At 46.5% G+C, this 115,343-nt stretch carries 108 protein-coding genes (1 of these 108 cut by a window edge); 12 read left to right on the top strand and 96 right to left on the bottom strand.

The features are described 5' to 3' along the window. The 23 genes from BQ9856_RS07565 to lgt all read right to left on the bottom strand — a co-directional run. Window positions 1–712 carry the beginning of a homocysteine S-methyltransferase family protein gene (locus BQ9856_RS07565; protein ID WP_077610488.1) on the bottom strand. Its footprint begins 1,727 nt before the window's first position, so the window shows 712 of its 2,439 coding nt (coding positions 1–712); the start codon lies at window positions 710–712; its stop codon lies beyond the left edge, outside the window. A 27-nt stretch (window positions 713–739) separates the two neighbouring features. Then, window positions 740–1,384, bottom strand: coding sequence for a vitamin B12 dependent-methionine synthase activation domain-containing protein (locus BQ9856_RS07560; RefSeq protein WP_442855503.1), 645 nt, complete (start codon window positions 1,382–1,384; stop codon window positions 740–742). Window positions 1,385–1,500: 116 nt separating this feature from the next. Beyond that, window positions 1,501–2,358 (bottom strand): methylenetetrahydrofolate reductase [NAD(P)H], encoded by an 858-nt coding sequence (gene metF, locus BQ9856_RS07555; protein WP_077610486.1) that lies wholly within the window; start codon window positions 2,356–2,358, stop codon window positions 1,501–1,503. 73 nt (window positions 2,359–2,431) lie between these two features. Then, the gene (hflC, locus tag BQ9856_RS07550; protein WP_139348671.1) at window positions 2,432–3,163 is read right to left on the bottom strand and encodes a protease modulator HflC; all 732 of its coding nucleotides are present in this window, start codon (window positions 3,161–3,163) and stop codon (window positions 2,432–2,434) included. Between the two features lie 70 nt (window positions 3,164–3,233). Next, window positions 3,234–3,878, bottom strand: coding sequence for a vitamin B12 dependent-methionine synthase activation domain-containing protein (locus BQ9856_RS07545; protein ID WP_442855503.1), 645 nt, complete (start codon window positions 3,876–3,878; stop codon window positions 3,234–3,236). 116 nt (window positions 3,879–3,994) lie between these two features. Further along, complete coding sequence (gene metF, locus BQ9856_RS07540) at window positions 3,995–4,852, bottom strand: methylenetetrahydrofolate reductase [NAD(P)H] (protein ID WP_077610486.1); 858 nt, start codon at window positions 4,850–4,852, stop codon at window positions 3,995–3,997. Between the two features lie 73 nt (window positions 4,853–4,925). After that, the gene (hflC, locus tag BQ9856_RS07535) at window positions 4,926–5,798 is read right to left on the bottom strand and encodes a protease modulator HflC (RefSeq protein WP_077610485.1); all 873 of its coding nucleotides are present in this window, start codon (window positions 5,796–5,798) and stop codon (window positions 4,926–4,928) included. Then, entirely contained in the window at window positions 5,799–6,818 is a 1,020-nt protein-coding gene (hflK, locus tag BQ9856_RS07530; protein ID WP_077610484.1) for an FtsH protease activity modulator HflK, read from the bottom strand. It lies immediately after the preceding gene. Between the two features lie 253 nt (window positions 6,819–7,071). Continuing rightward, window positions 7,072–8,007, bottom strand: coding sequence for a hypothetical protein (locus BQ9856_RS07525; protein WP_077610483.1), 936 nt, complete (start codon window positions 8,005–8,007; stop codon window positions 7,072–7,074). Window positions 8,008–8,022: 15 nt separating this feature from the next. Further along, window positions 8,023–8,340 (bottom strand): hypothetical protein, encoded by a 318-nt coding sequence (locus tag BQ9856_RS07520; protein WP_235839173.1) that lies wholly within the window; start codon window positions 8,338–8,340, stop codon window positions 8,023–8,025. A gap of 66 nt (window positions 8,341–8,406) precedes the next feature. Then, the gene (gene ftsZ, locus BQ9856_RS07515) at window positions 8,407–9,735 is read right to left on the bottom strand and encodes a cell division protein FtsZ (RefSeq protein ID WP_077610481.1); all 1,329 of its coding nucleotides are present in this window, start codon (window positions 9,733–9,735) and stop codon (window positions 8,407–8,409) included. A gap of 118 nt (window positions 9,736–9,853) precedes the next feature. Next, the gene (locus BQ9856_RS07510) at window positions 9,854–10,582 is read right to left on the bottom strand and encodes a cell division protein FtsQ/DivIB (protein ID WP_077610480.1); all 729 of its coding nucleotides are present in this window, start codon (window positions 10,580–10,582) and stop codon (window positions 9,854–9,856) included. After that, window positions 10,579–11,829 (bottom strand): UDP-N-acetylglucosamine 1-carboxyvinyltransferase, encoded by a 1,251-nt coding sequence (gene murA, locus BQ9856_RS07505; RefSeq protein ID WP_077610479.1) that lies wholly within the window; start codon window positions 11,827–11,829, stop codon window positions 10,579–10,581. The genes BQ9856_RS07510 and murA overlap by 4 nt, the downstream gene beginning before the upstream one ends. A 68-nt stretch (window positions 11,830–11,897) precedes the next feature. Next, window positions 11,898–13,052, bottom strand: a complete 1,155-nt coding sequence (locus BQ9856_RS07500; RefSeq protein ID WP_139348670.1) for an FtsW/RodA/SpoVE family cell cycle protein — start codon at window positions 13,050–13,052, stop codon at window positions 11,898–11,900. A 42-nt stretch (window positions 13,053–13,094) separates the two neighbouring features. Continuing rightward, window positions 13,095–14,441 (bottom strand): UDP-N-acetylmuramoyl-L-alanine--D-glutamate ligase, encoded by a 1,347-nt coding sequence (gene murD, locus BQ9856_RS07495; protein ID WP_077610477.1) that lies wholly within the window; start codon window positions 14,439–14,441, stop codon window positions 13,095–13,097. A gap of 12 nt (window positions 14,442–14,453) precedes the next feature. Beyond that, on the bottom strand, window positions 14,454–15,422 hold the full coding sequence (mraY, locus tag BQ9856_RS07490) for a phospho-N-acetylmuramoyl-pentapeptide-transferase (protein WP_077610476.1): 969 nt from the start codon (window positions 15,420–15,422) through the stop codon (window positions 14,454–14,456). Window positions 15,423–15,508: 86 nt separating this feature from the next. Continuing rightward, a complete protein-coding gene (locus BQ9856_RS07485) occupies window positions 15,509–17,269 on the bottom strand; it encodes a peptidoglycan D,D-transpeptidase FtsI family protein (RefSeq protein WP_077610475.1) in 1,761 nt (586 codons plus the stop codon). A gap of 75 nt (window positions 17,270–17,344) precedes the next feature. After that, on the bottom strand, window positions 17,345–19,528 hold the full coding sequence (locus tag BQ9856_RS07480) for a peptidoglycan D,D-transpeptidase FtsI family protein (protein WP_442855501.1): 2,184 nt from the start codon (window positions 19,526–19,528) through the stop codon (window positions 17,345–17,347). Between the two features lie 40 nt (window positions 19,529–19,568). Next, the gene (locus BQ9856_RS07475) at window positions 19,569–20,051 is read right to left on the bottom strand and encodes a cell division protein FtsL (protein WP_077610473.1); all 483 of its coding nucleotides are present in this window, start codon (window positions 20,049–20,051) and stop codon (window positions 19,569–19,571) included. A 17-nt stretch (window positions 20,052–20,068) separates the two neighbouring features. Next, window positions 20,069–21,007, bottom strand: coding sequence for a 16S rRNA (cytosine(1402)-N(4))-methyltransferase RsmH (rsmH, locus tag BQ9856_RS07470; RefSeq protein WP_077610472.1), 939 nt, complete (start codon window positions 21,005–21,007; stop codon window positions 20,069–20,071). Next, entirely contained in the window at window positions 21,004–21,429 is a 426-nt protein-coding gene (gene mraZ, locus BQ9856_RS07465) for a division/cell wall cluster transcriptional repressor MraZ (RefSeq protein WP_077610471.1), read from the bottom strand. Before mraZ ends, rsmH begins: the two co-directional genes overlap by 4 nt. Before the next feature lie 297 nt (window positions 21,430–21,726). Continuing rightward, window positions 21,727–21,879, bottom strand: a complete 153-nt coding sequence (locus BQ9856_RS07460; RefSeq protein ID WP_200801273.1) for a Spo0E family sporulation regulatory protein-aspartic acid phosphatase — start codon at window positions 21,877–21,879, stop codon at window positions 21,727–21,729. Between the two features lies 1 nt (window position 21,880). Continuing rightward, window positions 21,881–22,759, bottom strand: coding sequence for a prolipoprotein diacylglyceryl transferase (gene lgt / locus BQ9856_RS07455; RefSeq protein ID WP_077610470.1), 879 nt, complete (start codon window positions 22,757–22,759; stop codon window positions 21,881–21,883). A 206-nt stretch (window positions 22,760–22,965) separates the two neighbouring features. Here lgt and ychF point away from each other — a divergent pair, with 206 nt between their 5' ends. Further along, entirely contained in the window at window positions 22,966–24,063 is a 1,098-nt protein-coding gene (gene ychF / locus BQ9856_RS07450; RefSeq protein ID WP_077610469.1) for a redox-regulated ATPase YchF, read from the top strand. Window positions 24,064–24,154: 91 nt separating this feature from the next. Here ychF and BQ9856_RS07445 read toward each other — a convergent pair whose 3' ends face one another. The 17 genes from BQ9856_RS07445 to BQ9856_RS07365 all read right to left on the bottom strand — a co-directional run bounded on the left by BQ9856_RS07445 (window position 24,155) and on the right by BQ9856_RS07365 (window position 45,296). Beyond that, window positions 24,155–24,901, bottom strand: coding sequence for a hypothetical protein (locus BQ9856_RS07445; RefSeq protein WP_077610468.1), 747 nt, complete (start codon window positions 24,899–24,901; stop codon window positions 24,155–24,157). A gap of 363 nt (window positions 24,902–25,264) precedes the next feature. After that, the gene (locus BQ9856_RS07440) at window positions 25,265–26,752 is read right to left on the bottom strand and encodes a glutamate synthase subunit beta (RefSeq protein ID WP_077610467.1); all 1,488 of its coding nucleotides are present in this window, start codon (window positions 26,750–26,752) and stop codon (window positions 25,265–25,267) included. A gap of 13 nt (window positions 26,753–26,765) precedes the next feature. Continuing rightward, on the bottom strand, window positions 26,766–31,325 hold the full coding sequence (gltB, locus tag BQ9856_RS07435; RefSeq protein ID WP_077610466.1) for a glutamate synthase large subunit: 4,560 nt from the start codon (window positions 31,323–31,325) through the stop codon (window positions 26,766–26,768). Between the two features lie 406 nt (window positions 31,326–31,731). Continuing rightward, window positions 31,732–31,998: an HPr family phosphocarrier protein gene (locus tag BQ9856_RS07430; protein WP_077610465.1), complete on the bottom strand. Its 267-nt coding sequence runs from the start codon at window positions 31,996–31,998 to the stop codon at window positions 31,732–31,734. A gap of 126 nt (window positions 31,999–32,124) precedes the next feature. Further along, window positions 32,125–32,760 carry an epoxyqueuosine reductase QueH gene (locus tag BQ9856_RS07425; protein ID WP_077613289.1) on the bottom strand — a complete coding sequence of 212 codons (636 nt, stop codon included), beginning with the start codon at window positions 32,758–32,760 and terminating at the stop codon, window positions 32,125–32,127. A 70-nt stretch (window positions 32,761–32,830) separates the two neighbouring features. Next, window positions 32,831–33,973: an RNA polymerase sigma factor RpoD gene (gene rpoD / locus BQ9856_RS07420; protein ID WP_077610464.1), complete on the bottom strand. Its 1,143-nt coding sequence runs from the start codon at window positions 33,971–33,973 to the stop codon at window positions 32,831–32,833. A 105-nt stretch (window positions 33,974–34,078) separates the two neighbouring features. Next, window positions 34,079–34,981, bottom strand: a complete 903-nt coding sequence (locus BQ9856_RS07415) for a diacylglycerol/lipid kinase family protein (RefSeq protein ID WP_077610463.1) — start codon at window positions 34,979–34,981, stop codon at window positions 34,079–34,081. A 5-nt stretch (window positions 34,982–34,986) separates the two neighbouring features. Then, window positions 34,987–36,081: an A/G-specific adenine glycosylase gene (gene mutY / locus BQ9856_RS07410; protein ID WP_077610462.1), complete on the bottom strand. Its 1,095-nt coding sequence runs from the start codon at window positions 36,079–36,081 to the stop codon at window positions 34,987–34,989. 65 nt (window positions 36,082–36,146) lie between these two features. Beyond that, window positions 36,147–37,130: a biotin--[acetyl-CoA-carboxylase] ligase gene (locus BQ9856_RS07405; RefSeq protein WP_442855500.1), complete on the bottom strand. Its 984-nt coding sequence runs from the start codon at window positions 37,128–37,130 to the stop codon at window positions 36,147–36,149. Further along, on the bottom strand, window positions 37,130–37,438 hold the full coding sequence (locus BQ9856_RS07400; protein ID WP_077610461.1) for a DUF6637 family protein: 309 nt from the start codon (window positions 37,436–37,438) through the stop codon (window positions 37,130–37,132). Before BQ9856_RS07400 ends, BQ9856_RS07405 begins: the two co-directional genes overlap by 1 nt. A gap of 2 nt (window positions 37,439–37,440) precedes the next feature. Next, window positions 37,441–38,376, bottom strand: a complete 936-nt coding sequence (gene argF / locus BQ9856_RS07395; RefSeq protein WP_077610460.1) for an ornithine carbamoyltransferase — start codon at window positions 38,374–38,376, stop codon at window positions 37,441–37,443. A gap of 94 nt (window positions 38,377–38,470) precedes the next feature. Continuing rightward, the gene (locus BQ9856_RS07390; protein ID WP_077610459.1) at window positions 38,471–39,622 is read right to left on the bottom strand and encodes a patatin-like phospholipase family protein; all 1,152 of its coding nucleotides are present in this window, start codon (window positions 39,620–39,622) and stop codon (window positions 38,471–38,473) included. 83 nt (window positions 39,623–39,705) lie between these two features. Beyond that, on the bottom strand, window positions 39,706–40,644 hold the full coding sequence (locus BQ9856_RS07385; protein WP_077610458.1) for an SPFH domain-containing protein: 939 nt from the start codon (window positions 40,642–40,644) through the stop codon (window positions 39,706–39,708). A gap of 1 nt (window position 40,645) precedes the next feature. Then, on the bottom strand, window positions 40,646–41,086 hold the full coding sequence (locus BQ9856_RS07380) for an NfeD family protein (protein ID WP_077610457.1): 441 nt from the start codon (window positions 41,084–41,086) through the stop codon (window positions 40,646–40,648). 131 nt (window positions 41,087–41,217) lie between these two features. Beyond that, window positions 41,218–41,997: a TrmH family RNA methyltransferase gene (locus BQ9856_RS07375; RefSeq protein ID WP_077610456.1), complete on the bottom strand. Its 780-nt coding sequence runs from the start codon at window positions 41,995–41,997 to the stop codon at window positions 41,218–41,220. A 13-nt stretch (window positions 41,998–42,010) separates the two neighbouring features. Next, entirely contained in the window at window positions 42,011–43,921 is a 1,911-nt protein-coding gene (locus BQ9856_RS07370; RefSeq protein WP_077610455.1) for an NAD(+) synthase, read from the bottom strand. Window positions 43,922–43,937: 16 nt separating this feature from the next. Beyond that, entirely contained in the window at window positions 43,938–45,296 is a 1,359-nt protein-coding gene (locus BQ9856_RS07365) for an MATE family efflux transporter (RefSeq protein ID WP_235839172.1), read from the bottom strand. Window positions 45,297–45,465: 169 nt separating this feature from the next. Here BQ9856_RS07365 and BQ9856_RS07360 point away from each other — a divergent pair, with 169 nt between their 5' ends. After that, window positions 45,466–45,906 (top strand): RrF2 family transcriptional regulator, encoded by a 441-nt coding sequence (locus tag BQ9856_RS07360; RefSeq protein WP_077610453.1) that lies wholly within the window; start codon window positions 45,466–45,468, stop codon window positions 45,904–45,906. 73 nt (window positions 45,907–45,979) lie between these two features. On the opposite strand, the gene BQ9856_RS07355 is transcribed toward BQ9856_RS07360, so the two are convergent. The 10 genes from BQ9856_RS07355 to BQ9856_RS07310 form a co-directional block, all read right to left on the bottom strand. After that, a complete protein-coding gene (locus BQ9856_RS07355) occupies window positions 45,980–47,347 on the bottom strand; it encodes a sodium-dependent transporter (protein ID WP_077610452.1) in 1,368 nt (455 codons plus the stop codon). A gap of 20 nt (window positions 47,348–47,367) precedes the next feature. Then, window positions 47,368–47,637, bottom strand: a complete 270-nt coding sequence (locus tag BQ9856_RS07350; RefSeq protein WP_077610451.1) for a hypothetical protein — start codon at window positions 47,635–47,637, stop codon at window positions 47,368–47,370. A gap of 111 nt (window positions 47,638–47,748) precedes the next feature. Then, window positions 47,749–50,115, bottom strand: a complete 2,367-nt coding sequence (locus BQ9856_RS07345) for a ribonucleoside triphosphate reductase (protein ID WP_077610450.1) — start codon at window positions 50,113–50,115, stop codon at window positions 47,749–47,751. Window positions 50,116–50,255: 140 nt separating this feature from the next. After that, window positions 50,256–51,527 carry a GTPase HflX gene (gene hflX, locus BQ9856_RS07340; RefSeq protein WP_077610449.1) on the bottom strand — a complete coding sequence of 424 codons (1,272 nt, stop codon included), beginning with the start codon at window positions 51,525–51,527 and terminating at the stop codon, window positions 50,256–50,258. 9 nt (window positions 51,528–51,536) lie between these two features. Then, window positions 51,537–52,313, bottom strand: coding sequence for a tetratricopeptide repeat protein (locus BQ9856_RS07335; RefSeq protein WP_077610448.1), 777 nt, complete (start codon window positions 52,311–52,313; stop codon window positions 51,537–51,539). Between the two features lie 39 nt (window positions 52,314–52,352). After that, window positions 52,353–52,793: a dUTP diphosphatase gene (locus tag BQ9856_RS07330; RefSeq protein ID WP_442855577.1), complete on the bottom strand. Its 441-nt coding sequence runs from the start codon at window positions 52,791–52,793 to the stop codon at window positions 52,353–52,355. Beyond that, complete coding sequence (gene scpB / locus BQ9856_RS07325) at window positions 52,787–53,449, bottom strand: SMC-Scp complex subunit ScpB (RefSeq protein ID WP_077610446.1); 663 nt, start codon at window positions 53,447–53,449, stop codon at window positions 52,787–52,789. Before scpB ends, BQ9856_RS07330 begins: the two co-directional genes overlap by 7 nt. Then, window positions 53,442–54,272: a segregation and condensation protein A gene (locus BQ9856_RS07320; protein ID WP_077610445.1), complete on the bottom strand. Its 831-nt coding sequence runs from the start codon at window positions 54,270–54,272 to the stop codon at window positions 53,442–53,444. The genes scpB and BQ9856_RS07320 overlap by 8 nt, the downstream gene beginning before the upstream one ends. 84 nt (window positions 54,273–54,356) lie before the next feature. Next, window positions 54,357–55,211, bottom strand: coding sequence for a metallophosphoesterase (locus tag BQ9856_RS07315; RefSeq protein WP_077610444.1), 855 nt, complete (start codon window positions 55,209–55,211; stop codon window positions 54,357–54,359). Window positions 55,212–55,289: 78 nt separating this feature from the next. Next, entirely contained in the window at window positions 55,290–55,508 is a 219-nt protein-coding gene (locus BQ9856_RS07310; RefSeq protein WP_077610443.1) for a hypothetical protein, read from the bottom strand. 94 nt (window positions 55,509–55,602) lie between these two features. Here BQ9856_RS07310 and BQ9856_RS07305 point away from each other — a divergent pair, with 94 nt between their 5' ends. Next, on the top strand, window positions 55,603–55,920 hold the full coding sequence (locus tag BQ9856_RS07305) for a helix-turn-helix domain-containing protein (protein WP_077610442.1): 318 nt from the start codon (window positions 55,603–55,605) through the stop codon (window positions 55,918–55,920). Here BQ9856_RS07305 and BQ9856_RS07300 read toward each other — a convergent pair. From BQ9856_RS07300 to BQ9856_RS07290, 3 genes are all read right to left on the bottom strand, one after another. Next, a complete protein-coding gene (locus BQ9856_RS07300) occupies window positions 55,884–57,215 on the bottom strand; it encodes a serine hydrolase (protein ID WP_077610441.1) in 1,332 nt (443 codons plus the stop codon). The two genes, BQ9856_RS07305 and BQ9856_RS07300, sit on opposite strands and share 37 nt — an antisense overlap. Before the next feature lie 143 nt (window positions 57,216–57,358). Next, window positions 57,359–58,045 carry an NUDIX domain-containing protein gene (locus tag BQ9856_RS07295; RefSeq protein WP_077610440.1) on the bottom strand — a complete coding sequence of 229 codons (687 nt, stop codon included), beginning with the start codon at window positions 58,043–58,045 and terminating at the stop codon, window positions 57,359–57,361. A gap of 24 nt (window positions 58,046–58,069) precedes the next feature. Next, complete coding sequence (locus BQ9856_RS07290) at window positions 58,070–58,549, bottom strand: COG2426 family protein (protein WP_077610439.1); 480 nt, start codon at window positions 58,547–58,549, stop codon at window positions 58,070–58,072. Window positions 58,550–58,721: 172 nt separating this feature from the next. Here BQ9856_RS07290 and BQ9856_RS07285 point away from each other — a divergent pair, with 172 nt between their 5' ends. Both BQ9856_RS07285 and BQ9856_RS07280 read left to right on the top strand, forming a co-directional pair. Continuing rightward, window positions 58,722–59,219, top strand: coding sequence for a superoxide dismutase family protein (locus BQ9856_RS07285; RefSeq protein WP_077610438.1), 498 nt, complete (start codon window positions 58,722–58,724; stop codon window positions 59,217–59,219). 137 nt (window positions 59,220–59,356) lie between these two features. Beyond that, the gene (locus BQ9856_RS07280) at window positions 59,357–60,013 is read left to right on the top strand and encodes a phosphatase PAP2 family protein (RefSeq protein ID WP_077610437.1); all 657 of its coding nucleotides are present in this window, start codon (window positions 59,357–59,359) and stop codon (window positions 60,011–60,013) included. A 68-nt stretch (window positions 60,014–60,081) separates the two neighbouring features. Here the strand turns inward: BQ9856_RS07280 and BQ9856_RS07275 are convergent, their stop codons facing one another. Both BQ9856_RS07275 and BQ9856_RS07270 read right to left on the bottom strand, forming a co-directional pair. Further along, the gene (locus tag BQ9856_RS07275; protein WP_077610436.1) at window positions 60,082–61,101 is read right to left on the bottom strand and encodes a glycosyltransferase family 2 protein; all 1,020 of its coding nucleotides are present in this window, start codon (window positions 61,099–61,101) and stop codon (window positions 60,082–60,084) included. Then, on the bottom strand, window positions 61,098–61,850 hold the full coding sequence (locus tag BQ9856_RS07270; protein WP_077610435.1) for a CPBP family intramembrane glutamic endopeptidase: 753 nt from the start codon (window positions 61,848–61,850) through the stop codon (window positions 61,098–61,100). The genes BQ9856_RS07275 and BQ9856_RS07270 overlap by 4 nt, the downstream gene beginning before the upstream one ends. A 214-nt stretch (window positions 61,851–62,064) precedes the next feature. Between BQ9856_RS07270 and arcC the strand changes: the two genes are divergently transcribed. Both arcC and pdaA read left to right on the top strand, forming a co-directional pair. Beyond that, window positions 62,065–63,003 (top strand): carbamate kinase, encoded by a 939-nt coding sequence (gene arcC / locus BQ9856_RS07265; protein ID WP_077610434.1) that lies wholly within the window; start codon window positions 62,065–62,067, stop codon window positions 63,001–63,003. A 264-nt stretch (window positions 63,004–63,267) separates the two neighbouring features. Further along, window positions 63,268–64,044 (top strand): delta-lactam-biosynthetic de-N-acetylase, encoded by a 777-nt coding sequence (gene pdaA, locus BQ9856_RS07255; RefSeq protein WP_139348770.1) that lies wholly within the window; start codon window positions 63,268–63,270, stop codon window positions 64,042–64,044. A 121-nt stretch (window positions 64,045–64,165) separates the two neighbouring features. Here the strand turns inward: pdaA and BQ9856_RS07250 are convergent, their stop codons facing one another. From BQ9856_RS07250 to BQ9856_RS25155, 17 genes are all read right to left on the bottom strand, one after another. Beyond that, entirely contained in the window at window positions 64,166–64,921 is a 756-nt protein-coding gene (locus BQ9856_RS07250; RefSeq protein WP_077610431.1) for an amino acid ABC transporter ATP-binding protein, read from the bottom strand. Next, complete coding sequence (locus BQ9856_RS07245; protein ID WP_077610430.1) at window positions 64,914–65,624, bottom strand: amino acid ABC transporter permease; 711 nt, start codon at window positions 65,622–65,624, stop codon at window positions 64,914–64,916. The genes BQ9856_RS07250 and BQ9856_RS07245 overlap by 8 nt, the downstream gene beginning before the upstream one ends. Next, the gene (locus BQ9856_RS07240; RefSeq protein WP_077610429.1) at window positions 65,621–66,343 is read right to left on the bottom strand and encodes an amino acid ABC transporter permease; all 723 of its coding nucleotides are present in this window, start codon (window positions 66,341–66,343) and stop codon (window positions 65,621–65,623) included. Before BQ9856_RS07240 ends, BQ9856_RS07245 begins: the two co-directional genes overlap by 4 nt. A gap of 5 nt (window positions 66,344–66,348) precedes the next feature. Then, window positions 66,349–67,176, bottom strand: a complete 828-nt coding sequence (locus tag BQ9856_RS07235) for a transporter substrate-binding domain-containing protein (protein ID WP_200801272.1) — start codon at window positions 67,174–67,176, stop codon at window positions 66,349–66,351. A 17-nt stretch (window positions 67,177–67,193) separates the two neighbouring features. Beyond that, window positions 67,194–67,610, bottom strand: a complete 417-nt coding sequence (locus tag BQ9856_RS07230; RefSeq protein WP_077610426.1) for a NifB/NifX family molybdenum-iron cluster-binding protein — start codon at window positions 67,608–67,610, stop codon at window positions 67,194–67,196. A 27-nt stretch (window positions 67,611–67,637) separates the two neighbouring features. After that, window positions 67,638–68,450, bottom strand: coding sequence for a nitrogenase component 1 (locus BQ9856_RS07225; RefSeq protein WP_235839171.1), 813 nt, complete (start codon window positions 68,448–68,450; stop codon window positions 67,638–67,640). Continuing rightward, the gene (locus BQ9856_RS25160) at window positions 68,414–68,842 is read right to left on the bottom strand and encodes an ABC transporter permease subunit (protein WP_077613287.1); all 429 of its coding nucleotides are present in this window, start codon (window positions 68,840–68,842) and stop codon (window positions 68,414–68,416) included. Before BQ9856_RS25160 ends, BQ9856_RS07225 begins: the two co-directional genes overlap by 37 nt. Window positions 68,843–68,847: 5 nt before the next feature. Further along, window positions 68,848–69,675, bottom strand: a complete 828-nt coding sequence (locus tag BQ9856_RS07215; RefSeq protein ID WP_200801272.1) for a transporter substrate-binding domain-containing protein — start codon at window positions 69,673–69,675, stop codon at window positions 68,848–68,850. Window positions 69,676–69,692: 17 nt separating this feature from the next. Further along, window positions 69,693–70,109, bottom strand: a complete 417-nt coding sequence (locus BQ9856_RS07210) for a NifB/NifX family molybdenum-iron cluster-binding protein (protein ID WP_077610426.1) — start codon at window positions 70,107–70,109, stop codon at window positions 69,693–69,695. A 27-nt stretch (window positions 70,110–70,136) separates the two neighbouring features. Continuing rightward, window positions 70,137–71,435: a nitrogenase component 1 gene (locus BQ9856_RS07205; protein WP_077610425.1), complete on the bottom strand. Its 1,299-nt coding sequence runs from the start codon at window positions 71,433–71,435 to the stop codon at window positions 70,137–70,139. Further along, window positions 71,435–72,898: a nitrogenase component 1 gene (locus BQ9856_RS07200; RefSeq protein ID WP_077610424.1), complete on the bottom strand. Its 1,464-nt coding sequence runs from the start codon at window positions 72,896–72,898 to the stop codon at window positions 71,435–71,437. Before BQ9856_RS07200 ends, BQ9856_RS07205 begins: the two co-directional genes overlap by 1 nt. A gap of 32 nt (window positions 72,899–72,930) precedes the next feature. Then, a complete protein-coding gene (nifH, locus tag BQ9856_RS07195; RefSeq protein WP_077610423.1) occupies window positions 72,931–73,779 on the bottom strand; it encodes a nitrogenase iron protein in 849 nt (282 codons plus the stop codon). Window positions 73,780–73,807: 28 nt separating this feature from the next. Next, a complete protein-coding gene (locus BQ9856_RS07190; protein ID WP_077610422.1) occupies window positions 73,808–75,073 on the bottom strand; it encodes a nitrogenase component 1 in 1,266 nt (421 codons plus the stop codon). 1 nt (window position 75,074) lies between these two features. Further along, the gene (locus BQ9856_RS07185) at window positions 75,075–76,520 is read right to left on the bottom strand and encodes a nitrogenase component 1 (RefSeq protein ID WP_077610421.1); all 1,446 of its coding nucleotides are present in this window, start codon (window positions 76,518–76,520) and stop codon (window positions 75,075–75,077) included. A 15-nt stretch (window positions 76,521–76,535) separates the two neighbouring features. Then, window positions 76,536–76,895: a NifB/NifX family molybdenum-iron cluster-binding protein gene (locus tag BQ9856_RS07180; protein WP_077610420.1), complete on the bottom strand. Its 360-nt coding sequence runs from the start codon at window positions 76,893–76,895 to the stop codon at window positions 76,536–76,538. Between the two features lie 22 nt (window positions 76,896–76,917). Then, window positions 76,918–77,790 carry a radical SAM protein gene (locus BQ9856_RS07175; RefSeq protein WP_077610419.1) on the bottom strand — a complete coding sequence of 291 codons (873 nt, stop codon included), beginning with the start codon at window positions 77,788–77,790 and terminating at the stop codon, window positions 76,918–76,920. Window positions 77,791–77,879: 89 nt separating this feature from the next. After that, the gene (locus BQ9856_RS25155; RefSeq protein ID WP_328587239.1) at window positions 77,880–78,044 is read right to left on the bottom strand and encodes a YezD family protein; all 165 of its coding nucleotides are present in this window, start codon (window positions 78,042–78,044) and stop codon (window positions 77,880–77,882) included. Window positions 78,045–78,726: 682 nt separating this feature from the next. On the opposite strand from BQ9856_RS25155, the gene BQ9856_RS07165 reads away from it, so the two are divergent. Continuing rightward, the gene (locus BQ9856_RS07165; RefSeq protein ID WP_077613285.1) at window positions 78,727–79,740 is read left to right on the top strand and encodes a PocR ligand-binding domain-containing protein; all 1,014 of its coding nucleotides are present in this window, start codon (window positions 78,727–78,729) and stop codon (window positions 79,738–79,740) included. Between the two features lie 73 nt (window positions 79,741–79,813). Here BQ9856_RS07165 and BQ9856_RS07160 read toward each other — a convergent pair whose 3' ends face one another. The 3 genes from BQ9856_RS07160 to BQ9856_RS07150 form a co-directional block, all read right to left on the bottom strand. Further along, window positions 79,814–81,454, bottom strand: coding sequence for a SulP family inorganic anion transporter (locus BQ9856_RS07160; RefSeq protein WP_077610418.1), 1,641 nt, complete (start codon window positions 81,452–81,454; stop codon window positions 79,814–79,816). 112 nt (window positions 81,455–81,566) lie between these two features. Further along, complete coding sequence (locus BQ9856_RS07155; protein ID WP_442855499.1) at window positions 81,567–82,265, bottom strand: Crp/Fnr family transcriptional regulator; 699 nt, start codon at window positions 82,263–82,265, stop codon at window positions 81,567–81,569. Continuing rightward, window positions 82,265–84,040, bottom strand: a complete 1,776-nt coding sequence (locus BQ9856_RS07150; RefSeq protein ID WP_235839170.1) for a restriction endonuclease FokI C-terminal domain-containing protein — start codon at window positions 84,038–84,040, stop codon at window positions 82,265–82,267. Before BQ9856_RS07150 ends, BQ9856_RS07155 begins: the two co-directional genes overlap by 1 nt. Before the next feature lie 160 nt (window positions 84,041–84,200). On the opposite strand from BQ9856_RS07150, the gene BQ9856_RS07145 reads away from it, so the two are divergent. After that, window positions 84,201–85,361 carry an acyltransferase gene (locus tag BQ9856_RS07145; protein WP_159441966.1) on the top strand — a complete coding sequence of 387 codons (1,161 nt, stop codon included), beginning with the start codon at window positions 84,201–84,203 and terminating at the stop codon, window positions 85,359–85,361. A gap of 2 nt (window positions 85,362–85,363) precedes the next feature. Here BQ9856_RS07145 and BQ9856_RS07140 read toward each other — a convergent pair whose 3' ends face one another. The 12 genes from BQ9856_RS07140 to BQ9856_RS07085 all read right to left on the bottom strand — a co-directional run bounded on the left by BQ9856_RS07140 (window position 85,364) and on the right by BQ9856_RS07085 (window position 100,627). Then, complete coding sequence (locus BQ9856_RS07140) at window positions 85,364–86,521, bottom strand: DUF4317 domain-containing protein (protein WP_077610415.1); 1,158 nt, start codon at window positions 86,519–86,521, stop codon at window positions 85,364–85,366. A 160-nt stretch (window positions 86,522–86,681) separates the two neighbouring features. Beyond that, window positions 86,682–87,056, bottom strand: a complete 375-nt coding sequence (locus tag BQ9856_RS07135; RefSeq protein ID WP_077610414.1) for a desulfoferrodoxin family protein — start codon at window positions 87,054–87,056, stop codon at window positions 86,682–86,684. 85 nt (window positions 87,057–87,141) lie between these two features. After that, window positions 87,142–88,893, bottom strand: a complete 1,752-nt coding sequence (locus BQ9856_RS07130; protein ID WP_077610413.1) for an ABC transporter ATP-binding protein — start codon at window positions 88,891–88,893, stop codon at window positions 87,142–87,144. After that, on the bottom strand, window positions 88,886–90,709 hold the full coding sequence (locus BQ9856_RS07125) for an ABC transporter ATP-binding protein (protein WP_077610412.1): 1,824 nt from the start codon (window positions 90,707–90,709) through the stop codon (window positions 88,886–88,888). The genes BQ9856_RS07130 and BQ9856_RS07125 overlap by 8 nt, the downstream gene beginning before the upstream one ends. A 145-nt stretch (window positions 90,710–90,854) precedes the next feature. Beyond that, a complete protein-coding gene (locus BQ9856_RS07120) occupies window positions 90,855–91,880 on the bottom strand; it encodes a helix-turn-helix transcriptional regulator (protein WP_235839169.1) in 1,026 nt (341 codons plus the stop codon). A 74-nt stretch (window positions 91,881–91,954) separates the two neighbouring features. Further along, the gene (locus tag BQ9856_RS07115) at window positions 91,955–92,572 is read right to left on the bottom strand and encodes a TetR/AcrR family transcriptional regulator (protein WP_077610411.1); all 618 of its coding nucleotides are present in this window, start codon (window positions 92,570–92,572) and stop codon (window positions 91,955–91,957) included. A 142-nt stretch (window positions 92,573–92,714) separates the two neighbouring features. Next, the gene (locus BQ9856_RS07110) at window positions 92,715–93,584 is read right to left on the bottom strand and encodes a cysteine ABC transporter substrate-binding protein (RefSeq protein ID WP_077610410.1); all 870 of its coding nucleotides are present in this window, start codon (window positions 93,582–93,584) and stop codon (window positions 92,715–92,717) included. Window positions 93,585–93,611: 27 nt separating this feature from the next. After that, on the bottom strand, window positions 93,612–94,364 hold the full coding sequence (locus BQ9856_RS07105; protein WP_077610409.1) for an amino acid ABC transporter ATP-binding protein: 753 nt from the start codon (window positions 94,362–94,364) through the stop codon (window positions 93,612–93,614). A 5-nt stretch (window positions 94,365–94,369) separates the two neighbouring features. After that, window positions 94,370–95,047, bottom strand: coding sequence for an amino acid ABC transporter permease (locus BQ9856_RS07100; protein WP_077610408.1), 678 nt, complete (start codon window positions 95,045–95,047; stop codon window positions 94,370–94,372). Continuing rightward, entirely contained in the window at window positions 95,007–95,687 is a 681-nt protein-coding gene (locus tag BQ9856_RS07095) for an amino acid ABC transporter permease (protein WP_077610407.1), read from the bottom strand. Before BQ9856_RS07095 ends, BQ9856_RS07100 begins: the two co-directional genes overlap by 41 nt. Window positions 95,688–96,065: 378 nt before the next feature. Continuing rightward, window positions 96,066–98,012, bottom strand: coding sequence for a methyl-accepting chemotaxis protein (locus BQ9856_RS07090; protein WP_077610406.1), 1,947 nt, complete (start codon window positions 98,010–98,012; stop codon window positions 96,066–96,068). Between the two features lie 521 nt (window positions 98,013–98,533). After that, window positions 98,534–100,627 carry a methyl-accepting chemotaxis protein gene (locus BQ9856_RS07085; protein WP_159441965.1) on the bottom strand — a complete coding sequence of 698 codons (2,094 nt, stop codon included), beginning with the start codon at window positions 100,625–100,627 and terminating at the stop codon, window positions 98,534–98,536. Between the two features lie 265 nt (window positions 100,628–100,892). Between BQ9856_RS07085 and BQ9856_RS07080 the strand changes: the two genes are divergently transcribed. Continuing rightward, the gene (locus BQ9856_RS07080; protein ID WP_077610402.1) at window positions 100,893–101,453 is read left to right on the top strand and encodes a tyrosine-type recombinase/integrase; all 561 of its coding nucleotides are present in this window, start codon (window positions 100,893–100,895) and stop codon (window positions 101,451–101,453) included. A 776-nt stretch (window positions 101,454–102,229) separates the two neighbouring features. On the opposite strand, the gene BQ9856_RS07075 is transcribed toward BQ9856_RS07080, so the two are convergent. Continuing rightward, window positions 102,230–103,957: a methyl-accepting chemotaxis protein gene (locus tag BQ9856_RS07075; RefSeq protein WP_442855576.1), complete on the bottom strand. Its 1,728-nt coding sequence runs from the start codon at window positions 103,955–103,957 to the stop codon at window positions 102,230–102,232. Window positions 103,958–104,402: 445 nt separating this feature from the next. Between BQ9856_RS07075 and BQ9856_RS07070 the strand changes: the two genes are divergently transcribed. Next, the gene (locus BQ9856_RS07070; protein ID WP_077610402.1) at window positions 104,403–104,963 is read left to right on the top strand and encodes a tyrosine-type recombinase/integrase; all 561 of its coding nucleotides are present in this window, start codon (window positions 104,403–104,405) and stop codon (window positions 104,961–104,963) included. 404 nt (window positions 104,964–105,367) lie between these two features. On the opposite strand, the gene BQ9856_RS07065 is transcribed toward BQ9856_RS07070, so the two are convergent. Then, on the bottom strand, window positions 105,368–107,086 hold the full coding sequence (locus BQ9856_RS07065; protein ID WP_442855575.1) for a methyl-accepting chemotaxis protein: 1,719 nt from the start codon (window positions 107,084–107,086) through the stop codon (window positions 105,368–105,370). A 445-nt stretch (window positions 107,087–107,531) separates the two neighbouring features. On the opposite strand from BQ9856_RS07065, the gene BQ9856_RS07060 reads away from it, so the two are divergent. Beyond that, window positions 107,532–108,092, top strand: a complete 561-nt coding sequence (locus BQ9856_RS07060) for a tyrosine-type recombinase/integrase (RefSeq protein ID WP_077610402.1) — start codon at window positions 107,532–107,534, stop codon at window positions 108,090–108,092. A 994-nt stretch (window positions 108,093–109,086) separates the two neighbouring features. Here the strand turns inward: BQ9856_RS07060 and BQ9856_RS07055 are convergent. From BQ9856_RS07055 to BQ9856_RS07025, 7 genes are all read right to left on the bottom strand, one after another. Continuing rightward, the gene (locus tag BQ9856_RS07055) at window positions 109,087–109,923 is read right to left on the bottom strand and encodes a pirin family protein (protein ID WP_077610401.1); all 837 of its coding nucleotides are present in this window, start codon (window positions 109,921–109,923) and stop codon (window positions 109,087–109,089) included. Between the two features lie 46 nt (window positions 109,924–109,969). Further along, entirely contained in the window at window positions 109,970–110,533 is a 564-nt protein-coding gene (locus BQ9856_RS07050; protein ID WP_077610400.1) for an NADPH-dependent FMN reductase, read from the bottom strand. Between the two features lie 227 nt (window positions 110,534–110,760). Then, a complete protein-coding gene (locus BQ9856_RS07045; protein WP_077610399.1) occupies window positions 110,761–111,306 on the bottom strand; it encodes a hydrolase in 546 nt (181 codons plus the stop codon). A gap of 58 nt (window positions 111,307–111,364) precedes the next feature. Next, entirely contained in the window at window positions 111,365–113,056 is a 1,692-nt protein-coding gene (locus BQ9856_RS07040; RefSeq protein WP_077610398.1) for a sulfate adenylyltransferase subunit 1, read from the bottom strand. Next, entirely contained in the window at window positions 113,056–113,958 is a 903-nt protein-coding gene (gene cysD, locus BQ9856_RS07035) for a sulfate adenylyltransferase subunit CysD (RefSeq protein WP_077610397.1), read from the bottom strand. The genes BQ9856_RS07040 and cysD overlap by 1 nt, the downstream gene beginning before the upstream one ends. A gap of 13 nt (window positions 113,959–113,971) precedes the next feature. Then, window positions 113,972–114,283, bottom strand: a complete 312-nt coding sequence (locus BQ9856_RS07030) for an indolepyruvate ferredoxin oxidoreductase subunit alpha (protein ID WP_077610396.1) — start codon at window positions 114,281–114,283, stop codon at window positions 113,972–113,974. Then, the coding region (locus tag BQ9856_RS07025; RefSeq protein ID WP_139348768.1) for an adenylyl-sulfate reductase subunit alpha at window positions 114,267–115,343 on the bottom strand (1,077 nt) is incomplete at its 5' end. The genes BQ9856_RS07030 and BQ9856_RS07025, both read right to left, overlap by 17 nt.

Genomic DNA, 115,343 nt, shown 5'->3' with positions numbered 1-115,343 from the left:
TTACTATAACCGGTATGGAAACCACCTTCATGATGTCCGACAGGATCCCCTTCATCTGCACCGGCCCCAGGCCGCAATTGATCCCCAGCGCGTCAACGCCCAGGCCTTCTAAAAGTGCAACCGTGGATTCCACGTTTCCTCCGGTTAAAAGCTTTCCCTTTTCGTCAAAGATCATGGTCACGAATACCGGCAGGCCGGAGTTTTCCTTCGCTGCCAGCACAGCAGCCTTGGCCTCATGGCTGTCGCTCATGGTCTCAATTAATATCAGATCCGCCCCTTCCCGTTCTCCGGTCTTTACCACCCGGGAAAATAACTGATAAGCGTCCTCAAAATCCAGATCTCCAAGGGGCTTTAAAAGCTTCCCTGTCGGACCTAAATCAAGGGCAATATATCCCTTCTCCTTCCCTGCCGGATAAGAGGCCGTCTCTACCGCTTTTCTGGCGTTTCTTACCGCTGCACATACCACCTCATCTAAATCAAATTCCGCACCCTTATGGTACTTTAAGCCGTTGGCACCAAAGGTATTGGTCTTTATGATATCCGCACCTGCTTCCAGATAATCACGATGAAGCTTTACGATCTTTTCCGGGTATTTTACATTCCACGTTTCCGGCAGTTCTCCCGGCTTTAAGCCATTGGCCTGCAGAAGGCTTCCCGTTCCGCCGTCAAAAAATACGATCCTCTTCTTTATCTCTTCTAAAATTGCTGTCATACGATCCTCCCTTTGTTTCTGTTACTCTTAATTTCTCCGGTAAGCACAGTCTGTTTTTGCACATTCCTCGCACCCTTTTACTTCGCAGCGGTAAGGCTTCCCGCTTACCCCCATCACCGCGGTAACGGATTTGGACGGCGTCATCAGAAGGCTGTCTGTCAGCATCACACCGATCCTCTTCGGCGTTTCCAAGACTGCCGTTATGTCTCTCTGGCATTCTAGAGGAAAGTCCCCGTAGCCCGGGCTGAATCTTGGCCTTAAATAAAGCCCCCTGGCTTCATATTCCTGTTTTAATATCCGGTTTTCTTCATCACAATATTCCTCAATCATGGCTGCTGCTGCTGCCTGCATGGTAACAGCCTTGCTCATTTGAAGCTTTGTGTATTTATGCAGCAGCACATCCACCCCGGTTCCCAGAGTTGCGGCAAATAGGATCACCTGACCGCAATCCTTTAAATTCCGGCTTAAATTCCTGCTTTTCGCCTGAAATACGGTGAAATCAATCCCGTCTTCCGGAAGAAGCTTTAACGGGTATGCCCGGCTTATGCTTTTGGGAGATGCCGCAGCCGTAAGCTCCCTTAAGCATTCCTCGATCAGGGCATTTACCGTTTCATCCCCTTCATTTATCCCATATCCCAGATATCTCCGGATTTCCCTGCGGCTGATCTCCATTTCCATCCCTCCGTATCAAATGGTTGTCAAGCGGATATTCGCAATCCGCTTCGCTGCTTGATTCCGTTAAAATTGGGCCCAGCCCTTTTCACGGAGCCGAACCCTTTTTTCATTCATCACAGTATCTCAGAAAGGTTCTCCTTGATTTTTAACGCCACATCCGGCTTATTCATGGAATAAACATGGATAGCCTCCACTCCGTTGGCGATAAGGTCAATGATCTGCTCCGTGGCGTAGGCAATCCCCGCCTGCTTCATTGCCGCCGGATTATCCCCGAACCTGTCTACAATGGCCTTGAACCGGGCCGGCAGATAGGTTCCCGAAAGCTGACAGCTTCGGATTATCTGCTTTACGTTGGTCACAGGCATGATTCCCGCAACGACCGGAACTGTGATTCCTTTCTCCCGGATGCGGTATAAATAATTGTATAATATATTATTATCAAAAAACATCTGGGTGGTGACAAAATCACAGCCTGCTTCCACCTTCTGCTTCAGATAATCCATATCAACGGTCTTGCTCGCAGACTCCACATGGCCTTCCGGATAGCAGGCTGCACCGATGCAGAAATCTCCCGCTTCCTTGATCTCCCTGATCAGTTCCGAGGCATAATGGTACTCCCTTTCGGCCGGGGCATCCGCAGGGATATCTCCCCGGAGCGCCAGTACATTTTCAATCCCCTCTGCCTTTAACTCACCAAGGACCTGACGGACCTTTTCCTTGGTGGAAGACACACAGGTCAGATGAGCCAGGGCCGTCACATGGTAATTATGATGTAAGGTGGAGGCTATATCCACGGTATAACGGCTGGTTCCTCCGCCTGCCCCGTACGTAACGCTCATGAAAGCCGGTTTCAGCTTTGCAATCTCTGCTGCTGCCCGTTCCACGGATTCATATTTATCCTCTGTTTTCGGTGGAAATACTTCAAAGGATAACGTTGGCTTTCCCTGACTCAGTATGTCTTTTATTTTCATGCTGCCTATCTCCTATCTTTCCCTTCTTTTATCAGTTACCACTTTAACACAAAAAACTGCTTCCCGCAACTGTTTACTGTCCCGTGAATATCTGGGCTAAGGGTGAATTGCCCGGAAGAATAAGCGTATTATTGTCTCCGGCCAGGGAAGTCCTGGCTGCTTCAAGAGAACGGACAAAAGCGTAAAAGTCTGTCCTCTGCGGGTCATTGTATGCCTCTGCCAGGATCCTCATGTATTCCGCCTCCCCTTCTGCAGTTATGGAGGCAGCCTGGGCCTGGGCATCGGAAATGCTGATGGCTATTTCCCGGTCTGTGGTATTTCGTATCTTCTGGGCTTCTGCCTGCCCTTCCGCCGTAAATGTAGCGGCTATTTTATCCCTCTCAGAAATCATGCGCTCATAAACCGCAGCTTTATTATCCGCCGGAAGGTCCAGACGCTTTGTCTCCACTGCCAGAAGCCTTATACCATACTGATCCATATTATCGCCCACATTGTCCATGATGGACTGGGAAAGCTCCTCATCCCGGCTGCTGATCACATCATTCTGATTCATGCTGCTGATGATATTCTTCACGGAATTATAAACCACCGTGTCAATTCTCCCCTCTGCATTGGCAATGGAGGAGTTAAGGGACTGGGCAAATTTCAAAGGATCCTCAATGCGCCATAAAACATAGCTGTCGCTTAACATGGTCTTCTTATCCATTGTGATCACATCCGAAGCCGCCAGATCGTAAACCAGGATCTGCTTTGGCAGGGTATCCGCAGTCTGGATNCTGCAGAAGGCTTCCCGTTCCGCCGTCAAAAAATACGATCCTCTTCTTTATCTCTTCTAAAATTGCTGTCATACGATCCTCCCTTTGTTTCTGTTACTCTTAATTTCTCCGGTAAGCACAGTCTGTTTTTGCACATTCCTCGCACCCTTTTACTTCGCAGCGGTAAGGCTTCCCGCTTACCCCCATCACCGCGGTAACGGATTTGGACGGCGTCATCAGAAGGCTGTCTGTCAGCATCACACCGATCCTCTTCGGCGTTTCCAAGACTGCCGTTATGTCTCTCTGGCATTCTAGAGGAAAGTCCCCGTAGCCCGGGCTGAATCTTGGCCTTAAATAAAGCCCCCTGGCTTCATATTCCTGTTTTAATATCCGGTTTTCTTCATCACAATATTCCTCAATCATGGCTGCTGCTGCTGCCTGCATGGTAACAGCCTTGCTCATTTGAAGCTTTGTGTATTTATGCAGCAGCACATCCACCCCGGTTCCCAGAGTTGCGGCAAATAGGATCACCTGACCGCAATCCTTTAAATTCCGGCTTAAATTCCTGCTTTTCGCCTGAAATACGGTGAAATCAATCCCGTCTTCCGGAAGAAGCTTTAACGGGTATGCCCGGCTTATGCTTTTGGGAGATGCCGCAGCCGTAAGCTCCCTTAAGCATTCCTCGATCAGGGCATTTACCGTTTCATCCCCTTCATTTATCCCATATCCCAGATATCTCCGGATTTCCCTGCGGCTGATCTCCATTTCCATCCCTCCGTATCAAATGGTTGTCAAGCGGATATTCGCAATCCGCTTCGCTGCTTGATTCCGTTAAAATTGGGCCCAGCCCTTTTCACGGAGCCGAACCCTTTTTTCATTCATCACAGTATCTCAGAAAGGTTCTCCTTGATTTTTAACGCCACATCCGGCTTATTCATGGAATAAACATGGATAGCCTCCACTCCGTTGGCGATAAGGTCAATGATCTGCTCCGTGGCGTAGGCAATCCCCGCCTGCTTCATTGCCGCCGGATTATCCCCGAACCTGTCTACAATGGCCTTGAACCGGGCCGGCAGATAGGTTCCCGAAAGCTGACAGCTTCGGATTATCTGCTTTACGTTGGTCACAGGCATGATTCCCGCAACGACCGGAACTGTGATTCCTTTCTCCCGGATGCGGTATAAATAATTGTATAATATATTATTATCAAAAAACATCTGGGTGGTGACAAAATCACAGCCTGCTTCCACCTTCTGCTTCAGATAATCCATATCAACGGTCTTGCTCGCAGACTCCACATGGCCTTCCGGATAGCAGGCTGCACCGATGCAGAAATCTCCCGCTTCCTTGATCTCCCTGATCAGTTCCGAGGCATAATGGTACTCCCTTTCGGCCGGGGCATCCGCAGGGATATCTCCCCGGAGCGCCAGTACATTTTCAATCCCCTCTGCCTTTAACTCACCAAGGACCTGACGGACCTTTTCCTTGGTGGAAGACACACAGGTCAGATGAGCCAGGGCCGTCACATGGTAATTATGATGTAAGGTGGAGGCTATATCCACGGTATAACGGCTGGTTCCTCCGCCTGCCCCGTACGTAACGCTCATGAAAGCCGGTTTCAGCTTTGCAATCTCTGCTGCTGCCCGTTCCACGGATTCATATTTATCCTCTGTTTTCGGTGGAAATACTTCAAAGGATAACGTTGGCTTTCCCTGACTCAGTATGTCTTTTATTTTCATGCTGCCTATCTCCTATCTTTCCCTTCTTTTATCAGTTACCACTTTAACACAAAAAACTGCTTCCCGCAACTGTTTACTGTCCCGTGAATATCTGGGCTAAGGGTGAATTGCCCGGAAGAATAAGCGTATTATTGTCTCCGGCCAGGGAAGTCCTGGCTGCTTCAAGAGAACGGACAAAAGCGTAAAAGTCTGTCCTCTGCGGGTCATTGTATGCCTCTGCCAGGATCCTCATGTATTCCGCCTCCCCTTCTGCAGTTATGGAGGCAGCCTGGGCCTGGGCATCGGAAATGCTGATGGCTATTTCCCGGTCTGTGGTATTTCGTATCTTCTGGGCTTCTGCCTGCCCTTCCGCCGTAAATGTAGCGGCTATTTTATCCCTCTCAGAAATCATGCGCTCATAAACCGCAGCTTTATTATCCGCCGGAAGGTCCAGACGCTTTGTCTCCACTGCCAGAAGCCTTATACCATACTGATCCATATTATCGCCCACATTGTCCATGATGGACTGGGAAAGCTCCTCATCCCGGCTGCTGATCACATCATTCTGATTCATGCTGCTGATGATATTCTTCACGGAATTATAAACCACCGTGTCAATTCTCCCCTCTGCATTGGCAATGGAGGAGTTAAGGGACTGGGCAAATTTCAAAGGATCCTCAATGCGCCATAAAACATAGCTGTCGCTTAACATGGTCTTCTTATCCATTGTGATCACATCCGAAGCCGCCAGATCGTAAACCAGGATCTGCTTTGGCAGGGTATCCGCAGTCTGGATAAACGGGACCTTTAAAGAAACTCCGGCCGTACCGATCACCCGCTCCACACGTCCAAACTGACGGATTAATTTATATTCATTTTCATTTGTCACTACAACTGAACCTAATAATACTATAATAACCGCCAGTACTGCAATAGTTCCGGCTGCCTTTTTCCAATTTTTTTTCATTTACTGGTTCTCCTTTCCCGCACTGCCCGTTTCTGCCGGCTTCTCACTTTCAGAGTCATTTCCTGCCCCTGCATTCCCGCTTACAAAACTGTCAAGAGGAAGGATGGTGCTGGTCTTATCGGTTCCATCAATGATAACCTTCATCTTTGGAAGCACATCCTCCATGGTTTCATAAAACATACGTTTTCTGGTCACTTCCGGATTTTTTATATATTCGTTATACATGGCCTTAAATTTCGCCACTTCGGCATTGGCCTCATTGATCCTCTGTGCCTTTGCGGATTCTGCATCCTGCAGGATCTTATCCGTCTGGGCCGTGGCTTCCGGAAGCTTTTCGTTTCGGTATTTATTGGCATTGTTGATGGCAGTTTCTTTTCCCTGTTTTGCCGTTTCCACTGCTTTAAACGCTTCCATGACTTCCGTTGTCGGCGGCTCTGAATCCTGGATGGTCACATTCATGACGGTCAGCCCTACATCGTGCTGATCAAGCTTTTCCACTATCATCTGCTTTATCTTGGACTGAATTTCGTTCTTCCCTGTAGTTAGTACAGAGTCCACGTCATAGCTTCCAATTACCGTACGGATGCAGCTTTTTGTAATGTTCTGCAGGATCAGCAAAGGGTCTTCTGACGCATAAACCGCCTTAACCGGGTCTGCAACCTTATATTCCACGAAAAAGTCCACATTAACAAAGTTATAATCTTGGGTGATCATCAGAGAATCCTCTTCCTTGCTTTCATTATCATTCGGGTCATATCCGATAGCAAATCCCTGAATGGTTGTATTGACCTTACTGACCTTCTGTATAAAAGGTACCTTAAAATGAAGACCCGGCTCTGCAACCGCTCTTGCACTTCCCAGTGTGGTCAGGACTGCCTGCTCCTGCTCCTGAATATTATAGACAGAACCAAAGCCGATAACAGGAACCGCCACCAGCAAAGCAGCTGCAATCCCTGATTTTTTCATAAGCCCCCTGACTTTTTTCCATCTCTCTTTCCTATTTGGATCAACTGTTTCCATAACGTTCCACCTTTCTATTCTTATCCTCTATTCTATGCTCTCGTAAAAGAAAAAAAAGACTCCTATCAATACCACAAACGGTACTGATAAAAGTCTTGCACATTTCATAAGTATGCGGATAAATCGCTTTATCGTTCTGACGCAATCTTATCCAACCGGCCGGCTGGAAGCTACTCCCTTTTACGATTGATGTGATTATATCAGATTTGACGAAATTTGTCAATAAAAAACCGTTCCATTTTTCATAAATTGCTCATGTTTCCTGATTTTCCGTCTCCTGAGGATTGTTGTAGGTAACATAGATCCTCATTTCTTCATCTACCTGATAGAAGTTGATATAGAACAGCCCCTCCAGTATAAACGCTCCGTTTTCCTGTGTGATCCCCGCTCTGGCCTGCTCCATGATGTCCGGAACGCTGCTTTCTTCCGGGGAAATTCCGGCTGATGCTTCTGTAAGCTTCAGAAATTGTTCTAAATACGCAAGGGAAGCCTCCGGATCCTTCAGAGTCGAGACATAATCGTGAAGCTCTCCGGTAGCTGTATCATAATTGATATCAATATACTGGAATATGTAATTCTCATCATCAGGCTCCAGCCGGCCTGTTATCTCGTCCTCTAAAGAGAAACCTGCTATGGTCTCATAATAGGTGATGGGGCCTTCCTCTTCTTGGAATTCATAATTATCGGAATAAGCATCTCCCAATTCCACCTGATATCCATAGTCCGATCCGTTTAGAAACTGCCACATGGAATCCGCGATCTGCTTCCCGTCAGCCGGAAAATGGTCATAACCGGTACAGCGTTCTCCGGCGGCTCTCACTTCCTCTTCCTCAAACTCCGCATAACCGGAATCATCGTATGGAACAGCGGTTTCATAGCTGTCATACCCATTCAGGATCCGTCCGGCCTGGTCAAAGACCTTTGGCATCAAATTAGTAAAAATAATCGCAGCAAGGATACCTGCCATAGTCGCAAAGAAACCCTTCCGTCCTCTTTTTTCCCGGGGGATGGAAGGCTGGGGCGATCTATGGCTGGAGGGCATGACAGTTTCTTCAAAAGCCGTGTGTCTCTCATTTAAATAATAATCGACCTCCCACATGACAGGCCGGCGGACCAGCCGCTTACACCGGGTACAGTAATTCACCTCATTAACCGGAAGCTCACAAACCGTACAAATCTTTTTCATCATCGTAGTTTCCCCCTCTTATCCCAGCACCAGATGAGCTACGGCTATTTCATCATCCTCCCGGAACCCCTGGGCGCAAACCTGGATTTCATAAACATATTTCTCTTCAAGGCCGGTAATGGAAACAATCCGGGCAATGCTATTTCCTTCCTGTGCCAAAGTAAGTACCTGATGTACATCTGCGATCGTCTTCTTTAACAATTCATCGGATGGATCCGGACTATCCGGTTCCAAATCAGACTCAGTAATAAAATCTTCCAGAGACAGCTTCTTTTCATTTTCCCTGCTTAAGTAGTAATCATCGGACAGCTCCCAATCCTGTTCATTCTTAGACATCCTGCCACTCCTTTCAAAAACAGGCAGGTTCATAGGAACCTGCCTCATTATGTATCCTGTTATATTTTATCTCTTATTTCTCAAAAAATCCGGAATATTGATCTGCACTTCTTTATTTACAGTAGGGCGGTATGGCTGTCCCGATCCCTGAGAAGCACCCTGCGCGTTATTCTGACCCGCATAATTTGGCTTTGTATAGCCGCCTGCTCCGTAATTCGGGTTTCCATAATTCTGGTTATTGGTATTCGGATTATTATTATAAGCTGGATTGGAATAGTTTGCATTTCCATAATTCGGATTATAGTTCTGATTGTATCCAGGTGTTGCTGCCGTAGCTGCTGCTTCCTGATTCACGGTCTGGTTCTGAGCTGCAGCCGCTGTTTTTGGCTGTTTATAGTTAGGATTGGAAAAATTTGTCATGACCTTGGATACAGGAGTCTCGGCCTGCATGTCCAGCCCGGTAGCAATCACGGTAATGCTCGCTTCATCCTGGGCATTCTCATCGTACATGGCACCAAAGATAATGTTGGCATCATCTCCTGCCATCTCCTGAACATAGCTGGCAGCCTCATTGGCCTCAATCAGGCTGATATCGCCGGAAATGTTAATGATGACATGGGAAGCACCCTCAATGGTAGTCTCGAGCAGCGGACTGGATACTGCCTGCTTCACAGCTTCCAGAGCCTTTTCATCACCTTTCGCTCTGCCAATACCGATGTGAGCGATGCCCTTATCCGTCATAACTGTCTGAACATCCGCAAAATCCAGGTTAATGAGTCCCGGAACGTTAATTAAATCCGTAATACCCTGTACGGCCTGCTGAAGGACTTCATCCGCCTTCTTTAACGCATCCGGCATGGTCGTGCGCCTGTCCACGATTTCCAGCAAACGGTCATTGGGTATCACAATTAAGGTATCAACGCTTTCTTTCAAACGCTCAATCCCTGCAATCGCATTGGTCATACGGGTCCTTGCTTCAAAACGGAAGGGCTTTGTCACAACGCCGACGGTAAGAATTCCCATATCCTTTGCGATCTTGGCCACAACAGGAGCTGCTCCGGTACCTGTACCGCCTCCCATGCCGCAGGTAACGAATACCATATCGGCACCCTTCATGGCCTGAGCCAGCTCGTCCGCATTCTCTTCCGCTGCCTTTTCGCCCATCTCAGGCTTCGCGCCTGCACCAAGACCTTTGGTTAATTTCTCTCCGATCTGCATGGCAGTCGGCGCCTTGCAGAACTGCAATGCCTGCTTGTCCGTATTAATTCCAAGAAATTCCACACCAGCTATATTCTCATCTATCATTCGATTAACCGCATTGTTTCCGGCACCGCCTACACCGATCACCAGAATCCTTGCGGCACTGTCCGCCTCATTTATCTTAATCTCTAACAAGATTATATCCTCCTTTAACCATAAACAGCTTACTGTATAGACCTAATTAATATAATATTTGATTTTCACAAAAATATCAACCATTTTTTGAACAAAATTCCAAGCAAATAATGTAAATTCATTTATCCTTCACAAACCGGTAGGAAGTTGCCGTTTCCGCTTCATCATAAGTATCCAGATACAGTGTGCCCGACAGTCCTCCTAAAACAGGCAGCTGGTCCTTCAGTTCTGAAATTTTACCGTTCATCTGGTCATTGCTTCCTAGAAACACTTTGATATCTCCCATAAACAGAGTCGCATACCCATGGGAATCGTACTGGATCTGGTCGACCGGAATTTCATGAGTGGATAACAGCTGGGTCAAGGTAAGAATTTCATCAAAAATCCTGCTGTTTTCCACCGGGAGGGGCTGGTGCAGGGCGATATGCCCGAACTTCAGCCCCGTGATCCATGGAATTCCGGAAAGTTTTCCGCTGGAGCTTTCCACGATGATTCCGTCTTTATCAAAATATAAGTAGCTGCCCATATAGGAGACATAACCGACTACCGATTTCTCATATACGATCACTTCCACCTTTACCGGGCTCAAGAATACGATCTTGTAATCTTCTACAAAAGGAATCTGCTCATGCTCCCTGAAACGGTCCTTAAAGAGGCAGAAAACCGCATTCCGGTCCCAACCGCCTTTAAACAGAAGGTCAACGATCTGCTCTGATGTGTACTTCTTATTGCCGGTCACCGTAATCTCTTTGATCTGCAGCGACAGAAAAATGACGGTCACAAGCAAGATCACCGCTGCCGCGATTCCAAATTTTATCTTTCTTCTGCTTTTTTTTAAGTCTTTCATTCCATCCCTCTGATTGCCGCGCCAAGGCTGCTTAAATCCCGGCATATGTCTTCATATCCGCGTTCAATATGATGGCATTCATAAATCTTAGTGACGCCCTCACATGCCAGCCCCGCAACGACAAGGGCCGCACCGCCCCGTAAATCGGTTGCGGTTACAGAACCTCCCTTTAAAGGATGCAGTCCATGAATGACAGCCCGCTTTCCCTCTATTATAATATCTGCCGCAAGCTTCTGCAACTCTTTTGCGGTTCCAAAACGCCCTTCGAAGATGGTTTCTTCTATCCGGCTGGTCCCACGGGCCGATGCCATGACTGCCATTACCTGTGACTGTAAGTCTGTAGGAAAACCAGGATAAGGCTCTGTCACAACGTCTGCACCATCGGGACGCCCTCTCATGGACACCTCCAGCCGGTTTTCATATTGCTTTAACTCCGCTCCCATTTTTTCCGCAAGAGAAAGGGCAGCCGTTAAATGCCCCGGCCGGATTCCCTCCATTATGATACTTCCCTCTGCCGCCATCACAGCTGTTAAGTAAGTTCCTGCAACAATCCGATCGCCTGTTACAGTAAATTCAGAATCATGAAGTTCCTTTACGCCCGTAACCTCCAGTCTGGAGGTCCCGGCTCCATGTATTTTGGCACCCATGTTGTTTAAAAATTCACACAGCGTAGTGATCTCCGGTTCCTTTGCCGCTCCATGAATCACAGTTACACCATCCGCATAAACAGCGGCCAGCAAAGCATTTTCCGTAGCTCCCACGCTGGGAAAAGGAAAATAAATATCGGCGCCCATCAACAGCTTTGCGGACGCCAAAAGCTTATCACCCTTCTCCTCGATCACAGCCCCAAGAGTCCGGAAGGCCGACAGATGCAGATCGATTGGCCGCTGCCCTATGGAGCAGCCCCCGGGGAAGCTGGTAACCGCATTCCCGAACCTCCCTAACAGCGGGCCGGACAGCATGATGGAAGATCTCATGCTTTTTATATATTCTTCCGGGATCTCCGTCTGAGTTAGAGTTGCCGCGTCGATCGTTAAAGAGTTGCTGTCAAGGCAGCAAATACAGCCAATACGCTCAAGTATCCCCAGCATACAGAACACATCCTGTATCCTGGGGACGTTATGAATCACTGTTGTACCTTTATGGAGAACCGCTGCTGCCATCATAGGCAGAACAGCATTCTTAGAACCCTGAATTTTTATCTCACCTTTTAAGGATCGTAACCCCTGGACCTGTATGACTGACAATCCGGTACCTCCCATGGCTTCTTATATACTATCCTATGTCAAAAGTGAGAGAATGGTTTCATATCCCATTATTTTTCCAGCCGTATCTGGTTAGAAACACTCAAAACCATGCCCATTTCCACCATCAGAAAGAGGACCGATGTTCCTCCGTAACTGATAAAAGGTAAGGTAATTCCGGTATTTGGTATGGTGTTGGTTACAACCGCTATGTTTAAGATAACCTGTATGGCGATATGCCCCATAACGCCCACAACCAGCAAGGCTCCAAACAAATCCGGCGCATTATCCGCAATGAGCATGAAGCGGTAGATCATGAAAAGAAATATCAGAATGACAGAAACCGCCCCAAACAGCCCAAGCTCTTCACAGATAATGGAAAAGATCATGTCGTTTTGTGCCTCCGGAACAAACCCCATCTTCTGAATGCTTTCTCCCAGCCCTCTGCCTACCAGACCTCCGGACCCTATGGCATAAAGCCCCTGCAGTACCTGATAGCCTCCGGTGGACGGATAAGCCTCCGGTTCCATCCATACCAGAATACGGCTCAACTGATAATCATGGAGGATATTGAGCTTCTCCAAAACAGTAGCTATGGGCCCGGCAAAAGCTAACAGACCCACTCCTGCAAAGCCGCAGGCAAAAAACGGCCATTTTTTCTTACAGGCTATGAACAGCATGACAAAAGCAATTCCCACAATGATAATACCGGAACTTAAGTTGTTGGCCGCTACAATCCCGGCAATGGGAAGGGTCAGCACAATAATAAGGGCCACACCATTTTTCGTATTGATGTTCTTTCCCATCTGGACAATCAGGGCAGCCAGCAAGACAATCAGGGCAATCTTGACAAACTCCGTGGGCTGAAAGGACAGGGGGCCCAAAGGAAGCCATCTTTTTTTACCGTTCACCTCTTTCCCAATAAGGGATACGGTTATCATAAGTACATAGGAAAGTACATAGGCGAATACGGCAAACCGGGAATACCAGCGATAATCCATTTTCGATATGATAATCATAATTACAAAGCCTAAGATAGCAATCTTAGCCTGTTTCATCATAAAGTAAGAGGCATCCTTATTATAATTAAACTGAGCTGCATAGGAACTGGAACTGTATATCATGACCAGTCCGAAAACAGTCAGGAAAATTACGGTAAACAGAAGACTGTAATCATAAAAACGGCGTGGTCTATTCTTTTTCTTCACCGGCCTTTTTTCCGCCATATCATTCCTCCTCGCCATCCATATTCCAATGCCGGAAAATCTTTACAGATTATGGACACACTCCTTGAATATCCGGCCGCGCTCTTCATAGCACGTAAACATCCCCCAGCTGGCACAGGCCGGAGATAAGAGCACATAATCCCCTTTGTTGGCATAGGAAGCGCAGACTCTTACCGCCTCCTGCATATCTTCCGCATACATCACATTGGTAAACCCATGTCTGACTGCACACTCAGCAATCTTCTCTCTGGTCTGCCCCAGGAGAACCATGTATTTCACCTTTCCGTCAAAGGATTCGATCCATTCATCGTATTCGGAGTTCTTATCGTAGCCGCCTGCAATGAGCAGCGTAGGACCCGGCATGGCTTTCACCGCCTGGATCGCTGCATCGGGATTGGTACCCTTGGAATCATTATAATACTTCACTCCGGCCTTTTCCGTGACGAACTCGATCCGATGCTCCACTGCCTTGAACTCACAGATCACCTTCCGGATCACCTCCATCGGGACCCCCATCTCAACCGATACGGCGGCAGCAGCCATTACATTTTCATGGTTATGGCGGCCAAGGAGCTGTAAATCATGGACATTCACGATCTCAGTCCGTTCGCCGTCATGATTCCGGATAATCTTATCCCCATCCATGCAGTAGCCCTCGTCCAGCGTCTGGCGGCTGCTGAAATAAACGGCCCTGGGCTTCATATTTTTACCAAACTCCCGCAAAACAGAATCATCATAATTTAAAATACAGGAATCCAGTGAATTCTGGTTCGATGTAATGCTTTCCTTCACTTCTATGTAACATTCCATGGTTTTATGACGGTTTAAGTGATCCGGCGTTATATTTAAAATGGCGCTGACATCCGGTTTAAAATCCGTAATCGTCTCCAGCTGGAAGCTGCTGATCTCTGCTACGGTCACGGAATCTTCCCCGGTCTTTAACGCCTCTTCCGTATATGGAATCCCAATATTCCCCACCACGAAGACCTGATCATAGTATGCCTTCATAATCTCCCCGGTAAGGGCCGTAGTGGTTGTCTTACCGTTGGTTCCTGTGATCGCAGCCAGCTTTCCCTTTGCGTGATGATAGGCCAGCTGGATCTCACTCCAGACGGGAATCTCCGCTTCTTTTAAAACAGAAACAAAAGGGGCATCCAAAGAAATCCCGGGACTGATGACGCACAGGCTTACGTCCATAATGTCCTCTTTCTTAAGCTCCCCCAGCAAAACGGTAACCCTTCCTTCTCCTTCAAACTGGCCTAACAGCGCGTCCCGATTCAGGGCGTCATTGCTGTCATAAAGAATCACTTCATCGCCCGTCTTAAGGATCATCCCGGAGGCGGCGATACCACTTTTTCCGCTGCCGGCAACTAATATTTTCTGACTCATATGATTTCTCTCCTATAATCCAAGGTATGCAAGCAGGCAAAGAACTGCTGTCACAATTGCGAATATGGCCACCACCCGTGTTTCCGACCAGCCGCAAAGTTCAAAATGGTGGTGGATGGGGGCCATCTTAAAAAATCTCTTCCCGCCTGTTCTTTTAAAATATGTCACCTGAATGATGACTGATAATACTTCAATCAAATAAATGAATCCGATTATGGCAATAAAAACAGGGAGCTGCATCATAAAGGCGCTGGAAGCTACAAATCCTCCGAGGCCAAGGGAACCGGTATCCCCCATGAACACTCTCGCAGGATAGACATTGAACAGCAGGAATCCCAAAAGGCTTCCCACAACCGCACCGGTAATGGGACTGATGCCGGTATTCTCTCCAATGGCTACTACGGTCAAAAATGTTGCCACCAGAATGGTCACGCTGGTGCAAAGCCCATCTAAGCCATCGGTGAAATTTACGCCGTTGTCAGTCCCTATTACGATAAAAAATACCGCCGGTACGAATAATATTCCCAGATTCATATACAGTCCATTGGCAAAACCTCCGGTAAAGGGAACCAGCATCTCCGTTCCTACATCCTTTGAATGAAGCAGATAATAGGAAAAGATGCCTGTGATGACTAACTGTCCCGCCATCTTCTGAACAGGAGTGAGCCCTTCGGAACGCTTCATCACGATCTTGATATAGTCATCAAGAAATCCAACAATACCAAATCCTACCGTTACGAAAAGCACGGGTATGATCTTCGGATATTCCCTCACATAGAAAAGCGACGTAATGATAATGCTGGTTAATATGATGAGCCCTCCCATAGTCGGGGTTCCCTGTTTTTTCAAATGGCTCTCCGGCCCTTCCTTACGGACCTCCTGGCCAAATTTCAACCTGTGAAGAAATGGTATTACAATGGGACACAGCATGGCGCTGATAGCAAATGCTATGATGATTGCCAGAATCGTTTCGTTAATCATGTCACACCTCAATATTTTATGTATTGGTATATTATTCTAAGGAAATTATGCCACAGTAAGTAGTATACGTCTTTTTGCCTGAATAATCAACCATAGATTCGAATCGCAGATGCAGTTTTTTCCTCGGTTGGTTCGATTCCCAAGTAAGGGAGAATATTCTTAAAAATGTCAGCAATTACCGGTGCTGCAATGGTTCCGCCATAGTAAATCCCCTGGGGTTCATCAATGGTAATAAGGGCAATAACCTGGGGATTATCAGCCGGTGCAAATCCTATAAAAGATGAGATATACTTTTTTAAGCTCCGGGGCAGTTTTTCGGATGTAGCTGTTTTTCCGCCTATCCGGTATCCGTCAAGTTTCGCCCTTTTTCCACTTCCTTCCGATACGACCTGCTCCAGGATATAACGCATGGTTTCACTGGTCTCAGGGGAAAGAATCCCTTCCTTTACCGGATAAGTAAAAGTATGGACCGCTTCCCCATCCGCGCTCACTGACTTCACCCCAAAATGAGGTGTGATTCGGTTTCCGCCGTTTATGATAGAAGAAGCTGTGGTGATCAGCTGCATAGGAGTAATCTGAAAGGACTGGCCAAAGGAAACCGTTGCCAGTTCCACAAGACCCATATCTTCTTTTTTATGCATGATGGTGGACGCTTCCCCCGGAAGGTCGATACCGGTCTTTCCCTTTAAGCCAAACTGTTCAAAATATTTATAATAATTATCCACACCCAGCCGCTGTCCTACATCAATCAAAACCGGGTTGCAGGAATTCATCATTCCCTGAAGGAATGTTTCCGAGCCATGGCCGCCTACCTTGTGGCACCTGATCTTCCGGTCCTCCACAACCCGGAAGCCCGGACAGGAGAAATGGTCGTCAAGTTTTACGACTCCGGCTTCCAGCCCTGCGGCAGCGGTTATGATTTTAAAGGTGGACCCCGGCTCATAGGTATCGTTGATGCAGTGATTTCTCCACATCTGGTTTAACAGGTCCTGTTTTTCTTTTGCGGAAGCAGGAACCTCTGAACCGGTATTTAGTGTAAACGGATCGTTTAAATTAAATTCCGGCGCGTTCACCATTGCCATGATTTCCCCATTCTGAGGATTCATGATTATGATCGACACTCTTTTGGCTCCTTTTTTCTCCATGACCTGATAGGCGCCCTGTTCACAATATCTTTGGATATTCACATCCAGGCTGATGTACAGATCCTGCCCTGCCACAGGCTCGATTCTGTCCTCCGCTGCATTTTCGATTTCAATGCCGGCTGCATCTGACATGGTCAGAATTTTTCCGTTCAGCCCTTTTAGATAATCCTCGTACTTTACTTCCAATCCTATGATTCCCTGGTTATCCCCTCCTGTAAACCCCAAAACCGTAGAAGCAAGGGTATCGTACGGATAGTAGCGCTTATAATCTTCATCCACCTTTACACCTGCTAAGTGATAGGACCGGATCTGGTCGCCCAGAGCCTTGTCTACATTGGTTTTAATAATTTCCCTTGAACTGTATTTTTTTACCTTCTTACGCACTTCCTCTTCGCTAAGCCCCAGTTCTTTAGAAAGGACCGCCACGACCTCATCCGGTTTCTTGACCTGATTGTGTATGACCGATATGGTGCAGACCGTCCGGTTGGTGGCGATGACAGTTCCATTGGCATCAATGATATTTCCTCTGGCTGCTTTGATGGTCCTCTCCCGCTCATGCAGGTCCTCTGCCATGGCGCTGTAATGTTCGGAACGGAAGATCATTAGAAAAATAAGCCGTCCCATAAGTCCTGTCATGGCAAGAAATAACAGGAAAAACAGGATGGCTATTTTCTCTCTGTGATGTGTTTTATTCGAATTCATACACTGCTCCACCATCTTCATTGTTACAGTATATGAAATTGCGAACTTTTTATGAGTCCTTTGAGGGAACACCCTTTACTGGGCTTTCGTTTCTTCCGCCGTTTGTCCGTCCTGTCCGCTTTGCCCCGGAAGTGCGGCCGGGAGGTTGGAACCTTCCCCGCCTTCCGGCCTGTCAATGAATTCCTCGGAAGGATTTAAGTACTCTTCCGGAACCTGCTGGCCATTTTCCATGGTAGGAACGGCTCCTGTTGTCTCTGCTGTACCGGATTCCTCTGCAGCCGTCTCACCCTCGGAAGCTGCCTGTGTTTCACTGGTGATCCCTTCCTGTTCCGGAAGCTTTGCCTCTTCTCCTGAAGGAAGCGTGGGTTCAACATCCGTATCAGGGAATATATTTAAATAAGGAAGAAGTTCTGTCATGATCTTCTGGAAAATCCCGCTGGCATAAGTGCTGTGGGGCTGATCCTCCACATGAGGCTCATCAACCACCACATAAACCAGAACCTGAGGATTGTCCGACGGCGCATAGCCCAGGAATGAAACCACGTAATTGGTTTTATCACGGGGGATTTTTTCCGCTGTACCGGTCTTTCCGGCGATTTTATATCCCGCAACTTTAGCGGCGCCTCCGGTACCTCCTTCTGCATTAACGGTTTTGAACAGTGCCTCGTTAATAAATTTGGTGGTAGATTCTGATACCGTCTCTCTTACAAGGACCGGATCCACTTTTTTGATTACCGCACCCTGCTCATTGAGAATCTGTTTTACTACATGAGGCTCATAATAAGAGCCTCCGTTTATCACGGAACAATATGCGGCAGCCATCTGGATCATGGTGGTGCTGAAGTTCTGTCCAAAGGAGTTGGTTGCCAGATCCGTAGGGCCTGCCGTATCTGCAGTATAGATCAGGGTCTTGTTATCCGCTTCCCCCGGAAGATCGATTCCCGTCTTGGAACCAAATCCGAAAATCTGCTGGTATTTATAGAATTTCTCCTTTCCGATCTGCTGGGCGATCCGCATCATGACCACATTACAGGATTTCATCAGTCCCTGCTCCACCGTTAGCAGGCCATGTCCGTACCGGCTGACGCAGTTGATTTTATGCCCTCCGACCTCCAGGAATTTATTGCACTCATACGTTTCATTCCCTGTGATCGCACCCTCTTCCAGTGCTGCGGAAACGGTAAATATCTTTTCCGTTGATCCCGGTTCAAATCCATCGCTGATGCAGAAATTTCGCCAGGTCTGGTTCCATGCCACCTGGGTTCCGAAGGACATGATTTCTTCATTGGTATAATGCCCGGAAACATTTTCCGCTGTTAAAGGCGCCGCATCTTTATTCTTTCTCTTGTAATCATCGATCGCTTCCTGGATTCCAAGTTCCCGCAGCACTTCATCGGTATACTCCGGCCTCAAATCACGGGGATTGTTTAAGTCAAAGGCCTTATCATTTGCCATTGCCAGGACCTCACCGTTATTCGGGTCCATAACAAGCACGCCTACCCGCTTGCTCCCCGTCTGCTGTTCCCACTCATTGATGTATTTTTCCACAATTTTCTGCACATTGGCGTCCATGGTAGAAACCACCGTATTGCCGTTGGTGGCAGGTTTAATCACGCGCTCTAAATTGGAATCGTCGTTTAAGTATCCGTATTCCCTGCCGTTGGTTCCCATAAGGGTCGTATTATAATACTGTTCCATTCCGCCGGTTCCAGCCATTCCGTCACCGTTAGCAAAGCCAATCATGTTACAGCCCAGGGAATTATAGGGATATACCCTTTTATACTCATCCTCAAACCAGATGCCCTTAATGGCCTGCCTCTCTTTCTTAAGTTCCTCTGTTTTTCCGGCCTTGTATTTCTCATAATTCTCTTTATCATTATAGGTGAGCTGCTTTGCATAGCGTATGTACTGCTTATCCTTCTTTTCCTGTATCAGGTTCATGATCTCAGTCCGGTCATACCCGAAACATTCTGTCAGGGCCGTGACCGTGGGCTCCAGATATGCCTCCGAATCCGACATGATCTGCTTGGGATCCAGGATCAGGTTGTAAACCTTTTCACTGGTTGCCAGATAAGTTCCGTTACGGTCCAGAATGTCGCCGCGCTTAAAGGGAATCACACGGCTGTCATATTCCTGCTGGGATAGAACGATCTGGTTGTAATCTTCCTTTTTACTTGTCATCAGATTATAAAGGACCATAACTAATGCAAACAAAGCCAGCGTAATTACCAGAACAGTAATCGCCAGCTTCTCCTGCATATAACGGGGAAATACCTTACTCTTGTTATTCCTGTTTTTGTTAATGTTTCGGGATGTCCTCATTCTGTCTTACATACTCACTTTCCGTCTTATCATAGTGAAGGATCTGATCTTTATTTGCATAGACCATACCAAGTTCCTCAGTGGCTACTTTATACACATGATCTAAATCGACGGAAGTATTAATGTTCATTTCCAATGCATCATTTTCAGTTTTTAAATTTTCAAGCTGCGTTTCCAAAGTCTCAATACCATGAATATTGGCTGTAATAGAAGACTGCAGATGCAGATAGTTCACGCACAGGCAGAGAGTACAGACTGCAGCAATGGTCAGCATGATAACATAGGGCAGATCCATCTGCAAAGCTTTTTCACGATTACGCCTGACCCGATGGTTTACGGACGGACGGCGGACTTCATCCGGGGTATGAACCGGCATGCGGGCCGGCATGACTTTACGAACAGTGTTTCCCTGCACGTAAGCAGTATTCTGATAGGAACGCACATTCTTTCTTGCAGCCACTCTCTTTTCCTCCTTCTTTAAATTCGTTCAAAAACCCGAAGTTTTGAACTCTTTGAACGTTTGTTTTCTTCGATTTCTTCCTCTGTAGGCACAATGGGCTTTCTTGTAATAACCTTTCCCTTGCTTACCTTCCCACAGACACAAACCGGAAAGTCCGGCGGACAGGTACATGGATTCTCATTGATCCGAAACCTTGTCTTGACGATTCTGTCTTCCAGGGAATGGAACGTAATAATGGAAAGACGTCCACCCGGATTTAACAGATCAATCATCGTATCAATGGACTTATTGAGAACTTCAAGTTCCTTATTCAGTTCGATCCGTATCGCCTGAAATGTCCGTTTCGACGGGTGTCCTCCCACTGCTCTTACTTTTGCCGGGATGGCTTCCTTAATGATTTCCGTTAATTCTCCTGTTGTCTCAATGGGCTTTGCTTCTCTGGCTTTTACAATATGCTTTGCGATATTCTTCGCGAACTTGTCCTCTCCATAATCCCGTATGATCCGGTATAAATCAAATTCGCTGTAGGTATTGATGATATCGGCTGCAGTCTGTTCATTCCGCTGATCCATCCGCATATCGAGGGGCGCGTCATCCTCCCTGTAGGTAAATCCTCTTTCCGGCATGTCAAGCTGGTAAGAGGATACCCCCAGGTCTAAGTAAATTCCGTCCACCCTTTCAATCCCCAAATCTTTTAGTACCATCTGTATGTTTTCGTAATTGCTCCTTACGACTGTTGTCTTATCTTCATAATCCTTCAGCCGCGAACCGGCTGCCGATATGGCATCCGCATCCTGATCAATTCCGATTAATCTTCCGTATTCTCCGAGACGCTTACACACTTCCAGAGCGTGTCCGCCTCCTCCCAGTGTTCCGTCCACATAAATCCCGTCCGGCTTTACATTCAGGCTGTCAATGGTCTCATAAAGCAGCACTGACTTGTGTTCAAACATCATATACCAAGTCCTTCCATAGCTTCCGCAATTTCTTCCATATCTTCATAGGTATTGGCTGCTGTCCATGCATCCTTACTCCAGATTTCGATACGGCTTCCTACTCCTACAAGCACTGCATCCTTTTCAATCCCTGCATGCTCTCTTAATACTGCCGGAAGCAGGATTCTTCCCTGCTTGTCCACTTCACAGGAGGTGGCGCCGGCCAGAAAGAATCTCGAAAACTTTCTGGCATTGGTGTTAGTCAGCGGCAGGCTTTTTAATTTTTCTTCCAGGGCAGTCCACTCACGATTATCATACACAAATAAACAGCCGTCTAAGCCCTTCGTCACGACGAATTCCTCTCCAAGCTGCTCTCTGAATTTTGATGGGACAATGAGACGTCCCTTCGCATCGACTGTATGATTGTATTCGCCCATGAACATACCAATCACCTGCTTGTACACTGGTAGGGGTCAAACCACTTTCCCACCATTTTCTACCACTTTGTACCACTTTCCTCCACTTGTAGTTTCATTCTAGTACATTTATTGGGAAATAGCAAGGAGATTTTCGAAGAAATTTCAATTTAATTTAGCTGCATCAAAGAGAAAGGCTGTTATTTCCCACTATTTTCTATAAAAGGGCAAAAAAAATATATGAGGGCAGAAAAAAACACGGGAGGAATATCTCTTCCCGTGTTCTTCTTAAGCTCACACAAAATGTATAACGATCTTTTCCGCTTAATAGCCTGCTGCAATATATTGTTCAATTAATTTATCCAGCTCTATGCTTCTGTGATAAATAACGTCTTCATCATCGTGTTCAATGCTTATATTTAATCTTTCCCTCGCTTCTTCAATATCACGTATTAACTCTTCTTTTGACATCATCATATCATACTTCTCCTTTGCTCTTTTTTCGTATCTGTCTGTGTTTGCAGAAGAGCACAAGAGTTGATATCGCTACCAGAATTAATGACAGTGCCTGAGACACCGGAATGCCAGTACCAAAGAATATTAGCTGGTCCGTACGGATTCCTTCTATCCATACTCGTCCCAAACCGTAGCCAAGCAGGTAGATAAGAAGCATCTCTCCATCAAATCTCTTGCGTTTTCGGTACCAAAGCATAAATATCAGAACGCAGAGATTCCAGACTGATTCGTATAAGAAGGTAGGATGCACCTGTATATATTCAACCCCGTCTTTTACGATCAGATGATTTAAAAGCTCCCTAGATATCATATTCTCATTAACCAGCGCTCTTCTGATTCTCATAGCAAACAGGCCGTCGGTATATCCGCCAAACGCTTCGCAATTAAAGAAGTTTCCCCATCTTCCTATAATTTGTCCGGTTATCAAGCCAAGGCATCCGGTGTCAGCCAAGGAAAAGAAGGAAAGTTTCTTCACCCTGGCGTAAACGATAAGGGTTATGACAGCACCTATGACACCTCCATAGATTGCCAGTCCCCCTGCCCTGAGATTCAAAATTTGAAGCAGGTCGTCTTTATAATTGTCCCAATCAAATACCACATAATAGATTCGGGCACCTATAATAGAAAATATGATTGCATACAGGGCAAAGTCCAGATAAATATCCGGATCTTGTCCCCGGCGCTTTGCATCACTTGCCGCAACCCACAGGCCTGCCAATATTCCAATCCCTATGATAATACCGTAGAATGCAATGCGGAATCCAAATATCGAGATACTGTTCTGCAGATGGTTAATCGTAATTCCCAAATGCACAAAACTAATATCTGCCGTATTTGCCATTCGTCTTCTCCTTTCGATGTTTTCTTTATTTTACCCCGTGAAAACACAAAAATCAAACAGATTCGCCCGACATATTCGTCTATAATTCGACAAAGGGGTTGATTCTTGCGTTTTTCTCTTTTATTTTTGCGGATAATATGATATTCTATATTAGTTGTAGATAAAAATCAACCATGAATATAAACAATATTAGGAAGGTAATTGCTATGAAATTAGGTATTGTCGGATTGCCGAACGTAGGTAAAAGCACTCTGTTTAATTCTCTCACGAAGGCCGGGGCAGAGTCTGCCAACTACCCATTCTGTACCATTGATCCCAACGTAGGAGTTGTTCCCGTTCCGGATGTACGCTTAGGGCAGCTGGCCGCTCTTTATGATTCCGCAAAAATCACCCCTGCCGTGATCGAATTTGTCGATATTGCAGGGCTCGTAAAAGGGGCTTCCAAGGGAGAAGGTCTGGGCAACCAGTTTCTTTCCAACATCCGTGAAGTAGATGCCATCGTTCATGTGGTGCGCTGCTTTGAGGATACCAATGTAATCCATGTGGAGGGAAGTGTGGATCCGCTGCGCGATATTGAAACCATTGATCTGGAACTGATTTTTTCCGATTTGGAAATCCTGGACCGCCGCATCGCAAAGACCACCAAGGGAGCCATGAACGATAAATCCCTGGCAAAAGAACTGGAGATCTTAAAGAGAATCAAGTCCCACTTAGAGAACGGAAATCTGGCAAGAAGCATGGAGACCCAGGATGAAGAAGAAAGGGATTTCATTTCCACGCTGAACCTTCTCACGTTTAAACCTGTCATCTTCGCTGCAAATGTGAACGAGAATGACTTAGCCGATGACGGAGCTTCCAATGATTATGTGGAAAAGGTCCGGGAATTTGCCAAAGAGAATAACAGTGAGGTTTTCGTGATCTGTGCCCAGATCGAACAGGAGATCGCAGAACTGGAAGAAGACGAAAAAAAGATGTTCCTGGAGGATTTAGGCCTTACGGAATCCGGCCTTGAAAAACTGATCGCAGCAAGCTACCATTTACTCGGACTCATCAGTTACTTAACTGCCGGCCCCACCGAGACAAGAGCATGGACAATCAAGGAAGGAACCAAGGCACCTCAGGCAGCCGGAAAGATCCACTCCGATTTTGAGCGCGGTTTTATCCGTGCGGAAGTCGTGAATTACCAGGATCTTCTGGATTGTAAAAGCTACAGCGCTGCTAAGGAAAAAGGTCTGGTCCGGGTGGAAGGTAAGGAATATGTGGTTAAGGACGGCGATGTTGTCCTGTTCCGCTTTAATGTATAGAGTATTTTCAAATGGTGATCACGTTTAAAAATCAGGAGATACCGGCCGGCGCATAAAGGTGCCGGCCTTCTTTCAAAATCAATCCTGAGGACTACTGCCATTTAACAAAGCACTCTTCCGGCACTTCCTTTTCTATTTCCTTTTTCACCGGCATAAGATACAGCACTGCACATATCCTGGTCAGATAAGGAAGGATCCATTGATTGATCACGGAATAATGCGGCCGCGCCGCGGTCACCAGATCAAACATGCCATAGGATCCCATTTCTACCCATCCATTCATGATTCTTTGATAATCCTGCCATTCCTTTGCCGAGCACAATACCGCTATGCAGACCGTTACAGCTGCCGCAATGATAAAATATTTCTGGTCCGGTATTCCTTTATGAAATGCTTGTTCTCCTCTGTTTACGGTAAGCCGGCATACGAATACCATTATGGAAAAAATGTATAACAGTTTCGCTGCTGCCGTTCCCACTATGATCTCCAGCACGGACGCGCCATAGCTGAACATGATATAATTTAACAGAAGAATCAGATATCTTTCCGGGAACACTCCCAGGGCAGAATATAGATAGAGGGATTTCTTATATCGGGCCCTTCTTTCCCCTTTTTCCAGCATGCATTGGGATAGGACCAGCAGCAATATGACTGTTTCTCCATATTCAATGACCGCCTGAATGAACAGGTCAACTGTACTGCCGCTAAAAAATGGAAGTGGCAGCACCGCCTTGATTATGATTTTTGACAAGCCGGTGAAAAATAAAGTCCAGCCTTCAAACCAGACAAAAATACCAATTACTGCAATCGTAAAATATACATTTCTTTTCCCAGCCATGCTGACTTCCACTTCTCTTTCCCCCCATTGTATCCTCTTGCCGTTACTGACAATAACAGCGACCTGTTGATTTGTTGATGCCCCGGATTCAGGAATATACTGAATTATATATTTATTTTACAGTTTCTGACCAGCTTTTCAAGTCATGTGCCAAAATTGTACCTGTTGACTTCCAAAATTTGCATAGGGGAGGGAAAAAGTTTGATTGTGCGGCCCGTTAGGATGAAGCAGTGCTCCAGCTCGAATCCGCTGCGCTCCTTCTCGCTGGACGGCTGGCGCCGTATGCCAGCATAATCAAAAATATCCGGAAGAAAGCTTGCTTTCTTCCGGATATTTCCGCTTTTATTGGCGCACTGCTTGTAGCTATGCCAGGTTTGAATACCCCATTAAACTCACATCTACTTCTTTGGCTACTTCACGGCCTTCTCTTATGGCCCATACTACCAGGGATTGGCCTCTATGCATGTCTCCGGCCACAAATACCTTATCTACATTTGTCCTGTATTTTCCGTTTTCGGTTTCTACATTGCTTCTGCCATTTAATTTTACTCCAAAGGCATCCGCAACATAATTCTGTGCTCCTAAGAATCCGGCTGCAATTAGAACGATATCAGCAGGAACTTCTTTCTCACTTCCGGCTACGGGTTCCATGCTCATGCGGCCGGTCTTTTCATCCTTCTTAGATTCCAGGCCCATCAGGATGGCTTTTACGACTTTGCCGGACTTATCCTTGATGAACTCTTTTACCGTGGTCTGATACAACCTCGGGTCCTGGCCGAATACAGCAATGGATTCTTCCTGGCCGTAGTCTGTTTTTAATACTCTTGGCCATTCGGGCCAGCTGTTGTCCGGGGTCCGCTTTTCGGGCAGCTTTGGCATCATTTCAAGCTGCAGGACGGAGGCACAGCCATGACGGATCGCCGTTCCCACGCAGTCATTTCCGGTGTCCCCGCCGCCGATTACGATGACATGCCTGCCTTTTGCCGATATATAGCTATGATCCTGCAGATTGGAATTTAACAGGCTCTTTGTGGTGGACTTTAAGAAATCTACTGCAAAATAGATTCCCTCGGCATCTCTTCCGGGGACTTTTAGATCCCTGGGGTTTGAAGCTCCGCAGGCCAGGATGACCCGGTCATAATCCTTTAATAAATCTTTGGCTTTCTGGTTTTTTCCTACGTCTGCGCCTGTTATGAATGTCACGCCTTCCTGCTTCATGATCTCCACTTTCCGGTCAATGACATGCTTTTCCAGCTTCATGTTAGGGATTCCATACATCAGGAGGCCGCCCACCCGGTCCTCTCTTTCGAATACGGTAACGCTGTGCCCTCTTTTGTTTAACTGGTCTGCTGCCGCCAGCCCTGCAGGGCCGGAACCGATGACGGCTGCCTTTTTACCGGTACGGATCTTTGGCGGGGTGGGGCCTGCTATGCCGCTTTCATAAGCACGTTCAATGATGGCATACTCATTTTCTTTGATTGCGACCGGATCTCCGTTAAGACCGCAGGTACATGCAGCTTCACAGGGGGCCGGGCATACCCTGGCGGTGAATTCCGGGAAGCTGTTGGTCTTTTTCAGTCTGTTATAGGCCTGGTGCCATGTCCCCGTATATACAAGCTCATTCCATTCCGGGATCAGATTGTTAAGGGGGCAGCCGGAAACCATGCCCTTTAAGACCACACCGGACTGGCAGAAGGGGACGCCGCAATCCATGCAGCGCGCGCCCTGGCATTTTTGTTCTTTTTCGGAAAGAGGCAGATGGAACTCGTTATAATTTTTTATACGAGCCCTGGGGTCTACCGTTTTTCCTGTTTTTCTGCTATATTCTAAAAATCCTGTTGGCTTTCCCATTGTCTGCTCCTCCTTACTTTTTTGTATTGGCATAAAATGCTTCGATTTGTGCCTGTTCACTGCTTAAGCCCTTTTCCTCCATCTGGACGATGGTATTCATCATGCGCCTGTAATCATGAGGCATGATTTTCTTAAATTTAGGCAGATATTCTCCAAAGTTATCGAGGATCTCTTTTCCTTTTGCGGAATTGGTGTAAGCCACATGTTCCTTGATCATTTCTTTTAACTCAAGAACATCATATTTATTTGTAACTTCTTCAAAAGAAACCATTTCCTTATTGAGTCTCTTATAAAAATCTCTCTTTTCATCCAGCACATAAGCGATACCGCCGCTCATTCCGGCCGCAAAGTTCTTGCCCGTAGGCCCCAGTACCACCACGCGTCCGCCTGTCATGTATTCACAGCCATGGTCTCCCACGCCTTCTACAACAGCGGTCGCACCGGAATTCCGGACACAGAAGCGTTCGCCGGCTATCCCGCATATGAACGCCTTACCGCTGGTGGCACCGTATAAGGCCACATTTCCGATCACGATGTTATCCTCAGCCTTAAACTTGATCCCCTGAGGCGGATAAACCACCAGCTTGCCGCCGGAAAGCCCCTTTCCGAAGTAATCATTGCTGTCCCCTATCAGTTCCAGGGTAAGGCCCCTGGGAATAAAGGCTCCAAAGCTCTGTCCGCCGCTGCCCGTACAATTGATGGTAAAGGTGTCCTCCGGAAGCCCATCCGGATATAGCCTGGTGATTTCCGAGCCAAAAATGGTACCCAGAGCGCGGTCGGTATTGGAAACATCTATCTGAAGGCTCTTTTTCTGGCCTCCCTGCAGAGCCTGCTTTAATTTCTTAAGGATAATCTTTTCATCTATGGTTTTATCCAGTTCAAAATCATATACCTGCTTTTGGCTGTAGCCTGCAAGCTTCCGGCCTGCATATGGATTCCCCAGGATCGCGGTAAAGTCAACCTTTCCTGCCCGTTCCGAGGAAATATTGTCTTTCTTCTTTAACAGATCGGTCCTTCCCACAAGCTCATCTACCGAACGGATTCCAAGCTTTGCCATGTATTCCCGGAGTTCTTTTGCAATGAAATACATGAAGTTGATCACATATTCCGGTTTTCCTTTATAACGTTTCCGCAGCTCCGGATTCTGGGTGGCAATGCCGACCGGACAGGTATCCAGGTTGCAGACCCTCATCATCACACAGCCTAATGTTACAAGAGGCGCCGTGGCAAAACCAAATTCTTCCGCTCCCAGCATACATGCAATGGCAACATCACGTCCTGTCATCAGCTTCCCGTCCGTCTCCAGGATCACCTTGTCACGCAGCCCATTCATAATCAGGGTCTGATGGGCTTCCGCCACACCAAGCTCCCATGGAAGGCCTGCATTATAAATGGAATTTCTTGGCGCCGCACCGGTTCCGCCGTCAAAGGAGGAAATGAGGATTACCTGCGCGCCGGCCTTTGCAACACCTGCAGCAACCGTACCTACGCCCGCCTCTGAAACCAGTTTCACAGAAATCCTGGCATTGGTATTGGAATTTTTCAAGTCATAAATCAGCTGGGCCAGATCCTCAATGGAGTAAATATCATGGTGAGGCGGCGGGGAAATGAGGCCCACGCCGGTGGTTGAATGCCTGGTTTTAGCGACCCATGGATATACCTTCTGGCCCGGAAGCTGGCCGCCTTCTCCCGGTTTCGCGCCCTGTGCCATTTTGATCTGGATCTCTATGGCACTTACCAGATACTTAGAGGTTACGCCGAAGCGCCCGGAAGCTACCTGCTTGATGGCAGAACAGCGGTTTATGCCATCTGCTCCCACGTTCAGACGTTCCAGGCTTTCACCGCCCTCTCCGCTGTTGGATTTACCGTGAATCCGGTTCATGGCGACCGCCAGGGTTTCATGCGCTTCCTGGGAAATGGAACCGTAGGACATGGCTCCCGTCTTAAAGCGTTTGACGATGGATTCTTCGCTTTCCACCTCATCCACCGGAATTTCCTTTGATTTGGAATAATCAAAATCCAAAAGGCTTCTTAAATTGACCGTCTGCCCCTCTTCCGTCAGGGCATGGGTGTACTCCTTAAAGATCTCGTAGCTTCCGGTTCTGGCTGCTTCCTGAAGGAGGTGGATCGTAAGAGGATTGTATAAATGCTCCTCCTGTCCCGCCCTCTCCTTATGGCTTCCCGCGCTGTCCAGCGTTAAATCCACGTCAAGGCCAAGGGGATCAAAAGCGGCTGAGTGAAGGACATCCACGTCATTGGCAATATCATCCAGGGTGATTCCTCCCACTCTGCTTACCGTATCCGTAAAATACTTGTCAACCACCTTCTTTGAAATACCGATCGCCTCAAAAATCTGGGCCCCCTGGTAGGACTGTATGGTTGAAATTCCCATCTTGGAAGCGATCTTCACAATGCCATGAAGAACTGCTGCGTTATAATCCTCTACGGCTGCATAATAATCTTTATCTAACATTCCGCTCTCAATGAGGGAATGGATGGACTCCTGCGCGAGGTACGGATTGATGGCACAGGCTCCGTATCCCAGCAGGGTAGCAAAGTGATGTACTTCTCTTGGTTCTCCGCTTTCCAGTATGAGCGCCACAGAGGTCCTCTTCTTTGTCTTGACCAGATGCTGCTGAAGAGCAGATACGGCCAGCAGGGATGGGATGGGCACATGGTTTTCATCAATATCCCGGTCGGAAAGGATGATGATATTCGCCCCATCCCGGTGCGCCCGGTCTGCCTCCAGAAACAGCCTGTCAATGGCTTTTTCCAGGGATGTGTTCTTATAATAAGTAATGGGAATCACTTCTACCTTAAAGCCAGGCTTCTTCATATTTTTAATCTTTAATAAGTCCGTACAGGTGAGAATCGGATTATTGACCTTTAATATCTTGCAGTTTTCCGCTTCCTCCTCAAGGATGTTCCCTTCCTCGCCCACATAAACAGTGGTAGAGGTAACGATCTCCTCACGGATGGAGTCAATCGGAGGATTGGTGACCTGGGCAAACAGCTGTTTGAAATAGTTGAACAGAGGCTGGTGTTTTTTGCTCAGCACCGCCAGGGGACTGTCTGCCCCCATGGCTGAAACTGCTTCCGCACCGTTTAATGCCATGGGAAGAATCATGGTCTTGTATTCCTCATAGGTATATCCATAAGTCTTCTGCAGCTTCGCCCTTTCATCCTTACTCATGGCAGGAACCCCCTTATTGGGGATCGGCAGCTCTTTCAGTTCAATTAAATTAGAATCCAGCCATTCTCCGTAAGGCTGGCGGGCCGCATAATATTCCTTCAGTTCCTCATCGCTGATCAGGCAGCCCTTAACCGTATCAATTAGAAGCATCTTACCCGGACGAAGGCGCTCTTTTCTCACCACATGGTTCTGCTCAATATCAATGGCACCTACCTCAGAAGCCAGGATCATCTGATCATCATCCGTAATGTAATATCTGGAAGGACGAAGACCGTTGCGGTCCAGAACAGCGCCAACCAGGTCACCGTCACTGAATACGATAGAAGCCGGGCCATCCCATGGTTCCATCATGGTCGCATAGTACCGGTAGAAGTCCTTAATCTCCTGAGGCATGGATTTATCATGCTCCCATGGTGCAGGAATGGTCACCATAACGGCCAGCGGAAGGTCCATTCCGCTCATCGTCATAAATTCCAGAGCATTATCAAGCATGGCAGAGTCCGAACCTTCCTGGTTGATAATCGGAAGGACCTTATGCATATCATACCGGAAATACTCGGATTCCATATTCTCTTCTCTGGCCATCATCTTATCTACATTTCCGCGAATGGTGTTGATCTCGCCGTTATGTACAATGAGACGGTTGGGATGGGCTCTCATCCAGCTGGGGTTAGTATTGGTGCTGAAACGGGAATGAACCACTGCAATAGCGGATTCATAATCCTTATCCTGAAGATCCGGGAAAAACTTTCTCAGCTCCTTCACCAAAAACATGCCCTTATAGACAATGGTCCTGCTGCTTAAGGAGACCACATAGGTATTGTCGTTGCTCTGCTCAAAAACACGCCTGGAAACATAAAGCTTTCGGTCGAATTCCAGGCCCTTCCCGGTATCTGCAGGCTTTTTTACAAATCCCTGTGCTATGTAGGGCATACAGTCTACGGCCCTTTCCCCGATCAGTTCCGGATGAATGGGTACATCTCTCCAGCCTAAGAATTCAAGGCCTTCCTTCTGAACAATGATCTCAAACATCTTCTTAGCCTGGTTTCTGGCAAGCTCATCCTGGGGGAAGAAAAACATGCCGACTCCATATTCCCTCTCCTCGCCGATCTCAAGGCCGAGAGGTTTCGTCACTTTCTTAAAAAAACGATGAGAGATCTGAAGCATGATACCCACACCATCCCCCGTCTTTCCTTCCGCATCTTTTCCCGCACGGTGCTCCAGATTTTCTACGATATGGAGCGCCTGCTCTACCGTTTTATGGTTTTTTATGCCTTTCATATTGGCAACCGCACCGATCCCGCAGTTGTCATGCTCAAAGCGGGAATCATAGAGCCCCGGAGTTACTTTTTTGTTGAGGGATTGTAAACTCGTATCCATAATCTCTTCCTTTCCTGACTGTCTCCTCTGCTTTGGGGTATTAAAGCACAACAGTAAATTTTAGTTGATAATACTACATTTTTCGCGCTTTGTAAATGTGTTTTATTTTGGTATTTTCAGATAATTCGACAATTATGATCTATACAAATATAGTTTCAGAAATATATCTCCTCCAATTGATATTTTTTATGATTAATACACAATTATTGGCTTTCCTAAGGATAATGGCACAAATTTCTAATTTTTTTAAGCATATGCTTTCGATAGTTAAGTCTGTATTTTTTTCATAAGGTTTCTATCCGTTTTTAAGGCCAGATCCTGTGACTGCACATTCACAGAAAAAGCCCCGGGAATCATCTTCCCAGGGCTCTATGCGATATCCTTTTATAAAATTAACAGATATGGATTACATCTCTCCAAGACCGCTCTCAACTGCTTCTGCCATGGTCTTCATCGCTGCTGCTTCATCTTCGCCTTCACAAATCAAGTTAATCTTAGCGCCGCACTTGATACCGGCCGCCATAACGTTTAATACGCTTTTCGCTACAATCCTCTTATCTCCGTACTCAATGATAATATCGGATTTAAATTTCATAGCTGTCTGAGACAGAACTCCTGCTGGTCTTAAGTGAAGTCCGGATGGATTTACTACAGTCAGTGTCTTTGATAACATAACGTTTTCTCCTTTATCCTCAAAAATTTTAGATATACTCCTCATCGTTAATTTTATTACAATTCCCAATTCATGTCAAGACAAACCCGGTATGTCTATGATATATTTTCCATTGCAAAGCTGTGCTTAAGAAACCTCGGATATTACCGGCTTTTCTCTTTGGGAAAATACGCAGCCACAGTAATCCTGCCGGTAAAGACCGTATTCTGCAGACAGCTCTGCAGATCTTTTATACCCATTTTTCTTCTTAAAATCAGAAGGCAGATAAGAAACGCGGTACTCCCTTGCCAGCTTCTCACCGATCTCAATGAGCTTATCGGCATTCTTTAAGGGACTTATGGACAGGGTTGTGGTAAAATAGTCGAAGCGGCCGGCCTGGGCAACCTTTGCCGCCTCTGAAAGGCGCAGTTCGTAGCATTTAAAACACCGTTCGCCGCCTTCCGGCTCCTTTTCAAGTCCTTTTACGATCCGGTAAAATTCATCCGGCTCATAGGCCCCGGTCTCCATAGTGACCGGATGAAGGAATTTCATGCCTGCTATGAGCCGTTCCTGCTCTTTTACGCGTTTTCCATACTCCTCAGGCGGATAAATATTGGGATTATAAAAATACACGGTTATTTTAAAATAGCGGGACAGATATTCCAGTACATAACTGCTGCACGGCGCACAGCAGCTATGCAAAAGCAGCCTGGGAACTTTTTCCTGTTCCTTAAGTTCTGTGATGACTTCCTCCAATTCCTTCTGGTAATTTCTCCGGTTCATGGTGTCTCCTTCCCTGCTGTTTTTATGAATCACAAAAGGACGTGGAATATATTTGCCACGCCTCCTGTTTTTATAGGAAATCCCGGATCCGCTTGCTGCGAACCGGATTTCTCAGCTTTCTAAGTGCCTTTGCTTCGATCTGTCTGATGCGCTCGCGGGTAACATTAAACTCTTTCCCCACTTCTTCCAATGTGCGCGGATGGCCGTCCTCCAGTCCGAACCGGAGCACGATAACCTGGCGCTCTCTCTCTTTTAAATCTCCAAGGAGGGCGTCAATATGCTCTCTTAACATGACGGATTCCACATTTCCTTCCGGTGTGACCACATTGTTGTCAGCCACGAAATCCCCCAGATTGGAGTCATCCTCTTCCCCAATCGGTGTTTCTAAGGATGCAGGCTCTCTGGCGATCTGCATGATTTCCATAACCTTGTCCTCGGACATGTCAAGAGCTTCTGCCAGTTCTGTCACAGACGGCTCATATCCAAGCTCAAGAGTCAGCTTTCTCTGCATCTTGGACATTTTATTAATTGTCTCGACCATATGCACAGGCACACGGATCGTTCTTGCCTGGTCTGCAAGGGCTCGGGTCACAGACTGGCGTATCCACCAAGTAGCATATGTACTTAATTTATAACCTTTGGTATAATCGAATTTTTCAACACCTTTAATAAGGCCTAAATTGCCTTCCTGAACCAGATCAAGGAAACTCATGCCGCGGCCTGTATAACGCTTTGCAATGCTGACCACAAGGCGTAAATTGGCTTCAATCAACCGCTCCTTGGCATCATCATCGCCATCCGCCTTCCTCTTAGCAAGGCGCAGCTCTTCCTCTGCGTTCAAAAGTGGTACCGTGCCAATTTCCTTTAAATACATGCGGACAGGATCTTCCGTACCGATTCCTTCCAATAAATCAATGGCGTCAAGATCAATATCTTCCTCATCTACATCCTTTATAAAGGTATCATCAATATCATCATCCAAAAGCAGGTCGTCTGACATGAGCGTATCATCAGTTAAAACGGAATCGTCAATGACCGGGATCACGTCCACGCCGCGATTCTCCAGGTAAGTATAAATCTGATCCATCTGCTCTGTTGTCAGCTCTTCCCCCATAAAGAAGTTATTAATCTCCGTTACGTCCAAAGCGTTATGCTTTGTTTTGGCAAGCTCGACAAGTTTCCCCAGCTTCTCTAAAAAATTCTCTTTTTCCACTTAATAACGTCCTTTCGCTAAGAAGTATACATAAAGCCCACACAACTTTTCATTATATACTACCGGAATCCATATTTCAACATATTTCTGCTGAAAAAAGCAGATTTATCGCTTTTTCGGTGGTCTTCTCATAATCCGGATCCGCTTCTTTAAATTGATGATTTGAACTTCCCTTCTGGTCCCGCCAAACTCTCCATCAAGTACCCAGTCTACAGGCTCTTCCGGGAGGATTTTCAAAGACCTTGTCCGAAACTTATGGACGTATTCATTGGGTTCTTCCTTCAGAAACATATAATTAATGATGTTGGTTAAATCCAAAGGGGTCTTGGGTGTCCGGATTAACAGCACTTCGAACTCGCCGTCATCTAGAGCCACATCCTGGGTCACCAGACCTTTAAAACCTCCCACACTTATGGTATTGGTGACCATTCCAAAGATAAACTCTCCTTCCAAGGTGATCTCCTCACACTCTACCCGTATGCAATAGGACTTTATGGAAGCCAGGCTTTTCATGCCCTCTAACATATATGCCTGATGTCCAAGAACGTTCTTCTTATCCTGAGGGGTCAGATAGGAAACCTCAGTAAATGCGCCGAACGCTGCAATATATACAAAGTGCCTGTCCCCGCAGAAGCAGCCGATGTCAATGGGGAACGGAGTACCGGAAACCGCAGCTTCTGCAGCTGTTATCATATTCTTGGAAATTTTCAAACTGGATGCAAAGTCATTGGTGGAACCGGACGGAATGTACCCCAGATTGGGAAAATCTTCCAGCTTCATGAGGCCGCTTATGGTTTCATTCAATGTGCCGTCCCCGCCGCTGCACACAACCAGGTCCACACTGCTTCCATAGAAAGCAGCCGCTTTCATCGCATCACCAGGCCGCTGTGTTACATGAACCAGCAGTTCATAGCCTGCTTTCGTAAAAATATCCAGAATATCCATTAGCTTATTCCTGATCTGCGCCTTCCCGGAACGCGGATTAAATATAAAAAGCATCTTTTTCATTATAATCACCTAATCAACTTTGTATACGCTTTGAATGCGCCTGGCAGGGAGTAAGTTTTTTTCATATCTTCCGGAGTGACCCATAAAAAGTCTCCAGCCGGTTCTTCCTTAAGCTCGATCCGAAATCCTGTCATATGCCATTCCACATGGCTGAACACATGCTTTGCTGCAGGAAGAGGAGTGATTCCTGCTTCCTTCACTCCCAAATGTGTAAGAATGGTCTTTCCGTCCAAATGCCCATCCAGATTTGGGAATTCATAAAGAGAAGCCAGGAGCCCCGTATCGTCCCGCTTCCGGATGGCGACCCGCCCGTGAAACCACAGGAGCATTACGGTTTTATCCTCCAACCTTCTGGCTTTTGGGGGCGTTTTTACCGGAATCACACCGGTAAGGCCTTTGATCCTTGCCAGGCATACCGAAGCCAACGGACACCTTCCGCATAAGGGAGCTCCGTTGGGAACACAGACCATGGCTCCGATTTCAATCAGTCCCTGGTTATAGGAACCGGCTGCATCTGCCGGCATGACTGCCTTCAGCTTTTCTTCCATGTCCCGCCTGACCGATTGCTTTAAAATGTCTTCCCGGCTTCCGGTGACCCTGGATATCACCCGAAGCACATTGCCGTCAACCGCAGGAACCGGAATCCCAAAGGCTATGGAAGCAATGGCGCCTGCGGTATAAGACCCGATCCCGGGAAGCTTTTTAAGCTCCCCGTAGGATGCCGGCAGCGCTCCGCCGTACTGCTCTACAAGAAGCTCTGCCGCTTTCTTTAGATTTTTAGCCCTGCTGTAATAGCCCAGTCCCTCCCAAAGCTTTAAAAGCCGGTCCTCCTGTATGCCAGCCAGATCCGGAATTCCCGGAAGTGCCTCCATAAAACGTTCAAAATACGGTTTCACAGCCTCGACTCTTGTCTGCTGAAGCATGATTTCAGAAATCCATACCCGGTATGGTTCGGGTCTTTCCCTCCAGGGAAGAGCCCGGGCGTGTTCCCGGTACCAGGAAAGCAGCGGGCGTTCCATGGCTTTTAAACGCTCCATGGTCCCCATCTCTTTTTCCCGGGGCTCTAAAACCTGTAACTTATCATAAAGTGATTGGTTCATCGTTCCCTCCGGCGGCGCGCCTTCCGCCTCATAAATGAAAGGACGGGGAAAAGTCTCTTTTCCCCTTACACATATCCATAGATCCCACGGACAGATACTTCTCCGGAAATCACATGTTTTACCTCTCCCGAACTCATTTCAACAAGAAGCTCTCCCTTCTCATTGATTCCCAACGCCCTGCCTGTATATTCACCTGACGTATCCAGAATCCGGACTTCCTTTCCTGCATTGGCCATATGCTTATTATAGACACTTATCAGCCCGGATAAATCACCCTGGCTGATAAATTCTTCATAATAATGCTCAAAAGCCTCCATAACGGCCGCTATAAGCCGGCTTCTTCTTACTTTTTTCCCTGTTTCGAGAAGCAGAGAGGTTGCCGCCTGTTTTACTTCTTCCGGAAATTCTTCCATATTGACGTTGATTCCCATCCCAACCACCACATAGTGGATCCCTTCCAGTTCGGCACTCATTTCCGTCAGAATCCCGCACATCTTTTTCCCATTTGATACGATGTCATTGGGCCACTTAATGGCTGTATCCAGTCCGGCGGCCTTCTTTATGCCGTCATGTACCGCAAGGGCCGCCACCAGAGTCAGCATGGAAGCTGAAGCGGGAAGGATGTCCGGCCTTAAAATGAGGCTCATAAAAATATTCTTACCGGAAGGGGACACCCAGACCCGTCCTCTCCTGCCGCGTCCTGCATTCTGGCAGTCGGACACGACTAAAGTTCCGGCAGCAGCGCCTTCTTCTGCCAGGCGTTTTGCCCTGATATTTGTGGAATCAATGGTCTCGTGGTATTCCACCTCCCGGCCGAATCCTCCGGCCGTGCAGCTTTCTATCTCTGTTTTCGTCATTATATCACAGGAATCGATTAAATGATACCCTTTATTTCGAACCGCAGCAATTTGATATCCTTCCTCTTCAAGCTGGCGCATGACTTTCCAGACCGCAGTCCTGGAAACTCCGAAACGCTCACACAATTCCTGTCCGGACAAAAAGCTGCCGCTTTCTCTCAACAGTTTCAAAATCTCTGATTTCAATGTCATCACCCCCACCAGATGCTGACCGCGCTGATTCCCGCAAGGGCGAAAAGAAGGACCCCAAACAAAAGAACAGCCATGCCTGCCGCTTTCTTTTTCTTTTCCCGGCCGCTGAGCCTTATTTTATAAATCCCGTTGATCAGATTGAGTGCTCCGGCCAGAAAAAAGACCGCCGGAAATAAAAGCATATGATCTTCCGGGTTTAAAAATGAAATAACGGCCAGTACCACAATCAGGACCCCCACCACAATGTGAACCAGGTCCACCATCATGGAGGCATTTCTTAAGTTCCTCCCTCGTTCCTGTATATACATTCTTACTCTCCTAATGTAGCAACCATCACCGCCTTGATGGTGTGCATTCTGTTTTCTGCTTCGTCAAATACCACCGATACGCCGGATTCAAAAACTTCCTCTGTCACTTCATTTCCCTTGACAGCCGGCAGGCAGTGCATAAATATGGTGGTATCCTTTCCGGTTTTTTTCATCAGTTCCTTGTTTACCTGAAACGGCTTTAAGAGAGCAATACGCTCTGCAGCCTTGTCCTCTTCTCCCATGGAGCACCATACATCGGTATAAATGGCGTCCGCATCCTTTACTGCATCCGTATCCTCTGTCAGAGTGATGGTGCTGCCGCTCATCTTTGCATAGCCCTGGCATAAATCCACCAGATCCTTCTTTGGCCACAGGCTCTCAGGGGCCAGTATGGTAAAATGGACCCCCATTTTGCTCATACCGATCATCAGGCTGTTGGCCATGTTGTTCCGGCCATCCCCGGTGTATACAAACCGGAGTCCCTTTAAGTATCCGAAATGTTCTTTCATGGTCAGTAAGTCTGCCAGGATCTGGGTCGGGTGATATTCATCCGTCAGTCCGTTCCAGACCGGAACACCGGCATATTTTGCCAGATCTTCCACGGTTTTATGCTGAAAGCCGCGAAATTCGATCCCGTCAAAAATTCTTCCCAAAACCCTGGCCGTATCTTCCACGCTTTCCTTGTGTCCCAGCTGTATATCGTCTTTTCCCAAATATTCCGGATGAGCGCCTTCGTCTACGGCAGCTACCACAAAGGAACATCTGGTGCGGGTGGATGGTTTTTCAAAAATGAGCGCAATGTTTTTTCCCTTTAAGGAATTTCCGGTAATCCCCTGTTTTTTCCTGGCCTTCAAGTCAGCAGCTAAGTCCAGCAGGTATCCGATTTCCTCCGGTGTGTAGTCCTTCAACGTAATAAAATTTCTGCCTTTTAGGTTCATATAGCTTCCTCCGTTTTTTTCTAATGTATTTTTATACATGATTATAGTATATTATGCATAATCATGCAATACTTTTTTGATTATTATAACCTTACTATAACGGAATCACACTGTCAAGTGATTGAAGCTTCTTCCTGATCTCCCCCAAAAGCTGTTCCACCGTGTAGATCTGAAAGCGTTTGACTTTCAGGCGTTTAGCCAGATCCTCCAATAACCCCAGATACATATCCTTGTAGTCCCAATCTTCTTTTAACCGGAATTCTTCTGCCAGCCTGGGGAATATTTTTTCCGTAAAGGAACGGTAGCCTGTCAAAGCCTCCATCCCCTCTTCATTCAGCGTATCCTTCATGCATATTTTTAAAAGCTCCAATTCCGACATCATCTTATCGAAATAATAAGGTTCTGTATTTGGGGCATCAATATAATAGATACGCCCGGAAAGGCCATATAAGAACCTTTTGGCATCATAATATCCCAAAGTCATGTTTTTTCTGGCCTGTTTTTTATCAAATTCCAGAATTCCGCCCAAATCCTGTCTGGGAGCGATGTGATAAACACGGATCCCATTCGGAACCTTTATCACCCGTTCCTTATCGAATCCCCAGCCATAAATGCGGATCACAATGATATCTTCATATCCATGGTCAATGAGCACATCAATGGGAACATTGTTAAAACCTCCGCCATCCATATACCGTTTTCCGCCCAGCTTTTCATTCTTAAACGCCATAAAATAAGCGCTGGCCAACAGCATGTCCTTGACGGTCCCCGTTTCCCCGCTCCTTACATCCACCGCCAGTTCTTTCCGGTCTGATACCGAATAAGTCACGGTATAGAGTTCCCTGTCCGAATTTCTGATCTTCTCCTCATCCCCCACCACTTCTGCGATGAGATTTTTTAAAGGAGTGATGTCAAAGCCCCCTTTTACGAGCTGCAGTCCGCTGTTTACCAGTTCCTGCAGATTCAGCGATTTAAAGTCCTTCCTTTTCAGAGCCTTTATGGTATCATCGCTCACCGCCATGACCTGGGAATATTCAATATTCTTCCAGATCTCTTCCGCCCGCTCCAAATCATCCATGCAAATAAGCGCTCCATTTAAGGAACCTACAGAAGCACCGGCCACTCCTTTGATTTTTACTCCGGCTTCCCGCAAAGCCTTCCATGCACCGATCTGATAAGCGCCCTTGGCTCCTCCGCCTTCCAGGACAAGCCCATACTCCCTGCTTAAGTCCAATTTCAGTTCCATAAGCCCTCCTTAAAACACCCAAGCGAAAACCGCAGCAAGAGGGCATCTGCCCCCTGCTGCGGTATTTTAATAACTTAGGGAAATTAAACTTCCGGATTCTTTGGAATCTCCGTAATGGAAGATACCAGCCCAGCCAGCCCCTGAATCTCAGAAGGAATGATGATCTTGGTTGCCTTGCCGTCAGCAGCTGCCTTAAACGCCTCCAGACTCTTAAGAACTAAAACTGACTGGTCAGCGCCCGCATCTTTAATCATGCGGATTCCATCCGCATTTGCCTGCTGGATCTTTAAGATGGCCTCAGCCTGGCCTTCTGCCTCACGGATCCTTTTTTCCTTCTCTGCCTCCGCACGAAGGATAGCAGCCTGTTTTTCAGCCTCCGCATCCAGAATGGCGGATTCCTTCTTACCTTCTGCCACAAGAACGGTCGATTTCTTCTCGCCTTCTGCTCTTAAAATGGCTTCACGGCGTTCACGCTCTGCCTTCATCTGTTTCTCCATGGCATCCTGAATGGCTGCCGGAGGCATGATATTCTTAACTTCCACACGGGTAACCTTGATACCCCAGGGGTCTGTGGCAATATCAAGGATTTCCCTCATCTTTGCATTGATGGTCTCTCTGGAGGTCAATGTCTGATCCAGTTCCAGATCGCCGATAATGTTACGAAGGGTCGTTGCCGTCAGATTTTCAATTGCCATCATGGGATTATCAACGCCGTAAGCATAAAGCTTCGGATCTGTAATCTGGAAAAACACCACCGTATCGATTCTCATGGTAACATTATCCTTGGTGATAACCGGCTGGGGCGGGAAATCCGCTACCTGTTCCTTTAAGTTAACCCTCCTGGCCACCCGGTCCAGAATCGGCATTTTAATATGAACGCCCACCGACCATGTCTCCAGGAAAGCGCCAAGACGCTCTACAACCAGAGCCTGGGCCTGAGGGACGATCTTGACGCAGGATGCCAATAATGCCAGAATAATGACTAATATGATAATAACCGCTGTAAATCCAAATAATCCCATACTATGATTCCTCCTGTTTCTTACTTACAATTAGTTTTACGCCTCTTATTTCCTTTACTTCCACCATGGTGCCTGCGGGGTATATCCTTCCATCTTCCAGCGCTCTTGCCGTCCATTCCTGGCCGTTTAAGACCGCTGCACCTTTCCCCTCTGTGTTATTGATTTCAACCGTAACTTTGGCGTATTTTCCAATCAGGCTTTCTGAATTGGTCTTAACCGTGTTTTGGTTTACATATTTTAAGGCAAAAGGCCTGGTAAAAAATAAAAGTATAAAGGATACGATCACAAATGCTGCAAGCTGCACCTGGATATTGATCCCAAACAAAGCCAGCACAAATGCAACCAGCGCTCCTCCGGCGAACCAGACGGTTGTCAGAGCCATGGTAGCTGCTTCAATTCCCAGAAGCACTACAAATGCAATGAGCCAATAGATTGCTGCCATCCTATCATTCCCCTTCCCTGTCAGTGTAGGCAAAGCTGCCCGGCAAATCGATCCGTTAAGACTATCATACTATATTTTCCAGTATTTCTCAATATTTCTTCCTGATGAAAAGCCTTACAATTTTCTGACGGTTACCTGCGCCGCTGCCTTGCCGTCTCAAACATCAGTACAGAAGCTGCGACTGCAGCATTCAAAGATTCTACTTTCCCTTTCATCGGGATCTTAACACAGACATCTGCCATAGCTGCCGTTTCTTCTGTCAGACCATTTGCTTCGTTTCCAATTAAAAACCCTGTATCAACAGTATAATCCTCTTTTTCATAATTATTCCTGCCATTTAAATGTGCTGCATAAAGCCTGACACCTCCGGCCTTTAACACCCTTAAAGCTGCCTGCAGATCGCCGGTATACACAAAGGGGACACGGCAGATGGAGCCCATGGTGGAACGGATGACCTTGGGGTTATATATATCTGCTGTGGTCTCATTCATGAGCACCCCCGTGATTCCGGCGCCTTCTCCTGCCCTTAAAATCGTCCCCAGATTTCCGGGGTCCTGGATATTTTCCAGGATCATGAGAAAGGCAGCACCCGGAGCATGAAGCAGATCCTTCTCCGTATAGGCGTACTGTCTGACCAGCGCTAAGATCCCCTGGGGCGTCTGGGTATCTGATATGGTCTTAAACACATCATCTGCCACAGTCTCATATTCTTTCCCCGACAAAAGCTTTTTGTGCGCCTCATCCTTTATAAAGCTTTCTGATACAAAGACACTGTGGATCTTATCCCCCGGGATCTCCTTAAACATCCGAAGGCCCTCCGCCACAAAGAGGCCGCTCAGCTTTCTCGCTTTGGCCTTCTTTGACAGGTTCATCACCTGCTTTACTTTTGCATTGGCACTGCTGGTTATCATAATGTACCTCTCTTTACAAGTTCTCCAGTTCTTCCAGCCAAAGACGGCTCACCGCGTCGCTTGGCATGCGCAGATCACCTCTTGGGGATACCGCCACAGAACCCACCTTAGGCCCGTCAGGCATACAGGAACGCTTAAACTGCTGGCTGAAAAATCTGCGGTAGAAAACCTTCAGCCATTTTAATATGGCCTCCTTCTCATAACGCCCTTCAAACGCATAGGAAGCCATGCGGTAAACCTTTTGGGGCCTGTAACCAAACCTTAATATCTGATACAGGAAAAAGTCGTGAAGCTCATAGGGGCCCACCAGATCCTCAGTCTTCTGGGCGATCTTTCCGTCCTGAGGCGGCAGCAGTTCCGGGCTGACGGGTGTGTCAAGAATATCCAGAAGCACATCTCTTAACGCTTCATCCCCGCAGGTATCCGCATAATAGCGGACCAGATGGCGGACCAGAGTCTTTGGTACGGAGGCATTTACCCCGTACATGGACATATGATCCCCGTTATAGGTGGCCCAGCCCAGAGCCAGTTCGGACATATCCCCCGTTCCGACTACCAGTCCATTCAGACGGTTTGCCATATCCATAAGGATCTGAGTCCTCTCTCTGGCCTGTGAATTTTCATAAGTCACATCATGGACATCAGCGCTCTGCCCGATATCCCGGAAATGAATCCTTACGGCCTCCTCGATATTCACCTCCGTCAGTTGAACTCCAAGCTTTCCGGTTAAAAGGCAGGCGTTCTGGTACGTCCGGTCCGTAGTTCCAAAACAGGGCATGGTCACTGCGTGGATCTGACCTCTTGGGATGCCCAGCATATCAAAGGCACGGACTGTCACAAGAAGGGCCAAAGTGGAGTCAAGGCCGCCGGATATCCCCACAACCACATGCTTGCAGCCGGTATGGGCCAGCCTCTTTTTTAATCCCATGGCCTGAATGGAAAGAATTTCTTCACACCTTCTGTTCCTCTCTTTCTCATTATCCGGAACAAACGGCCTGGGGTCAATAAAACGCTTTAATTCCAGATCTGCCTGTTTCATGCGGAAGGTCACCACTGCATGTTTATCCGTATTTACCGGAGGAAACGTCGTCATCCTTCTCCGCTCATGATTCAGCCGTTCTAAATCCATATCGCCATAAATCGTCTCATTTTCAAAACGCTTTGACTCCGTAAGAAGGGTCCCGTCCTCCGAAATCAGATTCTGGCCGCCGAATACCAGATCCTGGCTGGATTCTCCCTCTCCTGCGTTGGCGTAGATATAACCGCATACCAGGCTGGCGGAATGCCCGATAATCAGGCTTCTGCGGTAAATATCTTTCCCCGTCGTCTCATCGCTGGCAGAGCAGTTAACGATAACGGTCGCACCTGCGGTTGCGTGGCGTATGGACGGCGGATTCGGGACCCATGCATCCTCACAGATTTCTGCCGCCACAACAAGCTTCGGGTCGTCCTCGCATGCGAAAAGAATGTTGGTACCCATGGGAACCAGTTCATCCTCCCATTTCACCATCACCGGCAGCTCATTTCCCGGTTCAAAATAACGCAGCTCATAAAATTCCGAATAATTGGGCAGATTGGTCTTTGGCACAATTCCAAGGATTTTTCCATTCTGGACAGCTGCCGCCGTATTATAAAGCTTCCCGCTGCGCTCCCAGGGCATACCGACAAAGGCCAGAAGATCATGGCCCTTTGTAGCCTTTAAAATCTCTTTTAACTCCTCTTTTGCCTTCCGAAGCAAAGCATCCTGCCCGAATAAATCGCCGCAGGTATAGGAAGTCAGGCAGAGTTCCGGAAATACCATGATCTTCGCATTTTTCTCAATTCCGTCTTTTATCAGTTCACAGATCCGTTTCCTGTTAAATTCCGGATCTGCTACTTTTACGTCAGGGGTCGCCGCGGCAACCCGGATATATCCATGTTTCATCGTTTTTATCTCCTATCTATTCATTCATACCCTTTGGTATCCATTTCGCTTTTAAGCTGTAAAAACAGTCCATCAGCATGGTTGTGATCCATGTTATAGGATAACACCACATTACCGCCTCATAACTGGGGAAATATGGTACCAGAAAATTAATATAAATCATGCGCAGAATGCACATATTTCCCACACCGATCAACATGGAAACCATGGTCCGCCCGCTTCCCCGTATGCTGCCCATTAAAATCTGGTGAATGGATATGGTCCAGTAGAACGGCAGCAAGATGAGCATGGTCGCATAACCATAGTCAATGACTCCTTCATCCGGCGAAAATATCCGCAGGATCCGCTCCGCATTAAAGTACAGGATCACTGAAATGAGGGCCGTATAAACAAGACTTATGACTATGCCCTGAAACACCCCCTGTTTTATACGCCTTGCCTTTTTCGCGCCGATATTCTGTCCTGTAAATGTGGTCGCCGCCATGCAAAAGCTCTGTAATGGCAGCATTGCAAAGCCGTCGATCTTGCTATATGCGCCGAAGCCCGCCATAGCGGCATAGCCATAGCTGTTGACATTCGCCTGGACAATGACGTTCGAAAGGGATATGATGGACTGCTGGATGCCGCTTGGGATACCAAGCTTTAATATACGTACCATCATCCGTTTATCGATCCTGATTTTACTTAGAACCAGCCGGTAGATGTCATCGGTTCTTACAAGGGCCCGGACGATCAAAACGGAAGATACCGCCTGAGCGATGACGGTTGCGTATCCCACACCTGCTGTCCCCATACCGAAAAACACGACGAAAGCCAGATCCAGTACAATGTTAACCACAGAAGAAACGCACAGATAATAAAGGGGCCTCTTAGAATCCCCCACCGCTCTTAAAACACCTGCTCCCATATTGTATACCAGATTAAAAAGAGAACCGCAGAAAAATATTCTTAAATAAGCAACGGAATTGGGCATGACCGCTTCCGGCGTTCCCATCCACGTTAAAATCAGAGGCGAGAGAAGCACCCCTGCAATAATCAGGATCAGTCCTCCGGCCAGACTTAAGGCCATGGATGTGTGTACCGCCCAGTGAAGCTTTTCCTCATCCTTTCCCCCGTAGTACTGGGAGATGATGACTCCGGCTCCTGTGCTGATTCCCATGAACATTCCAATGATCAGATTAATCAGGGAATTGCTTGACCCTACGGCGGCCAGGGCTTCGCTTCCGATAAAATTACCTACCACCACGGAATCTACCGTATTATAGAGCTGTTGAAACAAGTTTCCGACCAGAAGAGGCATGGAAAAAGCAAGGAGCTGTTTCCATATTACGCCCTCGGTCATGATTACCTGATTTATCCTTTGTTTTTTCTTCACAAATGATCCTCCCACCTTTTTCCAATCTCCCCAATGAGTATTAGTATACATCCTTTTTCGGAAATTGGGAAGCCGGATAATTAATGGTTTACTTTTCCGTCAAATTCGTGTAAAATATCTTTATATCCTACTAAACAGATAAGAATAATTAGGAAGGAGATTTACAGCTATGAAATTTTCTACCAAGGGACGCTATGCCCTTCGTATGATGCTTGAATTTGCGCTTCATCCGGGCGAATGCACAAAAATCAATCAGGTGGCAGAACGGCAGGAGATATCCGATAAATATCTGGAACAGATTGTCACCATTTTGAGCAGGGCCGGATATGTCAAAAGCAGAAGGGGTGCCCAGGGCGGCTATTTTCTTACAAAAGCCCCCTCGGAGTATACCGTCGGCATGATACTGCGTCTTGCGGAAGGCAGCCTGGTCCCCGTGTCGTGTATGGAGGATGAAGTCAACCATTGCAGCCGCGCTGACATTTGTGCCACCCTCATGGTATGGAAAAAGCTGGATAACGCCATCTCCGATGTAGTCGATAGCATTACCCTTGCAGATCTGGTGGAAGAACAGAAAAGGCTGGACAGCAATACCAATCATTACAGTATATAGAACGCGGACACGTAAAAATCCCCTATGGCATGGCAATATTAGAATTGCATACCATAGGGGATTTTTCAGCATTTTAAAAGAATTTCGCCGCATAGCCCTGAATAAAGATCACTAAAACTATGACCGGAAGGACATAAGTTACGTAAGATCTTACCCAGACCGGAAATTTGATTCCCTTTCCTTCGTTGGCCTCTTTCATGAAGCCCTCAAATCCCCAGCCGTATCTGGTGGTACAGAAGGCCAGGTAAACCAGGCTTCCCAGGGGAAGCAGGTTGTTGCTGATAATGAAATCTTCCAGATCCAGCACATTGCTGCCCTCACCGAAGGGCATAAAACCGCTCCACACATTAAATCCAAGCACGCAGGGCAAGGATAAAAGGATAATGGCTGCCGCATTCAGCACAACCGCTTTCTTTATGCTGCATCCTGTTAAATCCGTGGCAAAAGACACAATATTCTGGAAAACAGCGATTACGGTGGAAACAGCCGCAAATGACATGAAAAGGAAAAACAGGCTTCCTAAAAGCCTTCCGCCCGCCATATTGTTGAACACATTGGGCAATGTTACAAAAACCAGCCTGGGTCCCTGTCCCGGTTCAATCTGAAATGCAAAGCAGGCAGGAAAAATAATGAGTCCAGCCATGAAAGCTACAAGCGTGTCCAGGATCGTCACACTGATGGCTTCACCGGTCAGCCTGTGATCCTTACCGATATAGCTTCCGAAAATAGCAAGGGAACCGATTCCAATGCTTAAAGTAAAGAAAGCCTGTCCCATAGCAACGAAGATGACTTCGCCTAACCCTGCTTCTTTAATCTTGCCGAAATCAGGCTTTAAGTAAAATTCCAGCCCTGCCGCACTGTTCTCCATGAGCACCGAATGAACGGCCAGTATCACCATTAAGGCCAAAAGGCATATCATCATCACCTTTGTGATCTTTTCAACGCCTCCCTGAAGGCCTTTGGCGCATATGGAAAAGCATCCCACCACCACAATGATCATAAAAATCCCCATGGTCAGCGGATCAGCCAGCATATTGCTGAACTCCTCAGCTACGCCTTCCGCATTAAGACTCACAAAATCCCCTTTTGCCATCTTGAAAAAATATAAGACCATCCAGCCGGCAACCGTGGTATAGAACATCATCAGGATATAATTTCCTGCCATGCCCAGGTATTTGGCGTAATGCCACTTACTGCCTTTTGGTTCCAACTCATCATAGGACAATGCAATGCTCTTCTGGCTGGCACGGCCTACCGCAAATTCCATCACCACGATCGGCAGCCCCAGGATAAGCAGAAATACTGCATAGATCAAAACAAACGCTGCTCCTCCATACTGGCCCGCAACATAAGGGAAACGCCAGACATTACCAAGGCCAATCGCACATCCCGCTGAAATCAGGATAAATCCCAAACGGGACGAAAATTTTTCTCTGCCCATCTTTCTAAACTCCTCATCTGTCAGATTCTATCCGCTATCTCCTCAAACAGACGGGCCTTATCCCTGAAATAATCCCTGGAAAAGCCATCGGCCTCTTTCAAAGCCTCCTCAAGAGTCCGTGATTTCAGCTCCACAGAAACAGCTTCTATCCCCGCTTCAATCACAAGAAGAAAACACGCTTCCCCATGGGATTGTATCTGCAGGCTGATATAATGATGCTCCGCCTCAATGGTCTTTCGGGCTACCCCATTTGCCTCCTCAAACAAGACCCAGGTATTCTCATATTCCATCCATCATGCCCCTTTCTGTTTGAAACGATAAAAGATTCCGTACCATTATAGCACAGAATCTTTTACCTGACTACCATATCTTATGCTGAGCCGCTGTCTGTCAGCGATCTTTTAACAGCTGGTGCTTTCCGCAAATTTCCTGATGTCAGAAGCATTGGTGATCTTCTGAATCAGGCCATCCTTGACAACGACCAGAGTGGGAGCCTGCATAATGCCGAGCTTTGCCGCCAGCTCTGCATTCTCCTCGGCATCGACCACTTCGTAATCCATGTTTTGCAAAAACTGTTTTGCCATCCGGCAGTTTGGACAGGTTTTGGTGGTAAATAAATAAGCTCCTGCCGGAATCTCCGCTTTTTTCTCCGGTTCTTTTTCCCTATTTGTGCCCTCATCCGTCTTTTTCAGCACAGAGCGGGAAATATTATAGGTTGTACGGTTTTTATATTCCTGGGTCTTTCCCTCGTTCCAGTTCTGCACCGGACGGTAATAACCGGTGATTCGGCTGTATACCTCGGCATTTTTCCCGCAGACAGGGCATACCTTATGTTCCCCTGAAAGATATCCGTGCTCCGAACAGATGGAATAGGTAGGTGATAACGTATAGTAAGGCAGCTTGAAATTTTCCGCAATGGTCCGTACCAGCTTGGAAGCAGCTTCCCAGTCCGGAAGCTTTTCCCCCAGAAATGCATGGAATACCGTTCCGGAGGTATAAAGCGTCTGCAGCTCATCCTGTATGTCCAGAGCATCAAAAACATCTGCCGTGTAATCAACAGGAAGATGGGAGCTGTTGGTATAATAGGGGGTATCCCCCTCTTTGCCGGCCGTTCTTATGTCCGGATAACGCTCCCTGTCATGCTTTGCCAGACGGTATGTGGTGGATTCCGCAGGGGTTGCCTCAAGGTTATAAAGGTCTCCGTACATTTCCTGATAATCCGAAAGCCTTTCCCGCATGTGATTCAGCACATCCTTTGTAAACTGCTGGGTCTTGATGCTTGTTAAATCCTCTTCCAGCCACTTTGCGTTTAAGCCCACCTCATTCATACCGATCAATCCAATGGTGGAGAAATGGTTTTCAAAGCTTCCCAGGTAACGCTTTGTATAGGGGTAGAGTCCCTGGTCTAAAAGCTTTGTTATGACTTCCCGTTTGGTCTTTAAAGACCTGGCCGAAATGTCCATCATATGATCAAGGCGCTTGTAGAAATCAGCTTCATCCCTGGAAAGGTAAGCGATCCTTGGCATGTTAATGGTCACAACCCCGACGGAACCGGTGCTCTCTCCGGAGCCGAAGAATCCGCCGGTCTTTCTCCTGAGTTCCCGGAGGTCCAGTCTTAAACGGCAGCACATGCTTCTTACGTCGCTTGGTTCCATATCACTGTTGATATAGTTGGAGAAATAAGGAGTTCCGTATTTGGAAGTCATCTCAAAAAGCAGCCGGTTGTTCTCCGTATCGGACCAGTCAAAATCCTTTGTGATGGAATAAGTGGGTATGGGATACTGGAAGCCGCGCCCATTGGCATCCCCTTCAATCATGGTCTCAATGAAGGCCTTATTGATCATGTCCATCTCTTTTTTGCAGTCCTTATACTTAAAATCCATCTCTTTCCCGCCTACAACCGCGTTAAGCTCCGCCATGTCGGCAGGAACGGTCCAGTCCAGAGTGATATTGGAAAATGGAGCCTGGGTTCCCCAGCGGCTGGGCGTATTTACACCGAAAATAAAGGATTCGATGCATTTTTTCACTTCCCGGTAGGATAAATCATCCGCCTTTACAAAGGGAGCCAGATAAGTATCGAAGGAAGAAAACGCCTGAGCCCCTGCCCATTCATTCTGCATGATCCCAAGGAAATTGACCATCTGGTTGCAGAGAACGGATAAATGCTTTGCAGGAGAAGAGGTGATCTTTCCCGGTATGCCGCCAAGCCCCTCAAGGAGAAGCTGCTTTAAGGACCAGCCTGCGCAGTATCCGGTCAGCATGGACAAATCGTGAATGTGGATATCCGCATTCCGGTGAGCTCCCGCAATCTCCTGGTCGTAAATTTCAGACAGCCAGTAATTGGCCGTAACAGCGCCGGAATTGCTTAATATCAGTCCCCCGACGGAATATGTGACCGTAGAATTCTCCTTCACACGCCAGTCTTCCACCTTCACATAGCTGTTCACCACATCCTTATAATCCAGGATGGTATTCTTCATGTTCCGTATCTTTTCCCTCTGTTTTCTATATAAAATGTAAGCCTTTGCTACATCGGTATAACCTGCCTGCTCCAGTACGTGCTCCACGCTGTCCTGAATCTGCTCCACTGTAACCTGTCCGCCTGACATTTTCTCCTGAAAATCAGCAGTTACACGAAGGGATAACAATTCCAGTATCTCATTGTTATACTCTTTCCGGGTGGCTTTAAATGCTTTTTTAATCGCTTCCGTGATCTTATTCAGGCTGAATTCAGCATTTTCCCCATCTCTCTTTACTACTTGGATCATCAAAACCAAACTCCTTTCCGTTACGAACCCTACATGACTCATTATTTTGGAATACATTGGTATTATAGCAGAAGGAAAACAAAAACACAATATGTAGTTTAGTTTTTTAACACCAAATCCACATATTGTGTCTTTATTTCTTATTCGTCAAAAACATCGGCATTGCCCGCCAGACCGGCGAACAGTTCCGATGGCACATAGGCATTTACCAAAATTCCATCTTCCTGGTATTCTTCCTTTAACAGCTGGCCGTATTTACGGATCAGCTGGATTTTCCCTGCTTCCTTATAAGGATAAACCTTTTCCAGATATACTTTCTGATTCCGAAGAATGGTCTCTAAGAGATTAAGGAGTTCTAAAAGCCCTTCCCCGGTCTTTGCAGATATCCTTACCTGATGGTCCGAAGAAACATCCTTAAGGACAACGCCGGACTCTGCGGCATCGATCTTATTAAACACCGTAACCATTACTTTATCACGGACCTTAAGCTCCCTTAAGGTCTCATATACCACATACATCTGCATATCCATCTGCGGGTTGGAACAGTCCACCACATGAAGGATGATATCGCTGTACTTTGCTTCCTCCAGGGTGCTTTTAAATGCTTCGATCAAATGATGGGGCAGCTTTCTGATAAAGCCCACCGTATCGGTTAAGAGGATCTGCTGCCCTCCAGGAAGGCTTAAATTTCTGGTAGTGGGATCCAGGGTGGCAAACAGCTTATCCTCTGCCAGGATCCCCGCATCCGTCAGCCTGTTTAACAGGGTGGATTTTCCGGCATTGGTATAGCCCACGATCGCTGCAACCGGCACGTGGTTCTTATCCCGCTGCTGCCTGGCTACCTCCCTGTGCCGTTTCACATCTTCTAATTCAGCCTTTAACATTCCGATCCTGTCATGGATCAGGCGGCGGTCCATCTCCAGCTTTTTCTCACCCGGACCTCGGGTGCCGATTCCGCCTCCCAGACGGGATAAGGAACTGCGAAGTCCTACAAGGCGGGCTGACCGGTATCTTAACTGGGCCAGCTCCACCTGGATCTTCCCTTCTCTGGTGGTAGCTCTGGAAGCAAAAATGTCCAGGATCACCATGGTGCGGTCCATCACCTTAATATCCAGGGCCTCTTCCAGATTCCGCATCTGAGCCGGAGACAGTTCATCATCACATACGACTCCGGTGGCGTCAAGTTCCCGGAGGCGGTCCTTTATCTCCTGTATCTTGCCCTTTCCCAGATAAGTCCCCGGGTGAATCCTCTCCCGGTTCTGTATCATCTTATCCACCGCAACTGCTCCTGCTGTCTTTACCAGCTCTTCCAGTTCGTCGAGAGATGCTGACGCGTCATCTCCCTCTCCGGTGCTGACCGCCGCCAGGATCACCCGTTCTTCTATTTCCTTTAACTCAATTAGCTCTGCCATTGATTCTTCCTATCTTGTCTTTAAAAATGTGATCTCCCGCTCCGCTTCCTCATCGGAACCGTGGGCCGTGACATATTGCTGCATCAGATCCAGGGCTGTTTTAAAATCACCTTTGTATTCCTGGGCAACCGCCTGGTTAAACAAAAGCTCCGGAACCTTTGAGCCGTCCTCCGCGGTAAGTCCCTTTTTAAAATACCCGATCGCTCCATCCCAATCCTCTTCGGCCATCCTGCATAAGCCCATCCGGTTGAAGAGCTCGGCACTCTGCTCCCCTTCTTTCAGCGCGGCTTCGTAAAGGGTCATGGCCTCTGAGGCAGTTCCCGTCTTCTCCATGGCGGCTCCGGCCGCCAGCAAAGCCTTGGTCCGGCCCGGCGCCTGTTTATCCGGATCAAGGGAAGCACTCCGCTTATAGTCTTCCAAAGCTCCGTTTGAATCTCCGGCTCCGGCTTTGGAAACAGCACGCATATTTAAATATTCGGCACGTTCCCCGTCTACTTGAATGAGAATATCATACGTATTGACGGCAGATTGATAGTCCCCGGATAAATACTCGGCCTCTGCCCGGTATTTTAAAACATCCACGTCAAACTTTCCCACCAGCCCTTTGGAAGAATTGACGGCCTGGTCAAACGCTTCGATGGCAGCGTCATAATTGCCTGCATTTAAGGCTTTGATCCCGGCAGTCCGGTAAGAATATTTATTTTCCTTTTTTCCGCAGCCTGAGGACATGGCAAGTATGATAGCCAGCCCCAGAACGGCAGCTCCATATCCGGTCTTTCTTCTCATGCTATTATCTCCTTTTTAGGAAATTCGATTCGCCATTGGCTATTGTTTTCCCGTACTTCCATGGCCGCCCCGGTCCTCGTGTCCCAGAATTCCAACCTCCTCAAAGCACAAGGAAGGCTGATGCTCCATAATGCGGAACTGGCAGATCCGGTCATTGACATGGATCACCGTATCCCGAAGCGCATAAGCAGGGAAAAACCACTGGTCATTGTCCCCGCAATAGGTTTCATCAATGACTCCCATGCTGTTGGTCTGGATCACGCCATAATTTTTAAACGTGCTGCTTCTCGGAACCACATGGGCTTCATAACCGGCCGGAAGTTCCATGGCGATTCCCAGAGGGATCAACTTAAAATCACCGGCATTCATCCGGATTTCTTCTGCCGCACGCAGATCGATCCAGTCGGACTTTCCGTCTATGCAGCGCAAGCGATCGATTTTATCTGTAAAATATTTAATTCTTATTGTTTTTGTCACGATATTTCCTCCTGAATGTTCCCGTCTTTTTTATCTTCTTCTGATATCAGATCACCGCTTTCGGAAAGCTCCTCTTCCACTTCCATGCGTATCTCAGCAGCAACCACCGGATCCGCTGCCGGAAGGTTCTGGGTGGAGCCAATGCCGAATCTTCTTAAAAATTCCTCCGTCGTAGCAAAGAGAGCCGGACGGCCCGGCGCATCAAGACGGCCGACCTCATATACCAGGTTATATTCCACCAGCTTATTAACGGCGTGATCGGATTTGACCCCCCGTATCTTCTCTATCTCAAGCTTTGTTACAGGCTGCTTATAAGCTATGATGGACAGGGTTTCCAGAACCACATCCGTAAGCACCTGCTTTTTCGGTGCGGATGCCACACGGATTAAGTTCTCATAATATTCGGATCTGGTACACATCTGGTAACTGTTCTCCAGCGCAATAATCTGCATACCTCTTTTTCCCGTATCATAACGCTTCATCAAACGGAGGACTATCTCCCTGGCCGTACTCTCATCCTGACCGATTGCGGCGGCCAGCCGGCTGAGTTCAACGGAATTTCCCATGGTAAAAAGAACAGCTTCAATCACGGCTTCCCATATTTTTTCTTCTTTTGTGATCTTCTTCGGCCCGTCTGCCGCCAGCGTTTCCTTATCCATCTGATTTCTCTTCCTCTCCGTTCAATCCCTCTGCATTGTCTTCTAAATCCGGCAGATTCAGTTCCCCTTCTTCCCCTTCCGGCTCCAGGGTCTCGATGAGCATATCATCAAACAAATGCTCCTGGCTCAGCCTGATCTTGCCGATCTTCATGAGCTCCAGAAGCGCCAAAAATGTCACGACGACTTCGACCCGGTCTGACTGCTGATGAAACATCCTGCGGAAAGAAAACTTCCGGTGTTTTCTGGCATAATCCATGACCGAATTGATCTTGTCCTCCAGGCTTACGGATTCCTTCCTGATGTTTCCAAAACGGCTTCGGATGGGGTCCACCCGGTCCTCTGTACGCTTTGTGACCAGCCGGAATATCTCCTGAAGCTTTGCCAGCGTAAGCCCGTCAAGAAGCTTGTCCAAGTCGACCGGCGGCTCATATCTGGCCACTTCCGGCGGGACCGTGGGCACTTTATAAAACAAACGGTCTGCCCCCACTTCCCGGTCCTTAAGCTCCAGAGACATATATTTAAAATATTTGTATTCCAAAAGCCTGGCCACCAGTTCCGCCCTGGGATCCTCTTCTTCTCCTTCCTCATTGACCTCCTTGGGTAAAAGCATCCGCGCCTTTATGTCAATGAGGGTTGCAGCCATGACCAGAAACTCGCTGACTATATTTAAATCTTCTGTTTCCATGTGATTTACATAGTCTAAATACTGCTCCGTAATTGTCACAATGGGAATGTCATAGATATTCACTTTATTCTTATCAATCAAATGAAGCAGCAGGTCCAGCGGACCCTCGAAATTATCCAGTTTATAAGAGATTCCCATAAATTCCTCCAAAGCAGATTAAAACACGCTATTGATTAGTATATCAAATCCTGCTTCATCTGTAAATATATGGCAGCCCCAAAATCATGCTTTCCTTTTTAAATCCACTACCACCAGTTGGGGTTTGTTATTCAAACGGATGTTAATGGAATGGGTTCCAAGGCCTCTGCTCACGATCATATACTTTCCATTTTCCTCAAACTTACCAGCGCACCAGGGAAGAAAAAACTGGTATTGGGGTGTCATAACACCTCCCAGACCGGGGATCCTTATGGTTCCCCCATGGAAATGGCCGGAAAGAGTTAAATCCGCTCCCCAATTCCTGCACGCATAAAAATAGAGCGGGGAATGGCAAAGCAGAATCTGAAACCGTTCCAGAGACGCTTTCCCCACTTTTTTTTCAATCTCTTCTACATTTAAATCGTCCGGACGAAATTTCCGGTAACAGCCCGGTTCCAAATCAATGCCCGTAACTGCAATATCCCCCCGGAACAGTTCCGTCCGGTTTCCAAGAACCTTGATCCCAAGACTTTTCAGACTGCAAACATAAGATTCATACTGGTCCCCATAAACAGAAGTCTCCCGGCGCATCCGGTTTTCATGATTGCCATTGCCATAAAATACCGGAAAGCGTTTCGCAAGCTGCTGTAAAAGCGCTAAGGAAACACTGGTATCCGCTCCTCCTTTGCTGATCATCATGTCACCGCCGATCAGCACCAGATCAGGACTTATCTTATCCACAGCATCCAACAGTCTTCTGTTATCCTCTCCAAACCGGTGATTATGGAGATCGGAAAGGAACACCAGGGTGCAGTCCTTTCCGATCTTAGCGCTTTCCACAACGGTTCTCTCCACAGAAAGCTGTTCTTTTTCATATTCAGAACGCAGCAATAAACCTGCGCCTGCAATGGCGCAAAGGGCTCCGGCAGCAAACCACATCTGATTCTACCTCATCTTCCATCATTCTTTCTCTTTCTGTCTTTTCATCATACAATGAGGAGCCCGTCCGCGTCAAGCCTATGCAGTCCACTTGCCGGCCAAATATTCAATGATCAGATTCGGCACGATCACCATGAGCCCAATGCCGACACTCATGACTATGGTGCCGTAGTAATACTCCTGATACCCCGGGGTTCCGGGAGAAGGCGGCACGGTAAAGGCCAGGCGGTAAATGGATCTGCTGAGAATGCAAAAGCAGATCAGATAAAAAACTCCATTAAAAATATGTTTTCTCATTAATGTAATCCTCCTTACTCATAATATAAACCAATTATGGATAATATGCAATACTGGATAATCACGGTTTAATAATGGTTAGAGGTGACAAAATATGATCATTTATGACAGACTATGGGAAACCATGAAAAAGAAAAAAGTCAGCCAGTATCATCTGATCAAGTACTGCAAGGTCAGCGCCGGGCAGATCGGACGGCTTAAGAAAAATAACTTTGTTTCTACCCATACCATTGATATGCTCTGTAAGATCCTGAATTGCAGCGTAGAGGAGGTCATGGAATACCGGGCTGATATCAGCGAAGCGACCGGCATGACCGAACCGGATGACCCGAAGAAAGATCAGGATAAAGCTGCTCCTTCAGAGGATCCGGCCGTTTACCGGATCCAGGCGCCGGAGGAATCCAGCCTGTAACCATCCGGCGTGGTGGTATTCTTAAGCATAGTCCCGTCCGCACCTAAATAATACCATTTCCCGCTGCTTTCCACCCAAAGATTCATGGCCATAGCCCCATTGGAGCGGAAATAGTACCAGGAACCGCCGGTCAATTCCCTCCAGCCCGCAGCCATGGAGGAATCTGAGTCAAACCAGTAGGAAACTCCGTTTACTTTCTGCCATTCATTGCAGGCTTTTGTTTTATCCTGTTTTATGTAATACCATTTTGATCCGGTCTGCACCCATCCGGTGGAAGAAGAGGCCTGTGTGCCCGTCCCACCCGCTGCCTTTAATGCAAATCCAAAATCCAGAAGGGCTTTTGTATCCGCATAATGAGTGGATTTACTCTTCATAACAACCGCAATCAGACGGACTCCGTTCTTTTCCGCACAGGTGACTAATGTGTTGCCTGCCAAAGAAGTATAGCCGGTCTTGCCTCCGATCACTCCGGGATAGTATCTGGAATCACCGGAATAAAGCATCTTGTGTCCCATGGAAACAGTTCTGGCCGAAGCATTCTTAGTGGCCGGTATCTGATAGGTCAAAGTGGAAGCCACCTTTCTCACCGTATCATTTTGAAATGCCGCCCTGGCAATGAGCGCCATGTCATGAGGCGTCGTATAATGGCTGGCGTTATTTAAGCCATTGGGGTTGACAAAGTTCGTATTGGTGCATCCCAGTTCCTTTGCACGGGCATTCATCAGGGCGGAAAAAGCGCTTACGCTCCCGGAAACGTGCTCTGCCAGACCGTTGGCGACCTCATTGGCCGATTTTAACATCAGACCATACAGGCTCTGTTCCACAGTCAGCTTATCCCCTTCCACCAGCCCCAGGGTCACAGCCCCTGACTCCAGGTTTGTTGTGGCACTTTTAGAAAAAGTCACGGTATCAGACATGCTGCATTTTTCTGCAACAAGAAGGGCTGTCATAAGCTTTGTTATGCTGGCAGGATAATATTTTGTCTCCCCGTTTTTTGAATACAGCATGGTCCCGGTGGCTGCGTCCAAAAGGACCGCACCCTCTGACTGGATCTCCGGCTGCGCTGCGTTTGCAGAAGCAGTTGTCTGATTACCGGCGCCGTTCTGAACTGCTGCGGCTGTTGTTCCCGGTCCGGCATTTTCCGACGTTCCTCCCGAAGGCCCGCTTGTGCTCTCAGTCCTGCCTGCTGTTTCCGGGAATGGCTGCACTACGGGAACATTTCCATAGGAAGGTATTGCTGCAAGAATACTAAAACTGATTGCCGCGCTCCATAGCCTGCATAATTTCTTTGTCATATCCTTTATCTCCTGTGCTTTTCTGCTTTCATGTAAAATTTCTTCCAACAGTATAACACAAAATCCATAATTTTCCGATTAAAATTTTCTTACGAACATTTTTCAAAAAAAAACGTACCACCCTTTCGGCAGTACGTTTCCGGCTAAAAAATCTGTTCGCTGTATTCTTTTTCCATTTCTTCCAGTCTGTCCATTGCTGCATTCAGGATCTCGGCGTGGTCAAACGCCAGCTTCTCCTGCTCCAGCATATCGATAGCAGGCAAAAGATCTGTCTCCGTTTCCTTTTTCCACATCATTCCCTGACGTTCATAGGTCTCGGTGATCCGATAACTCATAAAAATATGTTCCTCTTCATTCTCGATCGTAAGTGCATAGGTCGCTCCGTTTTCCAGGTCGGAAAGCTTCTTTTTCTTCACCTGGAACCAGCAGGCTTCCGAAGCATCATCTCCAGCCTTTGGTATCAGCTGATTCTTAGGAACTGCAGCCATATAAGAAACTGAAATAACTCTGGTTCTAGGATCTCTCTTTACATTCCCCCATGTGTAAAGCTGCTCCATACAGATATCTTTTAACCCGGTCTCTTCCTCAAGTTCCCTTGCCGCTGCCTCTTCCAGCGATTCGGGAAGATTGACAAAACCTCCGGGAATGGCCCACTGGCCGATGCAAGGGTGGTTTTTCCGTCTGATAAGCAGAAGCTCCGCTTCCGCCTCTTCCTGATCTACTGCAAAAATCAGCATGTCAACCGTCACCGACGGACGCTCATAGTCCCCTGGGCGATACTGCGCAAGAAACTCCTTTTCCGTCAACCCCTCTTCATTCTTTCGTTCCATTCTGCCCTTCTTCCTACCAGAATCTTAGAATACCATGGACTGAAGCGCCCCCAGAACTCCTACACTGGCAAGTCCCATAATAATTCCTGCCAGAAGGACGCCTCCCATTACGGCCAAAATACTGGATTTAAAATCAATGTCAAGCAGGCTGGCTGCCAGAGTACCTGTCCAGGCACCGGTTCCCGGAAGGGGAATTCCCACGAATAACAAAAGCGCTATAAATAATCCCCGTCCGGCTTTCGCCTGCAGTTTTTCACCGCCGCGCTTCCCTTTTTCCAGGCACCAGGTGAAAAAGCCGCCAATCACCGGCTTGTCCGCTCCCCATTCGAGAACTTTTCTCGCAAAAAGATAAATGATCGGTACCGGAAGCATATTTCCGATAATCGCAACGATATAGGACTGCAAAAGCGGGAGTCCCATAACCGTGGAATACGGAATTGCTCCGCGAAGTTCTATGAGTGGAACCATGGAAACCAGGAACACAATCAAGTAATTTTGTAACATAGTCCATTCCTTTCGTATAAAAGTCTGCCTTTATACTATACACAAAGATTGACCGGCTATCAACTGTTTTATAAAAAGATTATAATTTCCACGGTCCTCCGGGGAAAAAGGTGTTAAGGGATGCGCCTCCATGCATATACCATATATTATAGAAATAAGGAGGCATCAGCCCATGCAAAACCAACAAGTTACTCCCGGAATGAATTTTAAGTACCTCATAAACAATCAGATTCCTCAGGCCATGGCCTGGGTAACCGGCGGAGCGGCCTTCCCTGAAATCAGCGGACTGGTAAAATTCTATCCGACAGCCTATGGCGGAGTCGTCATTGAAGCAGAATTTTTCAACCTTCCAAACATAAATGTTGTGGGATCCACCGACTTCTATGCGTTCCATATCCATGAAAACGGTGACTGCAGCCACAATTTTGCAAACACCGGGGAACACTACAACCCTGACCTCCGTCCCCATCCACACCATGCTGGCGACTTGCTCCCCCTGATGAGCAATCAGGGTTATGCCTGGATGGCCTTTTATGATAAAAGCTTTAAAATTGAAGATATTATGGGCAGATCCGTTGTTGTCCACCGCCGGGTAGACAATTTCACTACACAGCCCTCCGGAGGCTCCGGTGCTAAGATCGCCTGCGGCATCATCCGGCCTTTCGGCTAAAAACTTTTGGGTTAATCTTCTCTGAATAAAATATTAACATTTTTGAAATACTATTGTACTGACAAAACGAGTGTGATATAATCCTCCAAAGTTGATAAATATTATCCTAACCAACAGAACGGAGAAGGGTGACTCATATGAAAAATCTGTTTCACAGGTACAGACATGTCTGGATCCTCAGTTATGCCTTTATCTACATTCCATGGTTTATCTACCTGGAAAAAACGGTGACGAATCACTACCACATCATGCATGTTGCCATAGATGACTATATTCCTTTTAATGAATATTTTATTATTCCATATCTTTTATGGTTTGCCTATGTAACAGCTGCCATCGGGTATTTTTTCTTTGCCAATGTAAAAGACTATTATAAGCTGTGTACCATGCTGTTTACAGGCATGACCATCAGCCTGGTGATCTGTACCGTATTTCCCAATGGCACGGATTTCCGGCCCGTCATTGACCCGGATAAGAATATCTGCTCGGCGATTGTTGCTTTTCTTTATTCCACCGACACTTGTACCAATGTATTCCCGAGCATCCATGTTTATAACTCCATGTGTGTACACATTGCCGTCAGCCACAGCAAACGCTTAAAAAAATACAGGCTGCTGCAGACCGGCTCTTTCCTGCTAATGCTTTCCATCAGCCTGGCCACTGTTTTCTTAAAACAGCATTCAGCATTTGACGGCTTAGGTTCTCTGGTTATGGCCTATATTATGTACCAGTTTGTATATTCTGATACCTACGTGCCCAGCAGGAAAAAGGTTTCCGAAAAAGCCATCAGCTGATGACAGAATCCCCTGGCGTCCGGACAGACGCCAGGGGATTCTTAATCTTTTCCATGGAAATCTTAAATTCAGTTGAATCCGAAAAACTTCTGGGTCATCTTATAAATTGCGATCGGGAACTGGCGTCCGCCCTCGCCCGGAAGATTCACCCCCTGACCCATAAAGCCCCATCTGAGCCTTAGGTACAGCTTTAGATTCTGCCTGCGAAGATGCTGCCACAGCTCCTTTTTCTTCTCCATGTTTTCATCCGTTCCTGACTTGATTGCAAGAATGGATGAAATGGTCATCATGATCTCCAGATACCGGATCATATAACGGCGGAGCTTACGCTGTTTGATCTTTGTCACATCATAGTAGCCAAGCATTAATTTTGTCACCCTGATCTGCTGGTCAATGCGGCCGATCATAACCGCTTCGTTTACAGACTGGTCCTCTCTTCCGATAAAATACCGGTAAAAGTTCACATTTAAGTAGTACATGGTTTTCACGTGGGGCAATGGCTGGTAAACAAAAATATTATCCACATAAAAGGTGTGTTTGGGGAGTTCCAGCCCGCACTGCTTCAAAAGCTCTGTCCGGTAAATGACAGAGTGCATGAGGATATACTGTCCCAGCATGAATACCTTTACGTCATCCCAGTCAAACAGCTCCTTTTCCGGAAGGGCCATCCGGTAATTCATGACCTTTTTCCGTTTTACGCCCTGCTTTTCATAAACAAAATTGCTGACAAGCATATCCAGGGTCTTTTCTCCATATACAAACCGTCTCAGAGTGTCAAGGATCTCCCTGTAAGCAGACTCATCCACCCAGTCATCGCTATCCACCACCTTAAAATAAATTCCTTTGGCATTTCTTAAGCCTGTGTTAACTGCCTCCCCATGACCACCGTTTTCCTGATGGATGGCCCGGCAGATTCCCGGATAATTTCTTTCGTATTCATCCGCGATCTCCGCCGTACGGTCTTTTACAGATCCGTCATCCACAATGAGGATCTCAACCTCATCCCCTCCTGCCAGCAGAGTATCAATGCAATGCCTCATATAGGCTTCAGAATTATAACATGGTATTGCTACAGATAAGAGCTTCACACAATATCCTCCTTTAAGTTAATTTTCCAATAAATCCGGATTGCACAAACAGCGGACACCGCCGCAGAGGCGGCCGCCATGACAGCCATGACCGTCCTGTTTTCCGAATTGAACAAAGAGCCGGGAAACGCTGTATTTACCACACAAAGCGACAGTAAATTGGCTGATACATGAAACAGGTATGGAGCCAGTAAAGTCCTGCAGACCTCATATAGCCAGGCAACGGCCATTCCGATCAGAAAAGCGTAGACTCCCTGGGGAAGATTCCCATGAAAGAGCCCGAACAGCAGCGCAGATAAGAATGCAGACGGCAGAAAAGGCAGCCTGTCGCGGAGCGAAGCAAAAACCATCCCTCTGAAAATCAGCTCTTCTGCAATGGGGATCATAAGACCCGAAGCCAGAAGCTGAACAGGAAAAGGAGGCGAATACAGGAACTTCGCCGCCTCCTCATAGGATGCGGACATTTCAGCCAGCCCAAACGCTTTAACAATAACATTTCCAAACACACAAAGAGCTGCGCCAAATACCAGAATATAAGCCAGACAGCCATGAAGCTTTAAGCTTACCGCCGGAGTGACACCACGGTCTTCCTGATCCCTGAAGTAAAAATAATAAAGAACCGGAGAAACGAGTAATGCAGACATGGCAGTGGCTTCCAGGGCACCTAAGTTCAAACACAGAAACAGGATTGTTGTTATTGTGGTATAAAAAAACATCGGAAGAATCAGATGCAAAATTATTGATATCATAAACACGGGGTCCTTTCATTTTCTGTTTCTTCTTAAACATTATACCACCTGATTTTAGGATATCCACCAAATTTTTTTAAATTCTTTCTAAATAATATTTACAATCTTTCCGATATTTTGCAAGTCCTGAAAAGCAGTTGCTTTTTTTATTGCCTGATAATATAATATCTTTATACTTTTTGAATAAACTACATCGAACTGAGAGGGAACTGATATGGCAAAAAAACGTATTGTTATGGCTTTGGGGCATAATGCTTTGGGAACGAATCTTCCGGAACAGAAAAAAGCAGCTGCCGGGACAGCCAAAGTAATCGCAGATTTTATTGAAGCCGGCTGGCAGGTGGCTGTCACACACAGCAATGCACCGCAGGCCGGCATGATCCATACAGCTATGAATGAATTCGGAAAACTGCATGACGGCTATACTTCTGCTCCCATGTCCGTATGTTCTGCCATGAGCCAGGGTTATATTGGTTATGATCTGCAAAACGGCATCCGCGCAGAGCTGGTAAAGCGCGGCATTTATAAATCTGTGGCCACCATCCTGACCCAGATGATGGTAAACCCTTATGACGAGGCTTTCTACACTCCCATAAAGCCCATCGGGCGCTTTATGTCAGCGGAAGAGGCAAAAGAGGAGGAGGAAAAGGGGAACTATGTGGAAGAAGTGCCTGGCATGGGCTTTCGCAGAGTCGTGGCTTCTCCAAAGCCTGTATCCATAGTGGAAATCGATATCATTAAGGCAGTTATGGATGCAGACCAGATCGTTATCGCCTGCGGCGGAGGCGGCATTCCGGTCATGGAACAGGGATACCACTTAAAGGGTGCCGGCGCAGTCATCGAAAAGGACCGGGCCGCCGGGCTTCTGGCAAAGGAAATCGACGCCGACGTGCTCATGATCCTTACCAGTGTTGACAATGTTACATTAAACTACGGGTCACCGGATGAGCGCCCCATCAGCCATATGAATCTGGAAGAAGCGGGTACCTATATTCAGGAAGGCCAGTTTGAATTCGCTTCCATGCTTCCAAAAATTGAAGCATCCGTGGATTTTCTCCGGCAGGGCAAGGGCAGAAAAGCCATCATCACCTCTCTGGAAAAGGCAGAAGCAAGCCTGGAAGGAAAAGCAGGTACGGTTATTGAAGAATCATGAACCAATCCGTTTTTCCGGAATAAGAATATATGAAAAGGGTTCTTCAGGGCTGCGGCATAAACACGATGCCGCCCCCTGGGAAGCCCTTTTCTTTTTTAACAATCTATCTCCGGTAACATTTTTGAATAAGGACAGACAGAAGTTTCATATATTAAACCAAATGTAATTATATGGAGCTTAAATATGAAATTTTTGCAAAAATTGAAAATTTCAGAAAAAATCAGAAAGCTTTCGGTTGCTCCCGAAACAGGAAAACAGGCAGCTATGGTATTCCTGCTCTTTCTCTGTGCTTTTCTGGCCGGCCATCTCGGTGCCATGCTGGTAGAATATCACAAAGCAGTGGAAACTGCGGCGGATGGAAACTGGGGGTTAAGCTTTCAGCAGGAAGGACAGCCGCCGGTTGCCAATGCAACCATGGACTATTTAAAACAGTTTAATGCCTATTACGCGGAAAAAACCCCGGATAAAGTTCTTTATCTGACCTTTGATGCCGGATACGAAAATGGGAATACGGCAGCAATCCTGGATGCATTAAAAAAACACAATGCTCCGGCAACCTTTTTTGTCGTTGGAAATTACATAGAAACGGCTCCGGAACTGGTCAAGCGAATGGTTGATGAAGGCCATACCGTAGGCAATCACACCTATCACCATCCGGATATGTCTAAGATTTCTTCAAAGGAAGCATTTGAGAAAGAGCTGGGAGACCTGGAAACTCTTTTTGAAAAGACCACCGGACAGCCCATGAAAAAATACTACCGCCCGCCGCAGGGAAAATACAGCGAGACCAATTTACAGATGGCAAAAGACATGGGGTACAAAACCTTTTTCTGGAGCCTTGCCTATGTTGACTGGTATCAGGATAAGCAGCCTTCAAAAGAAGAAGCCTTCAAAAAACTGCTTGGAAGGATCCATCCCGGGGCCATTGTACTCTTACACAGCACCTCCAGCACCAATGCCCAGATTCTCGATGAACTGCTGACCAAATGGGAAGAGATGGGATACCAGTTTAAAACCCTGGATCAGCTGGTCAGCCAATAGGGCTGCCGAATCGCACGCTTTGCCTGCCCGGCAGGGTTACGTCTATTATAAAACGGCCATTTTACCAGCATAAATAAAATGACCGTTTTTATTATGATTCTGTCTGCATGATGGCATATGGCTATATGGAATAGTTGGGCTCCAGGGAAATAATCCTTGATAAAAATTGTCTGGTTCTCTCTTCTTTCGGATTTGAAAAAATCTCTTCCGGTTTTCCCTCTTCCACAACAACACCGCCATCCATAAAGATCACTTTATCCGCCACATCCTGGGCAAAGGACATTTCATGCGTCACCACGATCATCGTGATTCCTTTCCCTGCCACCTTCTTTATGATATCAAGGGTTTCCCCTACCAGTTCCGGGTCCAGTGCAGAAGTCGGTTCATCAAATAAGATCACTTCCGGATTTAAGACAAAGGCTCTGGCAATGCCGATCCGCTGCTGCTGCCCGCCGGAAAGCTGGGAAGGATAAAAATGATATTTATCCGATAACCCCACCCAGTCGAGCGCTTCCTTCGCACTTTTTCCCGCTTCCTCTTTGGGAATATGCCTTGCCGTAACAAGCCCTTCCATAACATTTTCCAATGCCGTTTTGTTAGCAAAAAGATTATAATTCTGAAAAACAAATGCTGTTTTTCTTCTGATCTGCAGGATCTGCTTTTTGGTCGCCCTTTTTAGGTCCACATGGGTATCCCCGATGGTAAGCTGGCCGCTGTCAGCGTTCTCCAGGAAATTAATGCACCGGAGCAATGTTGTTTTTCCTGATCCGCTGGGCCCAAGGATGACAACCACCTGGCCGTCCTCCACCTCCACGGAAACATCCTTAAGAACCTGCAGCTTTCCAAATGCCTTTTTTACATGTTTCACCTCAATCATATCGATTCCTCCTGAATTTACCGGTATGCTGCTTCAGAACGTTTGCCAGATATTCGATCACAACTGTAAATCCCCAGTATAGGATTGCAGCCGCCACGTACCCTTCGAAAAATGAATAAGTCCTGGAGCTTGGAATAGTCGCTCCTGCCACAATTTCAACGATACCGATCGCCATGACTACGGATGATGCCTTGATCAGGCCGACCACATTATTGATCAGCATGGGGATCGCCACCGGAACCATCTGCGGAATAATGATTCTCCTTATGGTCTGGATTTTCGTAAGCCCTACCGAATACCCGGCTTCATCCTGCCCTTTGTCAATGGACAGCAGCGCTCCCCGGATGGCCTCTGATATGGAACATACCGAGGCAAGGCTGAGTGCAAAAATTCCCACCCAGATATTATCCACATCCGCGACATTCTTCCGTATATGTAATAAATCTGCCAGATCATTGAATTTGAGCATGAAAATCAAGTTGTATATCATCAAAGCCACCACAATGGGGACGCCCTGATATATGGTAACAAAAATCCCAAGAAGCTTATGGAGAACAGGCACTTTGTAGACCCGGGCCAGTGCGGCCCCCGTTCCCAAGACCAGACCTATGGCCAATGGAATAAATACGAGCCTCAGGGTATTTGGAAAATACTTAATTCCGTAGATGAAGCTTTCATAAAAATGAGCTGCGTTGAAATTCATTCTTCTTCCTCTTTTCCGGCCGCTATCCGTTCTCTTCCATACTCCAGTTTTATATTCAGGTAATAAAAAAGAAGCCGGATCGTCAAACTGATAACGATATAAACGATTACCACAAACACATAGGCTTCCAATACATGTTTTGTAGCTGAACCGATGGATTTGGCTCTCCCCATGATATCGGTAACTCCGATGAGAAATACAAGAGAGGAATTCTGAAATAGTCCGACCAGATCAGAGCCAAAGGGCGGCAGGGCAGTTCTTACCATCTGGGGCAAAATGATTCTTCGAAAGGTCTGAAACCCGGTAAGTCCCACGCTTAAGCCCGCCTCTGTCTGCCCATAGGGGATCGATGTGACCGCACTGTAGAATATGGCCGAAAGAAATGCTCCCTGATTGAGAATAAAGGTGATATAAGCAAAAGTCACCGTACTCCAGCCACGGTTTATATTGGTGCCGAAAACAGGATCAATCAGGGCCGGTATGCCGTAATAAATGAGCATCAACTGTACCAGCATCGGTGTACCTCTCATAAATGAGACATACACCTTAAAAAACGGATACAGTACCGGAATTTTTTTGATCTGTACCAGAACGATCAAAATGGCAAGAAGCACTCCGAATCCGGTAGCATAAACCACAATCGAAAAGGTCACTGATAAATATGGAAGAATTTTAGGGATATTTTCAAAAAACCGCTCCCAGCCAAACAGTTTATCCATACCAATTACTCACTTTCCGTATAATCTCCGCCGATTATATCCGTGGATATCTGTGCAAGCTTTCCGCTTTCTTTTAATTGTTTTACCGCTCCGTCCACTGCCTCCTGCAATTCGGTATTTCCTTTTGCAAAGACAAAAAACGTGGAAGAAGACTGGACCGGTTCTCCCGTCACCTTTATGACTTCCCCGCCGTCTCCGTAGTTTTTATTCAGTTTTTCCGTATCCCGCTTTGTCAGGATGGTTGCATCCCAGACTCCGTTTAAGATTCCGGTAATGGTTTCTTCATCGGTCGAATTGTTCACATAATCAATATTGATGGGGTTATCCGGATGTTCCTTATTGTAATTTTCCAGGATATAAACGGAATTTGATCCGGCGGAGCTCTTTACTTTCCGCCCCTGTAAGTCATTAAGAGACTGAATATCCGTCCGGCCGCTTGCTACGGCGAGATAGGTCACATAGGTGGTATACGGTTCTTTTCCAAACAGATACTTTTCCCCTCTCTCCTCGTTCCATTCATACTGGTGCGCTGCAATATCAATCTTACCTGCATCGAGGGAAATCAGTACATTGGCAAAATCAGAGGTATGATATTCAAATTCATACTGGGGAAGCAGTTCATCCACTGCTTTTAAAACCTCGTATTCATACCCGGCAAGATTTCCTTTTTCATCCAGGAAGCAATAGGGCTCATAGGCGTTACCGGTTCCTACTACCACTTTTGTAACGCCGCTGTCTGCTGCCGCTGTCTTTTTTCCGCATCCGGACAGCATTGCTGCTCCCAGTGCTGCCAGAACTGCTGCCAAAGCTAACTTTTTTGCCGATTTTTTCATAATTTTCTCCCAGCCTTTCATTTCAACGTTTCATTTGAGATTCTTCTAAGTGTCTGGTGGTGATCCACCCGGTGGAAATACAATGTGATTTTCTGCAATGCATCTTCCATTTCCCCTTCCACATCAAAGGCACTGATCGCTTTTTTCTCAAGCTGTTTTTGAATGTGGAAACCGATTTTTTTACAGATCACGCACCGGCAGTCTGCTATGGCCTCCACATTGGGATGATTTCCCTTTAAACCGCCGCAGCCGCTTCCTGCACACCCGTCCTTACATGCGGAAGGCTCTTTTACTTCTTCCGGGGTTTTTCTTATTTCTAAAAAAACATACTTCCCGCTCTCCGCCACTTCATAGACCAGAAATTCATGGGCCGCTCCAAAATTCCCATCAATGTTTATCCGGTCAGAAGATGCAACTGCAATTTTATATGACATGATACTCCCTTCCTTAAAACGGATCTGTTAATTAAATCTTGTTTTGGCGACCGAATAGATATCTTCGATCAGTTTAAGGCCTCCGTCATATCCTGCATAATAGCTGTTCATGACCAGCCTTTCATTCACCGGCCAGGATACATTAAGGAAATGGGCATCGGTCTGCTTTGCCGCCTCTTTTTCCCAATAGCCTCCGAGGATCAGCGGGTATCCGTGATAATCATGGGCTCTGATCTCATTGTGGATCTTATAGCCATCGGTCTCAAAGCTCACCTCTGCTTCTATCCCAAAATTCAGTTCTTTAAAACAGGACCGGACCGCATCCCGGAATTCTCTCGGCGTATCATCCACCACAAACTGCTTTGCGGGAAACAAGCCCAGATCATTGACCAGAAACTTGGTAATGCCGAGGGCATACTGGGCATCGGACACTACCGTAAACTGCTTTGACATGACTCTGGTCTCCAGGAACAGATCCGCATAGCGCTCGATATAATAGTAGTAATAGGCTTCCTTCTCAGCAATGAGCTTTTCAATTTTCTCCTTTGGTACTCCGGCAAATCCGCCCACTTCCCGAAGGAATTTACTGGTTTCAAAGGCACCGATGGGAAGGGTCGGATAGTGAAGATAAGGGATCCCAAGCTTCTGCTCCATTTTCTTCATATTGTTAAGCCCGACCCAGGGGGATACCAGAAGATTGAATTCGGCTGTCGGTATCCTCTTTACGTTACTTAATCCTCTTTTATATCCGAATATGGTGTTTGGCGTAAGCCCCAGCTCTGTGACCAGCTTTTCAAGCTCCCTTAAATTCCCGAGCCAGAATTCATCCTGATAAGGCACNCTGTCTGCCCATAGGGGATCGATGTGACCGCACTGTAGAATATGGCCGAAAGAAATGCTCCCTGATTGAGAATAAAGGTGATATAAGCAAAAGTCACCGTACTCCAGCCACGGTTTATATTGGTGCCGAAAACAGGATCAATCAGGGCCGGTATGCCGTAATAAATGAGCATCAACTGTACCAGCATCGGTGTACCTCTCATAAATGAGACATACACCTTAAAAAACGGATACAGTACCGGAATTTTTTTGATCTGTACCAGAACGATCAAAATGGCAAGAAGCACTCCGAATCCGGTAGCATAAACCACAATCGAAAAGGTCACTGATAAATATGGAAGAATTTTAGGGATATTTTCAAAAAACCGCTCCCAGCCAAACAGTTTATCCATACCAATTACTCACTTTCCGTATAATCTCCGCCGATTATATCCGTGGATATCTGTGCAAGCTTTCCGCTTTCTTTTAATTGTTTTACCGCTCCGTCCACTGCCTCCTGCAATTCGGTATTTCCTTTTGCAAAGACAAAAAACGTGGAAGAAGACTGGACCGGTTCTCCCGTCACCTTTATGACTTCCCCGCCGTCTCCGTAGTTTTTATTCAGTTTTTCCGTATCCCGCTTTGTCAGGATGGTTGCATCCCAGACTCCGTTTAAGATTCCGGTAATGGTTTCTTCATCGGTCGAATTGTTCACATAATCAATATTGATGGGGTTATCCGGATGTTCCTTATTGTAATTTTCCAGGATATAAACGGAATTTGATCCGGCGGAGCTCTTTACTTTCCGCCCCTGTAAGTCATTAAGAGACTGAATATCCGTCCGGCCGCTTGCTACGGCGAGATAGGTCACATAGGTGGTATACGGTTCTTTTCCAAACAGATACTTTTCCCCTCTCTCCTCGTTCCATTCATACTGGTGCGCTGCAATATCAATCTTACCTGCATCGAGGGAAATCAGTACATTGGCAAAATCAGAGGTATGATATTCAAATTCATACTGGGGAAGCAGTTCATCCACTGCTTTTAAAACCTCGTATTCATACCCGGCAAGATTTCCTTTTTCATCCAGGAAGCAATAGGGCTCATAGGCGTTACCGGTTCCTACTACCACTTTTGTAACGCCGCTGTCTGCTGCCGCTGTCTTTTTTCCGCATCCGGACAGCATTGCTGCTCCCAGTGCTGCCAGAACTGCTGCCAAAGCTAACTTTTTTGCCGATTTTTTCATAATTTTCTCCCAGCCTTTCATTTCAACGTTTCATTTGAGATTCTTCTAAGTGTCTGGTGGTGATCCACCCGGTGGAAATACAATGTGATTTTCTGCAATGCATCTTCCATTTCCCCTTCCACATCAAAGGCACTGATCGCTTTTTTCTCAAGCTGTTTTTGAATGTGGAAACCGATTTTTTTACAGATCACGCACCGGCAGTCTGCTATGGCCTCCACATTGGGATGATTTCCCTTTAAACCGCCGCAGCCGCTTCCTGCACACCCGTCCTTACATGCGGAAGGCTCTTTTACTTCTTCCGGGGTTTTTCTTATTTCTAAAAAAACATACTTCCCGCTCTCCGCCACTTCATAGACCAGAAATTCATGGGCCGCTCCAAAATTCCCATCAATGTTTATCCGGTCAGAAGATGCAACTGCAATTTTATATGACATGATACTCCCTTCCTTAAAACGGATCTGTTAATTAAATCTTGTTTTGGCGACCGAATAGATATCTTCGATCAGTTTAAGGCCTCCGTCATATCCTGCATAATAGCTGTTCATGACCAGCCTTTCATTCACCGGCCAGGATACATTAAGGAAATGGGCATCGGTCTGCTTTGCCGCCTCTTTTTCCCAATAGCCTCCGAGGATCAGCGGGTATCCGTGATAATCATGGGCTCTGATCTCATTGTGGATCTTATAGCCATCGGTCTCAAAGCTCACCTCTGCTTCTATCCCAAAATTCAGTTCTTTAAAACAGGACCGGACCGCATCCCGGAATTCTCTCGGCGTATCATCCACCACAAACTGCTTTGCGGGAAACAAGCCCAGATCATTGACCAGAAACTTGGTAATGCCGAGGGCATACTGGGCATCGGACACTACCGTAAACTGCTTTGACATGACTCTGGTCTCCAGGAACAGATCCGCATAGCGCTCGATATAATAGTAGTAATAGGCTTCCTTCTCAGCAATGAGCTTTTCAATTTTCTCCTTTGGTACTCCGGCAAATCCGCCCACTTCCCGAAGGAATTTACTGGTTTCAAAGGCACCGATGGGAAGGGTCGGATAGTGAAGATAAGGGATCCCAAGCTTCTGCTCCATTTTCTTCATATTGTTAAGCCCGACCCAGGGGGATACCAGAAGATTGAATTCGGCTGTCGGTATCCTCTTTACGTTACTTAATCCTCTTTTATATCCGAATATGGTGTTTGGCGTAAGCCCCAGCTCTGTGACCAGCTTTTCAAGCTCCCTTAAATTCCCGAGCCAGAATTCATCCTGATAAGGCACATCAGCCCATATATTGACCAGATTTTTCACCCGGATATCTGATTTCTCCAAAAGCTGGTCAATGATCGCATCCACCACCTGCTCGTGGCCTTTGTAGTTATTGCCCTTAAAGCCTGCGGTTGATGCATAGATCACCGGTTTTTTTGCATCCCGGAACCCCTCTACCACTTCCCCGGTATTGTCGCCCACAATCTCCGGGATGCAGCCGGTCAAAACCACATATAAATCGGCGTCAATGACTTCCAGGGAATGTTTGATGGTAGACTCAAGCTTCTGTGCTCCGCCGAAAACAACATCCTTTTCATTGATGCTGGTACACGGATAGATGTTGGGAGAAAAATAGCCGGAGCTTCCGGAGGAATTAGACAGTTTCTGGGCACATCCCGGCCCGGAATGGAGTACGGGGATGGCCCGTTCGATTGCCTGAACGGTCTGCATGGCACTCATTGCACATTTATATCTTTGTTTATCTAATATTTTCGCCATCAGATGATTGCCTCCTCTAAGAAGCTTCCCACATCCTGTTTATACCACCAGTCTGTATACGGAAGTTTCACCCTTTTTGCCAGATTCTGCCCAAAGCTTCTGTTTCTTATGGTATCTAAAACCGTATGAGCGAATTCCAGGGTGTGCCTGTAACCGAATATCATATATTCATCAGCCACAAATACCGCAGGCGTTCCCTGCTTGATGGCCCATACCGTGGAGCCCGGATGCCTGGAAAGATATAAGTCCGGCCGGTACTTGTTTAAGATATTCATTACCTCAAAATTCTGCTGGTCTGATACACTGGTTTCAAAATTAATGCCGTTATCAAGAAGATAGCTCATGGCAGGCGGCACGTCGCCGTTTTCATATTTCTTATCATAATGCCAGGCAAGAGCCCAAACCACTTCGATCCCCAATTCATTTAATACCCTGGTCACTTCAAAGGTGTATCCGGGCCCCATACCCAGAACCGCCTTAAGTCCCTTTAGCTCCTTTTTGACCTCTTCGATCCGGGGGATATAGATCTTTCTTTGTTCTTCTATGTAATTCTCTACCTGGGGCAGTTTTCCTGCCACCCTTCCGATCTCACGGAGCCAGGTCTCAAATCCGGTGATCCCCAGCGGATTGATGGTCCGGATATAAGGCACGCCGTATTGCTCCTCCAGGCCGTTTCCAAGATAATTTCCCAGGGTCCCGCAGATACACGTTGTGGCAACGGATTCCGACAGGCGTTCCAGTTCTTCTACGGTGGCGTTGGCATATAAAAAAATCGGATCCAGATCAAAATTTTTAAATATTTCAATGATCTCACCTCTGGCGCTTTCATAGAAGTTTTTAAAATTGATGGTGTTCCTCTTCTGCTTCGGCGGCTTTACAATTCCGCTTAAAACCGCGTGGTCGGATATATCAAATCCGGTTGCCCAGATGCGGGATTTAAAGCCCTCGCAGTGTACGGCAATGACAGGCACCGGGATCTGGTCTTTTACTTCATCCACAACGCTGTCTATATCCTCGCCGATGATCCCTGTTGCACAGGAGCTGCTGACAAATATGGCCTTTGGCTGATACCTCCGGTTGACTTCAAGAATGATATCTGCCAGCGCATCCGCAGAGCCGAAAATGGTATCATTCTCATTCATGTCCGTGCCAATATAAACGGAATGATTTTCTACCCCTCTTTTTGCCGCGACCTGATTGGTAACAATGTACTGAGAGCTTGCAGTCGCTGAGCATCCGGAAGGACCGTGATGAATGACCGCCACATCCCGGATCCCGCCAAGCTGGCTGAGAGCACATCCCGAAAGGCAGGAACTCGACTGGGAAAAACAGCGTCCGCAGCCTTTTAGAGTTCCGCACCTGCTCTGTAATGCAAGATCATGCAAATCTCCAACGTATCCCGTAATGGAACCTAACCGGTTCTCTCTGGTCGCCAGATTCGAACTTGATAAATGAATCGCCATGTTTAACCTCCTTGTTCCGGCATTCCCATGCCTTAAATCTTATAATCGTCTTTGATGTTCATAAGTCCGAATTCCAAAAGGATCTCCTCCAGCCGTTCCTGGTCCATTGGGGTGGGAATGGTAAAATCCGTATTTTCGATCACGGCCCGGGCAAGATTACGGTATTCCCCCGCCTGATTGGAATCCGGTTTATATTCGATGACTGTTTTGCGGTTGATCTCCGCATGCTGCACAATGTTATCTCTCGGAACGAAATAGAGAAGCTTGGTATTAAGTTCTTTTGAAAACGCACGAAGCAGATCCAGCTCCCTGTCTACATTTCTGCTGTTGCAGATAATTCCGCCAAGCCTTACTCCGCCGGCCTTTGCATACCGTTTGATCCCTTTTGCAATGTTGTTTGCCGCATACAGTGCCATCATCTCTCCACTTGCCACAATGTAGATCTCTTTGGCCTTTCCTTCCCGGATCGGCATGGCAAATCCCCCGCAGACTACGTCTCCCAATACGTCATAAAATACATAATCCAGATCATCGGTATAAGCGCCCAGGTTTTCAAGCAGTCCGATGGAAGTGATAATTCCTCTGCCCGCGCAGCCAACTCCCGGCTCAGGTCCCCCTGATTCCACACACCGGGTTCCTTTATATCCTTCCTTCATGATGCGTTCCAGCTTTACGCCGTCGCCCTCTTCCCTCAAGGTATCAAGAACCGTCTTTTGAGCCAGGCCGCCCAGAAGCAGCCTGGTCGAATCCGCTTTTGGATCACACCCCACAACCATGACCTTTTTTCCCAGCTCCACCAACCCTGCTGTCAGGTTCTGGGTGGTGGTGGATTTTCCGATTCCTCCTTTCCCATAAATGGCAATCTGTCTGATCTGTCCCATTGCTAAAATCCTCTCTTTCTGATTCTCATTATAAATTATCGTATAAGTCTTCTATCAAAGTCAGGCTTCCTCTGTATCCGGCATAGGTTCTGTTAAAAATCAGCCGGTCTTTGATCGGAAATGCCGCAACGATGCACTGTACCTCTTTTAAGGAGCTGATTTCCTCTTCATTGCTGCTGCCTATGATAAGGGTAACATCTTCCTCTTCCAAAAGAGCTTTATTTATTTCATACTGGTCTGCGTTAAATACCACCCTGGGCGGCCTTGCATATTCCAGATCGGTAAGCTCCCCTAAGATCCTGTCTTTGTCTTCCTGGCGGAAGACCAGCTCCGATATTATCACAAGCACAGGAGTAAAGCTGTAATCATTTGCAAGATACCGGGTGATCCCCACGGCGCTTGACGCATCCGCAACCACGGCAAACTTCTTCCAGCTTAATGTGCCGATGGCCTGTGCCAGATAGTGATATACATAATCCTCCTCTTCTTCTATATCCAGCTTCAACGCCCCGGCTGCCTCAAGAATAAACCGTTTTGTATCACTGGCACCGATGGGAAGACCGGGATAACGAATGGAGGGAACCCCGAACTTTTCTAAAAACTTCCCGGCAGGTCCTTTGAATATCCATGGATGAATGATAATGTTTAAGGCGGCACCGGAGGATTTCCGGATGGTTTCGATGCCCTGATGTTCCGTAAAAAAGGTATTCACCTTTAAACCAAGCTTTTTTAATAACCTTGCGATTTCTTCCAGATTACCGCTCCAAAACGGGTCGTGGTAGGGAATGATCCCAAATACATTCACAAGCCGTTCGTCTTTTGGAACCCCTTCTTCCACCACCTGGTCGATCATGGTGTTCCAGACCACCTCATACCCGAGATTGCTGTCTCCGGCAAATCCAGGTGTATCAATGGGGTAGACCGGATGCCCTTTTTCTTTGAATTCCTCCGTGATGCTTCCTATGTCATCTCCAATGATTCCTGCCGTACATCCTGTAAGGACAAAGTATGCGTCCGCATCAATGATATCGATAGCCCCCTGAATGGTTGATTGAAGCTTTTTCGTTCCGCCGAATACCACTTCCCGTTCCAGCATGTTACTGGAAGGAATGGAAACACTGCTTACAAAGCTGGAATTTTTATTGCCTGACTGTCCCTGGTCGGATGCGGTCGACTGCATACAGCAGCCAGGACCTCCGTGATAGATCGGGCATACCCGCTCAATGGCCCCCAGCACGGAATTAATGCCGGCAAGAACACAGCCTCCTCTTGGATTTTCAATTACTTCCGACATCTCATTCACCTCCGGTTATATATTTAAATGCATCTTCTTCGTACCAGCTGTCCCTGTAAGGCAGTCTGATATGCTGCGACAGCTTCACATTAAAACCGGGATTCTCAAGCTGGTCGACAATTTTATTCCCGAGAAACAAAAGTCCGTCATATCCCATGGTAGGCCGTTTCATATCCAGCACATGGGTAGTCGGTATCCCCAGCTTTGCCGCCCATTCCGGAACTCCGATGAATACGTCCGGTTTCAGCTTTTTCACCAGATTCACCTGTTCAAAGGGCTGCATGTTTGCAATGTCAATGACATAATTTGGGTGGATCGTATTGAGATGCTCGATATCCGCTTGCGCGTCTTCATCATAGGTCGGTGTCTCAAGCCCTGCCAGCTCCATTCCGAAATCATCGATCAGCGCAGCGGCTGCAAAGGAACGGCCGGTTCCGCCGCAGATAAATACCCGTTTCCCCTTCAGCCGGTTCTTAATGGATCCGACCAGAGGAAGGATCCTTTCATGCTCTCTCCGAATGATTTCTTCCGCTTCTTTTTCTTTTCCCGCAATCTCCGCGATTCCCCGGAACCATATATCCGTATTGCGCACCCCGATGGGCATAACCGTATGGGAATAGGGAATGTCATAATCCTCATACAGCGTTTTCATGAATTCATCTGCGAACACTTTACAGATTGAAGTCGAGGCCTGGGCTGCCGGGATCTGCTTTATTTTTTCCAGCGAACTGTAAAAAGGAATATAGTTTACGGAAAGTCCCAGCAGGGACAGCATCCGCTCCATTTCTTTCTGGTCGGCATAGCTTATGGAAACCGGTGCAAATAAGTTAACCAGGCCTTCTTTCTTTTCAAGCTTCTGCTTTTTCAATATGTATTTGTTGATTGAAATAAAAGCCGCATCAAAACCGGAAGCACAGATTTTCGATTTGAAGCCTTCGCAGTGGACCGGAATAATGAGTGCATCCATATTTTCCTGCAGATCCTTTACAATGGCGTCAATGTCGTCTCCGATGATACCGGAGGCACAGGAGGCAAATACAAAGATGAGCTTGGGTTGGTACCTTGATACCGCATCTTCAACGGCTTTTCTAAGCTTATTTTCCCCTCCGAAGATCACATTGTTCTGATCCAGGTTTGACACGATGATTCTCGGATTCTTAATGTGCTTCACCCCCCGGTGCGCCTGCCCTACCCGGTACTGGTCTGCTGCCAGAGAGGTACAGCCCACACAGCCCTGAGGGGAATGGGCAATGAATACAGAATCCTCCAGGGACATTAAGGCTGCCATACTGTTGATCTGCTGGCACTGCAGTCCTTGTGCAAAGCTCCGGTCCGCCTTCTTTAAACAGCCTTTCTTAAAATCCGCCTCTGCCCGGCTGCCGGTGGAACCCAGATCATTATAGCGGTTTGGCCGGCTTTCCCTGATTCCTGAATATGTTTCGCTCATGGTCATGTATCCTTTCTATGTTTCATTCAATAAATTCCGGACCTCTACGTAAGAAAGAAGTCTCCGAATGGAATCCTCAATATACCCCGGCAATTCGAACGCCTCTGTGTGATCCCGCTCCAAGGCGGCCCGCGCGCCATATCCGATCCGGCTGACTAAGACATAATCACAATCTCTAAGCATGGCTGCCAGCGCTTTTAACTGTGCGTCATCATGCTCCTGTCCGCTGCACACAGGGGCTGTTTTGCGGCTTTCCTCATATATGAAGGTCATATCCCCGCTGTCAGCGTTGACAATATAAAAAACCCCGGCTCTGCCGAAATGCTGATTGACTACTTTTCCGTCTGATGATGCAATTGCAATTTTATAAATCATGCCGTTTTACATCCTTTTTTCTTTATCCATGGGAGAAGGTATCGCTTCCTGCGATCCTTCTCTGGTATATCATATCTCCGAAATCCTTTCCCCCTAGCATTCCAACTGCATCCGCACGGCAGTGCTGGCAATGCCGGAAAACATCGATGTACTTTCCTGCCGCAGTCCTGGCCTCGTCGATCTCGCGGCACACCGGGGCTGTTTCATCGGAAAGATCCGACTGGGGGATTAACGGGATGATGTTGTATATGCTTGCGCCCGCCTCTTTTACGGCCTTTGCAATATCCTCGATGTGCTCTCCGTTTATATTTGGTACCAGCACGGTATTTACCTTAACCGTGATCCCTGCATCCGCAATTCTTTTAATGCCCTTTAACTGGTTTTCTATCAGGATTTCAGCCGCCCGGGCTCCTTCGTAAACATTCCCATGATACACGATCCACCGGTTAAGCTTCGCTTCAATTTCAGGGTCCACCGCATTTACCGTAACGGTTACGGATTCCACTCCGATTTCAATGATCTCATCCGCCCTTTCATAGAGAAGGAGCCCGTTGGTGCTCATGCATTTGATCAGTTCCGGATGATGCTCCTTTACCAGCCGGAAGGTTTCCAGTGCATAATCCGTGGCCAGGGTATCGCCCGGCCCTGCAATGCCTGCTACCGTAATTTCCGGGCAAAGGGCAAGGGCTTTGTCAAGCACCTCCAATGCCTGCAAGGGAGTGAGCACCTTAGAGGTTACTCCGGGCCTTTCTTCATCATCATTGATCTTTCTGTCGCAGAACTTGCAGGAAATATTGCAGCCCGGACTCACCGGAAGATGGATCCGGCCCACGTTGTTTTTATTTCCTCCAAAGCACGGGTGTGACTTTTGCAGGTTTTGATATGTATTTGCCATCTCAATCTCGCTTTCTTAAATAAGGATATTAAAAAAGACAACCTTCGCCTGATATGCATTGCTGCTTATCAGAACCTCCGGTTGTCCAGTCAGTCCTTTAATCTGATTTTCTCTATTTTTTCGATCTGCACTATTTTTCCATCCTGAATCGTAATGGTTATGGAACCATACTTTACGTTACCGGCCATTTCATGAATCAGCCTGATGTATTCATTTTCAGGATAAGAAGCATTTGAATAGGATATATGAATCACCTTCTCTCACTTGGGAATCGCTGCTAAGGTACTCATTATGTATTTCGTGCATCTTCCTGTCCGTATGGATTGATCCAATGGCGTTATTGATGGATTTTATCATTTATTTCCGTTTATAAAAAAAACAGGTACTATTATAGTACCTGCGAAACTCCTTCTGCTACGGATTCAGGTATTCTAATACATACAAAAATAAGCTGTATTCATACACATGCACACAGTTTTACAACAACAATTCATCTTTTCAAAATTTGCAGAATCATTATCCCTGTTAGAAAACATCGTGTTTTTCATATGAATGACATCCTTTCTTTGTAAACCCTATTATTTTTATAGGTTTTATATGTATTGATTATAATATCATCTTTTTTAGATGTCAATATCTTTTTTTATATTTTTATAATATTTTTTTAACAACTTGTCCGCTCATTCTGTCCTGGCCCATTGCCCATGGCCCATTGCTGCAAAAAAGTGATTATGATTTTGCCGATATGATTGCGGCATGATTCTACAAAATACTTTCTTAATAACTGACATATTACGGGGGATATCAGTATATTTGTATTTTTATATACAAAATACCACATATATGATACAATTTTTTCAAGGAAATTATTGATAATTTTATCATTTACAGGAGGGCAAGGTATTGCAGAATAATACGAATGAAATTCAAGATAAGATGATTTCAGAAATCAATCTTCCGGATGTAATTGACATCAGTCTGCTGCAAAGATTCTTGGATAATTTTGCACAGAGTATGAATCTTGCAAGTGTTGCCGTAGACAGGGATGGAAATCCAGTCACAAATCCAAGTTCCTACACAAAATTCTGCGCTCAGTATACACATTCCACGAAAACCGGTAATGACAGATGTGCTGTATCACACAAAAGAGGGGGCGAAACAGCGGCAAGAACCGGAAAACCTTATGTTTACAAATGCCACGCAGGTCTTATTGATTTTGCAGCACCGATCCTGGTCGAAGGTGAATTAATTGGAACAATACTCGGCGGTCAGATTCTGAACAAACAACCAAATGAGGATGAATTCCGGCGTACAGCTAAAGAAATCGGAGTCAATGAAGAAAAATATGTAGAAGCTGTTCATGAAATTAATATTATCACAGAAAAAAATATCAATGCTGCAGCGGAAGTGCTGTTTATTGTAGCAAATGCCCTTTCACAGGTTGGTTATCATAAATATAAACTAAAATCTATGAGCAGGGATCTGGTAGACCGCTTCTCGATCATTGAAGCTACAATGGAAGAGCTGGCTGCATCTTCTATAACAGTGAATGAAAATCAGAATGAACTGAATAAAGAAATCTTAAATGTAAAACAAATATCAGAGCAGATTAATGTAATTCTTAATTCAATTAAAAGTATTGCGGATCAGACAAAATTATTAGGCTTAAATGCTTCGATCGAAGCAGCCCGGGCAGGTGAGGCAGGAAAAGGCTTTGCGGTTGTGGCAACTGAAATTCAAAAGCTCTCGCAAAATTCGAAGGATACCGCAATGCAAATCGTTAAACTTACCGATGACATACAGAAATCATTAAGCATAACCCTACAGATATCGGATTCCACAATGAAAAATACAGAAACTCAGGCATCGGGAATAGAGGAAACAACAGCCAGCGTAGAGGAAGTATTGGCCTTAACAGGTGAATTAAACAAGATGGCAAATATGAAATAGAAAAGCCATAAGGGACCGGAGCATTCCCTTTCCTCCGGTCCCTTATGGCCTGTTTTCCTGTCTATCGGTATTTTTATAAACCGGAAGCGCGCATTAAAGCTTCATCAATGCATCCTGCAATATTCTCTCTTCCCACGGCATCCACAAATCCCGCCCTTTCCATCATTGTCATAGGCTGTTCGTTTACATGGGATAATACCAGTATGACGTTCTTTCGTTTTAAACTATGGTAAAGCTTTTTTAAGCTTTTTAAGGCAGTTGCATCCATGGCCGGAACGCTCCGCATACGAAGTATCAGCACTCTCTTTCCCTCTTCCAGAACCACCTTGGATATCTTATCGGCGGCTCCGAAGAACATTGGGCCATTGATTTCAAATACGGCCACATGTCCCGGAACAGGCTTTAAGTCAATGCGGTCCCCATCATTCTCCTCTTTTCCGTCCTCTAAATACCTCCAGCCGTTTACATCCGCCACATCCGCCATTCGCTTCATGAACAGCAGAGAGGCAAACACCAGTCCAACGCCGATGGCCGCAACAAGATCAAATACCACAGTCAGGATAAAGGTGACCAATAGCACGGACCAGTCGCTTTTGGGAGATGTCTTTACAATGGAAACAAACTCCCTCCACTCGCTCATATTATAAGCGACCATAAACAGAATCGCTGCAATGGACGGCATCGGGATAAGAGCCGCATAGGGCATGAGGAATATCAGGATCAGCAGCAGAAGAACTGCATGAACCATTCCTGCTACCGGAGTCCTTCCTCCGTTTTTGATATTAGCGGCGGTCCGCGCTATGGCGCCTGTAGCCGGGATTCCTCCAAATAAAGCGGAGCAGGTATTTCCCACCCCCTGGGCGATCAGCTCCATGTTGGAATTGTGTCTGCCACCCACCATGCCGTCAGCCACGACGCAGGACAACAAGGATTCAATGGCAGCTAACACCGCAATGGTCACTGCATCCGGCATAGCCTTCTGCATTACAGCAAAGGACAGCTCCGGAATATGAAAAGCCGGAAGGCTGGGGGAAATGGGATACAGATCCCCGATGGTATGGACCGGAAGCTCCAATGCCTTTACCAAAACAGCAGTAAGAATGACTGCAATCAAAGAGGGAGGCACCTTCTTAAAATACCTTGGCCATATTATGAGTACGGCAAGAGCGGTCATTCCTGTTGCCAATGCCATGGGATTAAACGTTCCGATGCAGCGGATCACCTGCTCCAGCTTTTCCATGGTCTCCACCGGTGCCTTTAAAAAAGTAAGCCCGAGGAAATCTTTTATCTGTCCGATAAAAATAGTCACCGCAATACCGGTGGTAAAGCCGGTTGTAATGGTATACGGAATAAAACGGATCAGGCTTCCCAGCCGTAAAAATCCCATGATAACCAGAATGATCCCGGCCATGATGGTTGCCGCAGCCAGACCGTCAAGCCCGTTTTTTAAGACGATACCGGCTACAATGGATGCAAATGCTGCCGTAGGCCCTGCAATCTGTACCTTACTGCCGCCTAAAAAAGAAATCACAAAGCCCGCGACAATGGCCGTATAAAGGCCCTGCTCCGGGGTAACACCGGAAGCCAGGGCAAGAGCGATCGAAAGGGGCAGAGCAATGATTGCCACGATAATTCCGGAAATAAAATCCTTTATAAACTGCTCCCTTGTATAATGTTTTATCGTTAAAAAAAATTGGGGTACGGTATCTCTCATCTCTCCTGATCCTTCGCATATTATAAATTTTTTATAAACTTTCTATAATATAACGGTGAAAAGAAAAGAATGCAAGCGAATTTCAAATGTTTCCCAAATAATACAAAAAATCCTATCTTAAGCTGCCTGCTGCCAGCAGTTCCAGGCCCTTTTCATCAAGCAGTTCCACACTTCCCCTTGTGACCTTTACCAGATGATCCGCCTGGAACAGCCTGAGGAGCCGGGTCACTACTTCCCTGGCCGTACCCAGGTGATGGGCGATCTGTTCGTGGGTGATGGAAAGCTCTTTGGAACCGTTAAGCCTCCCCTCCTCCAAAAGAAAGGCAGCCAGACGGCCATCCATTTTCTTGTTTAATACCTGATCCATCAGCCACATGACGTCGGAAAAACGGGAAGCCATCAGCTCATTGGTAAAATTGGAGACTTCTGCGGACTGATCCATCAGCTTCCTGTAAACCTCCGGCGGTATCATGCAGACTGCGGAATCCTGCTCTGCTTCCACCGTCACATCAAACTCAATGTTTTTAACCATACAGGGACCGGAAAACAGACAGATATCCCGCTCAAACAAACGGTAAAGTGTCAGCTCCCGTCCCTCATCCGATATCATATAAACCCTGAGCTGCCCTGCGGTCACAAGCAAAAGCCCGCTGCAGCCATCAGCCCCGCCGTGGACCAGCATGCCCTTTTCAAACCTTGCTTCCCTGGCTTTTTCTTTCAGAAGCATTCTCTGTCTTTCCGTCAGCTTATTCCAGAAAGGAAGGTAGTCACCCAGCACCATATCATCAAACCTCCATGTTTCTAAAAACATTACAATACAATCTCGTCATTGCAGTCAAAAAGTGCAAAACATTCTTTGTAGCCCAGTCTTCCGGACTTCAGTTCTTCCGCCATCAAAAGAAGGTTCATGGAATTGACTGCGGCTCCGCAGATTCCCGAACGCATCCGGATATTATTAAGCCTCTCCTTAAATCCGCCTGTAAAGGCTCCTGAAACAAAAGCAAAATGATAGCGCACCACACGCCTGTCAAAGATCTCCCACCATTTGTTAGGATTTAGCATCTCATTGCGTTCCTTATTTTCCTCTATGTAGCGGTACATCTCGTCAGCCTGCTTGATCGGAAGGGAATACCCCTTTCCATAAGCCTTATTATCAAGAATCAGTCCGTCTTCCCCATAGTATACGCAGACATCCGGCTTTCTGGTATCGCCAAGCCTGGCTCCCTTAAAATCCAGCTCATCTGTCAAAAGCCCGGCAGTCTGTATCTCATAATCCCGGTCCGAAGTGCCGTCGTACCCCAGATCCAAAAGGAGCAGATACTTATGGTCCACGTGGGTCAAACGGGATCTTAAATAATCCTTGCATACAGACACTTCCGATTTCACCGGCGCCGGTCCATGGTTTACGGCAGGCAGTAAAAGGCCGGTTATTTCATCCATGATCCGATAAGTGCTTCCGGCTTTTTTCACATGAAGGCCAATATTTTCAAGGCTTCGGATGTCATCGAGAATGGTCTCCGCCTCCTCTTCCATACCCACACCTTTTAAATATTCCTTTACCTGCAAAGCGGAACGGTAGGCCCCCTCTAAATATTTTATGATATAGGTCCTGCGGTTGCGCAGATATTCCCGGTCCGCCACCTTGGTAGCCAGCATATCCCACATCACCCGTTTGGGAATCCTGGGGAATTTTGAAACACCGGTAACGTGCTTTAATACGGTCCTTCCCTTTAACGTCAGCTGATAGGACTGGGGAATTGTTCCGGTAAAGGTCTGACAGCCTATATGAGCGGTTACCTCCTTTGGCACCTTGTTGACCCAGCCCATCTGTATGAGCCAGCTGCAAATGGTCCGGACGTATTTATCACTGGTACCTTCCGTATCCTGAAGAAGCTTTGTCTTTTCTTCCCGGGTTTCCGCTTCCAACAGCCCCTGCAGGATCATGTACTGGGGAATGGAAGTGAAGCCGGCCTCGCCGATGAAACCTAGCCTGGCCCCGATCTCAAACTTTGTCAAATGCCCTTCTTCTCCCAGCAGGGACAGCACTCTGCATACGGGCGGATAGGAAAGGAATGCCGTCTTTAATACGAAAACCTCCTCTTCGCTGTCTGCGGGCGCATCCGCATACCGGCGCCCCAGTACGGACAGGGAACAGACATCCTCTTTCCGGTCGTAATGAAGAAAACCGATGCTGACCGCCCACCGCAGAAAGGAATCTGCGGGCCAGTCACTTTGGTATTCCTTTCGCTGTCCCGGCAGGACTGCCTGGATAATCCCGGAACAGGGGGCATTGCTCCTTGTATATCCGGCAGGTGTCCCCTTTCCCTTCAAATGGGTATAGGGGATGGAGATCTCCCTGCCGCTTAATTCCCGAATAAACTCATCTCTTCCGTCTTTTTCCGATATGAGTCTGGGAATCTTATCCATGCGCAGGATCCGGTTGATCTCTGAATCCGGCACAAACACGGATACTACATTTTTTAAATTTCCCAGGGTATAGGCCTCCTGTACCCAGCCAAATGTTCTGTCTGCCACTGTCATTTCCTCTCTGTGTTTTCCTTTTTCCTGCCCATGTTCTTTGGGCACTAGGTATACCCCCAGGGTGTTTCCTTAAGTATACCATAGCCTCAAAAGATTGACCACGGAATTTTCCACGGACCGCGTAAAGCGTTTGGGTTTGTTATGACGGCCTTCCTGTGATATAATGATGGGGACTTCAAAAACGGACCGGAAAGGGATAGAAAGCATGGGAAAATTACAGCTGACAATACTGGCTTTTATCGCCGTTTCCTGCTGCCTCCATATCAGGCGGCAGCTCCACGGCAGAGACTACTTAAAACACCTGTTTTTGGGAAATCCTGTTGGAAAAAGCAGGATTCTCTACCTGGATTACATACGTCTTCTTGCAACCCTTTTTGTTATCCTGGTCCACTGCATGGATTTTTCTGCCGCCGGCCTTTCTGCCGGAGGTGTAACCTGGGTGGCGGTACAGTCCCTTTCCTCTATTATGCAGGTCTGCAACACGCTGTTCATCATGAACAGCGGTGCTCTGATCCTGAGCGGACAAACAGAGGGCTTCGTGTCCTTTTATTATAAAAGATTCCTAAAGGTGGCGCTTCCCTTCTTTTGTTATTACTGCATTTATATCCTGCTTTCCTGCCAATATTTCAATTCCGGTTTCATTGCCGGAATCTGGAAAGCCTTAAGGGATATGGCGGCAGGACCCATTGACTGGGCACCCCACCTATGGGTAATTTATGTCATTTTGTCCCTTTCTGTCCTGGCTCCGTTTTTTAGCATTCTTTTTAAGCACCTGACCGGCTCCATGCTTCAGGGACTGGCGGTCCTGATTCTGCTCTTCCGTTGTCTGGCCGTTTATCTGCCGGTTATGGGCCTGCCCTTAAACCTTGAGCTCATGATCAGCCCGTGGGAAGGGGTATTTTTGCTTGGCTATTACTTCGCCCATCCCATTTCCATGGAACACAGGAAAGCCTGGTGGGGACTTGGGCTGGCATCCGGTGTGTTTACGGTCCTCTGCACCGCATTCCGTTCCGATTACAAAGCCATACTGCTGGCGGAAGGCGCCCCTGCCATGATTCTTATAGCAGGCTCGCTCTTTCTTCTGCTGCGTTCCCTGGAAAACCGTCTTCCAAAGCCAGGGATCCTGATGAATTTCCTGATCCGGTACAGTTATTCCATCCTGCTGGTTCACTGGTACGTGCTTTATTATGTCAGGGAGCGGCTTGATATCACCGGGCTCGCTCCTGGAATGGCCGGCAGCACCATGCTATCCTTCCTCCTGGTTCTGGTTCTGTCAGCCGCGGCGGCCTTTCTCTTTGATCAGACCGTAGTCCTTTGTGTTCAGAGCCTTTTTAAAAGCCTGGTCCGTCCCTTAAAAAGCCGGTGAGCCTATTCCTCCGGCTCCGTTGTCCGTTCTGCCGCAATGGGCCTTACCGTGATCCCGTTGATTTCCACATGTTCGCTGATGCCGATCACAATACATGGCCGGCCGTCGATCATCCGGTTTTCCACCAGATAGGTTTTATCAGGGGCCACCTTGATACTCACATCCGTTGTCTTAATCTCAAAGCTTTTGGCATTGACCACATTGGAAGCGATGAAGGCAGGCCCGGGCCCTTCTTCGTTCTTTCCGTAACGCTGTTCAAACTCCTCCAGCTTTTCCTGGCTGGCTCCATTGTTCTCCAAAAGCCTTTTCATCTGATACTTGTCCAGGGTAAAGGGAGCAGGTTCATCCTTTGTCTCTTCAAGAATCTCATTTATATTCTCGTGGAGGCTCTTAACCGTCTCAAAATCGCAGTTATCTCCCAGGGTTTCCTCCACAATGGCCTGGAACGTCTCCTTCTGGCTCTTGGCGGACATGGGCATCACACAGCCCAATAGTTCGTCGATCAGGCGCTCCGGCATCTGCTCCGGGTTTTTGGTATAGTATAAAAGGCTGTGGATGTCGGTATTGCGGTCGGTAAAGGCCGGAAATAAAAAGCCGGTATCCGGAGCTTCCACAATCCAGTCCCTGCTGCGGTTTTCAATCACATTCGCCTCCGAATTGTAACAAAGGCCTGCTTTTGACAGCTTCACCGGACAAATGGTGCACTGGATGAATTCATAAACAAAATCGGAGGCATCAAACATTTCAAGACCATCCGAGGACTTTGCGGGAATATCATAGGCACAATGGATCAAAATAATGTAAAAATTCTCACCATAATCGTAACTGGCGATCACCTTATCATAGAATTCCTCAATCAGGGCTTCATCCTTTAGCTGGCTGTCCCTGAGCTTAAGCAGAAAATTCTGGGTTCCGTCTTCGGCTTCCGTATGTAAGGGAAATTCCATATTGATCATATTCTTTCCTATTGTTCCGGATAAGGCACTCTTAAAAATGGTAAAATACTTAAAAGCTTCCTCCTCCGGAAGGGATAAAAATGCCTCCTTAATCTCCGTTCTTTTGTTCTTTTCCGCGTCCACATAACAGCCGCAGATGCGGCTGATAGCACAATTGGCCGGAGTAAAAAGTTTCTTTATTTCATTCGTTTCTTTCTTATTCATTCTACGGTTTTCTCCTGTCTTTAAGTAAAACTGCCAGTTCTAATACTAGAACAAATCAGGGCAGAAGTCAAGAATCGGAAACATGTTCGTTTGGCTCGCTGCCCGCACAAAAAAAGCTCACGGACCGTCAGGCCTGTGAGCTTTTCCACTCTTCTTCTCTTTATTTGTCCGCTTTCCATAATCCGTGGAGATTACAATATTCGTATGCAGCAACCACTTCATCGCCATCGCACAGTGCGAATTCAGCAACCGGCTTATCACCCGGGTTTAATATCTTTCTCTGGTTCCCCTGTCTGGTCTCCAATGCGATCCAGCCGATGAAATGCTCAGGAAGCATGGGATGCTCAACAGAACCTACCGTAACTATCACACTCTGTCCATCCATTTCGATTACAGGGACATGCTTTTCCGTTGCCGCATCTGTTGTGTTGGCGATTAATTCCTGCATTTCGTCACCGCAGCATGTAATCGTGCCGCCTTTTTCCTCTACGACCGCCACAATGTTACCGCAATGATTACATTTCAAAAACTTCATATGACTAACCTCCTTTTACTTATGACCCCTTTTTAATTGCAGGTTCAGTATACCATAAATTCCAATGATTTACAACAGATTCCGCCTATACACTCCACCCCAGACTCTCCTGCTGAATGCGGTACAGCCTTTCATACAGCCCCCTGTTTTTCATCAGTTCATCATGTGTGCCTTCCTCAACCAGCCTGCCCTCATTGAGTACAATAATTTTATCCGCCCCTGCCACGGTTCTTAAGCGATGGGCGATGACAATTACTGTTTTGCCTTCAATCAGTTTAGAAACAGCCTGCTGAATGAGTGCCTCGTTCTCAGGGTCAAGTGAAGCGGTTGCTTCATCTAAGAGTACGACAGGCGCATTTTTTAAAAGTGCGCGGGCAATGGATATCCGCTGCCGTTCCCCTCCCGAAAGCGTACTTCCGTTTTCACCAAGCATTGTCTGGTATCCATCCGGTAAGGCGTTTATAAAACCGTCACAGCAGGCTGCTTTCGCCGCTTCTATGACCTGCTCTTTCGTGGCTTCCATGTTTCCGATACGGATGTTATTGTAGACCGTATCATGAAACAGCACGACATCCTGAAAAACAAAGGACATATAGCTCATCAGGTGCTCCGGATCAAGGGTTTTCACATCAATTCCCCCGATCTTTACACTGCCTTCGTTTACATCCCAGAACCGGGCGATCAGCCGTGAGATAGTGCTTTTCCCGCAGCCAGAGGGCCCTACCAGCGCTGTGATGGCATCCGAAGGAATGGATACCGTAAAATTTTTGATTACCATATCCTCCCGGGGACTTTCCGCATTATAACCAAAAGAGACATTTTCGAAGTTAATATCCCAGTGTGTCAGCGGCTTTTGCGCATCGCCTTCCATAACCGGAACCGTCATAAGCGTGCGCATCCGCTTCGTGGCAATCCTATGATAAAACAATTCCGGCAAAAGGGTGAATTCGACAAGAATCGGCCCATAAATCCTGACAACTATGACAAAAAACATCAGCAATGGGATCAGCTCAATTTTGCCTCCCGTCAGCAGATAGGTCCCGACAAAAACGGTGAGCCCGACACCAGCCTGTAAAATCATCTGGGCCCCGACGACAAAAGCCCCTGTGACTACTTCCATTTTGATTGCCATTTTCTTCATCAGGCGCAGGGCATCATCCAATGCCGAGAACTTCGAACCATCCAGCCCGCAGGCCTTAATGACCTTGATTCCATCCAGATACTCCTGCACCTGGTCAGACGCTTTTAGTTTCGCCTCCACCTGTTTCTCACTGAAATGGGCCTGGATTTTTTTACTTCCTAAAATAACAAGGAAAGCAACAGGTACGGTAATAAACACAGCAAGCGCCAGTCTCCAGTCAAAAACAGCCATCATGACGCAGATAATGGTAACGGAAATGGCATTGGCACCCAGCTGCGGGAGGAGGTGGCTTAGAACATGCTCCGTCGTCGAACAGTCAGCCATAATATTTGTAGTCAGCTCTGATAAGTCCTTTGAGTTGAAGAAATTCATGGGCAGCTTCCGGATTCGCTCGGCAACGCTGATTCTAGAATTCTCTGCTTCCAGATAAGAGGTAACATAGGTTTTTTTATAATCATTTTTGCTGGCCAGAAACACCAGTACAGCCGCAGCAGCGCCGCATCCAAACAGAAACCATATCCTCATCCAGGAGATTTCCTGTGCCATCAGCGGCTTTAACAGCTCGGCAAAAACCTGTATGGTCACTGCAAAGGGCAGCATAAGTGCCAGATTTGTAACGGTACAGGCAGCAATGGCCTTCTTTAAATCCGAATAGCCTTTATCGGTAAGCATCAACGCTTTCTTCCAATTATGCATGTTCTTTTACCCCCTTTCGGTCCATCTTCCAGTCAAGTGCTTTCGTATATGTATTCCACATATCAAAATATTTTCCTTTTTTCTCCAGCAATTCATTATGGCTTCCCTGCTCAATGAGACGGCCCTTGTCTACTACTATGATTTTATCCGCACTTCGGATGGTTGACAGACGGTGTGCAATCATAATTACCGTTTTCCCCTGCATCAGCTTTTGAAATGCCTGCTGAATCAGATGTTCGTTCTCCGGATCAGAAAATGCAGTAGCCTCATCCAGAAGCACAATGGGGGCGTTTTTTACAATGGCTCTGGCTATAGCAATGCGCTGCTGCTCTCCGCCGGAAAGATGAATCCCTTTTGTACCTATGACCGTATGATATTTGTCCGGCAGCTTCTCAATAAATTCATGGCACTGTGCCGCCCTGGCTGCAGCGATCACCTGCTCATCGGCAGCGCTGGGATTCCCGAGCCGGATATTCTCCAGAATGCTTTGCTTAAAGAGAAACACATCCTGGAATACAAAGCTGACCTTTTTCATCAGATACTCGCTTTTCATATCGCGCACGTCAACGCCTCCGATCCGGATCGCTCCCTCCGTTACATCAAAAAAGCGCGGAATCAGATGAGCAATGGTACTTTTACCTCCGCCCGAAGGGCCGACGATGGCAGTAATCTGATTTTCCTCCGCCCGGAAAGAAATGTCCGAAAGAGCCTGGGTCTCCTGACCGGCATACGAGAAAAATACGTTTTGACATACAATCTCATGCCCGGAGGTTTCTTTCGGACTCTGAGGCTTAAGAAGCGATGGGGTATGCAGAATCTCATCCATGCGCTCCACTCCTCCTATGATCTGCATTCCGCTGTTAGAAACATACATGATCTTCATCAGAATGGTTGCAATGGAGGGGACAAAAATGAGGTAAAAAATAAATGTGGCGGCAAAGTCAACGTAATCAGACGTATTGATCCCGATCAGGATTCCCACCGGAATCAGAAACAGGTAAATGTTATTGATGACCGTATGAAAGGCCGACATATAATTTTCCCAGCTCAGGGTATAGGGGATTACCATTTTGGTGTAATCCTTAATGGCACCGTGCATCCTGCGGAAGGAATAGACCGTCTGTCCAAAGGCTTTGACAACGGTGATCCCCCTGATATATTCCACGGAAGCGTTGTTCATATCCTCCAGGGCACTCTGGTACTTCTCCATCATGGTTTTCGCTCCGTCATTGCCATAGGCTTTTACCTGAATTACAAAGGCTATAACAATGCCGGCTGCTGCTGCAAGCCCAAAACGCCAGTCTACAGACAGAAGAATGATGAACATGATCACCGGCGCCACAAAAGAAGCCACCATATCCGGCAGCTGGTGGGCGATGAATCCTTCAATCTTCTCGATGTTTTCATCCATAATCTTGCGCAGCTTACCGCTGCCGGCCAGCATATGAAATCCCAGCGGTACTTCTGCAAGATGGGATGCAAAGTTTACTTTCAGCTCGTACAGCGTACCAAAAGCAGCCAGGTGCGAACACATTAAAGCAGCAAAGTACAACAATACATTGAGCAGGATGCCCCCAAAGGCCAGCCAGCCGAACCCAACTGTTTTTTGAAGATCAAGATTTCCAAAATCAGGGAACGCTCCCATGATTTCCCTCACGACAAAGTATATTGCGATATGAGGAATAAACGAGGCAACAGATGCCAGCGCAGATAAGATCACCGAAGCGGCCATAAGAGGCTTTTTGGTAGCCGCAAGCTCCATCAACCTGGCCATGCCGGTTTTGGGCTCAGGGACCATAGAATTTTTTTGTTTCATAACGAACCACCTTTCTTTCTATAATACGGCTGTTTTTTATAACAGCTCTCACTAAAAGCAATACAGTTAGATAAGACTAACCAACAACTGCCATTATACCTTATATTTGATCCAGGCACATGTTCCAAAAAGGACTAATATTCACTCAAAAAGGATTTCGTGCAAAGCCTGGTTTCTGTAATTTTCTGTATTCGGAAGGCTTGATGCCATATTTGGATTTAAATTTTTCAGTAAAATAATTTGTATTGCTGTATCCGACCAGCAAGGCTGTTTCCGTCACCCCCAGCCTCTGCTCCGCCATAAGAAACCGTGCCAGTTCCAGCCGCTTGTCGATAATATAGCTGTGCACAGGCATGCCAAACACTTTCCTGAATCCGGCTTTCAGCTTATATTCATTAAGGCAGGTGAGCCTTGAAAGCTGCCCGATCGTCGGAGCCAATACAATGTTTTCATCCAAAATCCTACGGGCATGATAAAGGGCCTCCATGTCAGCCGGCGAAAGCTTTAGAAGGGTATCGGACCTCCCATTTTCAAATACAAGTTCATCCAGGTACACTGCAAGTAGCTCCAGCGCTTTTCCCTCCAGGTAGATTTTCTTAACATCCCCGCAGTATTGGCAGCAAATCATCTCATTCAGGATCAAACGGATATTGGGAGAAAGCTTTTTCACATAAAACATATTTTCGTTGCATTTCTGTGCCACAGTTTTATTGCCCATACAAGCGATCAGGTCACCGATCACTTCCGGATTATACAGGAGGCTGATACCGAAAAAACGCTTATCTGCATAATAAGTGCAGGAAGTGTTTCCGGATAATCCATTGAATATGTAACTCTCCTCACAGCCGATCAAGTACTCTTTCCTGCTGTCATCCATCCTCCAGTGGAGCGGATCTTTCAGGCAAAAAGCCAGACCATAATGGGGAGAAACATGTATCTCCTCCCGTATGGTCAAATTCTCATAAAAGGTTGTATCTGAAATAAATATCTCCATGAATGGGCCCAGAATATATCTTTTTCCATATCCCTTTCCGATCCCCTCTGGAATTTGCTGCTCGCTCTGAAACGAATCGGCTCCATATAAATTGTTAAACATGCTGCTGACCGGACAATCCATTTTATTCGGATTATAAATCCTGTTTCTCATCACAACGCCATCCATTATTACCATTTCCTTTCTCTCATACGTACCCATACCCTGAAAGCTTTTCTCACCAGGCAATATAACAGCTTGCCAATTTAGCATCAAAGCCCCATGATTTTCTTCCACCCGGCATGCTGAAACCTCCCCAGCACCAGCGCATAGGAAAGTGCCTTTTCTCTCGGAACGTCATGGGCCACAAACTCCAGAATCTGCTGAAAAAAGGAGCGGGACAGGATGTGGATCAATGTGCTGTCCATATCCGGCACCTCATGCCCCAATTCCTTCATGGCTCTAATAAAATCCCAGCTGGATTTCTCTTCTATCTGAGCCAGCCGGCTGAAATAGCTGTCACATATCCCCGCGCTGCTCTTACAAAATAACAGCTTGAATCCGTCAAAACGGTCATAAATGTAGTTGATCATCCACGGAACGGATTCATCGGTGATGCTCTCCAGGGAATCCGCCTGCTGGCCGGGAGAAAGTCCGGCAAATTCATCATGAATCTGTCTGTACCTTTCCAAAAGCCCATCCGCCGCCTCCCCGGTCAATGCATCAAACAGCGCCTCCTTACCCGGAAAATACCCATAAATGGCTCCTGTTGTCACAGAGGCCTCCCTGGCGATCCTTCTTAAGGAAGCCCCTTCATAGCCATATTCCAGAAATTCTTTCCTGCCCGCCTCCAGAATGGCCAGACGTGTGTCATTTACCTGAGCACTCATTTCTTCTCCCTTCCTGTAACACCGTTATATAACGATGTTATTATGGGATGAAAAAAGCAGGACGTCAAGACGCCCTGCCGGCTATTTTTCTCATTAAGCCTTTTTAACTGCCTGGTGATATTTATTCTCAAATCCCTGTCCCTTAAACCTGGCCGCCTTCCACAACCAGATTTTCCGGATCGATCTGGTCTCCATAGACCGGCTTTAAGGTTTCCTCAAAATCCTTATGGAAGAACTGCTCCTTGCCAAGGGTCTCGATCTCACTGTTAATCCAATCCTGAAGCTCTTTGTTTCCTTTCTGCACGGCCGGAGCGATGGTGTCCAGATTTCCGATGGATTCGATTCCTACCGTAAAGCCCTTGTTTTGAAGCGCCCATGCAAGTACCTCTGTGTTATCGGTAGAGAACGCATCCCCTCTTCCATCCAGCAGCGCATCATAGGCTTCCTGATATTCATCAAACTTTAACAGCTTGATTTCCGGATGATTTTCGGAAAAATAGGTTTCTGCTGTGGTTCCCTTTACCACGATCAGAGTCCCATCCTTTAAATCCCCCACATCGGAGATCAGACTGGCATCCGGAGATACGACGCCCAGAGCGACCTTCATATAAGGAAGTGCAAAATCCACCTGTTCCTTCCTCTCGTCTGTAACAGTGAAATTAGCCAGGATCACATCCACTTTTGCGGACTTTAAATATTCCACGCGGCTGGCAGCGTCTACGTATACGAATTCAACCTTATCCTCGCTTCCGAATAAGTCCTTAGCCAGACGCTTTGCAAAATAAACATCATAGCCCTGGATCTTTCCGTTGGAATCTACATATCCAAATGGATTTTTGTCACTGAACACGCCGATCTTGATGGTTCCGGCTTCCTTGATCTCAGACAGGGTTCTTGCCTTGGCAGCGGCCCCTCCTGTGCTTCCTCCGTTATCCCCGGCCTGGCCGCAGCCTGCCAAAAGACCTGTTGCCATGGCAATGCCTAATAATGCACCCAATAATCTTTTTTTCATAATGATATCCTCCATTTCATTTTTATTTTATAACGCCTCATAATGAAACGTATTTAAAAACTGTTTCGCCCGGTCTGTCCGGGGAGAATTGAAAAACTCTTCCGGCCGGCCCTCTTCCACAACTACGCCCTGGTCCATGAACAGGACGCGGTCCGCCACTGCTTTGGCAAATTCCATTTCATGGGTAACGATGACCATGGTCATTCCGTCTTTTGCCAGCTCCAGCACTACCTGTAAAACCTCCCGTACCATCTCCGGGTCCAGGGCTGCCGTGATTTCATCTAATAAAAGAATTTCCGGATGCATGATAAGCGCCCGTACAATGGCCACCCTTTGCTTTTGTCCCCCGGACAGCTGCCTGGGGTAAGAATCCTTTTTATCCAGAAGTCCCACCCGGGTCAGAAGCTGTTCTGCTTCCTTTTCCGCTTCTTTCTTATCCCGTTTCTGTACTTTTAAGGGAGCTAACAGGATATTCCCCAGAATGGTCTTATGGGGGAACAGATCATAGCTCTGGAATACCATGCCGATCTTCTGTCTTATTTCATGGACATCCCGTTTGCTCCTGTCAATGATCCGGTCCTTAAACTGAACCGTCCCGGAGTCAATGGGCTCCAGCATGTTGAGACATCGCAGAAAGGTGCTCTTCCCGCAGCCGGAAGGCCCTACCACCACCACGACCTCTCCTTTTTTCAGTGTAAAGGAAATATCCTTTAAAACCGGCTGGCCGTTTTCATAGGACTTCCTAAGATTCTCTGTCTTTAAAATCTCTTCCTGTCTCATTTTTCTCAATCCTTTAATTTTTTATCCAACAGGGCAGCGGCCCTGGAAAACGGGTAACAGATTGCAAAGTACAGGATGAAAATCACCCCGTACACCCAAAGTGCCGCGTCAGGAACGGTATACCTGGATGCATCAATGATCTGTTTCCCGACCTTAACCACTTCGATCACACCGATCAAAACAACAAGGGATGTGGTCTTGATCATTCTCGTCAAAAGGTTCATGACCGACGGGAGCAGCCTTCGGACGGTCTGTGGAATGATAATATACCGGTAGACTTTAAGCCTTGTCATCCCCAGTCCGAAACCGCTCTGATACTGATGAGCGGGTATGGATTCCAGTGCACTTCGCACCAGATCCCCCATCTCCGCCGTTCCCCAAAAGGTAAATACAATGACCGCGGCGGTTCCTCCGGAAAGATTGACATTCAAATGCTTTGCCGCCCCGAAATAAACGAGAAACAACAATACCAGCTGCGGCATGATCCGGACTGTCTCCAGATAGAGACGGCAGAAAAACCGGACCGTTTTTTTCCTGCTGGTCATCACCATGCCGAGGAGTATTCCAAGCCCGGCGGATAAAACCATGGACAGGACCGCAATCCGGAGGGATACCCACAGCCCGGCGCACAGCCGGAGGAAATTATTTCCCTCGAACAGTATCCGAATTCCCAAATTCTGCATAGCGGACCCTCCTTTCTATCCAGGTACAGAGTAAGGATATCGGAAGTAAAATAATAAGATAGGCTATTACAAGCATAAAAAGAGCCTCATCTGTTTTATAGTAAATTCCGATCAGATCCTTTGCCACAAACATCAAATCAGCCAGAGCTACCGCACTGAACACCGATGTTTCCTTAACAAGAAATATGATGTTGGCACAAAATACCGGGACCGATGTGGCAACCGCCTGCGGGAGTATGATATACCGGAATACCTGCCCCTTTGTAAGCCCCAGGCTGAGACCTGATTCCGACTGGATGGCCGGTACCTGATCGATTCCCGTGCGGAATGCTTCCGCCATGTAGCTTCCTCCTAAAAAAGCCAGCCCGGTCACAGCACAGCTTTCAGAGCTTAAAACAAGCCCTATTTTAGGAAGGCCAAAATATAAAAAGAACAGCTGGATCAAAAGAGGTGTATTTCTGGACACCTCTATGTAGCCATTTACAAAATTCTTAAGCACCGGTATTTTAAAAACCTTAACCAGGCTGCACAAAAGACCGATGGCTGCGGCAAGCAGAATCCCCAGAAAGGATATCCGAAGCGTCATACCCGCCGCCTCTGCATACAGCGGCACATAGGAACGGATAAACTCAAAATCCATGGCTCTTCTCTCCCTCCGTTTTCTCTCTTATCTGAAACATCTGTTAACCTTCCTCCCTTTTTGTATCATAAAAGCAAAAGAAAGCAGGCATACGCACATACCTGCTTCCTTCCATTTATTTTCTCTGTGTTACAAGATAAAAACCGGAAATCAGATACCCAAACGCGCTCGCAGACAAACTATATCTCTTCTGATAAAACATCTACAGCTACAACAATTCATCCTATGATCCATGTCCCGCATGCAGCCCGTTTTCATATCCTTCTCTCCTTCCCTTATTCATACTAAACATATATGTTTACTATACTGTTGCATTACTTATTTGTCAATCGTTTTTTTATAAAGTTTTCCCTTATCCAGATACTTCCATACCGTTCTTTAGACTGACTCTGTTAAATGGAACTCCATAACCATTTCTTTTAACGCCTGCATCTGGCTTAAAAGTTCTTCGCTGGTTGCCGCACTTTCTTCCGCTGTGGCCGAGTTCGCCTGGGTGACCATGGAAATCTTCTGCATCCCGTCTTCCAGTTCGGAAACGCTATTCGCCTGGCTCTTCAACGATTCGGATATCTTTGAAACCAGCGTATTAATGGAATTGGTCTGTTCTACGATCTTTTTAAACGCACCGGCAGTCTGCTCCGTATTCTGCTTTCCCTGTGCTACGGACTGAATGGTGCTGTGGATCAGGTCCGTGGTCTGCTTCGCAGCATCCGCACTTTTAGAAGCCAGCTCCCGGACTTCATCCGCTACAACGGAAAAGCCTTTTCCTGCCTCACCGGCACGAGCCGCCTCTACCGCTGCATTTAATGCCAGAATATTGGTCTGGAAAGCAATATCATCAATAATGTGGATGATGCTCTGAATCTGTTTGGAGGAAGTGTCAATGCTCGCCATGGACTGCTGAAGTCTCTGCATTTCCTCATCTCCATGCCGGGTTTCCAAAAGAGCTGATTCCGTCATTTTCTTCATGGAAAGGGAGTGCTCTGCGTTGTCCTGAATGTGATGAGATACCACTTCCAGAGAATGGGTCAGGCTCTCTGTGGTAGCCGCCTGTTCCGCCGAATTCTCAGCCAGATTCTGTCCGCCGAGCGCAACCTGTGCGGAGCTTGCACGTACCTGGTCCGTCGCCTGTACGATATTCCACAGGGTACTGTTTAGGGAATTCAGGATCTGTTCCAGGGCTGTCTGAATCGGAACAAAATCGCCCTGATACTGTACGGAGCTTTTTATTGTTAAATCTCTGGCGGCCACGGCGCTCAGTACATTTGAAATATCCACGATATAGGACTTAAGTCCATGGATCGTGTTTTGCAGAGCTATAATAAGCCGTGCACTTTCGTCTTTTCCCTTTACCGGCTCAATGTCCTCCTCAAGATCTCCCCGGGCCAGCCGTTCGATCCTTTGTGTTGCGCCGACAATCGGTTTGGTAATCCTTTGAGAGAATACACGGGTGACAGCAATGGCTGATAAAAGCAGGACGAGCCCTGCGATCACACACATCATCAGCGTATAGCGCAGATTTCCCTCTATCTGCGTCAAAGGCGTGGTTACGGCAACCGACCAGCCTTCCGGTCCGTTTAAGGGAACATATCCCACCAGACGGCGCTGACCGTTGTAATAGCTGAAGCCTGTCCCGGTTTTACCGGAAATCATTTCCTTGAAAATCTTAGCCGTAGGAGCATAGGATGGATCCTGTTTTGCCAGTTCAAAATAATTTTTTGGATTGGATACATTGTCTTCGCTCGGATGAATGACAGTAATACCATTCTTGTTAATAACAAATGCATATCCGCTCTCACCGATCTTGATTTTTGTCAGTTCAGCGCTGATGGCTTCATATGGAAGAGATCCATACAGGACCTTTCCGGTGTCAGCGATCGGAGCTGCTATGTAAAAAGTCAGTTCCTGTTCTTCATTTAAAAACGGATCCGAGATATAAACCGCTCCTTTTTGAGCTTCCTTAAAAAAGTCCTGATCTGCGATATTGTCGCCCTTATCATTGGTTCCCTGTGCATCCGCCACTGTTATGTAATGAAACCCTGAAGCTTCCGCTTCCTCTTCCAGCAGACGCTTTTGTTCGGAACCCGATGTTTTCCCATCCGTCAGGAAACTCTTTGATGCAGTTACCTTTAATTCCCTGCGGTAAATATTTAACACCGAATCGATTCCCTGTTCATATGCCGCCGCCAGATAAGACGAATTCTTTTTGGCCTCATCCATGGAACTTCGGTAATAAAGAACCGAAGTAATGGCCGTTAAGAATATAACTGTAAAAATCAGCAGCAGGGAGATAAAAAGTAAAAGCTTGTTTTTTAAATATTTCATGTTTCTTGTGCCTCCTCAAAATTGTAATTTCGAAAAATCCCGGGGATTGAATATTTCGTCACAGGCATTTCTCTTAAGTATATGGAAATTCAAACACAGTATCTTTTGAATTATAGTATCATAAACTATCGTACTTTAGTTTCTGATTCTACGAGTCATTATTATACCATAATTATTATAGCATAAATTATGGAAACAGGCAATCATGCATGATTTGCTAAAAAGCAGGACATTGGCAATGTATCCTCCAACGTCCTGCACGGCTCAATCCATATATTATGGGGCTGACCTCGCATTGCTTAAGTATAACTATTTCTTGAGCAGAGTTCAACCTGAAAATTTATCATGATCCTTTCCTTAATATAAATCTTTTTCATTTTGCAGCCTGAATTTTCCGGCCTCATGCTGCAGGGCCTGTGCCAGGCCCTGATTGATCTCTTCGATGGCATTCGCCTGCCCGGAAGAGGCTGCTTCAATTTCATGTATGGCCTTTACGCTTTTACGGGAATCCCTTATTTAACTTAATATTTTCCTGATTCGCCGGAAACTGCATGAGAGGCAAAGGATTCGTAATTGTCCTCCGGACCGGGTACAGCAGTCTCCTCCTTCAGCTTAAACTTATTAACTTCCTGCTGCAGTGCCTGAGCCTGGGCGGCAAGCTCCTCACTGGAGGCAGAGCTTTCTTCTGCTGTGGCGGCATTGGTCTGTACCACCGCCGATACCTGAAATAACCCCTGGTTGATCTGTTCAATGGACTGCGCCTGATCAGAGGAAGCTTCATCAATCTTCTTTATGGACTGATCCGCAAGTCTTGCTCTTTCAGCCACCTCCATGAGAATCTGTGCGGTTTCATCCGCAAGCCTCTCTCCTTTCAGAACCGTTTCCACCGAGTGTTCGATCAACTCGGCTGTCTGTTTTGCAGCTTCGGCAGATTTGGCAGCCAGATTGCGCACCTCATCGGCAACCACCGCAAAACCTTTTCCCACACTTCCGGCACGGGCAGCTTCAATGGCGGCATTGAGAGCAAGAATATTGGTTTGAAATGCGATATCTTCAATAACTTTTGTTATGTAAGATATTTTTTCTGAAGACTCACTGATTTCTCCCATGGCAGCATTTAAGTTCTGCATGCGCTCGTTGCTTTCCTTTATTCCGGAGTCCGCCTGCGCAACATGCTCGGTGGCTTTCCGGACATTGCTGACATTCTGCTCCGCCTGCTGTGCCACACCGGCGATGGAAGCATTGAGTTCCTCTACCGTTGATGCCTGCTCTGCAGCACCGGAAGCCAGGGCCTGGGAAGCGCTGGAAACCTGGTCTGCACCGCTGGCGACCTGATTGGACGCTCCCCGGATATTGGTAAATACCGCGTTTAAATTAAGAATGATCTTATTTAAAGAATCCCTGATCTGAATAAAGTCACCGGTATAATTCTGCCTGGTTTCAACCGTACAATTCCCCTGTTCCAGACTGTTCAGAATAAATGAAATTTCCCGGATATAGTCATTTAACGTATTTACCGTGCTTGTAAAGGATTTAGACAACTTGCCGATCTCATCCTCAGACTGTACCTGCGGCACCTCAGAATGCAGGTCGCCTTCTGCAAGGGCCTCGATCCTGCGTACCAGAGCAACGATAGGATTTACGATCGGCCCGGAAATCCGAAACGCAATGAAAATGGAAAAAAGAACAAACAGTACAGCCATCACTGAGGTAATGCCAATGGATACGTAAAGACTATTAAGCATTTCGGAAGTTTTGGCCGTGACTCCGATGGACCAGCCGTCTGTATCCGGAATGCCCATATAGCTGACAACCTGCTGTTCCCCCTTGAATTCTATGGTCTTCATACCGGTGGTCCCTGAAATCATATTCTGGATCAGATCCGCCAAATGGGAGTAAGAACGGTCCTCTTTGGCCTTCTCAATGTAATTCACCTGATCCATGACGTTTGTCCGGTCCCGATGGGCAATGAATTTACCATCTTTATCTACGATAAAGCCATATCCGGATTTTCCTATCTCTACAGCATCAATCATCGCGCTGAATGTATCGCTGTCCAATGTTGCATAAACAATTCCGCTGTATCCTCCGTTATTAACCGGTGCAGAAACAATCAAAATGGTGTTTCCGGTAACGGAGCTTACTAAGGTAGAGGATATGTAGGTACTTCCTGACATGGATTGTTTAAAGTACTCCCGCTCACTGACATCTGCTCCGCTGGTTGACTTTCCGCTCGAATCGGTCACAGCCAGATCTGCAAACCCGTTTTGTTCGGCAAGCTGGGATAAAATCTTTTTTCTTTCCTCCTGGGATCTGCCCGTATCTGTGATAGCTGTATTTTGAGCGATTGCTTCTACCCTGGTCCGGAATATTTCAATGGCATTTTCAACGGAAGAACAATATGCGTTTCTATTCTCAATCAGGCGGGTATTCATATTATTTCTGGCATCTTTGTATAAGATAATGGCATTTGCGATTCCGCAGAATACCGTTATGGTAACTGCCAAACCGATAATACCGGTCAGAAGTTTTTTCTTAATTGATGTCTGACCTGCCAGTCTGTTTTTCAGTTCTTTTAGCTGCTTTTCCGGGCGTACTATTTTCCCATCATTCATTTTCATTTCCTCCAATATGATTAAATTCACAGAGCACCATTCATTGCAGATGCAGTTCTTTCTACTCTGCATTCCAGTCCGAAGCCATTCGGCATATCAAAAGCAACAAATTAGGTATTTTGTTGCTTTTTTATATTTTTTTGTTCCTTATCTTATAAGATATTTTTTTGCTTTTTTTAGAAAATCAAAAAATTTATATGTATTTTTGTCGAAACTTTTTGTATATTATAATTACAAAAAGTTTCTTTTATAGGAGAGCAAAGCTATGACCGTTGAACCAATCCGCAATAAGGCAAAAATCAAGCAATTATATCATTATTTAAACGGCATTCACCCCAAATATGGCCTGATCTTTAAGTTCGGTATCAACACCGGCCTTCGAATCAGCGACCTGCTGCCGCTCCGGGTTTCTGATATTTACACGGATAAAGGCGTATTTCGGGAGCACTTAACTGTGCGGGAACAAAAAACAGCCAAAGAAAAGCGCATCAAGCTAAATGATACCCTTCGAAAGTGCCTGAACAGTTATGTGAAAGAACAGAGGCTGACATATGGAGATTATCTGTTTTTTAGTCAAAAGGGGGGATACCTGGGACGAATTCATGTGTACAAAAAATTAAAGGAAGCAGGAGATGCATTGGGCATCGAAAACATTGGTACCCATACGCTTAGAAAAACATGGGGTTATTGGACTTATAAGATATCCAAATACAACATCGGGCTCATCATGGATACCTTTAATCATGGCTCTTCTTCTGTAACATTACGTTATATCGGAATCAACCAGGATCAAAAGGACGAGCTGTATTCCATTGTGCAATTATAGTATCTATCCCGACAATATATTCGTTCTATCCCGATGTTTAGACAAAAAACGCCGTAATTGTTGACTTGCTTTCGCGAAAATGCTATTATCAAGTAAGTTGTACATCCAAAAGCAACAAAATACCTATTATGTTGCTTTTTATTGGCAAAATATTCCATTAAAATTTCCGATTGTCCATCGTGAAAGCATTGAATTTATTTGTAATTCCGTTGAAAAAATAAGGACGATCGCTTGTCTTGCTGTCCTTGCTAAAAATAGTAGTATCATTTTAGTATCATAGTGTTACTAAAATGACATCACTTTCACTTGCAAATACAGTAAATATGTATTAGAATAATATTAAAGAAACAACCGCCCCAATACAAGGGGTTGGCCAAATACTCAGAATAGAAACTCCATCCTTTTCACTCGCCAAAGTTTACAAGGGTGGTTTTTCTATGCCCATTTCTAAGACTTTATAGAAAAAGGCTGCTTACAATTATAAAAAATAAAGGTAAGCAATGCTAAAATGAATGTACCAAAAGCCATAAAGTCTTTAAAGTCGTACTTCATCCACATCACCTCCCATCTATGTAATGATGGAAGGCCAACGCCCTTGCAGTGACACGATTGTTTCATGTCACTATGGTAACATATCCCATTTTAATGTGCAATTACTTTTCCCGGCAGCAGGCTGCAATGGTTATGTTGCCTTTTTTCATGGTTCATACTCTTTTGCAGACCACCAGCACTATCCATCCAGTACTCTATAAAGGTGAGGAACTTATTTCCGTGCTTTATTGGGAATCTNCCTGAAATAACCCCTGGTTGATCTGTTCAATGGACTGCGCCTGATCAGAGGAAGCTTCATCAATCTTCTTTATGGACTGATCCGCAAGTCTTGCTCTTTCAGCCACCTCCATGAGAATCTGTGCGGTTTCATCCGCAAGCCTCTCTCCTTTCAGAACCGTTTCCACCGAGTGTTCGATCAACTCGGCTGTCTGTTTTGCAGCTTCGGCAGATTTGGCAGCCAGATTGCGCACCTCATCGGCAACCACCGCAAAACCTTTTCCCACACTTCCGGCACGGGCAGCTTCAATGGCGGCATTGAGAGCAAGAATATTGGTTTGAAATGCGATATCTTCAATAACTTTTGTTATGTAAGATATTTTTTCTGAAGACTCACTGATTTCTCCCATGGCAGCATTTAAGTTCTGCATGCGCTCGTTGCTTTCCTTTATTCCGGAGTCCGCCTGCGCAACATGCTCGGTGGCTTTCCGGACATTGCTGACATTCTGCTCCGCCTGCTGTGCCACACCGGCGATGGAAGCATTGAGTTCCTCTACCGTTGATGCCTGCTCTGCAGCACCGGAAGCCAGGGCCTGGGAAGCGCTGGAAACCTGGTCTGCACCGCTGGCGACCTGATTGGACGCTCCCCGGATATTGGTAAATACCGCGTTTAAATTAAGAATGATCTTATTTAAAGAATCCCTGATCTGAATAAAGTCACCGGTATAATTCTGCCTGGTTTCAACCGTACAATTCCCCTGTTCCAGACTGTTCAGAATAAATGAAATTTCCCGGATATAGTCATTTAACGTATTTACCGTGCTTGTAAAGGATTTAGACAACTTGCCGATCTCATCCTCAGACTGTACCTGCGGCACCTCAGAATGCAGGTCGCCTTCTGCAAGGGCCTCGATCCTGCGTACCAGAGCAACGATAGGATTTACGATCGGCCCGGAAATCCGAAACGCAATGAAAATGGAAAAAAGAACAAACAGTACAGCCATCACTGAGGTAATGCCAATGGATACGTAAAGACTATTAAGCATTTCGGAAGTTTTGGCCGTGACTCCGATGGACCAGCCGTCTGTATCCGGAATGCCCATATAGCTGACAACCTGCTGTTCCCCCTTGAATTCTATGGTCTTCATACCGGTGGTCCCTGAAATCATATTCTGGATCAGATCCGCCAAATGGGAGTAAGAACGGTCCTCTTTGGCCTTCTCAATGTAATTCACCTGATCCATGACGTTTGTCCGGTCCCGATGGGCAATGAATTTACCATCTTTATCTACGATAAAGCCATATCCGGATTTTCCTATCTCTACAGCATCAATCATCGCGCTGAATGTATCGCTGTCCAATGTTGCATAAACAATTCCGCTGTATCCTCCGTTATTAACCGGTGCAGAAACAATCAAAATGGTGTTTCCGGTAACGGAGCTTACTAAGGTAGAGGATATGTAGGTACTTCCTGACATGGATTGTTTAAAGTACTCCCGCTCACTGACATCTGCTCCGCTGGTTGACTTTCCGCTCGAATCGGTCACAGCCAGATCTGCAAACCCGTTTTGTTCGGCAAGCTGGGATAAAATCTTTTTTCTTTCCTCCTGGGATCTGCCCGTATCTGTGATAGCTGTATTTTGAGCGATTGCTTCTACCCTGGTCCGGAATATTTCAATGGCATTTTCAACGGAAGAACAATATGCGTTTCTATTCTCAATCAGGCGGGTATTCATATTATTTCTGGCATCTTTGTATAAGATAATGGCATTTGCGATTCCGCAGAATACCGTTATGGTAACTGCCAAACCGATAATACCGGTCAGAAGTTTTTTCTTAATTGATGTCTGACCTGCCAGTCTGTTTTTCAGTTCTTTTAGCTGCTTTTCCGGGCGTACTATTTTCCCATCATTCATTTTCATTTCCTCCAATATGATTAAATTCACAGAGCACCATTCATTGCAGATGCAGTTCTTTCTACTCTGCATTCCAGTCCGAAGCCATTCGGCATATCAAAAGCAACAAATTAGGTATTTTGTTGCTTTTTTATATTTTTTTGTTCCTTATCTTATAAGATATTTTTTTGCTTTTTTTAGAAAATCAAAAAATTTATATGTATTTTTGTCGAAACTTTTTGTATATTATAATTACAAAAAGTTTCTTTTATAGGAGAGCAAAGCTATGACCGTTGAACCAATCCGCAATAAGGCAAAAATCAAGCAATTATATCATTATTTAAACGGCATTCACCCCAAATATGGCCTGATCTTTAAGTTCGGTATCAACACCGGCCTTCGAATCAGCGACCTGCTGCCGCTCCGGGTTTCTGATATTTACACGGATAAAGGCGTATTTCGGGAGCACTTAACTGTGCGGGAACAAAAAACAGCCAAAGAAAAGCGCATCAAGCTAAATGATACCCTTCGAAAGTGCCTGAACAGTTATGTGAAAGAACAGAGGCTGACATATGGAGATTATCTGTTTTTTAGTCAAAAGGGGGGATACCTGGGACGAATTCATGTGTACAAAAAATTAAAGGAAGCAGGAGATGCATTGGGCATCGAAAACATTGGTACCCATACGCTTAGAAAAACATGGGGTTATTGGACTTATAAGATATCCAAATACAACATCGGGCTCATCATGGATACCTTTAATCATGGCTCTTCTTCTGTAACATTACGTTATATCGGAATCAACCAGGATCAAAAGGACGAGCTGTATTCCATTGTGCAATTATAGTATCTATCCCGACAATATATTCGTTCTATCCCGATGTTTAGACAAAAAACGCCGTAATTGTTGACTTGCTTTCGCGAAAATGCTATTATCAAGTAAGTTGTACATCCAAAAGCAACAAAATACCTATTATGTTGCTTTTTATTGGCAAAATATTCCATTAAAATTTCCGATTGTCCATCGTGAAAGCATTGAATTTATTTGTAATTCCGTTGAAAAAATAAGGACGATCGCTTGTCTTGCTGTCCTTGCTAAAAATAGTAGTATCATTTTAGTATCATAGTGTTACTAAAATGACATCACTTTCACTTGCAAATACAGTAAATATGTATTAGAATAATATTAAAGAAACAACCGCCCCAATACAAGGGGTTGGCCAAATACTCAGAATAGAAACTCCATCCTTTTCACNCCTGAAATAACCCCTGGTTGATCTGTTCAATGGACTGCGCCTGATCAGAGGAAGCTTCATCAATCTTCTTTATGGACTGATCCGCAAGTCTTGCTCTTTCAGCCACCTCCATGAGAATCTGTGCGGTTTCATCCGCAAGCCTCTCTCCTTTCAGAACCGTTTCCACCGAGTGTTCGATCAACTCGGCTGTCTGTTTTGCAGCTTCGGCAGATTTGGCAGCCAGATTGCGCACCTCATCGGCAACCACCGCAAAACCTTTTCCCACACTTCCGGCACGGGCAGCTTCAATGGCGGCATTGAGAGCAAGAATATTGGTTTGAAATGCGATATCTTCAATAACTTTTGTTATGTAAGATATTTTTTCTGAAGACTCACTGATTTCTCCCATGGCAGCATTTAAGTTCTGCATGCGCTCGTTGCTTTCCTTTATTCCGGAGTCCGCCTGCGCAACATGCTCGGTGGCTTTCCGGACATTGCTGACATTCTGCTCCGCCTGCTGTGCCACACCGGCGATGGAAGCATTGAGTTCCTCTACCGTTGATGCCTGCTCTGCAGCACCGGAAGCCAGGGCCTGGGAAGCGCTGGAAACCTGGTCTGCACCGCTGGCGACCTGATTGGACGCTCCCCGGATATTGGTAAATACCGCGTTTAAATTAAGAATGATCTTATTTAAAGAATCCCTGATCTGAATAAAGTCACCGGTATAATTCTGCCTGGTTTCAACCGTACAATTCCCCTGTTCCAGACTGTTCAGAATAAATGAAATTTCCCGGATATAGTCATTTAACGTATTTACCGTGCTTGTAAAGGATTTAGACAACTTGCCGATCTCATCCTCAGACTGTACCTGCGGCACCTCAGAATGCAGGTCGCCTTCTGCAAGGGCCTCGATCCTGCGTACCAGAGCAACGATAGGATTTACGATCGGCCCGGAAATCCGAAACGCAATGAAAATGGAAAAAAGAACAAACAGTACAGCCATCACTGAGGTAATGCCAATGGATACGTAAAGACTATTAAGCATTTCGGAAGTTTTGGCCGTGACTCCGATGGACCAGCCGTCTGTATCCGGAATGCCCATATAGCTGACAACCTGCTGTTCCCCCTTGAATTCTATGGTCTTCATACCGGTGGTCCCTGAAATCATATTCTGGATCAGATCCGCCAAATGGGAGTAAGAACGGTCCTCTTTGGCCTTCTCAATGTAATTCACCTGATCCATGACGTTTGTCCGGTCCCGATGGGCAATGAATTTACCATCTTTATCTACGATAAAGCCATATCCGGATTTTCCTATCTCTACAGCATCAATCATCGCGCTGAATGTATCGCTGTCCAATGTTGCATAAACAATTCCGCTGTATCCTCCGTTATTAACCGGTGCAGAAACAATCAAAATGGTGTTTCCGGTAACGGAGCTTACTAAGGTAGAGGATATGTAGGTACTTCCTGACATGGATTGTTTAAAGTACTCCCGCTCACTGACATCTGCTCCGCTGGTTGACTTTCCGCTCGAATCGGTCACAGCCAGATCTGCAAACCCGTTTTGTTCGGCAAGCTGGGATAAAATCTTTTTTCTTTCCTCCTGGGATCTGCCCGTATCTGTGATAGCTGTATTTTGAGCGATTGCTTCTACCCTGGTCCGGAATATTTCAATGGCATTTTCAACGGAAGAACAATATGCGTTTCTATTCTCAATCAGGCGGGTATTCATATTATTTCTGGCATCTTTGTATAAGATAATGGCATTTGCGATTCCGCAGAATACCGTTATGGTAACTGCCAAACCGATAATACCGGTCAGAAGTTTTTTCTTAATTGATGTCTGACCTGCCAGTCTGTTTTTCAGTTCTTTTAGCTGCTTTTCCGGGCGTACTATTTTCCCATCATTCATTTTCATTTCCTCCAATATGATTAAATTCACAGAGCACCATTCATTGCAGATGCAGTTCTTTCTACTCTGCATTCCAGTCCGAAGCCATTCGGCATATCAAAAGCAACAAATTAGGTATTTTGTTGCTTTTTTATATTTTTTTGTTCCTTATCTTATAAGATATTTTTTTGCTTTTTTTAGAAAATCAAAAAATTTATATGTATTTTTGTCGAAACTTTTTGTATATTATAATTACAAAAAGTTTCTTTTATAGGAGAGCAAAGCTATGACCGTTGAACCAATCCGCAATAAGGCAAAAATCAAGCAATTATATCATTATTTAAACGGCATTCACCCCAAATATGGCCTGATCTTTAAGTTCGGTATCAACACCGGCCTTCGAATCAGCGACCTGCTGCCGCTCCGGGTTTCTGATATTTACACGGATAAAGGCGTATTTCGGGAGCACTTAACTGTGCGGGAACAAAAAACAGCCAAAGAAAAGCGCATCAAGCTAAATGATACCCTTCGAAAGTGCCTGAACAGTTATGTGAAAGAACAGAGGCTGACATATGGAGATTATCTGTTTTTTAGTCAAAAGGGGGGATACCTGGGACGAATTCATGTGTACAAAAAATTAAAGGAAGCAGGAGATGCATTGGGCATCGAAAACATTGGTACCCATACGCTTAGAAAAACATGGGGTTATTGGACTTATAAGATATCCAAATACAACATCGGGCTCATCATGGATACCTTTAATCATGGCTCTTCTTCTGTAACATTACGTTATATCGGAATCAACCAGGATCAAAAGGACGAGCTGTATTCCATTGTGCAATTATAGTATCTATCCCGACAATATATTCGTTCTATCCCGATGTTTAGACAAAAAACGCCGTAATTGTTGACTTGCTTTCGCGAAAATGCTATTATCAAGTAAGTTGTACATCCAAAAGCAACAAAATACCTATTATGTTGCTTTTTATTGGCAAAATATTCCATTAAAATTTCCGATTGTCCATCGTGAAAGCATTGAATTTATTTGTAATTCCGTTGAAAAAATAAGGACGATCGCTTGTCTTGCTGTCCTTGCTAAAAATAGTAGTATCATTTTAGTATCATAGTGTTACTAAAATGACATCACTTTCACTTGCAAATACAGTAAATATGTATTAGAATAATATTAAAGAAACAACCGCCCCAATACAAGGGGTTGGCCAAATACTCAGAATAGAAACTCCATCCTTTTCACTCGCCAAAGTTTACAAGGGTGGTTTTTCTATGCCCATTTCTAAGACTTTATAGAAAAAGGCTGCTTACAATTATAAAAAATAAAGGTAAGCAATGCTAAAATGAATGTACCAAAAGCCATAAAGTCTTTAAAGTCGTACTTCATCCACATCACCTCCCATCTATGTAATGATGGAAGGCCAACGCCCTTGCAGTGACACGATTGTTTCATGTCACTATGGTAACATATCCCATTTTAATGTGCAATTACTTTTCCCGGCAGCAGGCTGCAATGGTTATGTTGCCTTTTTTCATGGTTCATACTCTTTTGCAGACCACCAGCACTATCCATCCAGTACTCTATAAAGGTGAGGAACTTATTTCCGTGCTTTATTGGGAATCTCTATGGGAATATAGAAAAATAATTGGAATATGCCTGAAAAGCTGATTGTTGAAATGAATTTAAGAAAATATGAGTTATTGCTTTTGTACACAGATAAAAGAATGAAAAAGCAGCCTTCCCGCAGTCCCGAACAAAGGGAACTGCGGTATTTTATGCTGCTTATTCCGGCCAGCCGCACCGGCATGGCTTTCAATCCCTGATTCACTTATTTATGCTTAATGAATGTTCCTTTGCTTAGTTCTTCAAAGGCAAGAGATAATTCATCCTGAGTGTTCATCACAATGGGTCCTCCCCATGCGATAGGCTCATGCAGAGCCTTTCCTGAAAAGAAAACAAACCGAAGATCCGATTCCTGCGGTGCGGATACGGTAATGGAATCACCTTCCCCAAACAGGACGGCCGTTTTTGCAGGAATTGTCCGGTCTTCCATTACTCCATCTCCCTCAATCAGGAAGATAAAGACACTTTCGTCCGCCGGCGTAGGAATCGTAATCTCTTCCCCTTTCGGAAGAATGACGTCATATATGCTCACCGGTATATGCTTCGGCGTTATCCCTTCTGCATAGCCAAAACGTCCCGACAGCACCCCGACCTGCGCATTGCCGTTTTGGGTCCATGCCACCATGTCCTTTGTAATAGCCAGATAATTGGGTGCCGACATCTTTTCCTCTTTCGGCAGGTTCAGCCAAAGCTGAAGGCCCAGCATGCGCCCGGATTCTTTTGGCATCTCCTGATGCAAAATGCCGCTTCCTGCCGTCATCCACTGGCATTCCCCGGAATGGATGGTGCCCTTGCTGCCAAGACTGTCTTCATGATCGATCCGTCCGGAAATCAGATAGGTGACCGTTTCAATTCCTCTGTGAGGATGCATCGGAAACCCTGCCACATAGTCCGCAGGATCCGTTGAGTCAAACGAATCCAGCATCAAAAACGGATCAAAATCTTCCACATCATCGTATCCAAGCACCCGGACCATCCGGACTCCGGCGCCATCTACGGCTCTCTGTCCCCGAATCTGCTTTATTATTTTTCGTTTCTTCATTATAATTCCTCCTGACAGGATTTCAAATGGCGGAGCGTGTAAACCATCAGGAGCCGGAAACCGTGCTTACCCAATTGGAGAATGCCTCCATGAATTTTTTTAAGTAACCAAGCGTCTTCTCATCTGTCAGTTCTCCGCTCTCATTCAACAGGGAAGCTACATTGCTGATATAGGCTTCCGGCTGCTGCAGCAGTAAAATATTTAAGAACATCATAGGCTGGCGCAGTTGTTGATTTGCACCAAAGGCTCCAAGACTTCCGGGAGTGACGCTGATGATGCCGCCCGCTTTCCCATCCCAGGCATTGCTGCCGTAGGGTCTGGAACCGATATCTAATGCATTCTTCAGTACAGCCGGTACGGAACGGTTGTATTCGGGAGTAACAAACAGAAACCCATCCAACGTCTTAATTTCGCTGCGGAACTTAACCCAGGATTCAGGCGTATTGCCATCATCGTCAAAATCCTGATTGAACATCTGTAAATCGCCGATTTCTATAAAACGCATGGAAAGCTCCGCAGGTGCCAGGGAAGCCGCCGCCTTTGCTACAGCCCGGCAATACGAACCTCTCCGCAGGCTTCCCACAATAATACCAATATTCTTAGTACTCATTATAACATCTCCCATCTTCTTTTATATTATTTTAATCAGCCGGAAGCGTTTGTCCGGATATCCCTGCCGGATAAATGCCGCCGGATTAAAATTCAAGTTTAATTCCGCCATCAAAAGGAATGCACTGGCTCTCACCGCTCTTTGAGAAACATTATAATGATTGCATCAAGCGCCTGTCAAGTATCCTGTAAGAACGTACCACCTGCTAAAAAACATTCCGGGATCAGCTAATCCCGGAATGTTTTAAGCGCCTCAATGGTCTGTTCTATCAGGTCATCCAATGTCCAGCCCAGCATATCCGCACCTCTTTGAATCACTTCCCTTGAGCAGCCGGCAGCAAATCCTTTCGTTTTATATTTTTTCTTAACGGATTTTAGCTCCAGATCCTGTACGCTCTTAGAAGGTCTCATGATGACTGCGGCCCCGATCAGGCCGGTCAGCTCGTCAACCGCATACAGGACCTTTTCCATCTCATGTTCCGGTTCTATGTCAACGGTGATGGCAAAACCATGGCTTGCTGCTGCGTGAATGATTCTTTCATCCACTCCCCGTTCTCTCATGATCTCCTGTTCTTTGATGCAATGCATATCCGGAAACTGCTCAAAATCCAGATCATGCAAAAGCCCTACTATGCCCCAGAAATCCTCTTCATCTCCATAACCAAGCTTTCTGGCAAAATATCTCATGGTCTGCTCCACAATCTGTGCGTGTTCCAGATGAAATTCATCCCGGTTATATTCCGTCAGCAGATTCCACGCTTCTTCTCTTGTCATCTTAGTCCTCCATTCTTTCAGGCTTCCCTTTATCGGGCAATTGAAACACCTGGTTTCATTATATCATCCAGAAGTTTTCATTGCAAACGATTCTGCGGTACGTCTCGAACTTTGACCATTTGTTATGGAACGCTATTTTATTTTCTTTTTCCAGGAGCTTGAATTCATTTAAGAAATCATTAAAATCCGCTTTTGTCCCGATCCTCAAAGCGAATCCTCTCTCATCAAGGATGGGCAGACCGCTGTACTCATAAGCATCAAGGCTTATGATATCCTGAATTTCCCGGTTGCGGATCAGGACCGCCGCGGAATCCTCAATGGATATCACATCAAAGTAATCCGGATATTTGAAGCTGTCTCCTTCCGTCGGCACACGGTCACCTGCATGGTAGGTAGTCTCTTTTGTCTTTTGTCTGGACAGGAATGCATTCTCCAGGTTAAAATAGAACTCCTCGAAAATATATCCTCCCGCCCTGATCCCATCTTTTTCAAAATAAGGCCTTTCTTCTTCGTCTTCTACACGCTCCACAACGCCGCATGCAGAAGTCATATGGCTGACACGGTCAATGAGGATCAATTCTCCAAGGGTTTTATTCCTCTTAAATTCATCGACTACGATTTTCTCCGAAAATACCATGTCACAGGAAATGATCTCATTTTTTGTGACACTTCCGGCGGTTAAATGCCTTCCGGTATTCACATCAATCTTATATGCGACATTCTTTACCACAGCCGGTATCATCTTGGTTCCCAGCTTCACAAGATATTCATTTCCCACCTGCAAAGGTTCGTCATCCATCCAGAGGAGTGTCGTTCTTATACTCTTTCCGACCGGCAGGCGTCCGGTGCCGGAAAGCACGCAGCCGCGGCTTACATCCACTTCCCGGTCAAGCTGGATGGTGACTGCCTGGCCTGCCACCGCTTCTTCTGAATTCTTATCGCCCACAAGGATGCTCTTCACCGTTGCGGTTTCATTGCTTGGGAGCGTGACCAGTTTCTGTCCGACGGTTACCTTTCCGGACTCGGCCTGCCCCTGGAATCCGCGGAATTCATGGCTGGGACGGCATACCCTTTGTATGGGCATATAAAAACCGGTGCCGGCATTTGTCTCGGAAACATCTGCCTGTTCCAGATAGGAAAGAAGCGCTTCGCCCTTGTACCAGGTGATGTTTTCCGACTTTTTCGTTACATTATCTCCTTCCGTTGCGCTGACCGGAATGATTTTAATATTCTTAAGAGACAATTCTTCTGCCAGAGCAAGAATGTCCTTCTCGATTTCCAGAAACCGTTCTTCGCTGTAATCAACCAGATCCATTTTATTGACTGCAAAAACGAAATGGCTGATCCCCATTAAGGAACAGATTCTGGAGTGGCGCTTTGTCTGAACCAGTACCCCCTGCTTTGCATCAACCAGGATAATGGCTAACTGGGCAAAGGAAGCTCCTACCGCCATATTTCTCGTATATTCTTCATGTCCCGGCGTATCCGCCACAATAAAGCTCCGGCGGTCGGTTGTAAAATAGCGGTAGGCAACGTCTATGGTGATCCCCTGCTCCCGTTCTGCCATAAGGCCGTCTAATAAAAGGGAGTAATCGATCTCCCCGCCGCGGGACCCTACCTTGCTGTCAAGAATCAGCGCTTTTTCCTGATCCGCGTATAAAAGTTTGGAGTCGTACAGAATATGACCGATCAAAGTGGACTTTCCGTCATCCACACTGCCGCACGTAATAAATTTAAGCAATCCATTCATTAGAAATACCCTTCTCTCTTTCTCTTTTCCATACTGGCCGCACCGCCGTCTTTGTCAATGACCCGGCTCGTTCTCTCTGATTCAACCGAACTTAACGTTTCTTCAATGATCTCATCCAGGGTCTCTGCATCGGATAAGACACCTCCGGACAGAGGATAACAGCCCAGGGTCCGGAAGCGGACCTTTTTCATTTCAGGAACCTCTCCCGGCTTCAGCCTCATGCGCCCGTCATCTACCATAATGATGTCATTGTCACGGTAAACAACCGGGCGCTCCGCTGCAAAGTATAACGGAACGATGGGAATGTTCTCCTGCCTGATATACTGCCAGATATCTTTTTCCGTCCAGTTGGAAATCGGGAATACCCGGATGCTCTCCCCTTTATAAATCTCCGTATTGTAAAGCTTCCACATTTCCGGCCTCTGGTTTTTCGGGTCCCAGGCATGGGAGGCATTGCGGAAGGAAAAGATCCGTTCCTTGGCCCGGCTCTTCTCTTCATCCCTTCTTCCGCCTCCAAATGCGGCCGTAAAACCGTATTTATTTAAAGCCTGCTTTAATGCCTGGGTCTTCATGATGTCGGTATAGGCAGAGCCGTGATCAAAGGGATTGATCCCCCGCGCCACTCCGTCTTCGTTTATGTATTCGATCAGTTCAATGCCAAGCTCCTTTGCTGTTTTATCCCGGAACTCGATCATTTCTTTGAATTTCCAGGTCGTGTTCACGTGCAGGAAGGGAAAAGGCGGCTTTTCCGGGTAAAATGCTTTTAAGGCAAGGTGAAGCATGACCGAACTGTCTTTCCCTATAGAATACAGCATAACCGGCTTTTCACATTGCGCTACGACCTCACGTATGATGTAGATCGCTTCTGCTTCCAGTTCATCAAGATGGGACAATTCACTCATAATATTCTCTCTCCTAATACTTATTTGAATTTTTTCGGTTCACATCAATAACCTTGACCGTACCGTCGCTTTTTGTAATATTCCAGTGGAGAATATCTCCTTCATAGGAAACATTCATCTTACTGCCGTTACCTCCGATGTCAGCCCCTAAATAAAAGTCAATGGCGCATACCCGGCATTCCTTCACGCAGGAAACGCAGCCCCAGCAGTCCTTGGGGTATTTGATAAATGCCTTGCCATCCCTTTCTTTGATCAGACTTCCGGGACATACCGATATGCATTTCAAACAGCCTACGCATTTGTTTTCGTTAATCCTGATGCTCATACTCTGCCTCCTTAACGATATCTCTGAAACTCATCCGGATCTTTCCATCTACAAGCTTTGAGTTTACATATCCAAAATACTTTTTATCTGTCTCCGGATAATCAAGGTTCTCATTAAAGGAATGCCACCTGGTTTCTTTCCTGTGGAGCAAGTGGGCGATTACGGATCTGCATACCAGAAGCCGTTCCTTAAGTTCATATACGAACATCAGCTCATGCATATCGCCGGCGCTCATATGATCCGCAAGCTTTATCAGCTGGCCGATTTTCCCGTCTGCCAGTTTTAACTGTTTCTCATTAAACTGATAGCCCACTGATATCCCGCCGGCATATTCATCCATCACCTTCTGCATTGCCTCTTCCAGTGCTTCTGCTGTAAATACCTCCCGGGAATGATTTAATACCGTCTCATACTCATCTATTTTTTCCTTTGCATACCGGATGCAGGCATCCGATGTGACATGTTTTATGTTTCTGTTTATAATATCATCTGCCGCTATTTCCCCCTCTGCAAGAGCACCGGTCACATATTTCTGGGGGCAGCCGCCTGCCACATCTCCTGCCGCATACAGACCGTGAACGGTGGTTTCCCGTTTCGTATTCACCCAGTAACCGCTGGCCGTGTGCCCGCCTACGATATACGGTTCTGTTCCCGCGATCTCCACATCCTGTTCGCTGGGATTTTTTCCGCTTTCTATCCACTTTAAGGTCTGGCTCGGCGCCATATTTAAATATGCCTTTAAAAGTTCCTCATCTTTTTCTTTGCTGATGCAGCTGGTCTGCAGATAGCAGGGGCCGTTTCCCTTCTGATTCTCTTTTACGGTCCCATAGACCCGTTCACTTGTGGTAATTCCGTATCGGTCTTCGTAAACTTCTCCATGAGAATTGATCTGCTTCGCCTGTACGCCCTGGGCGATGGTTCCCGTGGGAGCGATCGTATCCTTGCACCGGAGTGCGATAAAACGCATTTCAAAAGAGGTCATCTCCGCTCCGGCCCGGATTCCCATAGCATAACCTGCACCCGTATTAAAGGGCGGATACCACATCTTATGGCGGGAAAA

The sequence above is a fragment of the Clostridium sp. Marseille-P2415 genome (genome assembly GCF_900155545.1).
GTDB lineage: Bacteria > Bacillota > Clostridia > Lachnospirales > Lachnospiraceae > Lacrimispora.
The sequence above is the reverse complement of the archived record's forward strand: the minus strand, read 5'-3'. Positions and strand labels throughout refer to the sequence as shown.

What these genes read in the sequence shown, in the direction of transcription:
- BQ9856_RS07560 (WP_442855503.1), bottom strand. Translation starts at nt 1,384, where the DNA reads ATGGAGATCAGCCGCAGGGAAATCCGGAGATATCTGGGATATGGGATA.
- metF (WP_077610486.1), bottom strand. Translation starts at nt 2,358, where the DNA reads ATGAAAATAAAAGACATACTGAGTCAGGGAAAGCCAACGTTATCCTTT.
- BQ9856_RS07545 (WP_442855503.1), bottom strand. Translation starts at nt 3,878, where the DNA reads ATGGAGATCAGCCGCAGGGAAATCCGGAGATATCTGGGATATGGGATA.
- metF (WP_077610486.1), bottom strand. Translation starts at nt 4,852, where the DNA reads ATGAAAATAAAAGACATACTGAGTCAGGGAAAGCCAACGTTATCCTTT.
- hflC (WP_077610485.1), bottom strand. Translation starts at nt 5,798, where the DNA reads ATGAAAAAAAATTGGAAAAAGGCAGCCGGAACTATTGCAGTACTGGCG.
- hflK (WP_077610484.1), bottom strand. Translation starts at nt 6,818, where the DNA reads ATGGAAACAGTTGATCCAAATAGGAAAGAGAGATGGAAAAAAGTCAGG.
- BQ9856_RS07525 (WP_077610483.1), bottom strand. Translation starts at nt 8,007, where the DNA reads ATGATGAAAAAGATTTGTACGGTTTGTGAGCTTCCGGTTAATGAGGTG.
- BQ9856_RS07520 (WP_235839173.1), bottom strand. Translation starts at nt 8,340, where the DNA reads ATGTCTAAGAATGAACAGGATTGGGAGCTGTCCGATGATTACTACTTA.
- BQ9856_RS07510 (WP_077610480.1), bottom strand. Translation starts at nt 10,582, where the DNA reads ATGAAAGACTTAAAAAAAAGCAGAAGAAAGATAAAATTTGGAATCGCG.
- BQ9856_RS07500 (WP_139348670.1), bottom strand. Translation starts at nt 13,052, where the DNA reads ATGGCGGAAAAAAGGCCGGTGAAGAAAAAGAATAGACCACGCCGTTTT.
- murD (WP_077610477.1), bottom strand. Translation starts at nt 14,441, where the DNA reads ATGAGTCAGAAAATATTAGTTGCCGGCAGCGGAAAAAGTGGTATCGCC.
- mraY (WP_077610476.1), bottom strand. Translation starts at nt 15,422, where the DNA reads ATGATTAACGAAACGATTCTGGCAATCATCATAGCATTTGCTATCAGC.
- BQ9856_RS07485 (WP_077610475.1), bottom strand. Translation starts at nt 17,269, where the DNA reads ATGAATTCGAATAAAACACATCACAGAGAGAAAATAGCCATCCTGTTT.
- BQ9856_RS07480 (WP_442855501.1), bottom strand. Translation starts at nt 19,528, where the DNA reads ATGCAGGAGAAGCTGGCGATTACTGTTCTGGTAATTACGCTGGCTTTG.
- rsmH (WP_077610472.1), bottom strand. Translation starts at nt 21,007, where the DNA reads ATGATGTTTGAACACAAGTCAGTGCTGCTTTATGAGACCATTGACAGC.
- mraZ (WP_077610471.1), bottom strand. Translation starts at nt 21,429, where the DNA reads ATGTTCATGGGCGAATACAATCATACAGTCGATGCGAAGGGACGTCTC.
- BQ9856_RS07460 (WP_200801273.1), bottom strand. Translation starts at nt 21,879, where the DNA reads ATGATGATGTCAAAAGAAGAGTTAATACGTGATATTGAAGAAGCGAGG.
- lgt (WP_077610470.1), bottom strand. Translation starts at nt 22,759, where the DNA reads ATGGCAAATACGGCAGATATTAGTTTTGTGCATTTGGGAATTACGATT.
- ychF (WP_077610469.1), top strand. Translation starts at nt 22,966, where the DNA reads ATGAAATTAGGTATTGTCGGATTGCCGAACGTAGGTAAAAGCACTCTG.
- BQ9856_RS07445 (WP_077610468.1), bottom strand. Translation starts at nt 24,901, where the DNA reads ATGGCTGGGAAAAGAAATGTATATTTTACGATTGCAGTAATTGGTATT.
- BQ9856_RS07440 (WP_077610467.1), bottom strand. Translation starts at nt 26,752, where the DNA reads ATGGGAAAGCCAACAGGATTTTTAGAATATAGCAGAAAAACAGGAAAA.
- gltB (WP_077610466.1), bottom strand. Translation starts at nt 31,325, where the DNA reads ATGGATACGAGTTTACAATCCCTCAACAAAAAAGTAACTCCGGGGCTC.
- BQ9856_RS07430 (WP_077610465.1), bottom strand. Translation starts at nt 31,998, where the DNA reads ATGTTATCAAAGACACTGACTGTAGTAAATCCATCCGGACTTCACTTA.
- BQ9856_RS07425 (WP_077613289.1), bottom strand. Translation starts at nt 32,760, where the DNA reads ATGAACCGGAGAAATTACCAGAAGGAATTGGAGGAAGTCATCACAGAA.
- BQ9856_RS07415 (WP_077610463.1), bottom strand. Translation starts at nt 34,981, where the DNA reads ATGAAAAAGATGCTTTTTATATTTAATCCGCGTTCCGGGAAGGCGCAG.
- mutY (WP_077610462.1), bottom strand. Translation starts at nt 36,081, where the DNA reads ATGAACCAATCACTTTATGATAAGTTACAGGTTTTAGAGCCCCGGGAA.
- BQ9856_RS07405 (WP_442855500.1), bottom strand. Translation starts at nt 37,130, where the DNA reads ATGACATTGAAATCAGAGATTTTGAAACTGTTGAGAGAAAGCGGCAGC.
- BQ9856_RS07400 (WP_077610461.1), bottom strand. Translation starts at nt 37,438, where the DNA reads ATGTATATACAGGAACGAGGGAGGAACTTAAGAAATGCCTCCATGATG.
- argF (WP_077610460.1), bottom strand. Translation starts at nt 38,376, where the DNA reads ATGAACCTAAAAGGCAGAAATTTTATTACGTTGAAGGACTACACACCG.
- BQ9856_RS07390 (WP_077610459.1), bottom strand. Translation starts at nt 39,622, where the DNA reads ATGGAACTGAAATTGGACTTAAGCAGGGAGTATGGGCTTGTCCTGGAA.
- BQ9856_RS07385 (WP_077610458.1), bottom strand. Translation starts at nt 40,644, where the DNA reads ATGGGATTATTTGGATTTACAGCGGTTATTATCATATTAGTCATTATT.
- BQ9856_RS07380 (WP_077610457.1), bottom strand. Translation starts at nt 41,086, where the DNA reads ATGGCAGCAATCTATTGGCTCATTGCATTTGTAGTGCTTCTGGGAATT.
- BQ9856_RS07375 (WP_077610456.1), bottom strand. Translation starts at nt 41,997, where the DNA reads ATGATAACCAGCAGTGCCAATGCAAAAGTAAAGCAGGTGATGAACCTG.
- BQ9856_RS07370 (WP_077610455.1), bottom strand. Translation starts at nt 43,921, where the DNA reads ATGAAACATGGATATATCCGGGTTGCCGCGGCGACCCCTGACGTAAAA.
- BQ9856_RS07360 (WP_077610453.1), top strand. Translation starts at nt 45,466, where the DNA reads ATGAAATTTTCTACCAAGGGACGCTATGCCCTTCGTATGATGCTTGAA.
- BQ9856_RS07355 (WP_077610452.1), bottom strand. Translation starts at nt 47,347, where the DNA reads ATGGGCAGAGAAAAATTTTCGTCCCGTTTGGGATTTATCCTGATTTCA.
- BQ9856_RS07350 (WP_077610451.1), bottom strand. Translation starts at nt 47,637, where the DNA reads ATGGAATATGAGAATACCTGGGTCTTGTTTGAGGAGGCAAATGGGGTA.
- BQ9856_RS07345 (WP_077610450.1), bottom strand. Translation starts at nt 50,115, where the DNA reads ATGATCCAAGTAGTAAAGAGAGATGGGGAAAATGCTGAATTCAGCCTG.
- hflX (WP_077610449.1), bottom strand. Translation starts at nt 51,527, where the DNA reads ATGGCAGAGCTAATTGAGTTAAAGGAAATAGAAGAACGGGTGATCCTG.
- BQ9856_RS07335 (WP_077610448.1), bottom strand. Translation starts at nt 52,313, where the DNA reads ATGAGAAGAAAGACCGGATATGGAGCTGCCGTTCTGGGGCTGGCTATC.
- scpB (WP_077610446.1), bottom strand. Translation starts at nt 53,449, where the DNA reads ATGGATAAGGAAACGCTGGCGGCAGACGGGCCGAAGAAGATCACAAAA.
- BQ9856_RS07320 (WP_077610445.1), bottom strand. Translation starts at nt 54,272, where the DNA reads ATGGGAATCTCTTATAAACTGGATAATTTCGAGGGTCCGCTGGACCTG.
- BQ9856_RS07315 (WP_077610444.1), bottom strand. Translation starts at nt 55,211, where the DNA reads ATGTGGTTTGCTGCCGGAGCCCTTTGCGCCATTGCAGGCGCAGGTTTA.
- BQ9856_RS07310 (WP_077610443.1), bottom strand. Translation starts at nt 55,508, where the DNA reads ATGAGAAAACATATTTTTAATGGAGTTTTTTATCTGATCTGCTTTTGC.
- BQ9856_RS07305 (WP_077610442.1), top strand. Translation starts at nt 55,603, where the DNA reads ATGATCATTTATGACAGACTATGGGAAACCATGAAAAAGAAAAAAGTC.
- BQ9856_RS07300 (WP_077610441.1), bottom strand. Translation starts at nt 57,215, where the DNA reads ATGACAAAGAAATTATGCAGGCTATGGAGCGCGGCAATCAGTTTTAGT.
- BQ9856_RS07295 (WP_077610440.1), bottom strand. Translation starts at nt 58,045, where the DNA reads ATGGAACGAAAGAATGAAGAGGGGTTGACGGAAAAGGAGTTTCTTGCG.
- BQ9856_RS07290 (WP_077610439.1), bottom strand. Translation starts at nt 58,549, where the DNA reads ATGTTACAAAATTACTTGATTGTGTTCCTGGTTTCCATGGTTCCACTC.
- BQ9856_RS07285 (WP_077610438.1), top strand. Translation starts at nt 58,722, where the DNA reads ATGCAAAACCAACAAGTTACTCCCGGAATGAATTTTAAGTACCTCATA.
- BQ9856_RS07280 (WP_077610437.1), top strand. Translation starts at nt 59,357, where the DNA reads ATGAAAAATCTGTTTCACAGGTACAGACATGTCTGGATCCTCAGTTAT.
- BQ9856_RS07270 (WP_077610435.1), bottom strand. Translation starts at nt 61,850, where the DNA reads ATGATATCAATAATTTTGCATCTGATTCTTCCGATGTTTTTTTATACC.
- arcC (WP_077610434.1), top strand. Translation starts at nt 62,065, where the DNA reads ATGGCAAAAAAACGTATTGTTATGGCTTTGGGGCATAATGCTTTGGGA.
- pdaA (WP_139348770.1), top strand. Translation starts at nt 63,268, where the DNA reads ATGGTATTCCTGCTCTTTCTCTGTGCTTTTCTGGCCGGCCATCTCGGT.
- BQ9856_RS07250 (WP_077610431.1), bottom strand. Translation starts at nt 64,921, where the DNA reads ATGATTGAGGTGAAACATGTAAAAAAGGCATTTGGAAAGCTGCAGGTT.
- BQ9856_RS07245 (WP_077610430.1), bottom strand. Translation starts at nt 65,624, where the DNA reads ATGAATTTCAACGCAGCTCATTTTTATGAAAGCTTCATCTACGGAATT.
- BQ9856_RS07240 (WP_077610429.1), bottom strand. Translation starts at nt 66,343, where the DNA reads ATGGATAAACTGTTTGGCTGGGAGCGGTTTTTTGAAAATATCCCTAAA.
- BQ9856_RS07235 (WP_200801272.1), bottom strand. Translation starts at nt 67,176, where the DNA reads ATGAAAAAATCGGCAAAAAAGTTAGCTTTGGCAGCAGTTCTGGCAGCA.
- BQ9856_RS07230 (WP_077610426.1), bottom strand. Translation starts at nt 67,610, where the DNA reads ATGTCATATAAAATTGCAGTTGCATCTTCTGACCGGATAAACATTGAT.
- BQ9856_RS07215 (WP_200801272.1), bottom strand. Translation starts at nt 69,675, where the DNA reads ATGAAAAAATCGGCAAAAAAGTTAGCTTTGGCAGCAGTTCTGGCAGCA.
- BQ9856_RS07210 (WP_077610426.1), bottom strand. Translation starts at nt 70,109, where the DNA reads ATGTCATATAAAATTGCAGTTGCATCTTCTGACCGGATAAACATTGAT.
- BQ9856_RS07205 (WP_077610425.1), bottom strand. Translation starts at nt 71,435, where the DNA reads ATGGCGAAAATATTAGATAAACAAAGATATAAATGTGCAATGAGTGCC.
- BQ9856_RS07200 (WP_077610424.1), bottom strand. Translation starts at nt 72,898, where the DNA reads ATGGCGATTCATTTATCAAGTTCGAATCTGGCGACCAGAGAGAACCGG.
- nifH (WP_077610423.1), bottom strand. Translation starts at nt 73,779, where the DNA reads ATGGGACAGATCAGACAGATTGCCATTTATGGGAAAGGAGGAATCGGA.
- BQ9856_RS07190 (WP_077610422.1), bottom strand. Translation starts at nt 75,073, where the DNA reads ATGTCGGAAGTAATTGAAAATCCAAGAGGAGGCTGTGTTCTTGCCGGC.
- BQ9856_RS07185 (WP_077610421.1), bottom strand. Translation starts at nt 76,520, where the DNA reads ATGAGCGAAACATATTCAGGAATCAGGGAAAGCCGGCCAAACCGCTAT.
- BQ9856_RS07180 (WP_077610420.1), bottom strand. Translation starts at nt 76,895, where the DNA reads ATGATTTATAAAATTGCAATTGCATCATCAGACGGAAAAGTAGTCAAT.
- BQ9856_RS07175 (WP_077610419.1), bottom strand. Translation starts at nt 77,790, where the DNA reads ATGGCAAATACATATCAAAACCTGCAAAAGTCACACCCGTGCTTTGGA.
- BQ9856_RS07165 (WP_077613285.1), top strand. Translation starts at nt 78,727, where the DNA reads ATGATTTCAGAAATCAATCTTCCGGATGTAATTGACATCAGTCTGCTG.
- BQ9856_RS07160 (WP_077610418.1), bottom strand. Translation starts at nt 81,454, where the DNA reads ATGAGAGATACCGTACCCCAATTTTTTTTAACGATAAAACATTATACA.
- BQ9856_RS07155 (WP_442855499.1), bottom strand. Translation starts at nt 82,265, where the DNA reads ATGTTTTTAGAAACATGGAGGTTTGATGATATGGTGCTGGGTGACTAC.
- BQ9856_RS07145 (WP_159441966.1), top strand. Translation starts at nt 84,201, where the DNA reads ATGGGAAAATTACAGCTGACAATACTGGCTTTTATCGCCGTTTCCTGC.
- BQ9856_RS07140 (WP_077610415.1), bottom strand. Translation starts at nt 86,521, where the DNA reads ATGAATAAGAAAGAAACGAATGAAATAAAGAAACTTTTTACTCCGGCC.
- BQ9856_RS07135 (WP_077610414.1), bottom strand. Translation starts at nt 87,056, where the DNA reads ATGAAGTTTTTGAAATGTAATCATTGCGGTAACATTGTGGCGGTCGTA.
- BQ9856_RS07130 (WP_077610413.1), bottom strand. Translation starts at nt 88,893, where the DNA reads ATGCATAATTGGAAGAAAGCGTTGATGCTTACCGATAAAGGCTATTCG.
- BQ9856_RS07125 (WP_077610412.1), bottom strand. Translation starts at nt 90,709, where the DNA reads ATGAAACAAAAAAATTCTATGGTCCCTGAGCCCAAAACCGGCATGGCC.
- BQ9856_RS07120 (WP_235839169.1), bottom strand. Translation starts at nt 91,880, where the DNA reads ATGGTAATAATGGATGGCGTTGTGATGAGAAACAGGATTTATAATCCG.
- BQ9856_RS07115 (WP_077610411.1), bottom strand. Translation starts at nt 92,572, where the DNA reads ATGAGTGCTCAGGTAAATGACACACGTCTGGCCATTCTGGAGGCGGGC.
- BQ9856_RS07110 (WP_077610410.1), bottom strand. Translation starts at nt 93,584, where the DNA reads ATGAAAAAAAGATTATTGGGTGCATTATTAGGCATTGCCATGGCAACA.
- BQ9856_RS07105 (WP_077610409.1), bottom strand. Translation starts at nt 94,364, where the DNA reads ATGAGACAGGAAGAGATTTTAAAGACAGAGAATCTTAGGAAGTCCTAT.
- BQ9856_RS07100 (WP_077610408.1), bottom strand. Translation starts at nt 95,047, where the DNA reads ATGCAGAATTTGGGAATTCGGATACTGTTCGAGGGAAATAATTTCCTC.
- BQ9856_RS07095 (WP_077610407.1), bottom strand. Translation starts at nt 95,687, where the DNA reads ATGGATTTTGAGTTTATCCGTTCCTATGTGCCGCTGTATGCAGAGGCG.
- BQ9856_RS07090 (WP_077610406.1), bottom strand. Translation starts at nt 98,012, where the DNA reads ATGAAATATTTAAAAAACAAGCTTTTACTTTTTATCTCCCTGCTGCTG.
- BQ9856_RS07085 (WP_159441965.1), bottom strand. Translation starts at nt 100,627, where the DNA reads ATGAATGATGGGAAAATAGTACGCCCGGAAAAGCAGCTAAAAGAACTG.
- BQ9856_RS07080 (WP_077610402.1), top strand. Translation starts at nt 100,893, where the DNA reads ATGACCGTTGAACCAATCCGCAATAAGGCAAAAATCAAGCAATTATAT.
- BQ9856_RS07070 (WP_077610402.1), top strand. Translation starts at nt 104,403, where the DNA reads ATGACCGTTGAACCAATCCGCAATAAGGCAAAAATCAAGCAATTATAT.
- BQ9856_RS07060 (WP_077610402.1), top strand. Translation starts at nt 107,532, where the DNA reads ATGACCGTTGAACCAATCCGCAATAAGGCAAAAATCAAGCAATTATAT.
- BQ9856_RS07055 (WP_077610401.1), bottom strand. Translation starts at nt 109,923, where the DNA reads ATGAAGAAACGAAAAATAATAAAGCAGATTCGGGGACAGAGAGCCGTA.
- BQ9856_RS07050 (WP_077610400.1), bottom strand. Translation starts at nt 110,533, where the DNA reads ATGAGTACTAAGAATATTGGTATTATTGTGGGAAGCCTGCGGAGAGGT.
- BQ9856_RS07045 (WP_077610399.1), bottom strand. Translation starts at nt 111,306, where the DNA reads ATGACAAGAGAAGAAGCGTGGAATCTGCTGACGGAATATAACCGGGAT.
- BQ9856_RS07040 (WP_077610398.1), bottom strand. Translation starts at nt 113,056, where the DNA reads ATGAATGGATTGCTTAAATTTATTACGTGCGGCAGTGTGGATGACGGA.
- cysD (WP_077610397.1), bottom strand. Translation starts at nt 113,958, where the DNA reads ATGAGTGAATTGTCCCATCTTGATGAACTGGAAGCAGAAGCGATCTAC.
- BQ9856_RS07030 (WP_077610396.1), bottom strand. Translation starts at nt 114,283, where the DNA reads ATGAGCATCAGGATTAACGAAAACAAATGCGTAGGCTGTTTGAAATGC.